This is a genomic window from Neobacillus sp. FW104-15D2 (genome assembly GCF_058790155.1).
The window spans coordinates 206,459-321,801 of record NZ_JBYTCJ010000001.1 but is presented as its reverse complement, the minus strand read 5'-3'; the positions used below and the strand labels follow the sequence as shown (position 1 = coordinate 321,801).

Sequence of the window (115,343 nt, the reverse complement as noted above, 5' to 3'; positions counted from 1 at the left end):
AGCTTCCATTTCATCAACGATTGCTTTTAATTCCTCCACTTTCCCTTTTCCGATATAGGTTGCAGGATGAACCTTCTCCCTCTTTTGAATAACTGATAGCAGGACTTCACCTTTTGCTGTCTCAGTTAAGGAAACAAGCTCCTCCATGGAATATTGAAATCTCAGGTCATCTTCCTTGGTTGTCTGGCAGCCAACAAGTATTGCTTTTTCCAGATCTGTTTTTTGTTCCAATGGAACCCCTACTTTCCGTTGAATAATCTTTTTTCATCATATCAAAAAGTTTATGGATACTCTAATTTTTCACTTATTTGTTCTTTTTCAACATTTTTTTAAAAAAAGATTGAAAAAGCAGAGACACATGATAAAATCAATATAATTTATATTTGAAAACGATTACGAGGAGAAGTTAAAAAGAAATGACGTGGGAAGTACTAAGCATGATTGGCACTGTTGCATTCGCAATCAGCGGAGCGATTATTGCCATGGAAGAAGAATATGATATTTTAGGAGTTTATATTTTAGGGATTGTCACTGCTTTTGGCGGTGGTGCGATACGAAATTTATTAATTGGTGTACCCATTTCAGCTTTATGGAGCCAGGGGTTATTTTTTCAAATTGCCTTGCTTTCGATGACAGCTGTTTTCTTATTCCCTATGAATCTATTAAAACACTGGCAAAAATGGGGCAATTTGTTTGATGCGATCGGCTTGTCTGCCTTTGCTATCCAGGGTGCTTTGTATGCTTCAAAAATGGGCCACCCTTTAAGTGCCGTAATTGTTGCAGCGGTTCTTACAGGGATTGGCGGCGGAATCATCCGCGACCTGCTCGCTGGCCGAAAGCCAATTGTACTGCATTCAGAAATATATGCCGTGTGGGCGATTATGGCCGGATTGGCGATTGGTTTGAAAATTGTTGAAAGTCCAGCTGAGCTGTATTCTTTGTTTGTTATCATTACAGCTTTAAGGGTTCTTTCGTACACGTATGATTGGAAGCTCCCCGTTAAGCGCGTTCGCGAGAATTAAAAAATACCCGGACGACAAACCCCTGATAGAAACGGGGTTTGTCTTTTTTATGCCGCTTTAATCGTTTCCTGTCCTGTTTTTTTTATTAAAAGTAGGGAAAAACAAAGGGTGTCCAGGTATTTCTTTTTTGTAAAAGCTGGATTGCCTAATTGACAGCATTACCTGGATCATTTTACTATACCTTTAAGGGTATTAAAATTTAAGGAGGCATGCAAAATGAACGATATTACTGTTTTTTCAACTAACACTTGACCGTACTGCACAATGATGAAAGAATTCCTTGAGGCTCAAGGATTAACCTACAAAGAAGTAAATGTGCAGATGGATCCTGATGCAGCGCAAAAACTTGTCCAGGAGACCGGACAGATGGGCGTACCGCAGACAAAGGTAAACGGCCACTGGGTCCTAGGTTTTGATCCAGAAACGCTGATGCAATATGTAAATAAGTAGTTCATATAGAGGCTTGCCAACTTTCTATAAGTTCCGGCAGGCTTTTTTATATCACTGTAAAAATAATAAAAAGACCCATTCCGGGTCTTAGTCTTCTTCAAATATTAAATCATTACTTCTTAGGGTCATCAGCTCGTAACGGTCATAGCTGTTATTCATCAGCAGTCTCATGGCCTGTGACCGTATCGATTTTTCAATGATGTTTCTTATATATCTTCCATTTGAAAAATGATTTTCTCCGATTATCGTTCTAATCCAGACAAGATGCTCACGAAGTCTTCTCTCCGCCTCATGGCTTAATGAATACTCTCTTTCCTTCAGCATGATATGGGCAATTTCCATCAGCTGGTCGATATTGTAATCTGGGAAATCAATTACTAGTGGAAAGCGTGAATGGAGCCCGGGGTTTAAGGTAAGAAAATATTCCATTTCATCCGAATATCCCGCGAGGATTAAAATAAATTCATGCTGTTTATCTTCCATATGCTTAACGAGGGTGTCAATTGCTTCTTTCCCAAAATCCTTTTCGCCGCCCCTCCCAAGAGAATAGGCTTCATCAATAAATAAAATCCCGCCAAGTGCCTTTTTGACCAGATCCCTTGTTTTTTGCGCTGTATGCCCGATATACTCTCCAACCAGGTCGGCACGTTCTGCTTCAATCAAATGCCCTTTCGAAAGGACATTCATTTTGTGAAAAAGCTTGCCGACCAGCCTTGCCACGGTTGTTTTCCCTGTTCCAGGGTTCCCTTTAAACATCATATGAAGCGCTTGCTTTTTGGCTTTCAGCCCGCTTTCTTCGCGTTTTTTATTTACATATATCCACGCATAAATTTCTTTAAGAGTTCTTTTCATTTCCTCCATGCCAACAAGGGCACCAAGTTCAGTTTCAATTTCCTTTAGTGCTGTGTGCTCGGCGGGTATTGCCTTTGGAACAACGATTGATTCAGGAGCTTCTTTATGAATGGTTCTTTTTTGCGAGTTTAGCATAATGCTGATTTGACCGTTACTTTTCATACGCATTGGTTGGTCCAAAGCATTCACCTCTCAATCTGCAAACAGTATACGCCATTATGCTTTATGCGTGACAAAAGCCCGGTTGGTATCCCATTCCTTCTCTCTCTAACAGGATGGATGGCTTCTCTAATTGACAAAATCCTGCTTTATCCTGCTGCTTTTTCTTGTAATTGTCTAATCATGCGCTTTCCTGAGAAATACTTCTTCATACTATGTGTATTCTGATAAGGTGGAAAACATGAGCGGAGAAGGAAGGTTGGTTGTCGTGAGGGGAATATTTTTTGAAAAGGCTGTATTAACAATAAGTGTTGATTGTAGCGTATAGCCACGAGACTCCTACCGGAAAAGCGGGTCAGGGGAGACACCGCAGGAGCAAAGTGACGAGGAGGAAGAAGAACGGAAGTGCCTTGTTCAGCCCCGGCAAGCGCTGGCCGGCTCTAAAACGCCACGTCCTGTGGCGACGCCGGCACTAGCACTTCCTGTGCGTCGAAGGGCCTGACAATGAAGTCGTTCTTTAACTTCGAAGTCAGGACCGAAGCGACCTCGAGGGGCTAGGCACTGAGGTTTGACAGGCTCGCGAACCGTCCGTGGAAAGCGAGTGACTGGGAGCGAAATGAACAACAGTAAAGTTTTGCTGCGCCTATTAAAAATAAAAAGGACCCCTTTGCTGCTTAAGGGGCCCTGACTATTCAATGAATTATTGCTGTCCTTCAAGGTCAAGCTGAACGTTGCGCTGTGGAGCAAAAGTGGAAATAGCGTGCTTATATACAAGCTGCTGTTTGCCTTCTGATTCAAACAGAACAGTAAAGTTGTCAAACCCTTTAATTTGGCCTCTTAATTGGAAACCGTTTAAAAGGAACACGGTAACGCTAATGCCATCCTTGCGCAATTGGTTCAAAAATTGGTCCTGAATATTAATTGTTGTTTTCATCTGTAAATCCTCCTCTTTTATCTCTACTAATATGTATTCGATTTCAGATGTAGCTTTCCTTCCACATACTGAGAAATTTCATTTATTTTTTTTGAAGCCATATCAGTATCTGTCATATCAAACCATTCCACATTCATCTTATTTCGAAACCAGGTTAGCTGTCTTTTTGCATAGTTTCGTGAATTTTGTTTCAAATTTTCTACAGCTGTCTCCAAAGAACTTTTTCCCTCCAGGTATTCGTAAATCTCTTTGTAGCCAATTGCCTGGATGGACTGACATCCTGAAATCCCTTCATGATAAAGGCTTCCCACTTCTTCCAATAGCCCTTCTTCCATCATTAGGCCTACACGTAAATTGATACGTTCATATAATTTTTCACGTTCCATGGTTAAGCCTATGAGGGCTGTATCATATAGAAGTTCCGGTTCCTGATTAGATTGAAAATCTCCCATTGTTTTCCCAGTGCAATGATAAATTTCCAAGGCCCGAATCACTCTTCTTACATTATTGGGGTGAATGCGGCTGGCGCTCTCTGGATCGACGGCTTCTAGTTTCTTATGTAATGCCTCATTGCCGATTTCTCCGGCCTGACGCTCAAGCTGTTCCCGAAACGAAGGATCGGAAGGAGCATCTGAAAATTGATAATCGTAAATGACGGACTGAATATATAGTCCCGTACCGCCGACTATAATAGGAATTTTTCCTTTTTGGGCAATTTCGGCGATTTTTGTTCGGACCATCCCCTGAAACTCAGCTGCTGAGAAAGATTCTTCGGGCTCTTTAATATCAATTAAGTGATGAGGAATCCCTTCCATCTCTGATTCCTTTATTTTTGCGGTGCCTATATCCATTCTACGATATACCTGCATGGAATCCCCGCTGATAATTTCTCCATTAAAGCGCCTTGCAAGCTCAATGCTTGTTTTTGTTTTCCCAACTGCTGTCGGTCCGATAATGACAATTAATTTTTGCTTGGCTTCCACTTCCCTCACACTGCCTTTATCTGCTTTTTCTTGTCGGGCTTTTTTCCCTATATTTTAATATGGTATCACAAAAATAGAAAAGCAGTAGAACATCAAACTATTATTGGCTTTAAATCCAGTTTTTATGCTATTTTGCTTACAATTTTTCCTTTAAAAGAAATTTTTTCTTGATTCATTACAAATAAATAACGTTTTAGTTACAATCGACAAAATACCCCCAAAATCGTGTTAGAGTAATTAGAAGTTTATCATGTTAATAACTTTTTTATGAATATTAATTATCCCAAAGCCGCAAAATGTTTGTTTAGGGGGCGGCCTTTCCAGAAAAAATTTGTGAAAAAAGGTGAAAAATAATGTTATCTTCTTCTGAAATTGGAATTGATTTAGGAACTGCGAACATATTGGTATATAGCAAAAATAAAGGAATCGCTCTTAATGAGCCTTCTGTTGTTGCCATTGATACAGAAACAAAGGCTGTCCTCGCTGTTGGACGCGAAGCAAAAGAAATGATCGGGAAAACTCCTGGTAAAATTGTTGCAATCCGTCCCTTAAAAGATGGCGTAATTGCTGACTATGACATCACTACTGACTTGCTGAAGCATATTATGCGAAAGGCTTCCAAAAAGATGGGGTTTGCCATCCGTAAGCCAAATGTTGTCGTCTGCACACCATCAGGCTCTACCTCTGTTGAACGCCGTGCAATTCATGATGCAGTCCGCAATGCCGGTGCAAAAAAGATTCATTTAATCGAGGAGCCCGTTGCAGCTGCGATTGGTGCAGGACTCCCTGTTGATGAGCCTGTTGCAAACGTGATCGTTGATATCGGCGGTGGAACAACTGAGGTTGCTATCATTTCTTTCGGCGGTGTTGTTGCCTGCCATTCTATTCGAATCGGCGGAGACAGACTCGATGATGATATTATTCAATACGTCCGCAAAGAGTATAATGTTCTGATTGGTGAAAGAACGGCAGAAAATATCAAAATGGAAATCGGATATGGGCTTGTTGACCATGACGAGCTTACTATGGATGTTAGAGGCCGTGACCTTGTAACCGGTCTACCTAAAACCATCACTTTATCTTCCTATGAAATTCGTGGTGCGCTTAAAGAATCACTTCTTCATATCCTCGAAGCAATTCGTGCAACACTAGAGGACTGCCCAGCTGAACTAAGCGGTGACATCGTAGACCGTGGGGTAATTTTAACTGGCGGTGGCGCATTGATGAAAGGAATGGAAGAATGGCTTAGTAAGGAGATTGTTGTACCTGTACACTTAGCTCCAAGCCCGCTTGAATCTGTAGCCATCGGTACCGGAAAAGCCCTTCAGTACATCAACAAACTGCAAACAGCACTTAAATAAGTAGAAAAGCGGAATCACCCGTTCAGGGAAGTAACTCCCTAAAAGACTTCTGGAGATGCTTCACTGGTCTTGCAGACTTGCGGCAAGCTGTACATCCACTTCATAAATACCTTTACGCTGACTTATTGGAATGGACACTAGCTGCGGACCTGACGCAAGATACTCAAGGAGCTTTCAAGAGGTGCGGGTGCTAGACACGGCTAAACAAAAAAACTGCAGAGCGCTCTCTGCAGTTTTTTTCGTTATATATCGATTTGTTTCTTTCTCATTTTATTAAAATAAAGAAAAATAGGCAGTGGAATGACGATGAATCCAAGGCTTTTAATTATTTGGTTTTTGGCGTTTTCCTTGATTCGCGCTTTTTCATCTTTCACCATCTGGTTATAATCTTTGCGGATTTTCTCCTCGGGCACAGTCGCCTTTGTTCCCACTTTTTCCGATACTCTCATCTGATGATAATCCTGATAGTTTTGGTAATAACCTGACGGACTTACCATGTCAGCTGCAGCCATAAAGATGGAAATGCCTCCGCCAATCACCATCATCAGTGTTGCGAACAGCACTAAATACGTATATAAATGTCTAATCACTCTTTCATCCCCCTTCTCTTTGTTTTTCGCGACAAACGCAATGGCAAAGACAATAATCACAACGGGCAAAATTGTTGTCAGCAGGCCAAAAACAAACAATCTACCACCTCATTTCTTCCCAAAAAGATTAACTTTGTATTTTATGTATATCTCTTATGTTACAAATGTTTCCTAAACCTTCCAGAAATATATTTTTTGAAAAAAGGGCAACAAAAAAGCATATGTATCTGTTCGATACATATGCTTTCTATTTAAGTATTTACATAACCCGCTTAAACATTTTCTCCATTTCATAAATCGAATATTGGATAATAATTGGCCTTCCATGCGGGCAGGTGAATGGATCGGATGCCTTCCTTAAATCATTGAGCAGTGTTTGAATTTCATCATTCCGAAGATGGCGGTTCGCTTTAATCGAGCCTTTACAGCTCATCATAATGGCCGACTCTTCTCGAAGCTTTTTAATATCTACTTTTTTCATAGATAAAAGCTGTTCAATAATTTCCTCAATAACTTCCTTTTCCTCACCTTTCGGAAACCACTGAGGGTGAGCGCGGACTATAAAGCTATTAAGTCCGAATTCCTCTAGAAAAATCCCAACCTGTTCAAGTTCTTCTCTGTTTTCTACTATCTTTATACATTCATCAGAGGAGTATTCCAGTGTGAGAGGCACAAGCATTTCCTGAAGCTCCCTCTCTACCTGTCCCACTTTCTCCCTGAAGTATTCATATTTAAGCCGCTCTTGGGCTGCATGTTGGTCAATAATATAGAGGCCCCGTTCATTTTGGGCAAAGATATAGGTTCCATGCATTTGTCCGATAGGGTACATCGGAGGCACCCGGCTCTCAGGCTGCTTAACAGGAGTCTCCTCTTCTGCAAAATCAGCGGTTTCTTCTACGTCAAAATCATAAGATTCGATTTCAGACTCCAAATCATTTTCCAGCTCTGACTTTGAAGTTGTTTCTTCTTTTTGAACTGGGCTCTGAATCGGCACCTTTGTTTCGAGCACCTTTAGAGCCGCGTCCAGACCAGACATAATGCTAGCTGGCGGAACGGTTTCCGTTTCTCTCCGGACCGCTGAAGATGGATTATACGTTTCAAAAGACAGAGTAGTTTGTTCTGACATTGGCTTTTCTTTTTTGATAACAGGTGCACCTGAAGGAATTAATTCCTTTCTTTTAAAGGCATCCTTAATGGTCTTGGTTATCAGATCACTCAGTTCCGCTTCCTTACTGATGCGGACCTCCATTTTAGATGGATGAACATTCACATCTACCAAAAGCGGATCCATTTCGATGTTTAAAAGAACAATAGGATACCGGCCGATTGGGAGAAGTGTATGATACCCTTCCTGAATCGCCTTTGCCATTGCATAGTTCCGAATAAAACGCCCATTAATCATGGTAGAAATATAGTTTCTGGAGGCCCTTGTTACTTCGGGCATGGATGCATACCCACTAATCGTGTAATCAAGGGAACGTCCGGAAATCGGGATTAATTGTTTTGCGATGCTGAGGCCATAAATGGCTGCCAGTACCTGGCGGACATCGCCGTTTCCATTTGTATGCAGCAGCTTGCGCTCATTATGGATCAGGCGAAAGGATATCTCCGGATGAGAAAGGGCTAAACGGTTAACCACATCCGTAATATTTCCGAGCTCGGTATGGATGGTTTTCATATACTTCAAGCGTGCTGGGGTATTAAAAAACAAATCAGTAATGGTAAGATCGGTGCCTTTTCGGCTTGATGACTTTTCGAAGGTTTCCACCTTGCCGCCTTCAATAACAACCCGATGCCCCGCCCCTTCACCAGTTGAGGTTTTCATTTCAAGACGGGAAACAGAGGCAATACTCGGCAGAGCTTCGCCTCTAAAGCCCAATGTCCTTATTCTGAAAAGGTCGGTTTCATTTTTAATCTTGCTTGTTGCATGCCGCTGGAAGGCTGTGAGGACATCCTCTTCTTCAATTCCGTCTCCATTGTCCGTAATCCGGATTTTAGCAAGGCCTGCCTCCTCCACCTCAATCTCGATGATGGTGCTTCCAGCATCAATAGCATTTTCAACTAATTCCTTTACTACCGAAGCAGGCCGTTCAACAACCTCTCCGGCTGCAATTTTATTCGAAAGTGCATCGTCCAGCTGATTAATTTTACCCACGGCCTCCTACCTCCCCGGTTAGTTCTTTAATTTCTTTTGAATTTCATAAAGTGTGTTGATCGCCTGCAATGGAGTAAGGTCCAGTATATCTAAATGCTTTATTTGATCAAGGACTCTTTTTTCCTTAGCAGAAGGTTCATGTTTCTTTGTTTCTTTAGGCTCTTCATCAAAAAATGATAGCTGTGCTGTTTCTTTCGTATCGCGAACAGGAACCGTTTCTTTCACCGCAACAGCTGCAGGCTCACTGGCCATTACAGCCGCGGCAGCTGGAACTGCCTGATAAGAAGGCTGTTCAAGTGCCAATAAAATTTCATTCGCACGCTTAATCAGTTCTGGGGGAAGATCAGCCAGCTGTGCTACATGGATTCCATAGCTCTTGTCAGCCGGTCCTTCTTTAATTTTATGAAGAAAAACAACACTTCCATTATGTTCAATCGCACTTACATGGACATTTTTAAGGTTATCCAGTTCCTCTTCAAGCACGGTCAGTTCATGATAATGCGTGGAAAATAATGTTTTTGCTCCGATTCTGTCATGAATATATTCGATAATCGCCTGCGCCAGGGCCATTCCGTCATATGTGGAAGTACCTCGGCCGATTTCATCGAATAAAATCAAACTGCTTTGAGTTGCATTTTGGATCGCGTTTCTCGCTTCAAGCATTTCCACCATAAAGGTACTTTGTCCGGAAATCAGGTCATCAGCAGCTCCAATCCGTGTAAACACCTGATCAAATACAGGCAATACCGCTTCAGAAGCAGGTACATAGCAGCCTATCTGCGCAAGAATAGCAGTAAGTGCAATCTGGCGCATATAAGTACTTTTACCGGACATATTCGGACCTGTAATCAGCAGGACCTCCCGCTCGGAGTTCATAAAGCAATCATTTGGAACGTATTCCTGTGTATTAAGAACCTTTTCAACAACAGGGTGTCTTCCTTCTTTAATGGCAATTCTTCGGTCATCGGAGAATACAGGCTTTACATAATGCCTGTTTTCACTTACCTCGGCAAAGCATTGAAGGACATCTAGTTCGCTGACTGTTTTGGCAAGAGCCTGCAGTCTTGGAATGTATTCTTTTATCGTTTCGCGAATTTCTGTAAAAAGTTCATACTCTAGCTCACCGCATTTTTCCTCAGCCTGAAGGATTAAGGACTCTTTTTCCTTTAGATCAGGCGTAATGAAACGCTCGGCATTGGTCAGCGTTTGTTTTCTTTCATACTGACCTTCCTGAAGAAGATGAAGGTTAGCTCTTGTCACTTCGATATAGTAGCCAAAAACGCGGTTGTAACCAATCTTTAAGGACTTAATCCCGGTCTTTTCCCTCTCCTGGCGCTCAAGCTGAGCTATCCAGGTCTTACCGTTTCGGCTCGCGTCCCGGTACTGGTCAAGCTGTTCATGGTAACCGTCCTGAATGATGTTCCCATCCTTTATAGATAGCGGAGGATTCTCAATGATAGCTCTATCAAGGAGGTCTGTTACATCCTCACAAGGGTCTAGCTTATCGGCAAGCTGGCGAGTTTCCACAGCTCCAAACCTGCCCATGACGTCTTGTAAAAAAGGAATTTGCATTAAGGAACGCTTTAATTGGACAAGGTCACGTGCATTTACATTTCCAAACGCAACCCGTCCTGCAAGCCGCTCCAAATCATAAACTTCTTTTAATTTTTCACGAAGCTCCTGCCTCTCAAAATAACCATTAATAAAAGTTTCAACTAGTGCATGACGTCTTTCGATCTCTTCCCGGTCAATTAATGGCCTGTCGATCCAGTGCTTGAGCGTTCTTCCGCCCATAGCCGTCATCGTTTCGTCCAAAAGCCATAACAACGAACCTTTTTTTCCTTTAGAACGGATGGTTTCTGTTAATTCCAGATTCCGTTTAGAATAATAATCTATTTTCATATATTGATGGATTTGATAGGTGACAACTGGCTGAAGATGGTCAAGACTTCTTTTTTGAGTCCTGTAAAGATAATTAATCAGCCGCGCAGCTGTCTGGCGCATTTTATCCTGATTCAAGCCTTCCGCTAACTCGGCAAAATGCTCCTCTACCTGTGTATTGTCTTCAAAAGAAAGAGCAAGAACATCCCGCTCGCGCATTTTTTTCTGAAGGTCCCCGTCAAAGCTGCTGCTAATAACGACTTCCTTGGCCCCAAGAACCGCAAGCTCATTCAGCACTTCATCAAAACCGCCAGCTAATAGAGTGACTCGATTTTCACCAGTGGATAAATCATTGTAAGCAAAACCAAAGGTTCCGTCTGGGAATCCCGAAACAGATGCGAGATAGTTATTTTCCTTATCGGATAATCCACGGCCCTCCATCACGGTTCCCGGTGTAATCAACTGAACAACCTCACGGCGGACTACACCCTTTGCCTGCTTCGGATCTTCTGTTTGCTCACAAATCGCCACTTTATAACCTTTTTCAATCAATTGTTCAATATAATTGGCAGCAGAGTGATAGGGGACACCGCACATCGGAATTCTCTCCTCCATGCCACCCTCTCTGCTTGTTAAAGTAATTTCTAGCTCCTGTGATGCTTTAATAGCATCATCAAAAAACATTTCATAAAAATCGCCTAAGCGAAAAAATAAAAAGGCATCCTGATACTCTGCCTTCACTTTTAAGTATTGTTGCATCATCGGCGTATAAGCAGCCATAACTTCCTCCAAAAATGGGTTTCTATCATTCGTGTCTCTTCGACATATAATTATAACACAAAGTGAAACTTCCATCAGCCGTTCGGCTGATGGTTAGTTGAACCAGTTGGGCACTTAGGGGGAGTTTTCAACGTTGATCATTAACACCTTTTTTTCTTTACCTAATTAATTGAAACTACTCCCCCTTAGTGCGGGATAAGATGAAACTTACTTTCAGCGGGATGTTTTTCCGCTTAAAGTTTAGTTGAATGAATCGGGCATTTACGGGGAGTTTTCATGTAATGGTCAGACATTTAGCTTTGCATCGCTATTTAAAATGGTATCGAAATACTCCCCCTTAGTGCGGGATAAGATGAAACTTACTTTCAGCGGGATGTTTTTCCGCTGAAAGTTTAGTTGAATGAATCGGGCATTTACGGGGAGTTTCCAATTAATGGTAAGATATTTATCTTTGCATCGCTATTTAAAATGGTATCGAAATACTCCCCGTTAATGCGGGACAAAGTGAAACTTCCATCAGCCCTTCGGCTGATGGTTAGTTGAACCAGTTGGGGAAGATGTGCATTTTGTTTCTTTTATGGGCAACAACCCTTACTTTCGTGCAAAATACTTTATACCCGGGTATAAGCTTTTATGGAGGTGCATTCATCAGGGGAAATCGTGCATTCCTATACTAAACTCGTGCATTCTTTTAAAAAAACGTGCATTTCTTGTACAAAAGCGTGCATTCCTTGTACAAAAACGTGCATTTCCTTGAATGCGGGAGGGTATTTCCTTTACAATTCGATCTAAATTTTCAGCTATCCAAGGAGTTTTTAAGATAAAAGGCGAGCTTTTTCTAAAAAAAGCATCAATTAGCTGTCTTTTTAACTAAAAAGCACCAAATATTATCGAGGTTGCTACGAATTTACCCACGTAGGTATACAGCCGTGGCAAAAATGGGCGTCCCATACAGGTATACAGCAATGGCAAAAAAAGATGGCGTCCCTTACAGGTATACTGCCATTCCAAAAAAGTGGCCATCCCATATAGGTATACTGCCATTCCAAAAAAGAGGTCGTCCCATAACGGAACGACCCTCTTCCTTCTTACTATTGAAGTGCGTTTACTGCATTAATTAGACCAAATCCAGATTTTCCATCGTAACCTGGCTGGAATACATCCTCAGCGGAAGCTTGAATGATGTGCTTCACTTGGGCTGGAGATAGATTGTCTTTACCATATTTTGCGATGACCACACCAGCAAGTGCAGCTGTTTTAGGTGCTGCCATTGATGTACCTGCATAGTAGGCATATCCATGACCTATCACATTTGCATTAGCATCCAGAACCGGTACAGAACTCAAGCAAAGATATGAATTATCTCTTCCTGTTCTACTAACAGGATCGTAGTTCGGGCCAAGGTCTCCGCCTGGTGCCATAACATCAATTTTTCCTACACCATAGTTGGAATAGAAAGTAAGGTTCTTCTGCGCACCACCTGCTGAGACACGGAGCATGGTCTGGCTGCTTGGGCTGCGGTGGGTAGATCCATTGTCATCTCCGGATAGCTTGCCAGGGCTGCTAATATCTACTGCATCATTTCCAGCCGAACCAACAACAGTTACTCCGTTTTTAATTGCATATTGGATCGCTCTGTTAAATAAGCGGACATCCGCCACTACATCCTTTGTAGCGTACGCAGGATCCTGGAACCAGTCATATCCCCCCAGGGACATGTTTACAACATCGACATTGTCATCGGCTGCAGTCATTAATGCTTTGGCGATATGCGATGTTTCAGCTCCGCCTGTTGGTCCAAACACTCTGTATGCAGCCACTTTTAAGTCTGGGCCAACACCCATAATTCTTCCTTTACCGGCAATAGATCCGGCTACGTGAGTTCCATGCCCGTTTTGATCCATTGGATCGGAGTAGCCAGGTACAAAGGATTTTCCATAAGCATAATTACCCTTTACATCAGGATGATTATAGTCAATTCCTGTATCTACAACTGCTACAACAATATCATCGCCTGAAGTTGTTTTTCCGGTTCCGCCTGGCAGATTCCAGGATGCTCCGTTGTTTGTAACCTGTTTAATATCCCATTGAAGAGCATTGTATAAATCGGCGTTTTGCCCGATGGCATCAGATGCAACAGCTTCCTGATCCACTGGTGTTTCTGGGTAAACCGTATTTTCAGCCCCTGCATCCAATACGAGAGAGGAACTTCTCATTTCATTCAAAAAGTTTGGATTGCTGCTGCTTACCTCAACTGTTCCAAGCTTGCCAAGCTGACTTGTAATGGAACCGCCAGCATCCTTAATCATCTTTTCGTAACCAGTTGGAAGACTATCCGAATTTTTAAATAAAATTATGTAATTCTTGCTCGCACTTTCAGCCTTTACGGAATAAGCCGCACTTCCAAAAATGGCCGAAGCACTTATTGCCAACGCCATGGCACTTCCTATTAATTTTTTCTTTGCTGTCATACTATTCCTCCTATAGTTTTCTTAATATTCATTATATTTGTTTTTCTATTATCCTCAAGAAATACATTTTTCTGAATAATCAACAATATTTCACTCATATGGGTATTAATTCCTCATTTTCCTTAAATAGAAGGGCAGCCCCATTGCCAAATGAGAGACTTTTTTCACATAATAGGCTGTTTTTCACGAATAGCAATTGGGATTTTTCTTTTAAAAATGATTCTTTTTTCATAGCCATTTTTAAAGGCAGGTAATCATAGAATTGTTCACGAAGTATTAATTGAGATAGCCAAAAGGAGAGATAAGATGGCAATTGCAGAACTGGAGACTAAAAGACTTAGATTAATTGAACTAGGTAAAAAACACGCTCCTGAATTATTTGAAATATTATCAATCGAAAAAGTGACTAGATATTACGGCACTGACCCATTCGTCAGTCAGAAAGATGCGGTGAAATTAATCGAGTTATTTCAGAAAAACTTTTCGGAACAAAGAGGAATTCGCTGGGGACTTGTATTAAAGGACAACGGAAAGTTGATTGGAACCGCAGGACTTAATGCTTGCTCCTTTAAACATAGAAGAGCCGAAGTTGGCTATGAAATTCATCCCGATTATTGGAGGAAAGGTTACGCCATTGAAGCTATAAAAGAAATTCTGGATTATAGCTTTGACACCTTGGACTTCTCGAGAATCGGCGCCATCGTTTATCCGGAAAATAAGCCTTCCTGGCAATTGCTTGAAAAGCTTGGTTTTAATAGAGAAGGATTGCTGCGGAGTTATATGTTTCAAAATCAGAAAAGCGAAGATGTCTTTGTTTATTCGATATTAGCCCTAGAATGGGAATAAGCCGGAGAAATCACATCACCGGCTTTTTTTTTATTTTCCTTCGAAAAAGTCCTCGAATTCCTTTGAGTTTTTCTCCTGATAATACGGATTATCCTCGCCAACACTTTTAGGATCAAGATTGGTTTTGATTACTAACATTGGAGTCGAAGGGCTTTCTTCGATGATTCGGTCATTTAGTTCCTTGAAATCGGGCATTTCACTGTTTCCTGGGTTTTTCTTTTCCAAAGTATGCACCTCCTCATAGAATAGAGTGCATTACTTTTTCCCATTTATGTGTTTTTAACCGATTCCAGGTGTATTCATTAAAACTATCCTCCAGCCTTCGGGATCCTCAATGGTGATTCCGCCCCTGCCCCAATACGGATTTTCCGGTTCCGTCTCTGGATACCCCATTAAATTAAGCTTCTCCGCAATCCTGTCCCTCTCAAATATATTTGGTAAATAAAAGACGAGAAGGTTTTCCTTTGTGGGAATTGCTAGTTCTGATGGCTGCTCTGTTTGTGTAAATTCAAGATGAGCACTGTTATCCGGCAGCCCCAGCATAATTCCGTCATATCCATCATGAGCGCGAAACTCACCAATCTTTTTCAATCCCAGCCCATCATGATAAAACTCATATAGTCGATCAATCTGATTAGTTGGCCGGGCAATTCTTACCTGGACAGCTGGCATGGTTCCTTCCCACTCTTTTCGGATTTTAATTTCATATGGATAATGGTCATGACGGATATGTCCCGGTACTTCTCCAGAGACAATTACGCTGATTGGGTGGACGGTAGCTTCGTTCTCGGTCGGGTACCAATGACGGCCTTCCTTTACCATCACAAACACACCATTTTCGTCACCAAAGAATGAAAACGTATCACTTTCCCGCTTAAATATATTTAGCTTATAATCCTCTAGCTCAGATTGGAATTGAGCGATATTCTCTACTGGGAGTCCGATTTCACCGACATCATGCCAGCCTTTTGCCCCGCCTTCTCTACTCCATGTATACGGGCGCTCAAGCAATTCAAGAATATTGCCGTCCGGATCAGTGAAATACGCCTGCCTTCCCTTCCAAAACATGCTGTAGCTTCCCTCTTCATCGGGCAGAAGGAGGTTTTTTAATGATAATTTTTCAAACATGTCTTCAAAAAATTCATCATTGGTCCTAAAACATAAATGGTAGCATGGAATGCTTTCATCTTTTTCAAAAACTAGTTTGGTGGTTCCTGCCATTACGGCAAAATGGTTTTTTGACTCGCTAACAAGCTGCATTTCCAATACATCCGTATAAAATCCTTTCATTTCCTCAAGCCTGAAGCTCTTAATATTGAGCTGATAGATTTTCATTTCGATCACTCCCTTGCCTTTATTATAGGAGGATCAATAAAGAGGGTCTTCCTTCTTTAGTCGTAGTCGTCACTCGTTAATTATGCTGAGATACTTTTAAAAAATGCTTTGTTAAAGCTCATTGTTGATTTTTCCGTAATTTGATTGAAGCAAAAGGCGCGAGACTCCGCGGAAATCCTCCATTATACTTATGCAAAATTTCGCCTTTCCTCGTGTTATGGCATTTCCTTTTTGTGCGTGGGCGATTCCAACGTGCTATTTAATGTCCTTAAGAGAGACCCCGCAGGTGCATTGCGCCGAGGAGCGGAAAACAAGATTAACAAATCCTAAAAAAAAGAAAAACTAGGAAGCAAACCTTCCTAGTTAACTTTTATTCCTCTTCGGATCCGATAAGGAAATCTGGATTTAACTCTTCGAACTCCTCGTCTTCAACCACTGTGCCCCATTCCTCTTCTTCGCAATCCTTGCAGGCTTCAGGATTTACTTTTACGCAAACCTTTGTCTCGCCGATTACTTCAATAAGGAATTCTCTTTCTGCATTAACAATGATTTTATTTCCATTTGGAGAAATCACTGCTTCAACACAGTTCGGCTGCTGCAGAACTTTGGCAATTACTTCTTTATCGCCCATAACATCGTGGTCGCGATATTTAAGCTTAATGGTATCGGTATAAGTAACCCGTTCAGTGACAACCTCGGTCTTGGTATTATCGTTATAGGAGTACCAAAGGTTAACGTCAAAGTGGCCGGTTACCTCTACTGTCTTACCATGTTTTTTCGCTTCGTATTTATGGTTGATAATCCAACAGCCAAGAATGCTGGTAGGATTGTGTGCCGGGCAAATCGTATGATTGGACTGGGTGAATTTACGTCCTTTCGCTACGACCGCTTTGGTTATAATCTCTCTATAATCTCCCATTTCGAGCGAACCCTCCTCTTTCAGTTTCATTTCATCCTATGCGTTTGTCACGATTGTTGTGCGATAAAATTTATAAACCCTGGATAAAAGTTTAGTCATAATTCATCTTATGCGCTGATTTTTGGGATGTTCCCATTAACCACAAACGGGTTTCAGCTCAGCTCGTCACGATATAGTATGAAATAGGAGGTGAATATAGAATTGACTATTGTAATCTTTGTAAAAAAAAAGAACCAGAGCTTTTATAAGCCTGGTTCAATTAAAGCCTATTAATGATTATGGCCGTGATCGCAACCTTCATCATTTTGAAGCGCTGCTCCTGTTTCACCGCGTAAAACATCGCCGCCTGTTGACTCGATAAGTTGATCGGTTACAGTATTAGAAATAGTTGAAGCAATGAGCTGAAGCAGTTCATTGACTTCAAGCTGTGACTGTTTGAATTCCTGTACTACCGGAATATCGTCTAGTTCCTGTTCAATGGAAGTAATTTTATCCTCCACTTTTTTAAGGGCCTCAGGCTTACCGTAATGCTGCAGGTTAACAGCTTGTTTCTGAAGGCCTTTAATGTCACTGATCAGGCTGCTTACCTTTTGATTGCTGTGAATTTGTGCTTCTGCACGTTTAAAGAAATCCACTTCTTCTGTTTCGGAGATCATGCCTGCCAATTCCATGGCACGAGCCACGATATCGTCTTTTGTAAATTTTGCCACCTTATTTCACCTCTGCTGTTTGTAGTTCTTCTACCATTTCCCCGTTTAATGACCATGTTTTTGCATCCGTAATTTTCACTTTAACGATTTTTCCGATTGCAGTTTTAGGTCCAATAAAGTTTACAAGCTTGTTTTTACTTGTATATCCTGCAAGGACGTCAGGATTATTTTTGCTTTCCCCATCAACAAGAACTTCCAATGTCTGGCCGACGTATTTCTTATTGGCCAATGCTGAAAACTCATTTACTAGCGCATTCAAACGCTGCAAACGTTCTTTCTTCACCGCAAGCGGTACATTGTCCACCATTTTTGCTGCAGGCGTACCCTCGCGCGGTGAGTAGATAAATGTATAAGCAGAATCAAAGCCTACTTCGCGATACAGGGAGAGTGTTTCCTCAAACTGCTCTTCTGTCTCGTTAGGATAACCAACAATAATATCAGTTGTAAAAGCGACATCCGGAATGGCTGTTTTAATTTTACGTGCAAGCTCCAGGTAATGCTCTCTTGTATATTTTCTAGCCATGATTTTTAATACATCCGTTGATCCTGACTGAACAGGAAGATGGATGTGGTCCATCAGATTGCCGCCTTTAGCAAGCACCTCAATAAGATGGTCATCAAAATCACGCGGATGGCTTGTTGTAAAACGAATACGCGGGATATCGATTTTTCTGATTTCCTCCATCAAATCGCCGAGACCATATTTCAAATCCTCGAAGTCTTTACCGTAGGCGTTCACGTTCTGGCCTAGCAGAGTAATTTCCTGATAGCCATGTGCGGCCAGCTGGCGTACTTCCTGGATAATCTCCTCTGGTCTGCGGCTCCGTTCTTTTCCGCGTGTATAAGGAACGATACAATACGTACAGAACTTGTCACAGCCGTACATTATATTTACCCATCCCTTGATATTTCCGCGGCGGACCTTTGGAAGATTTTCAATGACGTCTCCCTCTTTGGACCAAACCTCGATCACCATTTCTTTGGACATATAGGCTTCATTCAAAATTTGAGGCAGACGGTGGATATTATGTGTTCCAAAAATCATATCCACTTGGTTATACGTCTTTAAAATTTTGTTGACTACAGATTCTTCCTGGGACATACATCCGCAGACGCCAATTAGAAGATCAGGTTTTTGAGTTTTTAAATGCTTTAAATGGCCAAGCTCGCCAAATACTTTATTTTCCGCATTTTCACGGATTGCACAAGTATTCAAGAGGATTACATTGGCATCTTCTGTATTATCCGTTGGCTCATATCCGAGTGCCATAAAGATTCCTGCCATAACCTCGGTGTCATGCTCATTCATCTGGCAGCCGTAAGTACGGATATAGAACTTGCGGCCTTCGCCCATACCCCTGAATTCATCAGAAATAGCGAAGTCGTTATGATATTTAACTTCTTCTTTACCACGCTTTTTTGCATCCTTCAAGGAAGGAGCTGTAATAACGGTTTCGAAGTATTTGCTGTAATCCTTTGCGGATTTTTTGTCCGAAGAATTACCTGCGTTTGCCTGCTGGCCTTTTAAGCGCTGCTTTTCGTTCATTTTTCTGAATCCCCTTTCTTTACTAGTGGAATTTATACGTTATATACGAACATTATTATAGTATATAGCGTATCAGGCTCTAAAACAATAGCAAATACAGGCTGGACCTTATGTACCGGCACACTATAGCTAGTTTTATATCCTTCAATATGGACACGCCCCTATCAGAGTTGGCCAAATTTTCGGTTTTGCATGCCGCTAGTTAGTTTACGCACCAATTGCAGATTGCAGAGCGCGGAGCTCGGAACCTTGCGCGCCAAATTTCCAGCATTTTGATCCGAGCAGGTATTATACTCATATACAAGAATTCAATTCTATCTTTCTTATCCGATTTAAGCTGTGACACCCATCACTTGAACAATTATTTGCAGAAAAAAAACGCGGGAAGGATTCCCGCGTTAGTCTGCTTATTACACGAATTCAGCAACCAATTTATCAAAATGTGCCTGGTCAAGCTGAAGGTCGGCTTGGCTAAGTGGAGTCTCAGAATATCCATATACCATTTCCTGATAGGATGGACGCTCAAGATTTTGATAGATAAGGCCAGTTACAAGGCCATTATGCCTCATCAAAGTCTGCATAGCAAGTTCACGGTTGTTCGGATCATAGCCTTCAACAGTGCTAAGCTTAGTAAGGTTTTCTTTAAACCAGTCATATGTGTTTACTTTATTGTAAGTAACACATGGGCTGAATACGTTGATTAAAGAGAAGCCTTTATGATTGATCCCTGCTTCAATTAAAGCAGTAAGATCTTTTAAGTCAGTAGAGAAGCTTTGTGCTACAAAAGTTGCTCCAGCAGTAAGTGCCATTTCCATTGGAGAAATAGCCTGTTCAATTGAACCCTGAGGAGTTGATTTTGTTTTAAAGCCAGCAGCAGAACGTGGTGATGTCTGCCCTTTAGTCAAACCATAAATTTGGTTATCCATTACGATATAAGTGATATCGATATTACGGCGGATTGCATGGATGGTATGTCCCATACCAATTGCGAAGCCATCGCCGTCACCACCGGAAGCAAGAACGGTAAGGTCACGGTTAGCCATTTTAACTCCCTGTGCAATAGGAAGTGAGCGGCCATGAATACCATGGAAACCATAAGAGTTAATATAACCGGAAATACGGCCCGAACAACCGATACCGGAAATTAAAGCAAGATTTTCAGGTTCCAGACCAACATTTGCAGCAGCACGCTGAATTGCAGCCTGAACAGAGAAGTCGCCACAGCCAGGGCACCAGTTCGGTTTTACATTGTTTCGAAATTCTTTAAAAGTGGCCATTTAGAACAACTCCTTTACTTTTGTGTAAACTTCGTGAGGAAGGAATGGATTTCCATCATATTTTACATGCTTAACGATTTTCTCAGCATGTCCAACATTCATTTTCATGATATTTGCCAGCTGTCCAGTAGCATTATTTTCAACAACAACTACCTTCTTAGCTGAACGTACAAGTGGAAGAACTTCATCAGTCGGGAATGGATGAATCAAGCGGATCTGAGCATGATTCACTTTTACTCCGTCATTTTGAAGACGTAACATTGCTTCTTCGATCGCACCTCTTGTAGAGTTAAATCCAACAATTAATACATCAGCATCTTCGTGTGGTGCATTTTTGTAAACTGGAGTATTGAATCGGATGTTTTCAACTTTACGGAAACGCTTATCCATTTGCGCAATTCTGTTCGCAGCAGATTCAGATGGCTTTCCTGTTTCGTCATGCTCTACACCTGTAACGTGGTGAATTCCATTTTTCATACCTGGAATAACACGTGGAGAAACTCCATCAGCTGTAACTTCATATCGCTTGAAGTAAGCGCCGCCTTCTGTTGCAGGAACTTCGCCCTGAACAAGCTTTCCGCGTCTGATTTCAACCTTGCTGAAGTCAAGCGGTTCAACAGTTTGCTTACCTAATGAAAGCTGAAGGTCAGAAAGTACAATTACCGGACACTGATATTCTTCAGCAAGGTTAAATGCTTCTGCAGTATCGTAGAAAGCTTCTTCTACTGTACTTGGAGCAAGAACGATTTTTGGAATTTCTCCATGTGTTCCGTAAATCATAGCCATCAAGTCAGATTGCTCCTGCTTGGTTGGAAGTCCTGTAGAAGGGCCGCCACGCTGAGTATCTACGATAACAAGCGGAGTTTCTGTAATCCCGGATAAGCCGATTGCTTCCATTTTTAAAGATAATCCAGGACCGGCGGATGCTGTAATTGAACGAACACCAGCATAGTTAGCGCCGATTGCCATTGTACAAGCAGCAATCTCATCTTCCGTCTGGATAACTGTACCGCCAAGGGCAGGTAATTTTTTAATAAGGTATTCCATGATCTCAGAAGCAGGAGTAATAGGGTAGGCAGCCATAAAGCGGCAGCCTCCAGCAATAGCTCCTAATGCGATTGCATCGTTACCGATCATGAACAGGCGCTTATTGCCATCTGCTTTTTCAAGCTGCATGGTTTCTACCCCTGCTCCAAGCTGTTCTTTCATATAATCAAAACCGGCTTTAATGGCTTCCATGTTTTTGTCTACTACCTGCTGGCCTTTGCGTCCGAAAATCTCTTTAACTACTTCTACAAAAACAGTAATATCAAGATCCAGAACAGCAGAAGTCGCACCGATCGCAACCATGTTTTTCATTAAAGAAGTACCGAGCTCTGTGGCAATCTCTGTAAATGGTACCGCATACATTGCTGCTTGTGTATCAGCTGGCGGTTTTGGATCAAACTTGGAATCAGCCATGATAACGCCGCGGCTATGTAATTCTTTATAGTTTAAGTCTATTGTTTCCTGATCAAACGCTACTAGAATGTCCAAATCATCAGAGATGGAACGTACTTCAGTTGTGCTTACTCTGATTTTATTATTTGTATGTCCGCCTTTAATTCTGGAAGAAAAGTGACGGTATCCATATAAATAATACCCCAGGCGATTCAACGCGATGGAAAAAATTTCTCCTGTACTCTCGATTCCTTCCCCCTGCTGTCCGCCAACTTTCCACGAAAGTTGATTGATCATGTCTTACACCCCTTTATATACGTAAGAAAATATGTAAAAAACATTAATATTTGTACAGCACGCTCCAAAAAATTAACTAGACTTTTAACCTAGCACTTTAAAGGACTAAAAATTATTTTCAGGAGATGTACTAAACGCTTACAATTCTAGACCTATAGAAGTGAAAATGCAACCCTTTCAAGATAAATATTGTCTAAAATATGAATATTTTTTCATTATTTAAATAATGAACGAATACTGTTCCAAGAAGCTAAGTAATTAACTAGCTAAAAAGCTTGTTTTTAAGGATATTTCCTCTTTTTAATTTTTAATATCTTTATATTAAAAACCATCAACTTGTATTTTAGAATAGTATTATTGCCATTCGTTTTTCCCTTTTTTAAAGTTACTTATAAAAGCTCTCAGATAAACGGATCCTCATCTGCTTTTCCTATTTATTTCCGCAAGAAAAAAGCCTGCTTGATACCAAGCAGGCTAAGACTTTGTTTTTGCGGTTTTTTCAAACCAGCCCTTTCTCTTTCAACGAGGTTCAACAATTAGCTTTATCGCTGTTCGTTCTTCTCCGTCAATTAAAATATCTGTAAATGCCGGGATACAAATTAAATCAACTCCGCTGGGTGCTACAAACCCTCTGGCAATCGCAACTGCTTTTACAGCTTGATTCAATGCACCCGCTCCAATTGCCTGGATTTCTGCGTTCCCTTTTTCACGGAGAACTCCGGCAAGCGCACCAGCTACAGAATTAGGATTAGATTTTGCTGAAACTTTTAATATATCCATTCCTGGCTCCTCCTTGTATAATCCCGATCCCGCATGACAATTCATGAACCAAATCAGGTATATATATCATTCCACTGCTACTATATTCAGCCAATAAAAAACATATTCCGGCTTGGTCAAAAAAAGGCGTATTGATATACTTTTTTTGGAGGAGTTTTCACTTTTAAAGATGGCTTTTTTAATTTTAATGTGATATCCACTTCTTTCGCTTGCTTTCCGCGGGTGGTTTGAGAGCCAGTCAAATTTCAAAGGCTAGCCCTTTGAGGTCGCTTCAGCCCTCATTAGGTTAAGGAAAAGAACAACTTCACCGTCAGGCCTTCGACATACACGAAGTGCTAGTGCCGGCGTCGCCACAAGACGTGGCGGTTTAGCCGGCCAGCGCTTGTCTAGGCTGAACAAATCAATCACTTCTGTTCTACTATCTCCTCGGCTCTATGCCCTGGGTTGTCTCCCTTGACCCGCTTTTTCCGCAGGTCATTATAATAGCATCTCAGGTTAACACGCACGATGGAAATGCGAATGCACTTTCGAGGAATCGCACACTGCTCCAATCAAAACGGTTCCAGAAATCACCATGGACCTCTAACATAACGTAAAAGACAAAACCCCGGCATTAGTGTATGCCGGGGTAATTGTAATTTATGAAAAGAAAGGGTTGTCACCATTTATAAGGATTCGCTGGGTTTTCTTAGCCAAGCCAGTCTTACGGTCCAATTCAATATAAACTGCACTTAACTGGGCCCTTCCTTCTTTAGGAACCTCGAATCGAACAGGAAGTGAAGTCAAAAATCTTTTCATTACCGGTTCTTTCTCCACTCCAAGAATTCCATCATAAGGACCTGTCATGCCTACATCTGTCAGATAGGCTGTTCCGCCCGGCAGAATGCGGTTATCCGCCGTCTGTACATGAGTATGAGTACCAACCACAGCTGATACTTTCCCGTCAAGATACCAGCCCATCGCTTGCTTTTCACTCGTTACTTCAGCATGGAAGTCCACAAAAATAAATGGAGTTCTTTCTCTTGCCTCCGCAACCAATTCATCAGCCTTTCTAAATGGACAATCAAGTGGCGCCATAAAGGTTCTGCCCTGCAAATTAATAACTGCAACTTCTAGATCATTCATTTTAACAAAAACAATTCCCTTCCCAGGTGTTCCCTCGGGAAAATTTCCAGGACGAACAAGGTACTTGGCAGAATCAATAAATTCAAAGATTTCCCGGTTATCCCATGCATGGTTGCCGAGAGTTACTGCCTGTGCCCCAGATTCCAAAAATGAACGGTATATTTGTTCAGTGATCCCTTTGCCTCCGGCCGCATTTTCACCATTGATGATGGTCATTTGCGGGCGAAATTTTTCTTTAAGCTTAGGCAGGTACTCCTTAACCATATCTCTGCCTGGCGAACCTACCACATCACCGATAAATAATATATTCATGATAAAGCCCCTAACGTAATTAAAATTTGCCTTATTAAAATTGTAACACAATAGGATGTGAATTACCCACCTTCCCCTGGTCCAATTTCGTTTCAGCAAAGAACAAAAGGCGCAAGCGCCCTGATCAGCCCCAACAGGCATAAGACGAATCACGCAGGAAATCCTGATTTCTGGAGTGGTTTGGCTTATGACCCCGAGGGGCTGGGCGCTGAAGCTAGATTCCAATAACTTTATTTGGTTTATCTACAAGATTAAAATATATAGTTTCCTTAACAAAAATAAAGCGGTGCTGAAAGCACCGCTTTATTTTGCGTATTCTACGGCCCGTGTTTCACGGATAACCGTTACTTTAATATGCCCTGGATAATCCAGTTCTTCCTCGATCCGCTTTCGGATATCCCTAGCTAGTCTATGAGCAGCAAGGTCGTCGATCGCTTCCGGTCGGACAATGATTCTTACTTCACGGCCAGCCTGAATGGCGAAGGATTTTTCTACACCTTCATAAGACTCAGAAATTTCTTCAAGCTTTTCAAGACGGCGAATATAGTTCTCAAGTGTTTCACTGCGTGCTCCTGGTCTTGCAGCAGATAAAGCATCCGCAGCTGCTACCAGTACTGCAATTGTAGAAGTTGGTTCTGTGTCACCATGGTGGGAAGCAATACTGTTAATAACAACAGGATGCTCCTTGTACTTGGTGGCAAGTTCAACACCAATCTCTACATGGCTTCCTTCCACTTCATGGTCAATTGCTTTCCCAATATCATGAAGCAAGCCTGCACGGCGGGCAAGTGTTTCATCCTCGCCAAGCTCTGCAGCAAGCAAACCTGAAAGCTGTGCAACTTCCATCGAATGCTTGAGTACATTCTGTCCATAACTTGTACGGTACTTAAGTCGGCCAAGAATTTTGATAAGGTCTGGATGCAAGCCATGAACTCCAACCTCAAAGGTTGTTTGTTCTCCAATTTCGCGGATATGCTCATCCACTTCACGGCGGGCCTTGTCAACCATTTCCTCAATTCGAGCCGGATGAATTCGTCCGTCCTGGACTAATTTTTCCAATGCCAACCTTGCTGTTTCACGGCGGATTGGGTCAAATCCTGAAAGAATAACTGCTTCCGGAGTATCGTCAATAATTAGGTCGATACCTGTCAGCGTTTCAAGTGTTCTGATGTTTCGTCCTTCACGGCCAATGATACGGCCTTTCATTTCATCATTTGGAAGGTTAACAACAGAAACAGTTGTTTCGGCAACATGGTCAGCAGCGCAACGCTGGATTGCGAGTGAAAGAATTTCTTTTGCCTTTTTGTCACTTTCCTCTTTGGCGCGATTTTCGCTTTCTTTAATCATAATTGCAAGATCATGAGTCAATTCTTTCTCAGTTTTCTCCAAAATGATTGATTTAGCTTCATCGCGAGTCAAGCTTGAGATCCGTTCGAGTTCAGTTTGTTGTGCTCGTACCATCTCGTCCACTTTGCTTTCCATCTCTTCAATATGCTGTTGTCTTTGGTTCAGAGAATCATCTTTTTTCTCTAGAAGAATTTCTCGCTTATTAAGCGTTTCATCTTTTCGGTCTAAATTCTCTTCTCTTTGCAGTAAACGGTTTTCTTGTTTTTGTAGCTCATTTCTTCGTTCACGAACCTCACGTTCAGCTTCAGTACGAAGCTTGTGAATTTCATCCTTTGCTTCAAGCAGTGCTTCCTTTTTCATAGCATCCGCGTCACGCTTTGCATCCTCTATGATTTGGTCTGCTGCACTTTTTGCGCCTGCTATTTTTGTTTCAGCAATGGATTTACGTATTAGATATCCAACAACTGCACCGACGATAAGGCCAAGCAAAATGGAGATGATTGTAATGGGTTCCATCGTTACACCTCCTCTTGCTATGAACTTTTAATTACGTTTTTTTAAGTGTCGACATGTATATTGTTTTGCTCAACATACTGCAAGCACCATGATTTTTAAACGGTGTAATATTACCAAAAATGTAAAATATACATGTTAATTGTACCGATGTGTCAATGTATTGTCAAGGGTTTGTCCTTAATGACTTTTTAAATATTTAGAATTTATTTCCCAAGAAAGTAACTCTTGATCCGATAAATCATGTATAATAATTCATCTTTGTGTATAGAAAAAAGCAAAGCCGAATCTCAGGCTTTGCTTCATACATTAGTCTATTAACTCAAACTGATCTGGTTCTTCTGTTTCATTAATCACTTTCTCTTCGTCCAGACCATAATGGCTGCGGATTTTCCCTGAGATTTCAAGACGAACAGCAGGATTTTCCTTAAGGAATTGCTTGGCATTTTCACGGCCCTGTCCAAGTCGCTCCTCATTATAGGAGTACCAGGAGCCGCTCTTTTGCACGATATCCAACTCTGAACCAAGGTCAATGGTTTCTCCTTCTTTGGAGATTCCTTCTCCATACATAATGTCCACTTCAGCAGTACGGAATGGAGGAGCTACCTTATTCTTAACAACTTTAATTTTTGTTTTGTTTCCGACAATATCATTGCCCTGCTTTAGAGCCTCTGCACGGCGCACTTCCAGACGAACGGTTGAGTAGAATTTAAGCGCACGTCCACCAGGGGTAGTTTCAGGGTTACCAAACATAACGCCAACTTTTTCACGAATTTGGTTGATGAAGATGGCAATCGTTTTGGATTTATTGATGGCACCTGATAATTTACGAAGAGCCTGGGACATCAAACGAGCCTGCAAACCAACGTGTGCGTCACCCATTTCTCCTTCAATCTCAGCTTTTGGAACAAGAGCCGCGACTGAGTCGATAACGATAATTTCAACAGCTCCGCTTCGTACAAGAGCTTCTGCAATCTCAAGCGCCTGCTCACCTGTATCCGGCTGCGAAAGAAGAAGTTCATCGATATTTACTCCAAGCTTATGTGCATAAGCAGGATCAAGAGCGTGCTCAGCATCAATAAAAGCGGCCACTCCGCCTTGTGCCTGAACCTCGGCAATTGCATGAAGAGCTACAGTTGTTTTACCTGAACTTTCAGGACCATAAATCTCAATTACACGTCCTCTAGGATATCCGCCCACCCCTAATGCAGCATCCAATGCAAGGGAACCACTTGGGATAGTAGAAACTCTTCGATCTGTCTGTTCTCCGAGTTTCATAATAGAACCTTTTCCAAATTGCTTTTCTATTTGTTTTAGGGCCATTTCTAAGGCAGCCTGACGATCACTCACTATGTGTTTCCTCCTTTTATATATAAAAAAGACTGTGCTTGTTGTTACTATCTCTGTTAATATCTAGTATCTATCAAAACATTGATTATTGTCCAGCGGAGGCCGAAATACATTGCTAGACGGCGCTTTCGCCTTTCTTTAACCTATTAATAATATATACTATACTTGGGTTTTTGTCGAGTAAAAAATCGAACATTTATTCGTTTTTTTTAAAAGCAAGGAATACCTTCAAAACATATCATTTCATAAAGGAAACTTCCTTTTTGTGGTTAATAAAAGCCTTAAAACTGAAAAACTCTCTATAATCTGACTATTAATATTTATCCATGATTCAATACTTTGAAACAAAGCAAAAACCACAGAATGCAAGTCTATGCTTTCTGTGGTTTTAATAGAGGATGTTTATTTTTCAAACTCGCCTTTTGATCTTCGCTTCAGCTGCTCGATCCGCTAGCGGTCCGGGAGCTTCCTCAGCTCAGCCTATCCCGTCTGCCCTGGCCAAGCTTTTCACGCAGGACATTGATTGGCTTCCTAGAGTGAACCCCTCATGAAGGAAATGCGAACGCATTTTTCGAGGAGTCGGCCTGTCACTTAACGACCAGATATGGTGAATATCTTTTAGTTAATGGATTATCCTTTTTTCAACTGCTCAATCAGGAAGTGGCATCCGTATTTAACTGTTCTTACACGGTTTGCTGCCCGGCTTCCTCCAAGATTCAGCTTCTCTGCTCTGACAGGCTGTCCCTTAATAGCGATACCAATGTATACCGTACCAACCGGCTTGCCCTCCAGCTCATCAGGTCCTGCAACTCCTGTAAAACTGATGCCGATATCAGCATTCGTCAGAGAGGCGACATTTTCAGCCAGTTCTTTTGCACATTGTGCACTTACAACACCGTCATTCTCGATGGTTTCTTTTTTTACTTTTAATACTTCATGTTTGACCTCGTTAGTGTAGCAGACAACTCCGCCCTTCAGCAGGCTCCCCGCTCCCGGAATAGAAGTAAACTCCTGCTGGAACAATCCTCCGGTAAGACTTTCTGCGGCAGAGATTGTTAATTCCTTCTCCTTCAAAACCTTTGTCAGTTCTTCCATTAGAGAAGTATCATCATACCCGTAAAAATACTGGCCAACTCTCTCCTGAATTGCTTTTTCTGTTGAATCCAGAAGTTCCAATGCTGTTTCAACAACAGCATGCTTGGCAGTAAGCCTTAATGTAACCTCACCATCCGAGGCAAGAGGAGCAATAGTTGGATTGCTTTGATTATCAATTAAATCCTCAATTTCAGTCTCCAGCATGGATTCACCTATTCCAAAGAACCTTAACACCCTGGAGATTATTTTATCTTCTGATTCCAGCTCCGGAAGAAGAGCAGAATGTCCATATTTTAAAAACATAGGCTCCATTTCCTTAGGCGGTCCTGGAAGAAGCATATAAACTTTTCCATTGGTACTTGTTTTCATACCTGGAGCCATCCCCTGTTCATTAGGCAGAACATGTGAACCTTCCAAGATAAGTGCCTGTTTTCGGTTATTATCGGTCATTTTTCTGTTTGTTCGCTTAAAATACTCTTCAATTGATTTTAATGCATTTTCATCCATGACTAATTTTTTTCCCAAGTGCCCGGCAATTGTTTCTTTCGTCAGGTCGTCCTTGGTGGGACCCAGCCCGCCGGTGAGAATAATTAATTCAGAGCGATCATCAGCAATCTCAAGTGCCCTTTTAAGACGGTCCGGATTATCTCCCACCACCGTATGGTAAAAAACGTTTATTCCGAGCCCGGCAAGCTGCTGAGATATAAATCTCGCATTTGTATTTACTATTTGTCCGAGCAATAATTCTGATCCAACTGCAATAATTTCTGCATTCATTTAAACTCACCTCTTGATTTGAATGAAAAGAGGCCGATAAACACCAGCCTCTTTTTTGATCCTATTTAGTTTAAAGAACTGAAACTTATTTGGAGTTCCTGAAAACATGCATGTTTTTTGCAAAGTAATCCCAACCGGACCAAATAGTGAAAATCATCGCGACCCATAAAGCAAGATTTGCGAATGGAAAGGACACCATTTCAAAAATAATGTTATGAAGAAGCAATGCAGAGATTGCAACTATCTGAGTCCAGGTCTTGATTTTCCCAAGCATATTGGCAGCCACTACCTCGCCCTCTCCTGCTAGCAGCAAACGCAAACCAGTAACTGCAAATTCCCTGCTAATGATAATAATTACGATCCAGGAAGGCGCAAACTGCAGTTCCACAAGAATAATAAGAGCTGCAGAAACGAGAAGTTTATCCGCAAGAGGGTCAAGGAACTTACCCATATTGGTTACAAGGTTGAGCTTCCGGGCCAAATACCCGTCGACCCAGTCCGTCGCTGACGCAATAATAAATAGAAGAGCCCCGGCCAAATGCGTTACAGGGAGATCAACGCCAAGCAAATGAACCTTTCCCCAATGGAAGGGAACAAGCATAAGAATCATAAATATTGGGATTAAAAGAATCCTTGATACAGTTATTTTATTTGGTAAATTCATTTTCTTTCCTCCAACTATAATTCAAAAGAAACATATCTGAAAAGATAAAGCTATTGTTTTGGAACGAACCGGACGGTAATATCCTGGCGAACCACACTAGCCGGCGGAACAGCGTACTCCAATTTTTGATCGTTGACATATATTTCAGTGTCAATTGTTCGTCCAACTACTATGACAGCTTCACTTTCCTGCGTTAGGTCTTTACTTTGAGTTTCCCCTGCTTTCAGCATACCCTGGAAGAAAGAATACCCTTTACCATTTTTAATATTTACCCATGTCTGCCCCTTGGAAACTACCTTCACTACAAATGCATCTGCATTTTTCAGTTCATAAGTAGACTTACTTCCCGCACTTTGAACCACAGCCAAATCCTGCTTAGGAGTTTCTGCTGCTGGTGGAGTGGTATTTTCCTTTGTTGTATCTTTCTTCTTCTTTGCTTTTGGTTTTGTATCTTTCTTTTTCTCATCATTTTTAAGATTATCTGATTTTACAATCTCAGCTGGTTCTTTTTTATTATTTACTGCCTGGTTGGAATTCTTGTCTGCGTGCTGTGAGAAAAAATAATAAATAAGCGCAACAATCCCAATCGCAACAATTCCTATCAATATTTTAGGCAATAGATCAAGCACCTTTGGACTTGGTTCGGCCAATTGTTTATGGGTTTTGACCCTCGACAAATGCTCTGGAAGCTCATCATGCTGAGTGGCCGGAATTTCTGATTTATATGTTTCAAAAATTTCTTCGGGGTTTAGCTGTACCGCTTCTGCATATTGTCTAATAAAAGCCCTGGCATAGAAGTTTCCTGGCATAGAAGAATAATTACCTTCCTCAATGCCTGTGAGATACCTCTTTTGTATTTTTGTCATTGCCTGAAGATCATCCAGACTCAGCCCTTTAGACAAACGGGCCTCTTTCAGTCGATTACCTAATTCTGTCACGATAACACCTTCCATTTTTAAAAATCAAAATCTCCGAATTCAGAACCGGAGAACATATCGTTTTGATGAACCATCTCATATGTAATTTTTTCTTCGGGATCATTCCGAAGTTCAATAATATAATCAAAATCATCGAGAGTATACTCTGTATTTTGTACAAAAATATCAGGGTGTTCAACTACTTTTATAGCGGGGAGTCTCATTATTTCTCTCACGAGCTGCCAATGTCTTTCATTGGCGCGCCTTGTGGATACAATCCCGTCAAGTATAAAAAGATTATCCTTGTTGTACTCATCTTCAATTAACTGATTCCTAATGGTCTGTTTTAAAAGAGTCGAAGACACAAATAACCAGCGTTTGTTGGCACAAACACTAGATGCAACAACTGATTCTGTTTTACCAACCCGAGGCATCCCCCGAATTCCAATCAGCTTATGCCCCTCCTGCTTAAATAATTCTGCCATAAAGTCTACCAATAGTCCAAGCTCGTCCCTTACAAACCGGAACGTTTTCTTGTCATCGGCATCACGCTGAATGTATCTGCCATGCCTGACAGCCAGACGGTCACGAAGCTTCGGCTCACGAAGTTTGATTAGCTTTATTGTATCCATTGTATGTAAAATTGACTCAAGTCGCTGAATCTGATCATCATCTTTAGCTAAAATCAGCAGGCCCCTCCGGCCTTCATCTACCCCATTAATGGTAACAATATTAATAGACAGCATTCCCAGCAGGGATGAGATATCGCCTAATAAACCGGGTCTGTTTATTTGTATCTCATATTCTAAATACCATTCTTTTTTCTCCATAAAACCCCTCCTCAGTTTAAAAGAAAAGTGGAAGCGCCCATTTAGCGAAGCACTGCCTGATAACTATCCTGCATCCAGCAGCTTTGATTGAACATCCTGCAGATTCACTACGAGCTAAACACCAGCTTCCCTGAAAAAGCTATGGTGCAGGAGCCCCTTAAGAATACCTAGCACAGGAAAAGGTTCATTGTTGATCTTTCGTAGGGAGGAATGGCTGGACACTAGCTGCATCAAATTTCACCTTAAGGTCATCCTTAATGCAAGATACAGCATTATTTTAGACGAAAAGTCATAACTGGACAGTTTTCCAAGTCAAGAAATATTTCAAAAAGAAAATCGACAATTTCCTTCATTTTCTCTATCCCCCTAATAATATATGATTTTATGTCAAGATGAAAGGAAAAACAAAACCTTAATATATTTGCCAATAATCTGTCTTTTAAGAATATGCCATACAGCTTTAAATCATTGAACTCGGGGTACTGCCGTTCCTTTTGGGGAGAGTAAGCCTTTTATCTCGCTTAAAATGCCACTGCCTCGAAACAGCTGTTTTTTCTTCGTGAGAGGCTATACCTCCCACATCCTTCCTTGCCTGTCTGTCCTGGGAATTTATGAATATAATTTTAAGCAAAAAAAAGAGAGGTTTCCCTCTCTTTTAGCGTTGGCCATTATTTGAAACAAGCTTAACCATAATATTTGCAATCGCCTGCTGCTCTTGTGGATCAGCTACTGACCAAAGGTCGGCAAGAATTCTTTCCTGCTCATTCTTAGGCTCTACCTGATTAGCTAAATAGTCGCCAATCTGGTATGCAAGATCACCAATTGTATCTTTGCTCATCCCTTCACCTTCAGCATGGTGCATACGGTCAGCAAGGAAGTCTTCCCATTGTTTCCAGTTGTCTAAAACTGACATATTGTTAATCCTCCTTTAAAGTAGTACGAACTTATTTTGCAAAAAAGGAGCTAAAAATATGCACGATGGAAAAAGAATTTCGTTTTAGGTATACCAGCCGCCATTAATACCGATTACCTGCCCTGTAATATAGGAGGACTGAGGAGAAACGAGAAACTTAACACCCTCAGCAATTTCCTCAGGCAGGCCGAGTCTGCCCATTGGTATTTCCTCTGTTATACTGCTTAGTTCTTCCTCATCGAACTGCTCCATCATTGCCGTTTTTACGGCACCGGGAGCAACGGCGTTAACGCGAACCCCATTTAATGCAACTTCCTTACTTAAAGCCTTAACGAAAGCAATCTGGGCACCTTTTGCGGCTGAATAGGCCACTTCGCAGGCGCCTCCTGTCTGCCCCCAAATAGAAGAAATGACAATAATGCTTCCGGATCTTTTAGAAATAAGCTTTGGGAGCAGTTCTCTTGTCAGCATCAAAGGACTAGTCACATGCAGCTGGATAATTTTTTGAGCTTCCCCAGGTTCGAGGTCCATAAGAAGGCCATAATGGCTGCTGCCGCTGCCATGTATCACTGCATCAAGAGAAAACACACCTTCAGCAAGCAGTTTGTAGCCCTGGGGATCCGTTAAGTCAGCGTGGATTGGGATATACTCTCCTCCATATTCCTGAAGTTTGTTCAGAAGCTCATTAATGGCTTTAAGGTTATTATTATAATGCAAATATAAGTTGAAGCCTTCACGGGCTAGGGTTAAGGCAATAGCCTTTCCGATGCCTCCGCTAGCACCTGTGATTAATGCATATTTCCCCATCTTTTTATCAACTCTTTCTTATGAAAAAAAGCGCCGAAAACGGCGCCCTGTTTCTATTACTTATTAGGAACCACCTGGCAGACAGAGAATCGGTCTTCAGAAACCAATTCCGCAGCAAGCTTTTCAACATCCTGCAAAGTTATTTTTTCAAGTACCGGTACAACCTCAAATAAATTCATATCATTAAATGCATAACGTGTAAACTGGTTGGCGATATATTCTGGTGAATTGACCGCCCTCAGGAATGAACCAATTTTCTTTTTGATCGCTCTGCCAAGCTGGTCTTCGTTAAACACGCCGCCCTTCTTAGCTTCCATAAGCATATTCTCAAGTGTTTCCGCCAGCTTATCAGGCTCTCGTGTATCGCCGCCAACCATTGCAAAACCGAAGCCTTGCTCTTGGGTATAATCATATGAAAACGTCTCATCGATAAGCCCGCTGCTGTACAGCTGCTCATAATTATCAGAGCTTTTTCCAAATAGCAAATCAAGAAATACATTCATCGTCAATTCGTTTTTCAGCATTTCTTCTCCGGATTGGTTCACATGGAGTGCCTTTATTCCAAGCAGACATTTTGATGTTTGTACATTCATTTTTAAAACTTGTTTCTTTTGATCTGCTTCTACCGGCTCTTCATCAAACTTCCTTTGAATTTCTGGCTGGCTGCTGTATTCCTTTTTCCCTTGATTTTCTCTGACCTGGTCCATTATAGCCTTAGGGTCAACCGGCCCAACAATAAACAAAAGCATATTACTTGGATGATAGAAAGTCCCGTAACATTCATATAGAAGGTCAGCTGTAATAGGAGTAATCGATTCAATTGTACCAGCAATATCAATTTTAACAGGATGATTTTTGTAAAGGTTTTGAATCAAACCAAAATACAGGCGCCAGTCAGGATTATCATCGTACATGGTAATTTCCTGCCCAATAATTCCCTTTTCCTTCTCAACAGTTTTTTCTGTAAAATAAGGGTCCTGAACAAAATCAATTAGTGTTTCAAGGTTTTGCTCTACATTTGAAGTGCTCGAGAAAAGGTAAGCTGTTCTTGTAAATGAAGTAAAGGCATTAGCAGACGCCCCCTGGCGGCTGAATTGCTGAAATACATCTCCATCTTCTTTTTCAAACAGCTTATGCTCAAGAAAATGGGCAATGCCATCTGGCACCTTCACAAAGTCCTTTTTTTCAAGAGGCACAAAATGATTATCAATCGAACCATATTTAGTTGTAAATGTTGCGTACGTTTTGTTGAAGCCTTTTTTCGGAAGTACATAAACGTTAAGTCCATTGGACATTTTTTCAAAATATAATTCTTCCTGAAGCTGGTCAAATGATATTTTTTCCATGTTATTTGCCCGCCTCCGTTCCAGTTAAAAAATAAATGGTATCTAGCTCAATCTTATCCGCTACTGCTACAATTTCCTCTTTTGTAGTTTCCTGCATGCCTGAAAGCCATTGATCAAGAGGAATTTCCTGGCCGGAAATGACATTATGATAAAGCATTTCAATTAGCCCTCTTGCTGTATCGACTGTCTCCAGCATCTGATTTTGGATTACGGCCTTTGTTTGTTCAAGTTCTTTATCCGTAAAATCCCCTTTTCTCATTGCTTCCATTTGTTCCTTGATAATCCCAACTGCCTGATCATAATTTTTAAGATCAATTCCCGACATAACCATCATTAAGCCTTTATGGCTTTCAAGACGGCTGGCTGCATAGTAGGCCAAACTCGCTTTCTCCCTAACATTGATAAAAAGCTTTGAGTGCGAGAATCCGCCAAAGATGCCGTTAAATACCTGCAGAGCGTTGTAGTCCTTATCTCCATAAATCACATTTGTCCGGTAACCGATGTTCAGTTTACCTTGCTTAACATCCTGTGCTTCCTTAACTTCCTTGACTTCCGATTTTGCACGGGCATTTCCAGCCTGAGCCTTTTGCGGTTCGCGGGCGTTAAATTGGAGAAGGCGTGAAGCAGCATTTTTCACTTCTTCTTCATTTACATCCCCGATTACATATAAATCCATTTCATCTTCTGAAAAAGCTTTTTGAAAGTAATCAAAAAGATTCTCTGGAGTGATTGAATCAACTTCCTCCAGTTCACCATTCACCTGAAGTGCATATGGTTCACCTTTGCACATTTCTTCAATCAAACGCATATTGGAATAGCGCATTTTGTCATCAAATACAGATTGAATTCTTTGCTTAAGTGTCCTTTTTTCTTTTTCAACTATGTCCTGATGAAAGGAACCATTATTGGCATTTGGATTTGTCAGGATTTCGGACAAGAACTCTAAGCCCTTTTCAAGCAATGGGCTTGGATCGCTTAGGAACTTTTCATTCGCTATCTCAAAGGAAAAACTAACGACATGATACTCGCCTTTTTTAGCCAAATCTACAAACAGAGTCGCTCCGTAAAGCTCATCAAGATATGATCTCAGACTTGCAGTAGAAGGATATTTTAATGAACTGCTTTGCAGAACATGGGGAAGCAGTGCCCTTTTCGTTAATTCCTCTTTAGCAAGTGGTGTTTTCATTCTCCATACAATGGTATTTGTTTTATATTTGTCAGTCTTTACAACATGCAGCTTATAGCCCTGCATTTCTGACACTTTTTCTGTCAATGCATCCATTTGGGGTCCTCCTTCTGGGGTAAAGCATGCCATTTTTCGGCCATGCCCACTGATACGGTTATTCTCTATCTTTTCCATTGTAATAAAACCTATTCTTACTATAATTTGTCATGCAAGGCCAATACAAATTTTTACTCTTTTTTTATAAAAAAATGTTAGTTCTATAGGATGGTGGTACTGTAAACATATAGATAACAAAAAACCGGCCCAACCAAGGACCGGCTATTTTAAGCATATACAGGCTGAATAACTTGTACAATTTTATTTTCCAAAGTAAACCCATCTTCAAAGCAAGCCCTGTTTTTACCCTCATTTTTGGCTTTATAAAGGAGACTATCTGCCGAGGCAAGCAAGATATCGGTCTTCTTAGACCCATTAAAAATAGACACTCCGAAACTTATGGTTGATGTCCAGCCTTTCTCTGTAAATGGCCTTTCATTGATATGCTGATAAATTTCGGTTACAAATACATGAATATCCACTTGAGGCGAGTAAGGGATTAGAAAGGCAAACTCCTCTCCACCGTACCGAAATGCAAGACCACCATATTTGTCTGCGGTATCGTTAAAGATTTTCCCCAGGCACCTAAGGACTTCATCTCCAACTAAATGACCGTACTGATCATTTATTGGCTTGAAATTATCTATATCTCCCATAATCAGAAAAAATGATGATTCTTTGTCCGATAGCATCCTTAGATGCTCCTGAAAATGACGATGATTATATAAACCTGTTAAGTAGTCGGTTACAACGAGTTCATGATATATTTCTTTCATTTTTATATGCTTTCTTTCCCTAAGGACAATCATAGCTCCAAAAAGTCCGATGATCCAAATAAAAGTAATATTCATCAAAAAGATTACCCACATATCTTCGGTGTGCTGTTGTTCAAAAAAGAATATTACAGCATAGCCTAGAGTTGCAAAAGCAGATGAGATAAACGAACCCTTTGTTTTCCAATAAATCGTAGCATGCATAACCAGAAGAAAGGATACCGGAAAAAGGATGCTTTCTACTCCATGGGTTAAAACGATTAACCACATTAAGGCAATAAAATCAAAGACAATCCCGCATTTAATCAAAAGAGAAAAATACTTATGATTGCTATCCATCCTCATAAAAACAGCCTGGGCAATGGCCATATAAAGAATACCCATAATTAACAGAGCAGAAAAGGAACGGTGTTCAAATTTTAGGATGGCATCCAGCGGCGGATAGTAAAACAAAACACAAGCAATAAATAGAAAAATCCAGCGTAAGAATGTAAATATTTTTTCTGTTTCATAATCCTTTAAATAAAGTGTAAACCGCATTAGTCTTCCCTCTTCGCGCGATATTGTTACCTTTTTATCCATTTTTTTCTATAATTCTACATTATCACGAATTCAAAGTTCCTGACAAGGGTGGAATGTGCAAAGAGATTTTTTTCTTAAGAAGAACGAAAGTGACTTGTTCAGCCTCGACAAGCGCTGGCCGGCTAGAATCGCCGCGTCCTGTGGCGACGCCGACACTAACACTTCCTGTGCGTAGAATGTTCTGTTGTTCTTTTACTTTATGTCAGCAATGAAGCAGTCTTGAGTGGCTGGGCGATGAAGTTTAACAGGCTCCCAATCCGTCCGCGGAAAGCGAGTGCGTGAAGGGGAAATGAACAGGTAAATTTAAAGGGGCCTTAATAAAAATCCCCCCTTTAAAAAGGAGGGATTTTTTTATGTCTTTATCTGCTGCCTTTAATATAATGAACGCCATCCGCTTTAGGAGCTTCTGCGCGGCCGATAAAGCCTGTTAATGCTAAAATGGTTAACACGTAAGGAGCAATTAGAAGATATACATCTGGTATTGATTTAAGGAAAGGTAAGCTGGATCCGATAATACTAATACTTTGAGCAAATCCAAAGAATATAGCGGCGCCCATAGCACCCAGTGGATGCCATTTTCCAAAAATCATTGCAGCAAGAGCCATAAAGCCTTGACCACTTATGGTTGAATGGCTGAAGTTAGAAGAAATCGACTCGGCATAAACGCCTCCGCCAATACCACCAAGTGCTCCAGAAATAATAACGCCTAAATAACGCATCTTCGTAACGTTAATACCCATTGTATCCGCAGCCATTGGATGTTCGCCTACCGAACGCAAGCGTAATCCAAATGGAGTTTTATAAATGATATACCATGCAATGACAGCAACGATAATGGCTACAAAAGAGGTCCAGTAAGTATTTTGGAAAAAGATTTTTCCAATAACCGGAATATCCTTTAAAACCGGAATATCAATTTTACTAAAGCTTTCTTTGATAATATCAGTTTCACCTTTATTGTAAATTAACTTAACTAAAAACAAAGTTAAACCAGTAGCCAGTAAGTTGATAGCCACACCGGAAACCGTATGGTCAGCACGGAATGTAATTGCTGCAACAGCATGCAAAAGAGAAAATATTGCACCAGCTGCCATCGCTACCAGTAAGGCAATCCAAGGTGTTGCGGCTCCAAATGTGCCGGCAAATGTAATGTTAAATACAACGGCAGAGAATGCACCAATAACCATTAATCCTTCAAGACCGATATTGACAACACCCGAACGTTCCGAAAACACACCGCCTAATGCAGTGAAGACAAGTGGAGCAGCCCATAATAATGTTGACGGAATAACGATCATTAAAATTTGCATTAAGCTCACTTACTTCACCTCCTTTTTCCCGAATCGGTCAAGAACTATTCTTATGAGATAGCTAGAAGCAACAAAGAATACAATCAATGCAATAATGATATCAACAAGTTCTTTTGGTACACCAGCTTCAAGAGGCATTGATAAGGCTCCGATTTTTAAAGCGCCAAAGAGCAGCGCAGCGAAGAATACCCCAATAGCAGTATTGCCGCCAAGCAAAGCAACGGCAATCCCGTTAAAGCCGACACCTGTAAATCCGCCCTGAACGGCCATATATCCAAAAGTACCCAATCCTTCCATGGCACCTGCTACACCGGCGAAGCAGCCTGAAATCACCATTGAAAGGATAATATTTTTATTAACGCTCATCCCAGCATAATGGGCTGCATCCTGGTTGAAACCTACCGCACGCAATTCGAAACCTCTTGTGGTTTTTTCTAAAAGGAACCACATGAAAATACAACCTATAATGGCAATAATAATACCCCAGTGGAGGGTTGAATGTGTCGTGATTTCCTGAAGCCACGGAGAACGTAAGGATGCTGAGTCATGAATCATACCTGTTTTGGAAGAACCTTGATTTAATTTATTATTGATAATGTAATTGACTGTGTGCAGGGCAATATAGTTCATCATAATCGTTACGATAACTTCATGAACCCGGAAACGTGCTTTTAATAAGCCGGGTACAAACGCCCATAATCCACCCGCAACCATTGCGGCTATAATAGCAAGCGGCAAGTGGATGATCTTAGGCAGATCAAACGTTACCCCGACCCATACAGCTGCAAGCCAGCCAACAATAAATTGACCTTCAACACCGATATTAAACAAGCCAACCCGGAAGGCAAACGCAACCGCAAGACCAGCTAAAATATATGGTGTTACCTGACGGATAACCTCTCCGCTATAATAAACATCGCCAAATGCACCATTCCACAAAGCTGTATAGGCTGCCACAGGATCATATCCGCTTACTAGCATGATGATCGTACCAACGATAATACCTAACACTACTGCGATAAGTGGAGTTAAAATATTGCGCATGCGTTTAGACATGTGTTCCTTCCCCCGCTTCTTTCCGATTCGAGCCAGCCATTAAGAGACCTAGTTCTTGCTCCGTCGTTTCCTTAGGGTTAACAACAGCAACAATACTGCCTTCATATATAACGGCAATTCTATCACTGACATTCATGATTTCATCAAGCTCAAAAGAAACCAATAATACTGCTTTCCCGTTATCACGCTGTTCAATCAAACGTTTATGAATAAACTCAATAGCTCCGACATCCAGGCCGCGAGTCGGCTGTGCCGCTATAAGAAGATCCGGATTTCTGTCTACTTCGCGTCCAATAATAGCTTTTTGCTGATTTCCTCCGGAAAGGGCGCGCGCTAATGCAGATTCACTTGGAGTCCTAACATCGAATTCAGCAATCAGTTTTTTTGCTTTTGAGTAGATTTCCTTGAAGTTTAAGATGCCATTTTTTGAAAAAGGCTTTTTATAATAGGTTTGCAAAACCATATTTTCTGCAATCGGGTAATTAAGAACTAAGCCATGTTTGTGTCGGTCCTGAGGAATATGACCAACCCCTGTTTCCGTGATTTTCCGCGGAGTAAGGCCCATTAGCTCTTTGTCGTTTAATTTAATACTTCCGCTTTCAGCTTTTCTTAATCCGGTAATGGCTTCAATAAATTCAGATTGTCCGTTTCCGTCTACACCGGCAATTCCTACAATCTCACCTGCCCGAACGGTCAAATTTAAACCATTTACAGCAGATATACCGCGAGCATCTTTAACGACAAGATCCTTAACATCAAGTACGCCCTCTTTTGGAACGCCCTCTTTTTTCTCTGTTTTAAAAACAACTTCTCGGCCAACCATTAAGTTAGCAAGTTCATTCGGGTTTGTTTCGCTAACATTAACCGTACCAATCCCTTTTCCTTTACGGATAACAGTACAGCGATCGGCAACTTCCATAATTTCTCTCAATTTATGTGTGATGAGAATGATGGATTTACCTTCTTTAATTAACGTCTTCATAATTTGGATTAGTTCTTTAATTTCTTGTGGTGTTAATACGGCAGTCGGCTCATCAAAAATTAAAATTTCCGCTCCACGATAAAGTGTTTTTAAGATTTCAACACGCTGCTGCATTCCAACTGAAATTTCGGATATTTTCGCTTGAGGGTCTACAGCCAATCCATAACGTTCGGAAATATCCCGAACTTCTTTTTCTGCTTTTTTAAGATTGATTCGACCGCCAGTTGTTATTTCTTTCCCTAAAATAATATTCTCAGTAACTGTAAATTTATCAACAAGCATAAAATGCTGGTGAACCATCCCGATCCCAAGGTCATTGGCAATATTCGGATTAGATATTTTAACAGGGTTACCCTTAACACGAATTTCACCTTGCTCAGGCTGGTACAAACCAAAAAGAACATTCATTAAAGTAGTTTTTCCGGCACCATTTTCTCCAAGCAATGCATGAATTTCGCCCTTCTTTAATTGAAGAGTGATGTTATCATTTGCTACAAAGTTGCCAAATTCTTTACGGATATTAAGCATCTCAATAACATATTCCATTATTTTTCACTTCCTTTAATAAAGGTTTTTGGAAATTTTTCATAAGTAGTAAGAGGTCAGACTTTTCTCCTTAAAAAAAACAGGGAAACCTCCCTCTGTAAAACTCTAAGTGAAAGGTAGAATCACCGATTCTACACTTCAATTAAAGTTTTCTTTCATGAAAAAGGAATAGGCGGGCGGTAATTTACCCGCTTATTCCAAATGGATTGATTATTTTGCGCTAAAAGTTTTTAGCTCTTTAAGTGTTCCAGGAACTTTAACTGAACCATCTTTAATTTTGTCTGTCCATTCTTTTACAGCTTTATCGATTGCATCTTTAGCAGAAGCTTTGCTGTTTACTGGAGCTAAGCCAACGCCATCTTCATGTAAGCCATAAACTGTTGTTTGGCCGCCAGGGAAGTTGCCATCTTTAGCTTTATCAGAAACATCTTTAACAGCAAGGTCAACACGTTTCATTGCAGATGTAAGAACTACGTCCGGACCCATGAAGCTTTGGTCTTGGTCTACACCAATTGCCCAAATTTCTTTATCAGGATTCTTCTTCTTAAGGTCAGTAGCTTCTTTGAATAATCCGTTTCCAGTTGCACCAGCAGCATGGAATACAACATCGTCACCAGAAGCATACATTTTTGAAGCAATGGTTTGACCAAGTTCTGCTTTGTCAAATGCTCCTGAATATTGAACATCAACTTTCGCTTCAGGCTTAGCAGCTTGAACACCAGCTAGGAATCCAGCTTCGAAACGTTCGATAACAGGAATTTTCATACCGCCGATGAAACCAATTTTATTTGATTTAGTTTGTAATGCTGCTGCTACACCTGCAAGGAATGCAGCTTCTTGCTCTTTAAATAAAACACTTGCTACGTTTGGCTGTTTTACTTCATCATCAATAATTGCAAAATTGCTTTTTGGCTGTTGCTTTGCAATTTCCTCAACAGCGTTATGCATTAAGAAACCAATCCCAAATACCAAGTTGTAACCTTGACGTGATAGAGTATTTAGGTTTGTGGAATAGTCAGCATCAGATGTGGATTGAAGGTAGTCAAAACCATTTTTACCTTTCTCCAGGCCATTTTCTTTACCGTAATCTTGAAGACCTTTCCAAGCAGATTGGTTGAAAGATTTGTCATCAACACCACCGACGTCAGTAACCATGGCAACTGTGTAGGCTTTTTCTTTGTTTTCACCTTTGGATGCATTGTTTTTGGTATCATCATTTGATTTACCACAAGCTCCTAAAAGTGTTCCGGCAGCTAAGACAAGCGATAAAGCTAGGCCAAATTTACGCTTTTTCAAGGTATTTTCCCCCCTAGAGAATGTTGTTTGATTTAGTAGAAACGTCTAAAAAGAAAATCTTGTTTGCGTTTCCAAGAATGATAAAAAATTAAACTCTTTTTCTCAGAACCTGAAAACTGAACTTATCTGCCCTAAAGTAGTTTACCGAATAAAGTATTAGTTCATCCGTTTCATCAAAATGCATTTGCTTTAAAACAAGCAAAGCGGTTTCCGGCTCGCATTCCAGGATAGGAGATATTTTTTCATGATAGCCAAGTGGCTCAATCTGGGTCACCGCGTATGTAATCCTCCGATTAGCCTGTTCTTCAAGGATATTGAAGATAGACTCTTCTCCTCTGGGAAGATTATCGGGGAAAATATGTTCTGGAACCTTGTCGATGCAATATACGACCGGATCTCCATTGGCGGTTCGAACCCTTTCAATCAAAATAATTTCTTCATCTGGTGAGCAAGAAAAACGGCGAATATCCTCTTCGGTAGCTCCCTGGGTTGATGAACTCAGGAAAATAGTCCCTGGTTTCATACCTGCCTGCTTAATCATGTTCGTGACACTGTTAAGCTGTTCGATCCCTGAGGTAAATAGTGGTTTGGCATTTACGAATGTTCCAACGCCATGGCGCCGGATAATTACGTTTTCCTCTTCAAGTATGCGCAATGCTTCTCGAAGGGTAGCCCTGCTAACACCCAGATGTTTAGCAAGATCGAATTCGGAAGGCAATTTTTCTCTTTCTTTATATATCCCTTCTTCAATATCTTGCTTTAACCGATCGATAACTTGTAAGTACAAATGTCGGTTATCTGACTTAATAGACATGCAGGTTCCTCCAGCCTTTTTTCCTAAGACATCAGACATCTGATGTATAATCATTCCTACTAATCGAAAATACTATAACATTTTTAAAGGTATAAATAAATAGCATTTATTGATTTTGTCGAAAAAAGCTAAAATGATTTTAATTGTCAAAATTCACGTAATTCTGCATCCTTTTATTTGATATAATAGTATATTGGACATGCTTACATTTACCTGTTTTTTGGGGTTCAAACAAGTTTTTTAACTACTTTGAAAAGGCTTTCAATAGTATAACCTTTTAACTTGATATGTCTATATAAATAGGTCGTGTTTTAGAAAACAGAATATAAATTCTTATTAGGCAAAATAAACGCCAGCTAAAAAGCCGGCGTTTGAGAAACTTTGCTGATTGATTTAAATATTTTTTGGTGCTGCGACTCTTATTGTCTTTGATAACCCGTATGAAAGACCTTTTCTAATGGACAAGTTCTGGTTCTGTCATCTATTAACCGAATAGAGTCTTTTATTATGAACTTGCTTCTTCTTTCGGTTTGGTTACTAAAACTGTACGTGGCTTGCTGCCTTCATAAGGCCCTACAACTCCCCTGGCCTCCATCTCATCAATAAGGCGGGCTGCCCTTGTATATCCAATCCGGAAACGTCGTTGCAGCATAGAAACAGAAGCAGTTTGCATCTCCACAATCAAATCAACTGCACCCTCATATAAATCGTCATCCACTTCACCACTGGCTTCAGGGATATCATCAGGGATCATTTCCTCCTGATATTGAGCCTTTTGCTGGGAGATTACGAAATTCACTGTATCTTCTACTTCTTCATCAGATAAAAATGCTCCCTGGACCCTGACAGGCTTTGAAGAACCAACTGGAAGGAACAGCATATCTCCCCTGCCCAGAAGCTTTTCCGCTCCCCCCATATCCAATATGGTTCTTGAATCCGTCATACTGGAAACAGCAAAAGCAATCCTCGAAGGAATATTGGCCTTTATGACACCTGTGATAACATCAACTGAAGGGCGCTGGGTTGCGATTATTAAATGTATACCGGCAGCACGGGCCATTTGAGCCAGACGTGTAATGGAATCTTCTACATCGGAAGAAGCAACCATCATTAAATCCGCTAACTCATCGACGATTACCACAATATAAGGAAGCATAGGCTGCTTATCGTTTTCCTCCATATTGTGTTTTCTCACGTGGTCATTATAGCCTTCAATGTTTCTTGTTCCCGTATGGGAGAATAATTCATAGCGGCGTTCCATCTCGCTAACAACTTTTTTTAGAGCCTGAGATGCCTTTTTAGCATCGGTTACTACTGGAGCAAGCAAATGCGGGACACCGTTATACACATTCAATTCAACCATTTTGGGATCGATCATCATCAGTTTCACTTCATGAGGCTTAGCTCTCATTAAGAGGCTCGTTATAATGCCATTTATGCATACGCTTTTTCCGCTTCCTGTTGCACCGGCAACAAGAAGATGGGGCATTTTGTTTAATTCGGCTAAAACAGCTTCACCCGTAATATCTCTCCCCAGCCCAATAAGGAGCTTGGCATCAGGCTTATCGTTTTGCTTTGATTCCAGTACCTCCCGCAATGATACCATTGCTACCTCTGAGTTTGGAACTTCAATTCCGATAGCTGATTTTCCTGGAATAGGGGCTTCTATTCGGATATCTTTGGCCGCTAACGCTAAAGCCAAATCATCATTTAAGCTTACGATTTTGCTAACCTTAACACCCACATCCGGATGCACTTCGTACTTTGTAACAGCCGGGCCTAAGTGGACCTGGGTAACACGTGCTTTAACACCAAAGCTTTGGAAGGTTCTTTCAAGCTTGGCAGCATTAGCATGGATTAATTCATATTCCCCGCTTTGGTCTGTCTTACCTGGAAGTTTTAATAGCCTTAACGGAGGCAGCTCATATGCCGCATTTTCAACCTCTGTAAAGGTAATAGGAAGTGATGTATCTTCTTCTGGCTCCGCTTTATCCGGTTTACCTTTCGCCTTGGTTTCTTCATGCACTTCTTTGGGCTGTCTGTCTTCAGGGTAGGCACGGTCTGCAAAGCTCGAGATTAGCGGTTCAGGGATAATATCCTCCGCAGGCTCTGTATTGGCCGGAGGTATTGTTGTAACTGCTGCCGGTGCAGTGGCTCTTTTTTCAGTCCGTTCTTTTTTCTTCTCTTCTTTTTGCTCAGAACGATTTTCCTGTCTTTGCTGTTTCCACTCTGAAACATCTGTCTTAAATGCATCCCACTGATTTTTCGAAAAACCAAAAAGTGCTGGAAGGATTCTTCCCAATGCATCCCCAACTGTCCTGCCTGTAAGCAAGGTAATCCCTATCAGGATAAAAAGAACTGCAACCAGCTTTGCCCCTGTTTCAGCAAAAAGGAAGTATGTCATGGCAAAAAGCACAGCCCCGATCATGCCGCCTCCAAGCTCATGTGTACTGGTTCTTCCGTATATTTCATCCTTATAAAGATTGAAGGTCCTCTTTATAACACTTGCATTTTCAAATGCTCCGTCCTTAGACAAAGAGTGAAAGAGATAAATATGGTCGAATAATAAAATAGAGCCAATAAGAAAGTAAAGCCCTATTAATCTCCTGTTAAAGAAAAAAGGAACTTCTCTTTTCCACATTAAATAAATACTGCAAATCATTAGCCCAATCACACTAATTATGTACCATTCACCCATCCAAAAACGGAAAAAGTTAATGAACACTTTCCCTGCCCGGCCCAAATCCGCTGCGGCAATGATGGATAAAGATAATAAAACAAGCCCTGTCAATTCAAATTGGGCTGTTCTTTTTAAGGGATTATCTTTTTTTCTAGTTTGTCTTCGCTTTTTTTTGGCCATTTGATCACCTTATGTTTCTTTTAATATATCTTCTCTGGTTTGGTTTTACCTCGCATAGTCCTCATAAATATGTAGTAAAGGAAGAAAGCAGCCTCATTTGGCTGCCTTTGTCTCCCTACCCTGATTATACCATAATGTCGCCTTTATGAGGACAAACCTTCCAGAAATGAAAAAGAAATTTTGGTGCCCGGACAGCATCTTTCATCGAGATAATCCTGTGGATTTGTACTTAAAACCCGCACAACCCTGGCATATTGGAAATCGTCCGCTTCCACCATGAGGGGGATTCCTTGAAATGTTACCTGCTGTACTTTTCCGTAAACAGAGCTTTCTTCAGGAAAAACCTGTTCAAGCGGCATAACTGTATAAAGAATCATTGAACCAGCCCCTCAGTACTTTGCGATTTATTAAGCTCGATCATCTCATTAAGTTTCTTCATAGCTAAACCCAGCCCACCGACTTCATCAATCAGGCCTGACTTTACTGCATCTGTTCCAATTACATTTGTACCGATATCTCTTGTCAGGTTTCCTTTTGCAAACATTAAATCCTTGAATGTTTCTTCTGTTATATGTGAATGCTTCGTTACAAAATTAACGACGCGCTCCTGCATCTTATCAAGATATTCAAATGTCTGCGGAACTCCAATAACCAAGCCCGTAAGTCGAATTGGGTGTATCGTCATCGTGGCTGTTTCTACTATAAAAGAGTAATCGCATGATACTGCAATCGGTACTCCAATAGAATGGCCTCCGCCTAAAACAATGGAAACGGTGGGCTTTGAAAGCGACGCAAGCATTTCTGAAATTGCAAGACCCGCTTCCACATCACCGCCCACTGTATTTAGAACAACAAGAAGACCTTCGATATTCGGGTTTTGTTCGATAGCGACTAGTTGCGGAAGTAAATGCTCATACTTAGTCGTTTTATTTTGCGGCGGCAGTGCAAGATGGCCTTCAATCTGGCCAATTATTGTGAGGCAATGGATCTTAGAATCACTGGAAAGCTGCGGTACGTTAGTTTGGCCAAGCTGCTGGATTTTTTCTATAAGAGCTGAAGCAGGCCTTTCTTCCTTTTGTGGCTCCTGCTCCATTTCATTTTGTGTATAGTCATTATTCATCCTTAGTTCTCCCTTCAGGCATAATATATGGTTAGTATTATCCTTTAAGGTAAATTCATTCCTGTAGAATTAGAAACACATGGTACAAAATATGATGATGTACTACTTAAATGGAGTGATAAGGACATACGGCGACTCTTCTTGATCGGGTTGTTCCCTCCGCAGCTTATTGAAACCTTTTTAAATACAGCACACCTCGTACGCTTCCCATACTGCCTGTCTGTTTTCTTCCACCAGCGTCCGGTCCTTTTGATCTGCAACCACCCCTTTCGAAATAGATTATCTGCATTATAAAATAAAAAAGGTCAGATCCCCTTAAAGGGATTTGACCTTTCTTGTTTTTGGTTAAAATTATCCAATAGCATTTGGTTAATTGCAACGGAATGTGCGAGACTCCTCGAAAATGCTACCGCATTTCCTTCGTGCGGTGTTGATTCAAAGAGGCTCAATGTCCTGCGGGATCAGCGGGACAAGGGAGACCCCAGTCGCTTTAGTGCTGAGGAGGCTCACCGCACGCACCGTGGAAAGCAAAGCATCCTGAAGTGGAAATCAACCGGCCAATTTATCAAAGCTACTCATAGAGAACTTTTTCAGTGGTCTAAGCATTTTCGCCCGCAGTGTTCCCAATTATTCTTATGCTTTTTTCTCTGCTACTTCCATAATGATCGGCATGATCATTGGTCTTCTTTTTGTTTTTTCAAACAAGAACCTGTTCAGCTCATCTCTCATTTCCTGCTTTAAGCTGGACCAGTCAAATGATTCTTTTGCAACATTCTTTTCTACAACGTCTCTAACCAGCTTTACGGAATCATCCATTAATTTCTCGGATTCACGGACATACACAAATCCACGGGAGATGATTTCAGGTCCTGCAACTATATTTTTCTCTCTTCTCGAAAGAGTAACAACTACAATCAAAATGCCATCCTGGGATAAAAGGCGTCTGTCACGAAGAACTATATTGCCTACGTCCCCTACTCCAATGCCATCAATTAGAACATTTCCTGATGGCACCTTGCCTCCTGGCATCATTTTACCATCCTTGAATTCAATAACTTCCCCTTTTTCGGCAATATAGATATTTTTGGATGGAATTCCGCATGCCTGTGCTACTTTCATATGAGCCTTCAGCATTCTGTACTCACCATGAACGGGAATAAAGAATTTTGGATTCATTAAATTAATCATGAATTTTAATTCTTCCTGGCTTCCATGGCTCGAGGCGTGAATGGTCCGTCTGCCGGATATCACGTTTGCGCCCGCACGGAAAAGCATATCAACGGTTTTAAACAAAAATACCTCGCTGCCCTTTAACGGGGAAGCAGCTATTAAAACAGTATCTCCTTTTTGGATATTTACTTGTTTATGAGTTTGCTTGGCCATTTTTTGCAAAGCTTCAATCGGTTCACCCTGGCTGCCTGTTGTAAGAACAACAATTTCCCTTTCAGCATATTTGGAGATGTCCGAAATTGGAATAATGAGTTCTTCAGCTATATTCAAATAGCCCAGGTCAAGGGCAATATGGTAAATGCGCTCGAGACTTTTCCCTACTACAGCTACCTTTCTGCCGCTTTCAAGTGCGGAATCAAAAACATGCTGAATCCTATTTACATCAGATGCAAAACAGGCTGCAATAATTCTTCCTGGTGCATTGAAAAATACTTTGCTCATTTCCTGTGCTACATTTGCTTCAGACACTGTATAACCTGGTTTTTCTGCATCTGTGCTGTCTGAAAGAAGGCATAGTACACCCTTTTCTCCTATTCCAGCCATTTTACCGATATCAGCTTTATACAATTCTGTAGCTGCCTGGTCAAACTTAAAATCCCCTGTATGCACAATCGCTCCCTCAGATGTATGGAAGGAAATTCCCACAGAGTCAGGAATGCTGTGATTTGTTCTAAAAAAGCTTACACTAACAGACTCCATTTCAATAACCGAACTTGAATCAACTTCAATAAACTCCGGATTCCCTATAAAGTCCTGTTCCTTCATTTTTGCCTGGGCAAGAGCCAGTGTTAAGCGTGTTCCGTATACAGGAACATCAATTTTGCGGAGTACATAGGTTAAGGCTCCAATATGGTCTTCATGGCCATGTGTAAGGAAAATTGCTTTTACTCTTTCCTTATTATCAGTAAGGTAGGTAATGTCAGGAATTACGACATCAATGCCTAGCATTTCATCCTCGGGGAACATTAAGCCGGCATCGACGACAAATATATCCTTGTCCACTTCTACCACGTACATATTTTTGCCTATTTCTCCTACTCCTCCAAGCGCTATAAGCTTGATGGTGTTATTCTTTCTCTTTCTCAAGTTAAGCTTCCTCCTACTTTGTTCTTATGCCGATCGAAATCAGTTACAACCATTATACTTGAAATTTGAAAGGCTTTACAACCAATTACCGTATACCTTTTGTTTTTTGATTCTTAACTTTATCAGAAATTTCATAAAAGAAGATAAATTTCGTATTGCGAAACAAGTAACCGAATCTTACAATAATATTTAACTGTTAAATTTTACGGTTGTTTATTAAAGACTCTGTTAAACTAGGCTGTTGTTTTTCGCTTAGGGCACTCGCTTTCCGCGGGAGTATCGGGAGCCTACTCGGCGCTATGCGCCTGTGTGGTTTCCCCTGCCCGTTTTTCCAATGGAGTCTGGCAGATTCCCTTACAATTAAATAAATGATTAACAGCCAACTTATAAAAAAAGGATGTACAACATGAACAGAAAAATCTACTTATATGTAAAAGCTTTTTCCGACCTCGGATCCTTTATGGATATGATCGCATTAAATGCGGTTGTTTACGCCGCTACAGGAAGCTCGGGATGGCTTGCCGCCTCTATGGCACTGCGCACCTTCGGAGGTGTCATTTCCAGCATTTTGTCCGGCCTGGTGGCAGACAGGTTTGACAGAAGAAAAATTATGATTATTACAGACTGGTTTAGGGGGGCTATTATCCTCCTTGTCATTCCTTTTCCTAATCCAGTGATGATAACAGCAGTTTCTTTATTCATTGGGTTAAGCGGAAGCTTTTTTGCCGTCAGCTTCAGTGCTGAAACTCCCCAAATTTTTGGAGAAGATAAAGTACTCGAAACGAACTCTCTTATCTCACGGCTGACCTCCATCAGTATGGTTGCAGGTTTTATCTCCTCTGGTATCATTACTAGCTTTTTGGGATTCAAAGCCACCCTTTTTGTTGATGCTATTACTTATATCGTTTCCGCCTGTGTATTAATGAAAATGAACTGGAAGCAAGCGGAGCCCCAGATGAAACCATTGGCAAATGGTGTAAAAGAGAAAATTAGAGCCATTGGTCTCGATCTTAAAGAGGTTTATTCTTATATTAAATTAGCTCCCTATCTTCTCATGATTAATATTGTATTTTTGGTGGGGGCCTTTGCAGGTAGTTCGCACAATATCGGGATTCCTTTACTGGCCGAAAAAATGGATCCAGGGCGGCAGAGTCTTTTCTACGGGTTTATTTGGGGAGTATGGGGAGTAGGTTCCGTGCTATCCACAATCATTCTGCCAAAGCTTAAGTGGCTGACGGGAAATCGGCTTTATGTAGTCGGCTTTGTCTCCGCTTCTCTAATGTCTGTGGGTTTTATCACTTTTCTGTCATCCGTTAATCCACTGGTTGTCTTTCCTTTTGCTTTTTTTACAGGGATTTTTGATGCGGCATTTACGACGCTTTACTCCACTATTCTTCAAAAAGCAGATAATTCGATTCGCGGAAGAATTTTTGGAGTAGGAAATTTGTTAAAATCCCTGGGATTTGCACTTGGATTTCTGGTTGTACCTCTTCTATTAAAAAACCTGTCTCTGCCTGAAATGGTAGCGAGCATGCATGGCCTGCTTATCACAACTGTGATTGCCATTCTAATAATAGTCAATGGTCTTCGAATCAAGGCTAATAATGCGGCAATTAATAACAAATCACAAATATAAAGATATCCAGCGAATGCCAGACTTGCCGATGGCCGCAGTTGCATGCGTTTAAAAATAATCTAAAGAAAAGCCAGCAGGAATTTTCCTGCTGGCTTTGTATTATTTACAGATTTAAAAGTGACGCCAATGTTGCTCTTTCCTGTTCGGTTAGCGGCACCATAGGCAGGCGGACTGAACCAACATCCAATCCCTTTAACTGCAGCGCAGTTTTCACTGGAGATGGGCTTGGTGCTGTAAAAAGTCCTTGCATGATCGGGAGCAGCTTCTGATGGAGGAGAGCAGCCTTTTCATTTTCTTTGTTTAAAAACGCTTGAACCATTTCCTGCATTTCTTTTCCAATTACATGGGATGCAACCGAAACGATTCCTGCCCCGCCAATGGCTAGTACAGGAAGAGTAATTCCGTCATCACCGCTGTAAAGATAGAAATCATCAGAAGTGTTGGCAATGACCCGTGTCATTGCATTTAGATCGCCGCTTGCTTCCTTAACTGCCACAATATTTGGAATCTCCGCTAGGCGGATAATGGTGTCAGGAAGAATATTTACAACAGAACGGCCTGGTATATTATAAACCATTACTGGCAGGGTTGTTGACTCAGCCACAGCTTTAAAGTGCTGATAAAGCCCTTCCTGGTTAGGCTTATTATAATATGGAGCAACCACCATAATGGCATCAACGCCGACTTGCTCTGCTTTTTTGGTCAGTTCAATAGAGGCGTAAGTATTATTGCTTCCTGTTCCCGCAATAACAGGGACCCTTTTATCAACCGCTTTAACAACATGGTCAAATAAAGCCAGCTTTTCTTCTTTTGATAAGGTTGGTGATTCTCCAGTTGTTCCGGCAACAACCAGCGATTCTGTTCCATTTTCAATTAAATAATTAATAAGCTGAGTTGTTTTTGCAAAATCAATATGTCCTTTTTTATCAAAAGGGGTAATCATTGCGGTAGATACTCGTCCGAAAATAGCCATTTATTCTGCTCCCTCCACCCGCCCGGGCTGATTGGACAAATTACTGTTCACCAGCCCGGAGGTTATCCTTTTTATTTATTAGTGATCCTTTACTGCTAATTACAGATCTTTCTTTTCATATTCCAGATGTTCTTTTTCCAATTCAAAGGCATCATGGAGGGCATTTACTGACTTAACTAGATCCTCCTGCTTAACCAGAACCCAAATAGTAGTATGGCTGTCAGCCGATTGCAGTATCCTCACTCCCTGTTCAGAAAGAGCAACGACAATTATTGATGCAACGCCTGGCATTCCAGCCATTCCTGCTCCCACGACTGATACCTTCGCACAATTATGTTCCAAGGCTGGGTCATGACCAAGGCTTTCCAATACCTCGATTGCTTTATTGGTCATTTCCTCCGAAACCGTGTAAACCACTCCATTTGGAGAAATATTAATAAAGTCTACACTGATTTTTTCATTTGCCATAGCCTTGAAGACTTCTGCCTGAAGGTCATACTGCCCTTTTTTAGCAGTAACTTTAATTTGAGTCACATTTGATACATGAGCAATTCCTGTTACAGGCCTTTCTTTAATGTCGCTGCCCCTGTTTTCCTTATTAAGAGTGGTAACGAGAGTTCCAGGACTATCCGAATACGTAGAGCGAATCCGAATGGGAACCTTTGCCTGCATCGCAATCTCTACCGCGCGGGGGTGAATAACCTTTGCACCCTGATAAGCCATGTTGCAGACCTCTGTATAAGTTACAACAGATAATGGCCTGGCGTTTTCAGCGATACGTGGATCTGCTGTCATAATTCCTTCGACATCGGTAAAAATATCAATCCATTCCGCATTTAAAGCAGCACCAAGGGCTGCTGCCGATGTATCACTTCCGCCGCGTCCAATCGTAGTAACATCACCATTTTTGGCAGCTCCCTGAAAGCCGGCTACTACAACTACATCTGAAGTCTCGAGTTCCCTATGGAGGCGGTCGCATTTCATCTCCATTATTTTCGCATTGGAATGGTCTGAATTGGTCCGAAACCCTGCCTGTGCACCAGTTAAGGCTGTTGCATTGATTCCATGTTCAAGGAGCATATTGGAAAAGACTACACTCGAAATAACTTCCCCGCAGGAAAGAAGTAAATCATGTTCCCGTTTGCTAATCTTGCTGAGGTTCCCGCCAATTAAGGAAAGCAAGGTGTCTGTTGCGTACGGATCTCCTTTTCGGCCCATGGCAGATACAACCACAACCGCTTTGTACCCGTCAGATAATGCCTGCTTTATATGCCTAAGGGCATGCATCCGGCTTTTTTCATCTTTTACTGACGTTCCGCCAAATTTCTGAACAATAAGTTTCATTATTACACCTCAAACCTGCCTTCGTGTTGTCTATCTTTTTTAAACATGCTTGTTGATTTTTGCTCACGGCGCTCGCTTTCCGCTCCAATCAACATTATTAAACACAACCCTTAGATTATATCTAGTTTCATTAAACTTTCAGCAATCTGTACTGAATTCCAGGCTGCCCCTTTTAAAAGGTTATCGGAAACAACCCACATATGGAATCCGCGAGACTCATCCAGGTCTTTTCTGATACGGCCAACAAACACATCGTTTGAACCGATACAGTTAGCAGGCATTGGATATACCTGGTTAGCCGGATCATCCTGCAGTACTATTCCTGGAGCATCTTTAAGAAGAGCCTTAATTTCATCGGCACTAACGCCATCCTGATTTATCTCAAAATAAACGGATTCTGAATGGCCTGTCTCTACTGGAAGCCTTACACATGTCGCAGAAACCTGCAGTTCTGGCATGTGCATAATTTTTTTCGTTTCATTGATCATTTTCATTTCTTCAAATGTAAAGCCATTTTCTTCAAATTTATCGATTTGAGGAATAGCATTATAGGCTATCTGATAATGCTTTTCACCGCTTTTTACTGGAAGAATGTTTGCTTCTGGCTTTTCACCATTTGCAATAGCTTTTGTCTGCGCTCTTAATTCTTCTATTGCTACTGCTCCCGCTCCGGAAACAGCTTGATAAGTTGAAACAATGATTTTCTTTAAGCCGTATTTTTTCCTCACTGGCTCAAGAGCGACTACCATTTGGATGGTAGAACAGTTTGGATTTGCAATAATATTATTGTGCTTGTGCAAATCTTCTTCATTTACTTCTGGTACCACTAAAGGAATGTTTTCTACCATTCTGAATGCGCTTGTATTATCTACAACAATTGCTCCCCGTTTTGCCGCTTCAGGTGCAAGTTCTTTTGACACGCTGCCGCCCGCACTGAACAGAGCAATGTCTACGCCTTCAAAGCTCTCAGGCTTTGCTTCCTGTATCGTATATTCTTTGCCATTGATTACTTTTGTAGTTCCAGCTGATCTGGCAGAAGATAATAATGTTAATTTTTCAATTGGAAAGTTCCGGTTCATTAATGTTTGAATCATTTGCTGTCCAACCGCGCCTGTTGCACCAACAACGGCAACATGGTATCCGTTTTGCTTTTTCATTCCAAAAACCCCTTCCACTCTCTCTGCAGTTTCAAAAATCTCTTGGTTACTTTCTTCGGGAATATCGACAGGATGCGTTAAAGCTCCTGAAAAATAAAAATTAACACCCTTCCTAACTTAATTGATGTAAGTTAAAAAGCATTAATTTATTTTACCATATTCCCTCCGAAAGGATAACCCATATAACTTACGAGAGAAGGAATCTTAATCCTGATCTTTATATCTTTCTACCAGTACTGGCTGCAGTTGTTTTCCATTTACTGCTTCTTCAATTGTTTCAGTTAACATTGTCATTCTGGCAACCATTGAATTTGGTTTTTTAACAGGATCGTCCTGCCCAAATGGAATAAAGAAAATATTTTTGGTTGCCATTAATCTCATTAAATTCATACCATTTAAGCCTAACGCGTCATTGGTAGAGATACCGACCACTACAGGCTTCTGGTTTCTTAATGTAGCTTTTGCAGCCATTAACACGGGGGAATCTGTCATGGCATTCGCGAACTTACTCATTGTATTTCCAGTCAAAGGAGCAATGACCATACAATCCAGAGGGATTCTGGGTCCTAGCGGCTCCGCCTTAACGATGGAGTCGATTACCTTATGCCCTGTAAGCTCTTCGATCCTTGTTATCCAATCTTCACCTTTGCCAAATCTGGTATCCGTACTTTGAACGGTAAAAGTTACGACAGGAAGGACCTCTGCCCCTGCATTTACCAACTTTTCTATTTCCGGAAATACCGCATCATACGTGCAATGAGAACCAGTCAATCCAAAACCGATACGTTTACCCTTTAAGCTCATTGAGCGTTCCCCTTTCTATTATCCAGCTTTTCATGCAGCAATTGAGACATAACATTCGCCAAAATCTGTCCTGCTGTTTTCGGCGCAACAATTCCCGGAAGACCCGGTGCGAGTAATGCTTTAATTCCACGCTTTTCGGCATAGCGGAAATCCGTTCCTCCTGGTTTTGATGCCAGGTCGATGATGAGAGTATGCACAGGCAGTTTGGATAAAACCGAGGCGCTTACGATTAAATACGGGATGGTATTAATTAAAATATCTGTTTCTCTAACCTCTTTTTCTATATCGCTTAAATGGAAAGGTTCCACTCCCATTTCTGTAATTCTTGCCAGATGTTCGCTCTTTCTGGCTCCAACCTTTACCTTTGCACCTAGTGCGTGAAAAGTTCTGGCAACACTCATCCCAACCCTTCCAAGACCCAAAACGGCAATATTTGAACCATGGATTGTAAAGTCTGTATGCTGTATGGCCATCATGATGGTTCCTTCTACAGTAGGAATTGAATTATAAATGGCAACATCATCCCGCTCAAAGAGCTGAACCAATTCTCTTTTTGTCTTACTGATAATCTCATTTAGATAACTATTGGTAATACCAGAATAGACCGTACAATATGCGGGTGTTTTCTGTAAGATTTCTTCTGTAAAATACACCTTTTCATTGGAAAAGATGGTTTCAACCTGCCCTTCTAGATTTGTACCTGGAACGGGGAGTAGGATAGCATCCACATTAGAAAAATCAACTTCATCTATTTTTTCCTTCACAGCACCAGTAAAGGCATGATCTAGCTGCTCAAAGCCAACCAATGATAACTTGGCATCTAACTCGGTTAGCTTCCGGATAATTTCCAGCTGTCTTGCATCTCCGCCGATAACGGCAATCTGCATCCCTGTCAGCATGAAAACATTCACCTTCTTTTCAAAAGATCCTTTTACATTCTTTTATTACTTCAACATCTTATGAACGTAATAGCATTTCGGTGAGTATATAAAGCGTTTCTAAAAAAAAAGCCCAGGCATCTAAATAATGCCTGGGTTAATAAACTATTTTTTTTAAAAAAACTACTCCTGTTCGACTTGCCCAGCAACATCAATAATAATCATATCCGATCCAATTTTCTTGATTTGGCTCCAGGGAACTCTTATCTCATCCCCCTGCTTTCTGAGCCCAAACCATTTTAGTGAAGGAATAAGGAGAGCCTGTATTTGACCGGTTCCTTCATTAATTTCCAAATCTGTCTGTCCAAGGATACCCAAACGCTCAGCCTTTTTCACATCTACGATTTCTTTGCCGCTCAATTCACTCAAACGCAATATAGGCAGCCTCCTCCATGTTGTGTTTAGTACTAGTTTATCGGCGCATTTTTAAAAATAGACTTATTAAATGAGGCAGCTTTAAACTTTTAAAATTTTCACTTCAGGCGTTCGCGTGTGGAAGCCTGTCAAACTTCAGCGCCTGGCCCTTCGACGCACAGGAAGTGCTAGTGCCGGCGTCGCCACAGGACGTGGCGATTTTAGCCGGCCAGCGCTTGTCGTGGCTGAATCATGGCACTTCCATTCTTCTTTCTCCTCGGCGCTTAACACGCCTGTGGGGTCTCCCTTGCCCCGCTTTTCCCGAAAGAGTCTCGCGCTTTCCGTTCCCATAGAAGTAGCAGCGTCCTTTAATTTAACTGGACAAAAAGATTGCTCCGCCTAAATATGATGCTATTCAAGCAGCATAAGCGATTCTCCAATAATCAAAACCCAGGTAACTTAACAAAAAACACAAAAAACAGCCCCTTAAAAGGACTGTTTTGATTATTGTCTTTATGTTCAGTGGTTATCTCAATTTCTGAGGCATTTCACCTTCAGGTCCAATGACAGAGACAGAGTAATGATCTGTAAAAATAGTATTGGCTAATTCATTTACACTCTTTTCTGTAACCTCGTCAATTTGCTCCGTAATTTCATCAAGTGAACGGTGACGTTTTAACAGAAGCTCATTTTTACCATTTCGGCTCATTCGGCTGTTTGTGCTTTCCAGGCTTAGCATCAAGCTTCCCTTCAGCTGTTCCTTACTGTTACTAAGCTCCCTAGAAGTAATACCATCCTTCTTAAGCTTATCCAGTGTCTCCTGAATGGTTTCATACAGGGTATCAAGCTGCTTAGCCCCTGTACCTCCATAAACGGTAACAATACCGCTGTCCTGATAGGCAGAATGATAAGAGAAAACTGAATAAGCAAGACCTTTTTGTTCACGGACATCCTGGAACAAACGGCTGCTCATGCTTCCGCCCAAAATATTGTTAAGAGTGATCAAACTGTAAATGTCTTTATGGCCGACCTGCAAACCTTCAAAGCCAATACAAAGGTGTGCCTGCTCAGTTTCCTTTTTCCTCGCAATGCGCTCGGCATGGAATTCAGGTTTTGTTTCTCCTCTTTCCCCTTTTCCGCCTTCATAAGAACCAAAGTACTTTTCTACTTCACTAATGAAGGTTTCTGAAACATTTCCTGCAATGGAAATAACAACATCGTCTGGTGTGTATCTCTCATGAATATACTGCTGCAGTTTCTCTCCAGTGAAGGTTTCAAGGGTCTCTTCGGTTCCCAAAATAGGATATCCAAGCGGATGGCTGCCATATACAGCCTTGCCCAATAAATCGTGAACAAGGTCATCCGGAGTATCCTCATACATTTTGATTTCTTCAAATACTACGTTCTTCTCTTTTTTTAATTCCTCATCTACAAAAGTAGAATTAAAGAACATGTCAGAAAGAACATCTAATGCGAATTGAGCATGAGTGTCCAGCACTTTTGCGTAATAGCAGGTATATTCCTTTGACGTAAAAGCATTTACCTGGCCGCCTATGCTGTCAAATGACTCGGCAATTTCCCTTGCAGATCTAGTTTTGGTTCCTTTAAAGAACATATGCTCCAGGAAATGAGAAATCCCGTTATTTTCAGGTGACTCGTTTCTGGACCCAGTTCCGATCCATACCCCAATGGCAACGGATCTGACAGTCGGGATATTTTCAAGTACAATTCTTACTCCATTTTGGCATGTATATTTCTTGATCAAAAGAAATCCTCCTGTTCATAGGCAATTGTCCGCCTTCGCAGCAAATCAATTTATATTTATATTCTCCAACTTTTTGCTAATTCTGCGGATTATTTTCGATAATCCTCTCTTCATTCATTAAATCAGAGATAGTGCCAATTGTTAAATTTTTTCTCTCGAGACCACTGATAAGGCGACCAAGTGCCTTGGCAGTTGAAGCGGTAGGGTGCATGAGGACAATAGAACCATTGCCGGCTTTTCCTACCACACGTTCGATAATGGCATCAGGAGAAGGCTTTTGCCAATCAATTGTATCAACAGTCCACATGATGGTTTTCATTTTTAAATCATTAGCAATTTTAATAGTCTCGTCCCGATAGCTGCCACTCGGGGGGGCGAACCATTTTACTTTTACTTCAGTTGTAGCTTCTATTACCTCATTCGTGGAAAGAAGCTCCTGTCTCGTTTTTTCAGCCGATATATGTTTTAAATCAGGGTGTGAATAGGAGTGGTTTCCAACCTCATGTCCTGCTTCAACAATCATTTTGGCAAGCTCTGGATTTTTCTTTACCCAATTTCCCTCTAGAAAGAAACTTGCATGGATATTATGCTTTTTAAGTGTAGCAAGCATATCAGGAAGAAACTCATTTCCCCACGCAACATTTATCACAAAACTGACCATTGGTTTGTCCGGGTTCCCTTTATATATCGGCGCAGGCGGCAAATCGTTAAGATGTATTCCCGGTCTTATTTGTTCATAGACCAGTTTATTTTCTTCAAACCGTCCACTTTTTTTCATAGCTCTATAGGACGAAGGCACATCCACTTTTATACCATTATAGCCGGGGATCGTCTTCCAAACAGGGTCAATTTTTGCATTGGAAGGGTTGATCGTATATTTGGGAGCATTTTTAACAATTACCTGGTACAGGGGGTCTCCATGTTTCACAGCAGGAAGTACCTCCGCTTTTATAACGCCCTTATAAAAATCAGTTATTTGGCTGCCAGCAGCCAGCCAGACTGCTGTTAATATTATCGCTGTCTTTATTGCTTTCCTCATTTAGACATCCCCCTTCCTTAAACATTATGAAGAAGAGGGACAAGGTAGAACGTTTTATGTAAGGCTTATTACATGGAAAAAGTCAGGGTTGCCCCTGACTTCCCTATATTTTGCATCACAAAGATCAAGCTCTGCACAATGGTCGGCCAGAAAGGCGCTTTCACATGTCGTGGTTTTTAGCCTTTCATACCTGTTCTTTGTTACTCTTGATTTTGTTCTTTTTGCTCTTTTTCCTTTTGTTCTTTCAGAACAGCCTTACGTGAAAGATTTACACGGCCCTGACGGTCGATTTCTGTTACTTTTACCGTTATTTCATCACCGATGGAAACAACATCCTCGACTTTTCCTACGCGCTCTTCAGCAAGTTCGGAAATATGGACCAATCCATCTTTTCCAGCGAATATTTCAACAAAAGCTCCGAATTTTTCAATTCGTTTTACTTTACCAAGGTATTGTTCTCCAACTTGAACTTCGCGAACAATATCCTCAATAATTTGCTTAGCCTTTTGGTTCATTTCTTCATTAGTTGAAGCAATGAACACTGTGCCATCTTGTTCAATATCAATTTTTACGCCAGTTTCTTCAATAATTTTATTGATTTGCTTACCGCTTGGCCCAATAACATCACGGATTTTATCCGGATTGATTTTCATTGTTAAAATCTTAGGTGCATACTTGGAAAGCTGCGGTTTTGGTTCAGAAAGAGTAGCAAGCATAGAGTTAAGAATTTGCATTCTGCCTTTTTTAGCCTGCTGAAGCGCCTCTTCAAGAATTTCACGAGAAAGACCTTCAATCTTAATATCCATTTGAAGTGCAGTAACACCTTTTTCAGTACCGGCTACTTTAAAGTCCATGTCCCCAAGGTGGTCTTCCATTCCCTGAATATCAGTTAAAACGGAATAGTATTCACCAGACTTAATAAGACCCATAGCGATTCCGGCAACAGGAGCTTTTATAGGTACACCAGCATCCATCATCGCAAGCGTACTAGCACAGATACTTGCCTGGGAAGTGGAGCCATTGGATTCCAATACTTCAGATACAAGCCTGATTGTATATGGGAAATCCTTTTCGGACGGAATGATTGGCTCAAGTGCTCTTTCACCCAATGCTCCATGCCCTATTTCACGGCGGCCCGGTCCTCTGATTGGACCTGTTTCACCTACACTAAAGGAAGGGAAGTTATAATGGTGCATAAAACGTTTTTCTTCTTCGAGTCCTAATCCGTCCAATATTTGAACGTCACCCATTGCACCCAGCGTACAAATGCTTAATGCTTGAGTCTGGCCGCGGGTAAACAGGCCTGAACCATGAGTACGAGGCAATAAATTAACCTGTGAAGACAGCGGACGAATTTCATCTAAACCACGGCCATCAGGGCGAACCTTTTCCTCAGTAATTAAACGGCGAACCTCGCCTTTAACGATCTTATCAAGGATTTGCTTGATTTGTTTTAAAGTATCATCATTTGCTTCCTGCCCTGTATATTTCTCCAGAACTTTGGCTTTGACTTCTTTTATGGCAGCTTCACGGGCATGCTTTTCCTGAACCTGAATAGCCTGTACCATTTCGCCTTCGCACATTTCCCTTACTTCTGCTTCAAGTTCTTTATCTAGTTCAAATAAAACAATATTCAATTTTTCTTTACCGATTTCAGCCACAATTTTTTCCTGGAATTCAATTAAACGCTTGATTTCCTCATGACCGAACATGATTGCCTCAAGCATGATTTCTTCAGGAACCTCAAGGGCACCCGCTTCAACCATGTTGATTGCGTCCTTTGTTCCCGCAACTGATAAATGAATATCGCTCTTTTCACTTTGTTCTACAGTTGGATTGATGATAAAGGTGCCATCAATACGTCCAACAATTACCCCAGCGATCGGTCCTTCAAATGGAATGTCCGACACACTCAAAGCAAGTGAAGAACCAAACATGGCAGCCATTTCCGGCGGGCAGTCCTGATCCACACTCATTACAATACTGATAACCTGGACATCATTTCGGAAACCGTCTGCAAAAAGGGGACGAATTGGCCGATCAATTAAACGGCTTGCTAAAATCGCTTTTTCACTTGGACGTCCTTCACGTTTGATAAAGCCACCAGGGATTTTTCCTACTGCATACAAACGCTCCTCGTAGTTTACAGTTAAAGGAAAGAAGTCTAGATTTTTTGGTTCCTTTGATGCTGTAGCAGTACTTAAAACAGCTGTGTCGCCGTATCGCACCATAACTGCTCCATTAGCCTGCTTTGCGAGCTGGCCTATTTCAACTGTAAGCTTGCGGCCTGCCCATTCTATGGAATATTCGTGTTTATTTTGTTCCATTTATTTTACCCCTCTCTGCCTGAATCACGGCAAAGCATGATTTCAGGTATATAGCGCCATTGACTGGTACATAAAATACTGCATTTTTATTTGACAAATTAATATTAGTATGGACAATTTCAAGGAAGTTTAAAAATATGTATAGAAGATTCTTTATCTTTTTTAGGCTAATAAAAAAGCGGGAAAAAATCCCGCTTTAACAGACTATCTACGTAGACCAAGTTTATTGATTAATACGCGGTAGCGTTGAACGTCTTTATTACGCAGGTAAGTTAAAAGATTACGACGTTTACCGACCATCTTCAAAAGACCGCGACGTGAGTGGTGGTCTTTCTTATGCGTACGTAAATGTTCATTCAAAGTGTTGATTGATTCAGTAAGGACAGCGATTTGAACTTCTGCAGATCCTGTGTCACTATCATGAGTTTTATACTCATTGATCAGTTCATTTTTACGCTCTTGAGATATTGCCATCCTGTTCACCTCCTAATTTTCATATCCCCTGTTACTGAGCAAGCGTTGGTGAATCGCATTGCCAAGCAAAGGTTCTTTTGTAATACGTTTATAAGAATACAGGTTTTCGCCAAAAATTGCAAGTAATAAGAAGATGTTTTTAGTTTTTACTATTTAAATGCGCATTGTATTTAAGAAAATATTCCTGGGCGGTCTGTTTATCTTTTTCGATTTGAGCCACCAGTTCATTTATCCCTGAAAACTTTTGTTCTCTTCTAATAAACTGATGCCATTCCACAATGGCTTCTTCCCCGTAAATATCCTGATCGAAATTAAATAGATGTACTTCAACCGAAGGGCGCTTTTCAGCCTGGCTCTTAAAGGTAGGCTTATTTCCGATATTGCATACACCTTCGTACCAGGATCCTTTAACATGCATTTTTACGGCATAGACACCAAGCGGAGGAAGGATGTAATCCTCACTTACTCCAATATTTGCTGTCGGGAAACCAATCGTTCTTCCTCGTTTATCACCATGGATAACAGGACCCGGCGTTTTATAAAATCTTCCTAAAAGTTCAGGAAGTTCGGCCGTTCTGCCATCTCTCAACAGCTGGCGGATTAAGGTAGAGCTGACCTTTTCTTCATGAATGGTCATTTTCGGTACAATCGTAAAGGAGAACTCGCCTCTCGAATGAAAGGGTATTGTTTCCATTGTCCCTTTTCCCATTCTTCCATATGTATAGTCAAAACCCGCAACTAGATGTTTAACATTTAGATTAATAATATATTGGTCAATAAACTCCTGTGGAAGGAGGTTCGCAAAATCAGCCGTAAAATGAACAACAAAAAGAAAATCAATCCCCAGATTGGAAATCACATTGATTTTTTCCTGCAAAGGCGTTATGTACTCAACATGCTGTACACTCTTGCCAAGCACTACTGAAGGATGGGGGTCAAAGGTCATGACGGCACTTTTCCAGCCATTTTCTACAGCTGTCTTTTTTGCTTCCAGTATTACTTTTTGATGACCGAGATGCACTCCGTCAAAATAGCCCAGAGCAATAGATAGCGGGGGCATTTCTGTTTTATTAATATGATTAGGGAAATTTAGCTTAATGATTTCCACGATTTATGTCACCTTTTCTGTTCAGTACCTCTACAGCTCCTGATCGTTTCGTAAAACCTTAACAGGCTTCATAAGCCCTGATTTCTCAGGATGATGTGAATAGATTGCGAGAGCTAAACCATTTTCAGCTTCTATAACAATCGGGCCTTCTATTTCCTTTAATTCTTCGGGAATATTCAGTACTGCACCATTTTTCACTTTCTCTGCTACTTTATCACTTATCCTTAATTTCGGCAAATGAGAAAGTGCTGTTTCAATGGGCCTTAGAACCTCCTGAATGGAGTTTGTTTCCATCCTCTCTTCCACCTGTTCAAAAGTCAGACAGTCTTCTATCGCATAAGCTGCCGATTCAATCCTTACGAGATTTGACATATGGGCAGGATAGCCAAGCTTTTCCCCAATCATTACAGCTAGTGTTCTGATATATGTTCCTTTTCCGCAGTACACCCTAAATCTAAAGGAAATCGTACTACCTGAAAACTCAGATCGTGAATCGAGCAGCTCAATACTTTTTATCATTACTTTCCTAGTCGGCCGCTCTACTTCAATTCCTTGCCGTGCATATTCATAGAGTCGTTTTCCATTCACTTTTACAGCTGAAAACATGGGTGGTTTTTGTTCAATCAGACCTGTTAAAGATTGAAGGACATCAAGAATTTCCTCTCTTTGAATAACTCGGTCTACAGCTTTTTCTTCCACTGTCTCCCCTGAGGCATCTTCTGTCGTAGTTGAAAAACCAAGAGTTGCTTCTCCTTCATACGCTTTACCTGCATCCGTTATGTATTCTGCAATTTTGGTTGCTCTGCCAATGCAAATAGGGAGCACTCCGGTTACATCCGGGTCCAGGGTTCCTGTGTGGCCAATCTTCTTAGTTTTTAAGATTTTTCTTAGCCTAAATACACAATCATGTGATGTCATTCCTGCCGGTTTAAATAATGGTAAAATCCCTTCCATGCTGGTCCCTCCTTGTTTAAAATTCATAGGCTAACGCTATTTAGTTTATAATTTCAACTTACGGTCTTTACTAGTATATCTCCTATTAGCCGAAAAAAATGGATAGACAAATGTCTATCCATTCTGTAATTACTCTTCATTCTCCGTATTACTTGAATCTGATTCTTCCTTATGGATTTCATGAAGAATCGTTTCAATTTTGTTGCCGTAATCAATCGATTCATCGAATTCAAATATGATTTCCGGAGTTTTCCGCAAGCGGATCCTGTGGCCAATTTCCGTTCTGATAAACCCTTTTGCTTTTGCAAGGCCCTTAAGAGTATTTTCCCTCTGTTCCTCGCCGCCCAAAACGGATATATAAACTTTAGCCTGTTGTAGATCGCCTGTGACCTGAACATCTGTAACGGTCACAAACCCGATCCGTGGATCTTTGATTTTGCGTCCAATGATTTCACTGAGTTCCTTCTTCATTTGCTCTCCAACTCGGTTTGCTCTGTGGCTCATTATTATTCACCTCAAACTTTAAAGCCATTCTACTTCGGTGATTGTCCGCTCTATTTCTGGAAACGAATCAATCATTTGAAGGGCACTCTGAAGTTCTTTTTCAACCATAACCTTCGAAGAGGAGACACCTGCAATGGCAATCTTCGTTCTTTGCCATACGTCCTGATAGTCTGTCTCTGCAACCGAAAGATTATACCTTTGCCTTAATCGGGTCAATATTCTCTGGAGTACTGCCCGTTTGTCTTTCAGAGAATGCGCGTCATAAATGATGCATTCACATTCGGCAACGCCGACGATCATTTACGCTCCACTTCTTCCATTATAAATGCTTCAATAATATCTCCTTCTTTAACATCATTGAAGTTTTTAATGGTGATACCGCATTCGTAGTTCTGGGCAACCTCTTTCACATCATCCTTGAAGCGTTTGAGGGCATCAATTGTACCTTCAAAAGTAACCACGCCATCCCTGATTAGGCGGATTCCGCTGTCACGGGTAATCTTTCCATCCGTAACATAAGATCCGGCAATAGTACCAACTTTAGATACTTTAAAGGTCTGGCGGACTTCTGCCTGGCCAATAATTTTTTCCTGGAATTCTGGATCCAGCATACCCTTCATCGCAGCTTCAATTTCTTCAATTACTTTGTAAATAATGCGGTGCAGACGAACATCTACTTTTTCAGCTTCAGCCGCACGTTTTGCATTCGCATCCGGACGAACGTTAAATCCAATTACAATAGCGTTTGAAGCAGCCGCAAGTGTGACATCAGATTCGTTGATAGCACCTACTGCTGTATGAATAATGCGGATATTGACACCCTGAACGTCAATTTTCTGTAAAGAAGCAGCTAGAGCTTCTGCAGAACCTTGTACGTCCGCTTTAATAATTACGTTTAGATCTTTCATTTCCCCTTGTTTCAATTGCTCAAACAAGTTATCCAGACTTACACGAGATTTCTCTCCGCGCTGAGCAACCACAGCCTGTTGGGAACGTGCTTCCCCGACCTGGCGGGCAGTCTTTTCATCAGGAAGGACAACGAAACGGTCTCCTGCCTGAGGTACATCATTTAGACCAGTAATCTCTACTGGTGTAGATGGGCCAGCTTCTTTTACGCGGCGGCCAACATCATTTACCATAGCACGCACACGGCCAAAAGTATTTCCGACAACAATTGGATCGCCAATTTTAAGTGTTCCATTTTGTACAAGCAAAGTTGCAACAGAACCTCTGCCCTTATCCAATTGTGCTTCAATAACTGTACCCACTGCATTACGGTTAGGATTAGCTTTGTATTCTTCTACTTCACCAACAAGCAGAATCATTTCTAACAATGAATCAATGCCTTCACCTGTTTTAGCAGACAGAGGAACGAAAATGGTTTCCCCGCCCCAAGCTTCAGGTACTAGACCGTGTTCAGTCAATTCCTGCATAACTTTGTCCGGATTAGCAGCTGGTTTATCCATCTTGTTTACCGCTACAATGATTGGAACTTCAGCCGCTTTGGCGTGATTAATCGCTTCAACTGTCTGAGGCATTACACCATCATCTGCTGCTACAACAAGAATGGTAATATCCGTGATCTTTGCTCCGCGTGCACGCATCGTTGTAAAAGCTGCGTGACCTGGAGTATCAAGGAAAGTTATCTTTTTGCTGCCTTCAACTACCTGATAGGCACCAATATGCTGGGTAATTCCCCCTGCTTCGCCTTCCGTTACTTTTGTATTACGGATGCTGTCAAGCAAGGTTGTTTTACCATGGTCAACGTGTCCCATGATAGTAACTACTGATGGTCTTTCAATCAGATTTTCTGTTTCATCTTCAGTAAAGTAAACTTCAAGATCTGTTACATCAATCTTGATTTCTTCTTCAACTTCCACACCATATTCACTGGCAATCAATTCGATTGCATCCTTATCAAGTTCCTGGTTAATGGTAGCCATTACACCAAGAAGGAAAAGCTTTTTGATGATTTCAGATGGTTCCCGGTGAAGTTTTTTTCCAAGTTCAGCAACAGTTAACGATTCACTGAAAGTGATTTTTGCGGGAAGCTCTCTTTCTTTCTTAGGTTGTGGCGGCTGATGATTAGTTTGGTTCTGCGGCCGCTTATTGTTATTATTATTTCTTTGCTGAAAATTATTATTTCTGCCTTTTCCCTTGTTAAAGCCGCCGCCTCTATTTTGGGGCTGGTCGCTCTTTTTAACCTGTGCTTCCTTTGCTTTGGAAGCGGCAGTATTCACTTTAACCTTTGATGGAGCTACATTTTTTTCATCATCGTCATCAAAAGCCTGAGCTTTTGTCTTTGGAACTACTTGAGCTGCCGGTTTTTGAGGAGATTGTGATGGTCTCTGGCTTGGATTTGAACCCTGTTGACCACGCGCCTGACCTTGGCCCTGCTTTTGCTGCTGGCCATTTCCAGACCTTTGCTGCTGGCCCTGTGCATTGTTTTGCTGTGGTTTTGCAGGACGCTGTTCGTTCTTTTCTGCTTTTTTATTATAGATGGCATCCAATTTTGTCAGTGCCTCATTTTCAATTGTTGCCATATGGTTGGTTACCTCTATATTCATATCTTTTAATTTTGAAATAACATCTTTACTTGAAATATTGTATTTTTTCGCATATTCATATACACGAGTTTTAGTCATACTTTCACCCCCGCTAGAATTAATCGAGCATCGAAACCAGCTTATTGGCAAATCCATCATCCATTACAGCAACAACTACGCGGGCTTCTTTGCCAATCGCATGCCCTAGAAGATGGCGATCTTCCACAATCTTGTATGGAACTTCGTAAGATTTACATTTATCTGTAATTTTTTTCGTTGTATTTGCAGATGCATCTGCCGATAATAATATGAGCTTCGCTTTACCGCGCTGGATTTCCTTAACGGAAAGCTCTTCACCCGAAATGATCTTCCGTGCCCGATTGGCTAAGCCAAGTACTGACATCCATTGATTCACTCTCATTAGGATTGTCTTTTCTCCTTCTCTATGAGCTCAAGAAGTTCTTCATATAATGATTCATCTATTTGTGTCTGGAGATGATTGGATAAGGTGTTTTTTTTCCTCGCCAGAAGGACTGCATCTTTGTCTTTTGACAAATAAGCGCCCCGGCCGGATTTTTTACCGGTTAAGTCCAGGGAAACCTCTCCCTCTTTAGTGCGAACAACGCGAACGAGCTCTTTTTTCGGCTTCATTTCACCGGTTGCCACACATTTGCGCATTGGAACTTTTTTCACTATCCTCACCCCGTTAATCCAAATCTAAATCCTGATCAAAATCGTCGTCCTCTGTATCTTGTTCCTCCAAAAGTCTAAATGACTCTTCACGAGGATAAATACCTATTTCTCGGGCGTCCGTTTCTGATTTTATATCAATTTTCCAGCCTGTAAGCTTTGCAGCAAGGCGTGCATTTTGACCGCGTTTACCGATAGCAAGAGAAAGCTGGTAATCAGGAACAATAACAGTTGTAGCCTTTTCTCCCTCACTTACAATAACATCAAGCACCTTGGAAGGACTTAATGAATTAGCGACAAAAACCACCGGATCATCTGACCACTTAACAATGTCAATTTTTTCGCCCTTTAATTCATTTACAACCGCCTGTACCCTGTTGCCTTTTGGACCAACACAGGATCCTACTGGGTCAACTTCGGGATTTTGAGAATGAACAGAGATTTTGGAACGGTCTCCGGCTTCCCGGGCTACAGATTTAATTTCAACAGTGCCATCATAAATCTCTGGAACCTCGATTTCAAACAAGCGCTTGAGAAGGCCTGGATGAGTACGTGAAACAAAAATTTGTGGGCCTTTTGTTGTTTTTTCTACCTTTGTAATATACACTTTAATGCGGTCATGAGGCTTGTAGCGTTCATTTGGCATCTGCTCATTAAGCGGAAGCAACGCTTCTATCTTGCCAAGACTTACATAGATAAATTTGGAATCAAGCCTTTGAACAATACCTGTCATGATATCTTCTTCACGGTCGATAAACTCGGAATAAATAATGCCTCTTTCAGCTTCGCGTACACGTTGTGTTACCACCTGTTTCGCAGTTTGAGCGGCGATTCTTCCAAAGTCCTTTGGAGTTACTTCCATCTCTACTACATCTTCAACCTGGTAATTCGGATTCATATTTTTTGCTTCTTCAATAGAAATTTCAAGGCGCGGGTCAAATACCTGATCCACAACTTCTTTTCTTGCAAAAACTTTCATAGATCCGTTTCCGAGGTTTAAGTCGATCCGCACGTTCTGTGCCTGGTTAAAATTACGTTTGTATGCTGAAACCAGAGCTGCTTCCATTGCTTCTATTAAGACATCCCTGGAAATGCCTTTTTCTTTTTCCAGCAATGTTAGAGCATCCAATAATTCACTGCTCATAAAAGGTTATCCCCCTTTAACTTCATATTCAATTTTTTGCAAAGCTTGAGCTAGGGTGCCTACGCTTTTCTTAATCATCCAAATGAAACAGCAAGACGTGCGCTAGCAACTTTTTCATACGGAATTTCAACCATCTTGTTGCGAGTTTTAATTTGAACGTTCACCTTAACAGTCTGACCATCAAAATCAGCCAGTGTTCCTTCAAATGTTTTTTCACCATCAATAGGTTCATATGTTTTTAAAAATACTCTTTTGCCGACAGCCTTTTCAAAGTCCTTATCCTTTTTCAGAGGCCGTTCAGCTCCAGGAGATGAAACTTCAAGAAAATAGTTATGGGGAATTGGGTCCAATGCATCGAGTTTTTCGCTAAGCTTCTCGCTCACGACTCCGCATTCTTCAATATCCACGCCATTATCCTTGTCAACGTATACACGGAGGAACCAGTTTTTCCCTTCCTTTACATACTCGACTTCAACAAGTTCAAGTCCCAGCTCATCTGTAATCGGTAAAACAAGTTCTTCCACTGTCTCTGTAACCTTGCTCATGTCCGACCTCCTTTTTCGTAAACTCGTTACTATTTTACGTTTTTAAACGGATTGTTTTATGCCTTTAACGGCTATCAGCATGCTAAAAAAACCCAATACAATACGAAAGAGCGGGTTGCCCCACTCTTGAATACGAGAGTATTTCTTAGTATTTCCAATAAAACTATACCATAACCATTTTCTATATGCAAATGATTGGAATAGCTCCAGCCGCTCACCGCTTAGAATAGAGAGAGCTGGTTTTGTTCTGGGAGTGACCCCAAACAGCCCTGTTTATCCAGATACTCCAGGATGGTCTTTGATACTTTTCCGCGCTGCTGAAGATCCTCTTTTGATAGGAATTCTCCATTCTTGCGGGCATTCACTATATTGATTGCTGCATTGGTACCAAGTCCAGGTATTGAATTAAACGGTGGAATTAGAGTATTTCCTTCAATAATAAATTCGCCAGCAGCTGATTTATATAGATCAATCTTTTGGAAGGACATGCCTCGTTCCGTCATTTCCATCGCCAATTCAAGCACTGTCAGCAAACTCTTTTCTTTTGGAGCTGCATCTAGGCCCTTTGCATTAATCTCTTCAATTTTAGAACGGATTGATTCGGAACCTCTTGCCATGGCCTCAATATCGAAGTCTTCTGCTCTTACTGTAAAGTAGGCAGCGTAATACATCAATGGATGATGGACTTTAAAATAAGCAATCCTTACAGCCATCAAAACGTAAGCGGCTGCGTGGGCTTTCGGGAACATATATTTAATCTTTTTGCAGGAATCAATGTACCATTCTGGCACTTCGTTCTTCCGCATCTCTGTTTCCATTTCCTCGGACAAACCTTTTCCTTTACGTACAGATTCCATAATTTTAAAGGCAAAGGCAGGCTCCAGTCCCTGATAGATCAGGTACACCATGATATCATCACGGCAGCCGATTACCTCGCTCAGGTTACATATTTTATTGTGGATCAGTTCCTGCGCATTTCCAAGCCATACATCCGTACCGTGTGAAAGACCAGATATCTGAACCAATTCAGAGAAGGTAGTTGGTTTTGTATCTTCAAGCATTTGCCTTACAAACCTTGTTCCAAACTCTGGTATACCCAAAGTTCCAGTTTTACACATGATTTGTTCTTCTGTTACTCCCAGCGACTCGGTATTGCTGAATATTTTCATTACCTCAGGATCATCCGTTGGAATGGTTTTCGGATCTATACCGCTCAAATCCTGAAGCATCCTGATGACCGTCGGATCATCATGTCCAAGAATATCAAGCTTCAGCAAGTTATCATGGATCGAATGGAAATCAAAGTGTGTTGTTTTCCATTCAGATGAACTGTCATCCGCAGGGAATTGAATAGGAGAAAAATCGTAAATATCCATATAATCAGGTACTACGATGATCCCCCCCGGGTGCTGGCCTGTTGTCCTTTTTACTCCGGTACAGCCGGAAGCAAGACGGTCAATTTCTGCGCCTCGGATCATGAGATTGTTATCCTGCTGGTAAGCTTTTACATAACCATATGCTGTTTTGTCTGCAACCGTACCAATGGTTCCTGCACGGTAAACATTATCCTCGCCAAAGAGAACCTTCGTGTAATTATGTGCTTTTGGCTGATATTCACCCGAGAAGTTCAAGTCGATATCCGGGACCTTGTCCCCCTTAAAACCAAGGAACGTTTCAAACGGAATATCATGTCCGTCTTTGCGGTATTTCCCGCCGCATTGCGGACAATCTTTATCAGGAAGGTCAAACCCGGAACCAACGGAACCGTCATTAAAAAACTCTGAATGCTTGCATGCAGAACAGACATAGTGTGGAGGAAGCGGGTTTACCTCGGTAATTTCCATCATAGTTGCGACAAAGGATGAACCAACCGACCCCCGGGAACCTACCAGGTAGCCATCGTTAAGCGATTTTTTAACGAGTTTATGAGAGATAAGATAAATAACTGAAAATCCGTGTCCAATGATACTCTTGAGTTCTTTTTCCAGCCTTGCTTCCACTATTTCAGGAAGTTCTTCGCCGTATATGCTCCGGGCCATTGCATAACTCATGTCACGTGTTTCATCCTCGGCACCTTCAATTTTTGGCGTATAAAGATCATCCTTTATAGGCTTTATAGCGTCAATCATATCAGCAATTTTATTTGTATTATCTACGACTATTTCTTTTGCCTTTTCTTTGCCTAAAAATGAAAACTCTTCAAGCATTTCATTGGTTGTCCTAAAATGGACATCCGGCAGCTGATGCCTGTTTAAAGGATTAGCGCCGCCCTGGGAGTTAATTAGGATTTTGCGGTATATCTTATCGTTTTCATTTAAATAATGAACATTTCCTGTCGCGACTACCGGAATACCAAGTTTTTCTCCAAGCTTTACTAAGTTTCCAATAATCTCTTCTAGCGCCATGCGGTCTCGGACTAATTCCATTTCAATCAGGGGTGCATATATAGGTTTAGGATGAACTTCCAGATAATCATAGAAACGTGCTGCTTCCTCCACTTCTTCAGGGGATTTCTGCATCATTCCTTGGAAAACCTCACCTCTATCACAGCCGGATCCGACAAGTATACCTTCACGATATTTTTGCAGCACAGATCTTGGAATTCTTGGTACCCGATAGTAATAATTAAGATGTGATATTGAAACAAGCTTGAATAGGTTTTTCAGTCCTGTATCGTTTTGAGCGAGAAGCGTTATATGATGAGGACGGGCGCGCTGAAAGGCATTTCCTTTGCCCATATTATCGTTAAACTGATCATGGGATTCGATACCTTTTTCCAGAGCATCCTTCAGCATTTTTAACAGTAAATAGCCTGTTGCTTCTGCATCATAAATCGCACGGTGATGCTGTGTTAGTTCTACATCGAATTTTTTTGCAAGTGTATTTAAGCGGTGGTTCTTCATTTCAGGATGCAGGAAACGGGCAAGCTCCAGCGTATCAATTACTGGATTCGGTGCTTTTTCCATGCCGATCTTTTTATAGCCGACATTCAAGAAGCCCATATCAAAGGTTGCATTATGCGCTACGAGAATGGAATCAGCAGCCCACTCGTGGAATCTCTTCAGTACATCTCCAATTTCAGGTGCGTTTTGTACCATATCATCCGTTATACCAGTAAGGTTTATCGTAGTTGCCGAAAGGCGATGGTGCGGATTGGCGAAGGATTCAAACCGATCGATAATTTCTCCATCATGAATTTTTACCGCTGCTAATTCAATGATTGTGTCATAAACGGCTGAAAGTCCCGTTGTCTCTACGTCAAAAACCACGTATGTGGCTTCAGCTAAATTCCTTTTTGTATCATTATAAGCAATTGGAACTCCGTCATCGACAAGGTTAACCTCTACACCGTAAAGGATTTTAATATCATTCTTTTTCCCGGCTCCAAAAGCCTCAGGGAATGATTGGCATACAGCATGATCTGTCACTGCAATGGCTGTATGTCCCCATTTTTTTGCTTGTCCGATCAATGCGCTCACTGGAGTAACAGCATCCATCTGGCTCATCGGTGTATGAAGGTGCAATTCTACACGCTTCTGCCCTTCAGGAGCAGTATCCTTGCGCTGCTGTGGTTTTATTTCGTTAACATCATTCCCAATCATGACAAGGTCTCTGACAAAAGTATCGTTTTGAATGCTGCCTCTTACCTTTAGCCACATTCCTTTTTGTACCCGCTGATACTGTGCAGCATCTTCCTTGTCCCGGGAAAACATTTTAACCATGATAGAACTTGTATAATCAGTAATTTTAAAGGTTAACAGTGTTCTGCCGCTTCGAAGCTCCTTAGTTTCTGCAAAGAAAACATAGCCCTCAACCGCCACTCTTCTTTCCTCATCCAAAATTTCTGCAAGACTGCGGAAATCAGCATCATCTTTAATGGTAAGGCCAATAGTAAGCGGACCATTAGGAACATCTCCTGAGCCCTGGTCTTTTTCAGCTTCACGCTTCTGCATTTCTGCCATTGCAAGCAAAGCTCGCTCCTGGTCCTCTTTTTGCTTTTCCTTCAGGAACTTTTCATATTCTTCATTTTGCTCCTGAGCTTTAACTTCTGTATCTATTGTTAAGTAAGGGAAACCATAGGTCTGATAAATATTTGTAATCATTCCTGCATACTTATGCTTTATCGTCATTCCTTCTGTTTCATTTCTAACGGAAAGAACTAACTTAGTTCCCTGAAGTCTTGGTGTTTGTTCATGTAATAGCTTTAATAGCGGCGGTGAAATACCGTCGATTTCCCCAATGCAGTTTTTCCAATAATCAAGAACAATCTCCTCATTAAAGGATTGATCTGTTACTTGGATACTAAAGGAAACAGTTGCAATCTGGGAAAAGGTCTTTTCAAGCTGTGCAGTAAACCGGCTGAAAAGGCTGCAAGGCAGCACTTTTTCTAATAAAAACTCAAAGTGCCATTTACGTGCTTTTTTTTCAACGATCATTTTTTCAATTTGTGCATTGTGAAAATGCGGGACTACTACATCTTCTGTCAATTGCAGCTGCTGGAGCAAAAGCTGGAATCGCTCCCTTTTGCCCTGGGTATGATCGCTCATCGGTCTCTCTCCCATCTTTACTAATCTATCTGTTTTAACCTTATTATCAAAAGTTTATTATAGCATAAGACAGCTGCTTTTTCGGCTGTTTTCGACATTTTCTTTATGATTCGCTATGTTAATTTTAAATACTATTTTTATTAAAGGCTAATTAAACTTGGCGCTAATTTCCGTTTCAAGACACTCGATTTCCGGGGGCTGTCAAATTGTTGCTTGATAAGAATTATTTCCCCCGGTACATGTTTATGAGAAAAGCAGCTCCAGCCAATAAAAGGACTAAGCCATTGCTCCAGACCATAAGTTTAATCATGAAAACCGCCCAATTCTTTTTCCGCTGTCCAAAATAAAAAATAATACCAAAGATATAAGAGTTATTATACCCCTATTAAAACTCCCTTCTTTGAAAAAGCTAAATATACTAAAAACCATAAATAAAGCAAACAGGATTAAATAAATCTTAAACTTCTTCTCTTTTCTTCTTGCCTCATGCTCAAATAGATACATGACTGCTCACTCCAATAAATGGTCCTTAGTTTTATCTCATATTTTCATTTAAATTCGGAGATTCGACAGATGAAAAAAGAGTGCCCCAACCAATAGGGCACTCTCTCGTATTTTTATATACTTTTCAGCATGCTTGCCAATGTTCCCACTAGCTCGCTACGATTAACTTCTGTTACTTCTCCAGTTTTGCGGACTTTGACTTCTACAATTCCCTCAGAAGCTTTCTTACCAACTGTTATTCTTAATGGCAGACCAATAAGGTCAGAATCTGCAAATTTTACACCAGGGCGCTCCTGTCTGTCATCAAACAGAATTTCAAAACGCTCTCCCTGCAGTTCCTTGTATAATTCATTTGCCAACTGTGCCTGTGTTTCGTCTTTCATATTTACTGCAATTAAGTGCAATTGATATGGGGCAATATTTGCAGGCCAAACCAGACCGTTTTCGTCATTATATTGTTCTGCTACTGCAGCCACAGTCCTTGAAACACCAATTCCATAACAGCCCATAATCATCGGCTGACTTTTTCCATTCTCATCCAGGTAAGTAGCATTCATTGCTTCACTGTATCTTGTGCCCAATTTAAATACATGGCCCACTTCAATTCCTTTGGCAAAAACGATGGTTCCACTTCCATCAGGAGATGGATCCCCTTCTTTAATAAAGCGCAGATCTGCATACTGTTCAACATTAAAGTCTCGGCCAGGATTCACATTAATAAAATGATAATGTTCCTCATTTGCTCCGCAAACGCCGTTTACAACTGCCTCTACCGCATGATCAGCTACGATTCTTACCTGCGTTACACCTACAGGGCCGAGTGATCCTACAGGACAGGATAAAACAATCTTTGTTTCTTCTGCACTTGCTAGTTCAACTGATCCTGCTTCCAGGAGATTCTTCAATTTAACATCATTTACTTCATGATCGCCGCGAACAAGCACCAAAACATACTGCTCGTCCACTTTAAATAATAGGCTTTTTATAAGGTTTTCGTGACTTACTTCAAGATAACCCGCTACCTCTTCAATCGTCTTTTGGTTTTCCGTTTTAACCTTATCCATTTCCTTTAGAGCTTCACTGCTGCGTGTATATTCCATCACTACCGGAGCCATTTCAATGTTGGCTGCGTAATTGGAGGTATCAGAATAAGCAATGGTATCTTCTCCAACGTCAGACAAGACCATAAATTCATGTGTATCTTTTCCGCCCATAGCCCCTGAGTCAGCAATTACTGCACGGAAATTCAAACGACATCGGCTGAAAACATTGGAATAAGCCTGAAAAAGTTTTTGATACACATCATCCAAACTTTCCTTGGATGAATGAAAAGAATAGGCATCTTTCATGATAAACTCACGGCCGCGAAGCAAGCCAAAACGAGGACGCTTTTCATCACGGAATTTTGTCTGAATCTGATACATTGTAAGAGGTAACTTTTTATAAGATTTAACTTCATCTCTTACAAGGCTGGTAATTACTTCTTCATGAGTCGCACCGAGGGCAAACTCCCGATCGTTGCGGTCTCTTAATCTCATGAGCTCTGGTCCATATGTATACCATCTTCCCGATTCCTGCCAAAGCTCGGCCTGTTGCAGTGCTGGCATTAATAACTCAACCGCATCGGCCCCGTCCATTTCTTCACGAACAATATTTTCAACTTTTTGCAAAACCCTCTTTCCTAAGGGTAAAAAGCTGTATACTCCACTTGCGTTTTGGCGCATAAACCCTGCCTTCAGCAATAATTGGTGGCTTTTGACCTCTGCGTCTGCAGGAATTTCTCTTAGCGTTGGAATAAACGTCATACTTTGCTTCATAGTGCACCTCTTTAATATTTTCATAATTAACCATTAGGAAGCCGCTGAACAATTAATTGAACAGCGGCTTGGGATGAACCTTCTGTAATGATTTGATTGTTATTCTATTTTAGAAAAAAGCGCTGAATGTCATTCCAGGTAACGACCAGCATCAGAAGCATTAGGAGAGCAAAACCAATAAAATGGACCATACCTTCCTTTTGACGGTCAATTGGTTTTCCTCTTAAAGCTTCAACCGCAAAAAACATTAAACGTCCGCCGTCCAAAGCTGGAATTGGAAGCAGGTTCATGATTCCAAGGTTAATACTTAAAATCGCTGCCCATCTCATCAAGTAATAGATTCCGGATTTGGCTACAGTATCAGTAGAAACATAAATACCAACCGGGCCTGAAAGCATATTAATAGAAAATTGGCCTGTTACCAGTTTACCTAGCATCACAAAGATTTCCTTTGTCCAAAAGTAGGTTTGATCAAAACCAAATTTAACCGCCTGAAGAGGAGATTTTTCAACCGGACTGTAAACTCCGATAATTCCTATCTTTTTGCCATCCACTTCTTGTTCCTTTGGAGTAACCGTTATATCGACATCCTTGCCGCCACGTTTAACCTCAAATCCCAGAGGTTTATTTGGGCTTTTGCGAATGATTTCAACCACGTCCTGCCAGCTGGAAATTTCAGCTCCGCCGATTGATTGTACAATATCTCCCTGTTTCAACCCAGCATCTCTTGCAACTCCATCAGGAGTCAACTCTCCAAGCTTTGGATCATTGGATGGAACTCCCTGCAGAAAAGCGATAATGATAAAAACAACAAATGCTAGGATAAAGTTCATCATCGGGCCAGCGAAGATAGCCATTGTTCTCTGTCCAAGTGTTTTTGAACCAAACTGACGGTCTATTGGAGCAATCTGCGTTTCAGTTCCATCTTCTACGATATTAGCAACAGGGCTAATATGGAAAGTCTGCAATTGTTCCGGAGCATCCTCGGCATAGCCTTTAATGAATAAATCCCGTTCAATATCTGCTGTTTCAACTTCCACTATTCTTGCAGCAGGGAATTTTTCCTTATTGTTAATGATAATTTTTTTTACCTTTTCTTCCTTGTCGAATAATAAACCGATACGGTATCCTGGTTTAATTTCAATCATTTCAGGGTCTTCGCCCGCCATGCGTACAAAACCGCCTATCGGTAAAAGGCGGATTGTGTAGACAGTTTCCCCTTTTTTATGCGAAAACACCTTTGGGCCAAAGCCAATTGCAAATTCACGGCAGAGAATTCCCGCGCGTTTTGCAAATACAAAGTGGCCTAATTCATGGAAGAACACAAGGGCTCCAAAAATAACGATAAAGGCTATAACTGTACTCAAATTAAAACCACCTTTTTTAAAAATAAGGAAAATGAATTCCTTTTTTCACAAAAACTGTCTCGAAGTTGCAAGCCAGAAAGACGCTGCCAAAGTATGTGGCGATGTTAGCCTTTCTTCAACACCACACAGCGCTGAACGGGCGCTTACGCTTTTCTAATAAGTGATGTTACATATTTTCTCGCTTCATTGTCTGCTTCCCCAATGGCTTCAAGACTTGGATTAGCAATTGTATTATGGACGCTCAATGCTTGTTCAATTAAATCTTCAATTTGCAAAAAGCTTATCTGGCCTTCAAGAAAGGCAGCAACAGCTGCTTCATTTGCTGCATTTAAAACTGAAGGTAATGTGCCTCCTATTTTTCCTGCTTCAAAAGCAAACTGAAGGCAGCGGAATCGCTGAAAATCCATCTTTTTAAAATTCAGTGTACCAACATCCGCAAGACTTAATCTTTTGGAGGTTTTAAGCGGCGCCCTGTCAGGAAAAGTCAGAGCGTACTGAATGGGAACCCTCATGTCTGGCGTTCCCAACTGGGCAATTACGCTGCTGTCATGAAATTCAACCATCGAGTGTATAATACTTTCACGATGAAGTAGAACATCAATTTTTTCGTACGGCATTGAAAACAGCCAATGCGCTTCGATCACTTCAAGTCCCTTATTCATCATGGTTGCGGAATCGATCGTGATTTTTGCCCCCATTGACCAGTTTGGATGATTAAGTGCATCTGCTACAGTAACGTCTTTTAGCTGATCGCGGGTCCTGTCTCGGAAGCTTCCTCCAGATGCGGTAATAATTAATCGTTCGATATTTTTATATTTTTCTCCCTGTAGTGCCTGGAAAATAGCCGAGTGCTCACTGTCAACAGGGAGAAGCGGAACTCCATACTTCTCGGCAGCTTCCATTACGAGATGGCCTGCGGTAACAAGTGTTTCCTTATTGGCGATTGCAATGGTTTTTTTACTTTCTATCGCCTGCAAGGTTGGATAAAGGCCAACGCTTCCTAATACGGCATTGACTAGGACATCTGCTTTCTCATAAACAGCAACTTCTGTTAATCCCTCGCTCCCATAGGCAAAGCGAATATGGGGAAACTCCGTTTTAAGCTTTTCGCAATCGTCTTTTTTCTGAACAGAAACAAGTTCAGGCTGATAATTCGATATGATTTGTCTAGCTTCATTAATATTTTTTCCAACTGACATCGCTGCAAGCCTGAACATCTCAGGATGCTCACGGATGACATCAAGGGTCTGGATACCAATAGATCCGGTAGCCCCCATTAAACTAATCTTCTTCAAAAAAACTCAACTCCTAACACGAAAAGCATAAACGCCGTTAGCGATATATGGCCTAGCCCCCTTTTCGACTGTAATAAAGGATCCACGAATCGGTTGCGATTCGATGTTAACTTATTAAGCGGGTTGGGGGGGACAAACGCTGCACCAAGTAACAAGTAACACCTGGTCATACCTTGATGCCAGATACCCAAAGATGCCATTTCTTAGATGAACACTCGCCGGGCGTTTGATGCCAGATTAAATAAAACAAAAACCCGGCAAATGCCGGGACTAAATCGGCGTCAGAAAACTTTTAGCTGCTTGCTATTAAAGCAAATGGAAAAAGTGAAGTAATGGCCAAACAAATATAAGACTGTCAAACCTGTCCAGAATACCTCCATGACCAGGAAGGATATTCCCTGAATCCTTTACATTATAATGTCGTTTAAAGGCTGATTCAACCAGGTCACCAAGCTGCCCAAAAATTGATAACACAGCGGTAATGCCAATCAGTTCCAGCAGAGTGGCGTCAATGTCGGTGAAAATGGCAAACAGGACAGCCACTATTAGGGCGCATATTACACCGCCAAGAGATCCTTCAACTGTCTTATTCGGGCTGATTTCCGGCCAGAGCTTTCTCTTTCCAAAAGCTTTCCCTAAAAAATAGGCCCCCGAATCTGTTGCCCAAATAATAAACAAAGAATAAAAGATGTAAACTAAGCCAGCAGCACGGGTTTCATAAAAGAAGTAAAATCCAATGCCTACGTATACAGCAGCAAAAATACAAAAAGCTGCATCGTCAAATGTAAACCTATTTTTCGTTATGACGGTATAAATCAAATATAGAAAAACGGCCAAAATGGCCAGTTCTATTTTCGAATAGTAGAAATCCGACCATATTCCTTGATATTGTTTTGGGATCATAATGATCCATAGAATAATAAAAGACAGTATACCAGGAATGGACAGGAAATTAATCTTTCTCATTTTTAACAATTCATAAAGGCCAACTGTTGCCAGCACATATGCCAGAATTATTGTTGGCATCCCTCCATATATAACTATGGGGAGGAAAAGAGCGGCTGCTATAACCCCTGTTAAAATTCGTTGCTTCATCTAAGCTTCAACACCTTCTTTAACAATCACTATGATTGAATAAATATGCGTATCCTTATACTCCTCCAAAACGCCTCTGACGTTTTTGGAAAACTTCAATTGCTTTAATTAAATGTTCTTCTGCAAAATCCGGCCACAAAACCTCAGTAAACCAGAACTCGGTATATGCCATCTGCCACAGCATAAAGTTACTTAGCCTTATTTCTCCGCTTGTTCTGATGAGAAGATCTGGGTCTTCCAATTCAGAAGTCATTAAATAAGAAGAAAAAATATCTTCGTTAAGTTCATTCATATCTATGATGCCCTCCTGGCAATCATTTAAGACTCTCTTAACGGCATCAAGTATTTCTGAACGGCTCCCATAGTTAAGGGCAAAATTCAGAATCATTCCATTATTGTTTTTTGTATCTTCCATTGCCTTTTCAATTGCTCTTAAAGTATGAGAAGGCAGCTGTTCCTTATACCCAATCATTTTTACTTGTACATTCTCTTCAATTAATTCCGGTAGAAAGGTACCAAGAAATTCTTCCGGTAATTTCATTAAATATTCAACTTCATTCTTTGGCCTTTTCCAATTTTCAGTCGAGAATGCATAGAGTGTCAAGGCGTCAATACCCAGTTGATTTGCCAGTTTTGTTGTCTTCCGTACCACCTTCATCCCTTCATGATGGCCGGCTATTCTTGGCAAAGCCCTTTTTTTCGCCCACCTGCCGTTCCCATCCATAATAATGGCAACATGACGGGGCACTGGCAGCTTCTTAATATCTTCTATTCTTTCTCGGAGTGTGGAAGACTGAGATTGATTCTTCCATAGCTTTATTTTGTTTAACATAGCATTGCTCCTTCAAATAAAGTTGATCATTACCTCCGAAAGCAGATCAAACCCCTGAATGTCTGAATAAGTATGTAACTATTTTTTCAGCATGTTTTAATCATACCAAAAAAACAAAAAGATATCTCTATTAAATACCATATGTAGGTGAAAGCAAAATAAGAAGGGACATATTTAACAGATAAAATTACCACGTTTAACTAAAAGAAGCCTTGAATATAGTGAAAAAACCCCCTAAAAAAAGAGGGCTTTTCAAAAAACAGAAGCGCCTGCTGGCGGCGCTGAAGGGTCAACCATTTTAAAACCCAGGCCCGGCAGAACGGACGGCAAGGAACCTCATTATTACATACTTAAACTTCCAATATTTCTTTTTCTTTATCTTTAGTGATTTGATCAATTTTATTAATATGATCATCAGTAAGCTTTTGGATGTCTTCTGAATAGCCTCTTTGTGCATCCTCTGTAATTTCACCATTTTTCTCAAGTTTTTTCAGATCATCATTGCCATCACGACGGATATTCCGGATACCTACTTTAGCTTCTTCAGCCTCTTTTTTAACTACTTTAACCAGTTCCTTTCTGCGCTCTTCTGTCAGCTGAGGAATCATGATCCGAATTAGGCTTCCATCATTACTTGGGTTAAGCCCAAGGTCTGATTTAAGAATGGCTTTTTCAATTTCGCCAAGAATAGTTTTGTCGTAAGGCTGGATAACCAATAATCTGGCTTCTGGTACTGAAATACCGGCTAATTGATTTACCGGTGTAGGTGCACCGTAATAGTCCACTGTTATTCTGTCAAGCAGGGATGCACTAGCTCTTCCCGCTCTGATAGAAGCAAGTTCACGAGTAAAAGCCTGAATTGCTTTCGTCATCTTATCCTTTGTATTAGCGATAACTTGTTTTGGCATTATTTTTTCCCCCTCACAATTGTTCCAATCTTTTCACCCATTACTGCACGTTTAATATTACCCTGCTCCATAATTGAGAAAACGATCAGCGGGATATCATTATCCATACATAAAGAAGAAGCGGTTGAGTCCATTACAGCCAATCCTTCTTTAATTACATCAAGAAAGGTAAGTTCATCATATTTTGTTGCTGTTTTATCAAGACGAGGATCTGCTGAATAAACTCCATCAACATTATTTTTTGCCATCAGGATTACTTCTGCTTCAATTTCTGCTGCTCTTAATGCTGCAGTTGTATCTGTAGAGAAGTAAGGATTTCCCGTACCTGCTGCAAAAATAACTACGCGTTTTTTCTCCAGGTGTCTGATTGCCCGGCGTCTAATATAAGGTTCTGCAACCTGGCGCATTTCAATAGAGGTTTGCACGCGTGATTCCACGCCGTACTGCTCAAGGGAATCCTGAAGCGCCAATGAGTTCATAACAGTTGCAAGCATGCCCATATAATCCGCTGTTGCCCTGTCCATTCCCATCTCGCTGCCGATTTTTCCACGCCAGATATTTCCGCCGCCAACTACTACTGCAACTTCAACTCCAAGTTCTGCAATTTCTTTCACCTGACCGGCAATAGATTTAATAACTGAAGGATGAATTCCAAAACTAGTTTCGCCGGCTAAAGCTTCACCACTTAATTTTAATACTACGCGTTTGTATTTAGAATTGCTCATAGGAACCTCCATATGTATTTTTTTGTTTTTGAGACCCTGAACATCCCAGGATTCTTTAGCTGCTTTGCGCAGAGCACCTCCGCATTTCGAGCATTTAGCACTGTTTTCAGGTAGTTACTAAACGGGAGGCTTCCGCATTTCTTTCGCTAATCAGAATTTTTATATAAAAATTCTGAACGCACGACGGACAGGATGTCCTAGTCAGGCGTAAGGCACAGGATGTGCCGTTTTTAGCGTGATAAGTGCAACTACGGCTCTGCCTTCGCCTATAGGCTCGGCAATCACCGAGTTTTCTTTAATTGTCCAGTTCCAGCCCCCAGCGACTAGTGTCCATCCCACTCCTCCCTACGATAAGTCAACATCGAAATGCTTAGCATTTCGTGTTTCCTTTATCTCAGTCGAAGTGGGCCCCAGTCCATACGTCGCTGAACGGGTGCTTTCACATTTCTTTAAAAATAGGGAACACAAAGTGTCCCCTATACAATAAGTCTATTTTGCAATTCCTGGTGGATTGAATGTGTCAGGAAAAATTATTTTTTGTTTACTTGGTTCATTACTTCTTCAGCAAAGTTGTCTTCACGCTTTTCAATACCTTCGCCTACTTCAAAACGGATAAATTCACGGATTGTAGCACCTTTTGATTCTACAAACTGGCGAACTTTTTGATCTGGATTCTTTACAAATGTCTGGTCAAGTACACATACATCTTCAAAGTATTTGCCAAGACGGCCTTCTACCATTTTAGCTACGATGTTTTCTGGCTTACCTTCGTTAAGAGCCTGTTGAGTAAGTACTTCGCGCTCATGCTCCACTTCTTCCTGGGAAACTTGATCACGTGAGACATACTTAGGCTTTAAAGCAGCAATGTGCATAGAAACATCTTTGGCAGCATCTGAATCAGTTGTTCCTTCAAGAACAGACAATACAGAGATGCGTCCGCCCATGTGAATATAAGCGCCAAAAGCATCGTTATCAGTTTTTGTTGCAATTACAAAACGACGAAGAGTAAGCTTTTCACCAATTTTAGCAATAGAAGCATTGATATAGTCGTTTACAGTTGAACCGTTTTCCATAGTTTGAGTTAAAGCTTCTTCTACATTTGAAGGCTTTTTATTAAGAAGGTGTGCAGCCATTTCTTTTACAAGGTCTTGGAACGCTGTGTTTTTTGCAACAAAGTCAGTTTCAGAGTTCACTTCAAGAATAACAGCTTCATTTCCTTCAGCAACAACAGTAGTTAGTCCTTCTGCAGCGATACGGTCAGCTTTTTTAGCAGCTGAAGCAATACCTTTTTCCCGAAGAAAGTCGATTGCTTTTTCCATATCACCATCAGTTTCTGTTAACGCTTTTTTACAATCCATCATACCTGCGCCGGTTTTTTCGCGCAATTCTTTTACCATTTGTGCAGTAACTGCCATTATATATTTCCTCCTTTATTTCCTATGTACTATTGTAGCCTTATCAGCCATTGTTAAGCATGAAAACAAGTTTTCTGTGGGTTTTACTTTAAAAAAAGGTGATAAAGGGTCTCCCTCTTATCACCTTTTTATGTTTCGAACTATTACTCTGCAGCAGCGACAGTATCTTCGCCTTGTTTAGCTTCAAGGATAGCATCCGCCATTTTACCTGTTAAAAGCTTAACAGCACGGATTGCATCGTCGTTAGCTGGAATAACAACATCAATTTCATCAGGATCGCAGTTAGTATCAACGATAGCTACGATAGGGATGTTCAATTTAATAGCTTCCGCAACAGCAATACGCTCTTTGCGTGGGTCGATGATGAAAAGAGCATCTGGAAGAGTCTTCATGTTTTTAATTCCGCCTAGGAATTTTTCAAGACGTTCCTGTTCTTTTCTTAATTGAACAACTTCTTTTTTAGGAAGTACGTCGAATGTGCCGTCTTCAGCCATTCTTTCGATATCTTTTAAGCGGCCAATACGCTTTTGGATTGTTTCAAAGTTTGTTAAAGTTCCGCCTAACCAGCGTTGGTTAACATAATACATGCCAGAACGACCTGCTTCTTCTTTAACAGAGTCCTGAGCTTGTTTTTTTGTTCCAACGAAAAGGACAGTACCGCCGTTAGCAGCAAGTTCCTTTACCCAGTTATAAGCTTCTTCAACCTTCTTAACTGTTTTTTGAAGGTCGATGATATAGATGCCGTTACGCTCAGTGAAGATATATTTCTTCATCTTAGGGTTCCAACGGCGAGTCTGGTGACCGAAGTGTACACCAGCTTCAAGCAATTGCTTCATTGAAATGACTGACATTGTGTTTCCTCCTAATGGTTTTTAGTTTCCTCCGCCCATTTCATTTTCAAACAGAAACTGTTCAAGACAGCACCATCTGTTTAAATCCATAAGCGTGTGTATTAACACCATGAAATAATATAGCACATGTCGGTTACACAATCAAGTTATTACGGTTTATTTTGCTGAAATTTAAGGATAAGCTCTATTTCTGTTTTGCCCCGCTTAAGCTGACGGGCAATTTCTTCAATACTTTTGCCCTGTTTTTGAAGCTTTATAACCTGTTCTGCAAGTGTTTCCTCTTTGGGAAGCACTTTAATCAATTTTCCTCTCTCATTTTCTTCTGATATACTTTCTTTGCTGACAGTTTTATTGCTTTCATCTGAATCTAAGCTATCAGATGGTTCCTCAGCCTCCAGTTTCTCTAAAGGAACATGATTCGTTTGGTATGCCCTTGCCGCAAGTAAGCGAGATGTTGAAGGCGCAGTCATTTCGAAAGGAAATTCGCTATCCTTTTCTGGCTGGTTTTTCACAGATGGAGGTGTCTGGACTGCTGGTTTTTTAGGTGCAAAAGATTTTTCTGGTGCCTCGTCATTTATATTTTCAAACCTGTAAAGAAATTTCTCATTTTCTTCTTTCATTTCAAAAAGATACGAAGAAATCAGGTCTTCCATATCCTTTATTATTCTTTCTTGCTTTTTATCAAGATCAGCCAGCCTATTTTGCCTTGTATATAAAACAATAATTGCATAAATGGTTAAAGCATTTAATAAAAAGCTGACCACTAAAAGAAAAGTACTCATTTTACCCCTCTATCCGCTAAAGTCAATGATGGTTCCCTTATACGGGTGCTTTTCCTTCCCGCTTTCATCCAAAGATGAATTTTCCTGCTTTTTGCTTTTCTGCTTTCCGTTTTGCTGGCCGGAGCTGCTGTTGCCAGAGTTTAATTGGGGCCGTTCTTTCTGCTCCTGCTTTATAACTGTGCTCCTGTTTTTCTCCGCTTCCCTTTCGAGTTCTGCAGCAGCATGATGATTTGAAACTTGGCCTCTTTGCTGAAGCTGTTCCTGAAGCTTTCCGGCTTCATGAGTCCTTGGCAGTGCAATCTGCATTTCAACAGACTTAAGGCTCATGTACTCACTTCCCTTAGAAAAGCGCAAGCGCCCATTTCTGGCGCCGGAGCTAGAGATTTTAAAAGTTTAAGAGCGTAATTTTTATTAAAATGAAAGACCCGCTGTTCTTTTTCTAAGTGAACTGCGAGCCGAATCTGCTAGAATATTATTTTACCAAGTGATTCCCTTAATTTAAAAAGAGCTTTCGAGTGAATTTGTGAGATACGAGATGTTGATAAATTCATGACATGTCCAATTTCAGTAAAAGTCAGCTCTTCTTTATAGAATAAACTGATAATTAATTGCTCTTTTTCGCTTAAACCCTCAATATGATTTGCTAGATTTTCATACATTTCCTCTTTAAGAAGCTTGTCCTCAGGAAGTTCTGTTTTATCGTCCTTCAGAAGAAAGGAAGCCCCTTCTTTATCATCCTGATCAGAAGGCTGTTCATCTATTGATAATATATTGGCAAAGAAATGCTCAGTCATAGTGGAATAAACCTCATCCTCATCCATTCCAAGCTCCTTGGCAATGTCCGAAGCAGACACTTTTCCAAGATGGCTCTGTTCAAGCCTTTCAATAGCGGCGTCTATCTTTTTAGCTTTGTCTCTGGTCGTCCTCGGCAGCCAATCTTCTTTTCTTAGCCCATCAATAATCGCACCACGGATTCTAAATGATGAATAAGTATCAAATTTTAAATCCCGTGAAGGATCAAACTTTTCCAGTGCGTCGTATAACCCCACTAAACCCAGGCTATTTAAATCATCCCTGGAAACATTTTTCGGCAAGCCTGCAGATATCCGCTGGACATGGTAAGAGACGAGCGGTAAATATTTTTTTACGAGAAAGTTTCCTGCGTCCGCATCACGTGTGCTATTCCACTTATCCCAGTATGATTTTTCTTCTGATGCAGAAATATGTACCATTTTACTCCTCCTATTCCCTACGGGCGATATGGCAGTTACAGCCATTGTACCAAACCTTTTCCAGTTATATAAACAGGCCTTTTTACCGGTTTTTAGCCCTTGCCATCTAATTAAAAGTATACCTATGTTTAAAGCTCCAGGCACTCGCTTTCCGCGGGCGGTCAAGCAATTGCCTGTTCGTGAGAAGCAACCATTAACAGCTACTTTCCGCTTTGCGGCGAGCTGTAGGTTGGTTATTCTGGTTTATTCGAATACTTTATGGCTCTTCGCGGCTCCGAGGTCCCCCATGTCTTGCTTTCCCCGCTTGAGTCACTCGCCTTTTGCCCCAATTAATTTAAAAAATTTAATAATGAGCTTTCACATAGCCAAAAGTCTTTATTAGATTTCATGCGTTCCTTTGTTGACTGTCCGAATCTTTAGCATACCCGTCCCAGGATCAAATTCAATGGTCCGTCCGCTATTTCCGCCAATATCCTCACCAAGGATGGGAATATGAAGGATTTCTAATTCCTTTTTGACTGCTTCAACATTTCTTGGTCCGATTCTCATCATGTCGCTTCCAGATGTGAATTGAAACATTTGCGCTCCTCCTGCAAGCTTTGAGGAAAGAGAGTGAGATCTCGCTCCCTCAGCCATAAGAAGTTGGACAAGCTGTTTTATAGCGGTATTAGCATACTTCGCATGATTAAATTCATTTTCCTTGGCAAGGCCGGAGTCTGGCAGCATGATGTGAGCAAGTCCTGCTATCCCTTTTAAAAGGTCATAAATGACCACGCCAACACAGGAGCCGAGTCCGGATGTGCGAATTGTATTTGGCGATTTAACCATTTTCATGTCAGCAATTCCGACTTTGATTACTTCCATGCTATTCATCTTCATTAACTCCGAGAGTTTTAAAAATGGTCTTGAATGAATCCGGAAAAGGCAGTAAAAAGAAATGCCCTCTCACTTCCTTTAATGTGCCACCCATATCCTCATTAAAGGAAGTATCAATTACAATCGCATAGTCACCTGCCTGTGAATGCTCCATAAGCCCGGAGCCAATAATGGCACCTGCCATATCAATACTAAGAGCTGGAACTGACGGGTAAAGTGCGAGATCAGTGAAGTCCGATAAAGCAGATAAATATGATCCTGCCAGAATATTTCCCAGCTCCTGAAGTGCGGAAAACGCCATTTCATTTGGAACAGGATCGGAAAAGGAAAATTCCTTCTCTCCTATCATTTGCCTGATGAAGTTCTCTGCCTGAGGAAGAGGAAGGATAAAGAACATATTCCCCGGTACCTCACCTTCAATTCTTAGAAAAACCCCGGCAGCAACAGAGTCTGCACCTCCGGCCAACTCTACTATTTCATCAAAAGAAACAATTTTGACATCAGGCACCTTCATGTCAATTCTTTTATTTAAAAGCTTTGAAAGGGAGGTAGCAGCATTTCCTGCTCCTATGTTTCCAATTTCCTTTAAGATATCAAGATGAAGCGATGAAAACTGAAAAAATGCCATATGCTAACCTTTACGCCTCTACCGAGTTTAGCGGTCCCTTCCAATTTTCATTAAGGACTTTAGCTAAATCAAGCAGGATTAATAATCTCTTCTCGATTTTCACAACCCCGTTTATAAACGGGGTATCAATCCCCCCCACAATTTCCGGCGCAGGTTCAATCGAATCAAATGCAATATCAAGGACATCATTTGCTGAATCAACAATCAGGCCAACTTCAATTTCTCCAAGAGTCGCGATGATTACTCTTGTACTGTCGCTGTATTCCTCTTCGTCCAGGTTAAATCTTTTTCTTAAATCGATAATAGGAGTAACAACACCTCGAAGGTTAATAACCCCTTTTATAAAAGCTGCAGTTCCAGGAATTCTCGTAATATGCTGAATCTTTTCAATGGAACGGACCTGGCTGACAGGTATGGCATACTCTTTTTCCTTTAGTTGAAAAACAATTATTTTTAATTCTGAAGCTGTTGCTTCTGCCACAATGGTTCACCCCTGTTTTTTCAATTGGCTTCCCTATTTTATTAATGCATTGCAATCAACAATAAGCGCTACCTCTCCGTCTCCAAGAATAGTAGCCCCGGAGATAGCAAACGCACCTGACAGGTAATTGCCAAGGGATTTCAAAACCACTTCCTGCTGTCCAATGAAGGAATCAACCACAAGACCGGCCATTTTATCACCTTTTCGAACAATAACCACGGAATAAAAAGCATCATTCTCTTTTACAGAAGGCACTTCAAAAAGATCCTTCAAGAAAAGAAGTGGTACTACCTTGCCACGGAAATCAATGACCTTTTGATTATGTGCATTTAAAATCTCGTCTTTTCTGACGATAGCAGTTTCAATAATGGAGGAAAGAGGCACAGCGTATTTTTCTTCCTGAATTTCCACCAGCATTACCGAAATAATGGATAATGTTAATGGGAGCTGAATTGAAAAAATAGAACCTTTCCCCAGCTCGGAGTCGATTGTAACAAAGCCTCCAAGAGATTCGATCGTATTTTTCACAACATCCAGACCGACACCGCGCCCTGAAATATCTGAGATTTTATCAGCAGTCGAAAATCCTGAAGCAAAAATCAATTCATATACCTGCTTATCGGTTAGGGCACTGGCTGCCTTTTCATTAATAATTCCATTCTTGATTGCTTTCTCAAGGACTTTATCCCGGTTGATTCCTGCCCCGTCATCTTCTATTTCAATAAAGACATGGTTGCCGCTATGGAAGGCTTTTAGGCGTATGGTCCCCGTTTCTGCTTTTCCATTTGCTTTACGAATATCAGGTGTTTCAACCCCATGATCAAGGGCATTTCTAAGTAAATGAACCAGCGGGTCTCCAATCTCATCGATTACAGTCCTATCGAGCTCCGTCTCTGCTCCTATAACTTCAAGCTCAATTTTTTTATTAAGATCCTTAGCAAGCTGGCGTACCATACGAGGGAAACGATTAAATACGGTTTCTACAGGTACCATTCTCATGTTGAGGATGATATTCTGTAAATCTCCCGAAATACGTGACATCCTTTCAACGGTTTCATTCAAAGCAGGATTGTCTAATTCCCGAGAAATCTGTTCAAGTCTGCCGCGGTCAATAACCAGTTCTTCAAATAGGTTCATTAATATATCAAGCCGTTCAATATTTACACGAATCGTTTTATTAGCCTGATTTCCTTGTTTAACTCGGTTTTGTTCCTTGTTATCACTCTGTTCCTCTTTTTCAGCGGAAGGAGCAGCGGGCGTCTGAACTTTTTCAATTATGTCATTTTTAACCGGTTGTTCAGGCTTTTCTTCTTTTGGTGTGCGAAGGGAGTCGGATGAAATCTTCAGAGCTTCAGCCTTCACTACCTCAGAAACATTCATGATTGCCTTTTCTATTAAACTTCTATCTTCCTTAGAAACTAGGGTGATAGTAAAAGAAGAATCAAATTGTTCCTCCTCCAGCTGTTCTACAGGAGGGTTCGCCTTTATCACTTCACCCAGCTTTTCAGCTGCTTCAAACACCATAAACACGCGGGCCGCCTTAAGTAAACAATCCTCACGTAAAGTAATGCTTACTTCAAAAGGATAAAATCCCTGCTCCATTGATTGCTGAATAACCGTAATTTCAAACTCGTCATATGTATTCTTTAAAGGGGCTTCTGCCACGGCAGCTGATGCAATTTCTTCCTTTGCAGCCGCTTCATCGGGGCTTTCACCTTTTTCAATTAAAGTTAATTTCCTTACGGCTTCGGTTACGTCGCGCTTTCCATCTCCGCCTTCAGAAATAGACTCTATCATGGCTTCCAAATCATCCACTGCCAGAAAAACAACATCCAATAAAGCTGGTGTAACTGGAATCTTTGACTGCCGAATGCCATCCAAAACATTTTCCATTTGGTGGGTCAGCTTGGCAAGATCCTCATATCCCATAGTTGCTGACATTCCTTTAAGGGTATGCGCGGAACGGAAAATTTCATTCACAATCGTCAGGTTCTCCGGATTTTTTTCAAGCTCCAGCAAGTGTTCATTGCAGGATTGAAGATGTTCTTTGCTTTCTTCAATAAAGACTTCTAAATATTGGCTCATTTCCATATAACTTCACCCCTCGGCCTTTAAACATATTTCATAATGGTATTTGCGATATTGTCTGCGCTTTGCACTTCATCTACAAGCTTTGTCGCTATTGCTGCTTTTGGCATCCCAAAAACAACAGATGTTTCTTCTGATTCTGCAATTGCCTTTACTGCTCCATTTTTTTTCATAGCAATTAACCCATTTGTTCCATCAGCACCCATTCCTGTCATTATCACTGCGATTTTCGCAAAGTTACGAAGGTCGGCAGCTGATTCAAACATGATATCCACTGAAGGCCTATGGCCATTTTCCGGAGCTGATAGATCAAGCTTAATAGCCGGACCTTTTGTATCCGAGCTGACTTTTAAATGGAAACCTCCTGGTGCAATATAGGCAACTCCTTCCTTCAAAGCCTCACCATCTTCAGCTTCCTTGACAGTGATATGGCAGATCGAATTGAGTCTGTCGGCCAGTGACTTTGTAAAGCCTGGCGGCATATGCTGAACGATTAAAATGGGGGCTTTAATTCCCGCTGGTAATTTGGTAAGAACATTTTGCAAAGCCCTTGGCCCGCCCGTTGAGGTACCTATACAAACTAATTTCTTAGAAGCTGCCTCCCAGTCCGAAGCTGTTAGTTCTTCTATTAAAATTTCTTTCTCTGGGTCTATTTTACTATAATCGATTCTTTGCTGGTGTGCTTTTTTTGTAATAGTTTGTGGCCTGATCAAGTTTTTTATATTTACTTTACTAGCTGATATAACCTTTTGAATCAGTTCCTGGCCAATCTTCTCTAAATCAAGTGAAATAGATCCGGAAGGCTTGGCTACAAAATCCGCAGCACCATACTGTATAGCCTTTAACGTATTCTCCGCTCCCTCTTTCGTTGTGCTTGACAGCATTACAACCGGGACCGGGGCTTCTTTCATAATAATTTTCAATGCATCCATGCCGTTTAAAACTGGCATTTCCACATCCATCGTGACGACATCAGGACGTCCTTCTTTAATCTTTTCAAGTGCTTCTTCCCCATTTCGCGCTGTTCCCAGAATTTCTATTCTAGGCGAAGCGGAGAGAATATCCTTTATCAGCTTACGCATGAATGCTGAATCATCTACGATGAGAGTCCTGATTTTTTGCATGCTTATGCTCCTAACTTTCAAAGAGAAACTTCTTTAACTTTGAAACAAAAGGGAGAGAGGTAACCTGTTGGGTATCCTGCAATTTGTTTTGTTTATAACGTTCTGACAAATCTGTCAGTGCTTTTGAAGCCGACGATTTAGGGTTTAATTCAAGAAAGGGAATCTGTCTGCTGACTGCCTGCTGTATAGAACGGTCCTCCGGTATAATCCCAAGCTTGATTGGTTCAAAGCTTAAAAACTTTTTAAGGACATTGCTTAATCTTTTTAATGTTTCCTCGCCTTCTTTCGGGGAAGGCGACTTATTTGCGATAAGGAAAAAAGGGAGTTCAGGATTCGCCAGATGTAAAAATTTCATTGTCGCGTATGCATCCATAATTGATGTTGGCTCCGGGGTAGTAACAACAAAAATTTCATCTGCTGATAGCAGGAACCTTAACGACTCCTCATTTATCCCTGCACCCATATCAAATATCACGTATTCATACTTCCCTAGCAGAGCCTCAAGTTCTTGGATAAGGAAAGACACCTGGTCTTCCTCCATTTTCACCAACTGTGAAAGCCCAGATCCTCCGGCAATATAGTCAATACCGCCGAAACCATTCAGAACAACCTCTTTTAAGGACGATGAACCCTGCAGAAAATCAACAATTGTTTTACCTGATGATCTTCCCATTAATATATCAATATTTCCCATTCCTATATCCATATCTAACAGGAGGACTGAAGACCCGCTTTTAACAAGGGATAAGGAAAAGTTCAGAGAAAAGTTGGATTTCCCTACTCCTCCCTTACCGCTAACTACTGCAATTGCTTTTGTTCTCGAGCCCGCTGCCATTTTTGTCAGTTTCAATCGCAAGCTTTCTGCCTGGTCATTCATGGCGTTCGACCCCTAGCAATAGATTAATTATAGGTTCCGGGCTGGCTGCCATCATATCATCTGGTACATTTTGTCCATTGGTTATATAGGAAATCCCCACTTTATGGGAATGCATCATATTGATCATAGAACCATAAATAGAAGTTTCATCCGCTTTGGTAAAAACTAAACTATTAATCTTGATAGCAGAAAACTGTTTATATATTTCCTCCATGTCCTTCTGTTTTGCAGCAAGAGATAATACCAAAAAAGTTTCCATTTCCTGATCAAAATCAATGATTTTCTGCAGATCCTTTACATATTGAGGATTCCTGAAGTTTCGGCCTGCAGTATCAACCAAAATAAGATCAAAGCTTTCAAACTTTCTAGCCGCTTCCTGAAAATCCTCCACGTTGTAACATACCTGAATAGGAACGTCCAGTATTTTGGCATAGGTTTTTAACTGGTCGATGGCTGCGATTCTATAGGTATCTGTTGTGATAAAGGCAACCTTCTTTTTATATTTAATAACACAGTCTGCTGCCATCTTCGCTAGTGTTGTGGTCTTTCCTACACCGGTAGGACCCACCACATTAACAAATTTTTTAGTAAAGGAAATGCCGCCAAACTGGCAATTTCGCAGATATTCATCGAGCTCTTCACGAAACCAGAATGTAACCTTCTTTTCATGGCCTTCTTGTCCATTTCTGTACCATCTTTCCAATAAAGCAGAAATAAAATGTTCCTGAAGGTCTCTGGCTACTTCCTGTTCCTCCATTAATTGCTGGATATGATTAATGGGTTCAGGATAAACAGGTCTAAGCCTGTCTGGATTGCCCAATTCTTTTCTTATCATATCTTTAAGGCCATTAATTTCTTTGATCAGATCTGAATCTGATCTAGACTGGATTACTAAGTCTTCCGCTTTGTTTTCTTCTTTTTTAAATGACTCATGGTTCAGCTTTGGTTTTGTCTTTTCTTTTATTAATGGTTTAAATTCCTGCTTAGGGGCAGGGTCAACAGCGGCTATCACTTCAAAGTTTTTCTTTCGAAAAAAGCCTAAAAAACCTCCGCTTTCGACTACTCTGGAATTTAGGATAACGGCATCATTTCCAAGTTCAGCCCTTACAAGCTTCATTGCTTCAGGCATGGAGGGAGCCGTGAATTTATTTACCTTCAATCGATGTTCACCACCCCAACGCTTTGTACTTCCACATTTGCTTCGAGCTCATTGTAGGAGAGTATAGGCATTTTTGGAAAATATCTTTCTGTCATTTGTCTTACGTACATTCTTACTGCCGGCGAACAAAGAACAATGGGTGTCTGTTCCATTAACGAAAGCTGTTCTGCCTGCGAGGCAATCGATTCCAATATGGCCTGCGAAAGTGAAGGGTCCAATGATAAATAGTTGCCGTGTTCTGTTTGCTGGATTGCATCGGCAATAGCTTTTTCTATCTTTCCTGAAAGAGTTATTACTCTTAATGTATCCCCCTGAACCGAATATTGATTGGTTATCTGCCTGGCAAGCGACTGCCGTACATATTCCGCAAGAATATCGGTATCAGATGTCACCTTTCCGAAGTCGGCCAGTGTTTCAAAAATAACAGGCAGGTTCCGGATGGAAACATTTTCTCTTAAAAGTTTTGCCAGAACCTTTTGGACCTCGCCAACAGACAACGGATTCGGAGTGACCTCTTCCACAAGAATTGGATATGATTCTTTCAGATGATCGATCAGCTGTTTCGTTTCCTGCCTTCCAAGCAGATCACTTGCATATGTTTTAATCGTTTCTGTAATATGTGTGGACACAACCGAAGGCGGATCCACCACTGTGTAACCGAAAATTTCTGCCTGTTCCTTCATTTCTTCAGGTATCCATTTAGCAGGAAGACCAAAGGAAGGCTCAATTGTATCAATACCTTCTATGGAATCATCTTCAATCCCAGGGCTCATCGCGAGATAGTGATCTAGCAAAAGCTCGCCTCTTGCCATTTCATTTCCCTTAATCTTTAATCGATACTCATTTGGCTGCAGCTGAATATTATCGCGAATCCGAACAACGGGAATAACCAATCCCAGTTCAATCGCGAGCTGCCGGCGAATCATGACAATCCTGTCAAGTAAGTCTCCGCCTTGGTTCGCATCAGCCAAAGGAATAAGCCCGTATCCAAATTCAAATTCGATAGGATCGACATTTAGAAGATTAACCACGCTTTCTGGGCTCTTCATTTCATCAGTCTCAATTTCCTCTTCCATTTCCTGAAGCTGTACCTTATCTGTTTTTGGTGCACGTGAGAACATATAGCCTCCAACTGCAAGCAAACCGGCAACCGGAATAGTAAGGAAGTCATTAATGGGTGTAAAAAGGCCAAGAAGGAAAATGGTACCACCTGCAATATAAAGCATGTACGGGTACGCCAGGAGCTGAGATGTAATGTCTTTACCCAAATTCCCATCCGAAGCAGCACGGGTTACGACAATACCTGTTGCAGTCGAAATCAAAAGGGCTGGCACCTGGCTGACTATACCGTCACCAACGGACATCAGAGAGAAATGCTGAGCAGCATCTGCTGCAGACATTCCCTGCTGGAGTACCCCTATAATCATGCCGACAATTAAGTTGATCAGCACAATAATAATGGCCGCGATCGCATCTCCTTTTACGAATTTACTCGCACCATCCATTGCCCCGTAAAAATCCGCTTCTCTTGATACTTTTTCACGGCGTTCTCTTGCCTGCTGTTCCGATATCATTCCAGCATTCAGATCAGCATCAATACTCATCTGCTTTCCTGGCATCGCATCCAGAGTAAAACGTGCCGCAACTTCAGAAACACGTTCCGCTCCCTTTGTGATAACAATAAACTGTATGATGATTAAGATAAGAAAAAGGACAAGTCCTACAACAACGTTTCCGCCAACTACAAATGTTCCGAAGGTTTCAACTACATCCCCCGCGTCCCCGTGAGTCAGGATAGCACGGGTTGTCGAAACATTTAATGCAAGACGAAACAGCGTCAGCAATAACAGTAATGAAGGGAAAACGGAAAATTGGAGCGGTTCTGTCATGTTCATCGAAATAAGCAAAACGAGCAGAGCCAGGGATATATTTATAATAATCAGTATGCTAAGGAGCCATGTTGGAAAGGGGATGATCAACATAGCAATTATTAATATCACACTTAACAATACTGATAAGTCTCTGCCTGACATAGTATTTCTCTCCTTAATTCCCCACTATTCGAACATGGCGAAATCAATTTTTCTACTAGAATATTATAAATTCATTTGCTTGCTTAGTTAAATATTGCCCCGGCATACAGCCAGGTGGTACTTGGTGAGGCGCTAAACAGTCGACGCGGGCTGTTTATTCCACTTTATTTTTAATTCTATATACATAAGCAAGAATTTCAGCAACCGCCTTGAAAAACTCTTCCGGTATGGAATCTCCTATTTCGGTCTGGCTGTAAAGTGCTCTTGCAAGGGGGCGGTTTTCTACCATAATGACATCATGTTCCTTAGCGATCATTTTAATCTTTTGAGCTAGAAAATCAGCGCCCTTTGCTACGACAACTGGTGCATCCCTTTTTGCTTCATCATATTGAATTACAATGGCAAAGTGGGTAGGATTCGTGATGACAACATCCGCCTTAGGGACTTCCTGCATCATTCTTCTCATCGCCATTTCTCTTTGCCTTTGCTTTATTTTTGATTTGATTAGCGGATCGCCCTCGGTACTTTTATATTCATCCTTAATATCCTGCTTGGACATTCGGATATTTTTTTCGAAATCATATTTTTGATAGAGAAAATCCAATAGAGCCAAAAATAGCAGCGCTCCAGAGGCATATAATCCCATATCCACCGTCAGTCCCCCAATAAGGGCGAAAGCTGCTCCAACTGGTTTCTGAGAGAGTGCCAGTATCTGATCCATTTTTGTCCATAAAACAGAAAATGTAACAGCCCCAACAAATCCTATTTTTAAAATCGATTTAATTAATTCAATAATTGCTCTGAGTGAAAAGATTCTTTTAAAACCGCTAATAGGATTGATTTTTTCAAACTTTGGCTGAATCGCTTCTGCTGAAAAAATAATCCCTACCTGAGCATAATTAGCAGCAACACCTGCTAAAAGTGCAACTAGCAAGATTGGTCCAAGATATAAAGCAATTGCTTTTAAAGTAGCAGCCAGAAGGGCCTGTACATTGTTTTCTGTCAACTCCATTAGCAAACTATCTTGCTGAAAAGAATGGCTGAACAAATCAAATATTCCACTTTTTAAACTATTTCCTGCAAAGAGCATATATAGAAAAACGGATAATAAAACGGCTGCAGTGTTTATGTCCTGGCTCTTTGCTGCCTGTCCCTTTTTTCTGGCTTCGTGCCTTTTCTTTGGGGTAGCTTTTTCAGTTTTTTCACCTGCAAAAAGTTGCAAATCCAGCTTTAACAAGTGCATTTAAGAACCTCCAAGCAGTTCCATAAGGCTTCTCATCGAAACCAGCATGGATTGAAACATATTGGATACAGCTGCAATCATAGCTCCCATTACAGCGATAACAACTAAAAAGCCAACGATTGTTTTAACTGGCATTCCGACAACGAAAATGTTTAGCTGCGGGACGGTTCTGGCAACAATCCCAAGAGCAATGTCTACGAGAAACAAGCTGCCAACAACCGGTATAGACATTTGAAAGGCTGTCATAAATGTGGTGCTAAAAGATTTAACAACATATTCGGCCACGTTTGCATCACCCAGAGGCAGCCATGGTTTATCAATCGGAATAAACCGGTAGCTGTGATAAATGCCGTCAATCAAAAGGTGATGTCCATTTACTGTTAGTAACAGAAGAAGTCCGAAAGTATATAAATATTGGCCCATCAGAGGGCTTTGTGCCCCAGTTTGCGGATCAATAACATTTGCTATGGCAAATCCCATTTGAAAGTCAATGAGGCCTCCGGCAATTTGAATGGCTGACATAATCATATAGGCCATAAACCCAATTAATAAGCCAACCATAGCTTCTTTGATGATCAGGAGGTAATAAACCAAATTCACTTCCAACACAGGTGGGTGGATGGTATAAAAAATAATCCATGCGAGGAAAAACCCCATCCCTATCTTATGTGCTGCAGGTATGGTCCGATATGAAAAGAGCGGCATCATTAGAAAAAAAGATGTTACACGAACAAATATAAGTAAAAATGCAGGAAAATTTGGATATAATTCATTCATTGCTTAGCCTACAAACCTAGTTAAATTAGAAAATATTTCACTCGCATATGAAAGCATATGGCTCAGCATCCAGGGACCAAAGAATACTATTCCCAGCATGACAGCAATAATTTTGGGAACAAAGGCAAGTGTTTGCTCCTGAATCTGGGTTGTTGCTTGAAAAATACTGATGATCAGGCCTACCACAAGCGCTATTAACATAAGCGGGCCGCATACCATCAGAACGGTATAAATTCCACGTTCAGCTATTGATATTACTGTTTCTGGACTCATTTCTGTTCACCTGCTTAAAAGCTTTGTAGTAAGGATTTGACGACTAAATACCAGCCGTCGACCAGAACGAATAATAATATTTTAAAAGGAAGTGAGATCATAACTGGGGGAAGCATCATCATCCCCATCGACATTAGGACACTCGCAACCACCATATCTATTACAAGGAAAGGAATAAAGATCATAAAGCCAATCTGGAACGCTGTTTTTATTTCACTAATTGCAAAAGCAGGAACAAGTGCAGTAAGCGGTATATCCTTTACTGATTTTGGCTGCTTCGCTTTAGAATATTCGAGAAACAATGAAAGGTCTTTCTGCCTTGTATGATCGCTCATAAAGTCTTTGAAAGGCACTGCTGCTCTGTCGTAAGCCTGATTTAAAGTGATTTTGTTATCAAATAACGGTGTCAGGGCTTTGTCGTTCACCTCGTGAAAAGTGGGAGCCATTATAAAAAAAGTTAAAAACAATGACAATCCGACAATAACCTGATTAGGCGGCATTTGCTGTGTAGCGAGCGCCGTTCTGACAAAGGAAAGAACAATGACGATCCGTGTAAAACATGTCATTAATATTAAAATGCTGGGAGCCAATGAAAGCACCGTCAATAGCAGGAGAAGTTTAACGGATGTAGAAACATTCTCAGGTGAACTGGTATTAAAAAAATCCACGAACTGATTCATTGCTTGTCTGACTCCTTCTTCTCCAGCTTATCGAAAATTTTCTTTCTTCCTTTGGAAATATCGTCCAGCTGAGTTTTTAGCACGGCAGAGAAAGACTCTCCATTTCCGTTTGATGACTGAAGCTTCCTGGTTCTTTCAACGATCTTTGTCACAATATCGCTTGGCTGGATAAGCTGTTCCATCCTGCTGTTATAATCATCGATAATTTGGTTTCGCTCATTTTCGTTCTCAATTTCCTTTAACAGCTGAATGCTTTCCCCAACACCTACTATAAAAAGCTGGTTCGCAACTTTTATAATTTGAACCGAACGGTTAGCGCCTAGACTGGTTCCCCCAAGGTTTTCCACCAGCTGCGAGTTTTTGTACACCCGGCTTTTTTTATTGATAAACCTTAGCAGAAAATAGAGCAGGGCAACGACAAAGGCTGTAGCAAAAATCATTCTTACAAAATCCCAAAAAGTAACTCCTACCTCCTGGGCTTTCGCCTTCTGCTCCCCGCCACTTTTCACTGGTGTCACAGTATCCTTGCATTTTTCGGGGTGTTTAATGCAATCTTTTACACTATTATTCATTTGCTCTGCAAAGGCCGTATGCTGGGAGCCAAGCAGAGCAATAAAAACCAGTAACAATATTTTTATGCCTTTTTCCAAATTAACCAAGGCGTGCACCCTCATTTCATTAGACCAGCGCTTTTGAAATCGCTTCTATAACACGGTCAGCCTGGAAGGGTTTTACAATAAAGTCTCTTGCTCCTGCCTGGATGGCATCGATAACCATTGCCTGCTGGCCCATAGCTGAACACATAATCACTTTTGCGCTTGGATTTAACTTCTTGATCTCTTTTAATGCAGTAATTCCATCCATTTCTGGCATAGTAATATCCATTGTTACAAGGTCAGGGTGTGTCTCCTTGTATTTCTCAATCGCCTGAGCGCCATCGGCTGCCTCGCCCACAACCTCAAAGCCATTCTTCGTTAAAATATCCTTTATCATCATTCTCATAAAAGCTGCATCGTCTACGATTAAAATCTTGTTAGCCATTTATCCATTTACCTCCGGGTACATTATTATTTAGCGTAATTTCTTTATTCTGTCACTTTGGCTGATAATATCAGTCACACGGACGCCAAAGTTTTCATCTATTACCACAACTTCTCCTTTGGCAATTAGACGGTTGTTTACTAAAATATCAACAGGCTCACCTGCAAGCTTGTCCAGTTCGATAATGGATCCAGGAGAAAGCTCAAGTATTTCTTTAACAGTACGCTTGGTCCTTCCAAGTTCTACTGTTACCTGGAGAGGAATATCAAGCAGCATATTCAAATTCTTCTGTTCTGGCTCCTGCGGTCTCATTGGTTCAAAATTAGAAAACACCGCCGGCTGGACAGCTGGCTGCTGGCCGCCACTAAAATTCGCACCTATATGCTGAGGACTGTGCTGCTCCTGCTGATATGGAACTGTTTGTTGATTGCTATTTTGATAGTTAGTACTCTCTTGATTAAGGCCTGAGCTAGAACCATAGGACTCAGAGTGGTGAGCAGGTGGAGCTGCCTGTGGCTGATTGGTTTGCTGCTGAGTGCTGGCACTAGGCTGTTGTATATGCGGATCGGCTTCTGCTTGGCCCGGATTCATCAAATCAAATACCAGCTTTTTAGCAAAATCAAGCGGAACAATCTGCATGATGGTTGAATCAATTAGGTCACCAACTTTCAGACGGAATGAAATTTTGACAAGCATTTCTATTCCTGAAATCCTCTCGGTACCCTCACCCTGCTTTACATCAAGAATGCTAAGGGTCGGAGGTGATATATCAACTCTTTTATTAAAGATGGTTGACATCGAGGTTGCTGCTGATCCCATCATTTGATTCATGGCTTCCTGAACAGCACTCAGCTGGATTTCCCCCAAATAATCTGCAGGATTTTTACCATCACCGCCAAGCATCAGGTCAACAATAATAGCCGCATCACTTTGCTTCACAATTAAAATATTTCTGCCTGAAAATCCTTCCGTATAGCTGACCTCAATACCTACATAGGGATGCGGGAATTCGTCTGCAAGCCTTTCTTTATGTACAGCTGTTACAGTAGGAGTGGTTATTTCTACTTTTTGATTCAATAATGTGGACAATGCAGTTGCCGAGCTGCCAAATGAGATATTGCCTATTTCACCAAGGGCATCTATTTCAATCGGAGTAAGATACTCTTCTTCTTTTGGCTCTTCTGAATCAAAAGTATCATCTTCATCTGTTGCGCGCAGAAGCGCATCTATTTCGTCCTGAGAAAGCATATCATCACTCATCATCGCCATCTCCTCCTTTCAATGTATCAAGCACTTGAATAGCCATTTTTTTATTCATTTTTCCTGGCTGTCCATAAAACTTAGGAATCTCGCCAACTTTTATTAGAAGCGGAGTTGATATTAATTGATCCAATTCAATCACATCATCAACATCCAGCATGAGAAAATCCTGAACCGTAATATCGGCATTTCCCATTTCCACACTCACGGATACGTCCGCATTCTGAATACTTTTCTCTAAAACAGCAATTTCCCTTGGTTCTCTTTCCTTCTTCTCAGACTGCATCCAATAATGGACGGAGAGCTTTGGTATTATTGGTTCAAGGACCACATGCGGTATGCAAATATTTATCATTCCGCTTGTTTCTCCGATAACAGTGTTGAGCGAGATGACGACTACTGTTTCGTTTGGGGACACCATCTGCAAAAATTGCGGGTTGACCTCAAAATCTGACAGTACAGGATCAATATCAGCCAAACTGCTCCATGCCTCCCTGAGGCCTTCAAATGCACGTTCAAACATATTGGACATGATTTTCGTTTCTATCTCAGTCAGGTTATCTACCTTATTAACGCTTGCCCCTCTGCCTCCCAAAAGCCTGTCAAGCATGGCATAAGCAATATTGGGATTTACCTCCATTAAAATCCTGCCCTCCAGAGGATAAACCTCATAGACATTAAGAATCGTCATTTTGGGAATGGACCTGATAAATTCTTCATAAGGAATTTGGTCTGCGGATGCCACGGAAATTTGTACATATGTCCGCAACTGTGCAGAGAAATATGTAGTTAACAGCCTTGCAAAATTATCATGTATCCGAGTCAGGCTTCGTATTTGGTCTTTTGAGAATCTAAGAGCTCTCTTAAAATCATAGACTCTTACTTTTTTCTCAGTCTGTTCTTTCTTAAGCTCGTCAGCATCCATCTCTCCGGTAGATAAAGCAGAGAGCAAGGCATCAATTTCACTTTGCGATAAAACTTCTCCTGCCATACAGTCTCACCTCCATATCTGTATTGATTTTGTTTTCTCTTGTTATTGAAGAAGAGAGTCTGTGATATATACCTTAACTACTTTTCCATCCTGCATTAAATGATTAATCCGGTCTTTCAAAGTATTTTCGAGCTGCAATTTGCCTTCTTTGCCCTGCAAATCCTTTGCCTGCTTTTCCGAAAGCTCCTGGATAATGATATTTTTTACCTGGAAATCCCGTTTTTGCACTTCGTCTTTTGCATCAGTGCTGTCTGTTTGGATTTTAAAAGAAATCCGGATATAATCGTCACTTGCCAGGTTAGTTGTGAGCTGTGGAATATCAACCGAATCCTCCAGCACCTCATCAATAGTAGGGCCCTTTGCTTCTGCGGTGTTATTCATCTTGTATATAACAGTTGCGGCTACCGCACCTACCAGTAAAATGGCAGCAAGCATAATCGTCATAATCATGAACAATTTATTTTTCATCATTTTCAATTTCCTCCAACTGCAGTTGACCCAGAAGACTTACAGATTGATAGAATTTCTTTATGTTCTCCACTGTTACCTGCTCCGATTCCTTCACAACGTACTTATGTCCATTTAGAAGTGTAATAGTAGTATCAGGGAAGGATTCAACAGTTTCGATATAGATGGCGTTAAGTGTAAATTCTTTTCCGTTTAATCTGGTTACTTTTATCACGTTTAGTTATTCAGGGAAGAAAAGAATTTTTTTCTTCCCCATCCTCCTATAAATTATCGTTTCAAATTAACAAGTTCCTGAAGGATTTCATCTGAAGTTGTAATAATCTTGGTATTCGCCTGGAAGCCACGCTGTGCAGTAATCATTTCGGTAAATTCCTCGGAAAGATCCACGTTGGACATTTCCAGCGATCCCGCAGCAATGGAACCTCTGCCATCACCTGGCGTACCGATGTTTGCGGTTCCTGAGTTAATAGATTCCTGGAAGGAATTGCTTCCTGTCTTTGTTAAACCTGATGCGTTGCTGAATTTAGCAATTGCCAATACTCCCAGAGTCTTTACAAGGCCATTGGAATATACTCCGTTTATTGCTCCGGAAGAACCAATGTTAAAGCTTTCAAGGGCACCCTGAAGGTTACCGTCGGGATTAACAAGTGCGGTGGTCGGACCTGCATCTTGCGTTAACCCTGAAAAATCCAAATTAATTGATGATCCCCCAAATGTAAGAGTAGAGGAAGGAGTAGCTGCACTAAACTTTTTGGTGGCTGTGTCAAAGTCCAAGTTTATAGAATTGCCTGTACCAGTCACTTCTGGAAAAGTTACATTCCAAGTATTAGAATCTATTTTTTTGAAAACAGCCTCCAATTTCTGTTCGTTTCCTTTATTGTCGATTACCTTAATTTGCTGGCTGTATACTGTATTATCAATTGCATCTTCTGATAAGTTACCGGCCATTTTAATATTTCCAGTGACCACAGGAGGCAAAACAGCGTTCACATTTACCGCTACATCCCCGAGCACATTAGTAGGTTCACCAGTTGCTGAATCTACTTTATATGCCTGTACCTTTAAACCATCACCATTTACCAGATTTCCAGAGTTATCAAGATAAAAGTTTCCTGCACGGGTATAAGATAGCTGATTGCCCTGCTTAGTTACGAAATAGCCATCACCGGAAATCGCAACATCCAGTGCTCTTCCTGTTGTCTGCAGCGCAGCTTGAGTGTCGACAGTATCAATGGTAGCAAAAGTGGAACCAAGTCCAACCTGCATCGGGTTTTTACCTCCGCGATTGTTTTGCGCAGCACTGGCACCTGAAATTGTCTGGTTCATAGTATCTTTAAAGGTTACACGGCCTTTTTTAAATCCAAATGTGTTTACGTTAGCGATATTATTGCCAATTACATCTAGCTTTGTCTGGAAGTTTTTCATTCCACTGATTCCTGAGTACATTGAACGAAGCATTGTTTTTCCTCCTTCTATTTGGAGCTGCGTCTGTCAGTCGGCAGCTCTTGGCTTCCTCTTCAAGGTCCGGCCAATTTATGAATCTATTAAAATCGTTCCATTAATATTCGTAAATATTTGTGACGAAGCTTCCTGCCTGTTCATCGCTGTAATTACCTTATTATTTTTTGCGCTTACGATTAGGGCTGCATCCTTCAGAAGCACCAGGGATTCATTCACACCCATCTTTTTTGCGGTTAAAACCTTTTGTTCAATCTGGCCCCACTTTTCCTCGCTTATCCTGATATTCCGTTCCTTCAAACGATCCTCGGCATGTTTGCTAATCGACAAGCTGGAACTTGCTTCAATTGCATTCTGAAGATGCATTGAAAAAGGATTTTTTGCCTGGGACTGGTTTATGTTTTGCTTTATTGGATTCGTTAATGGTGTTTTGGGAACGATTGAATGAAAAATAGTTTTATCCATTTCTATCATTCTCCAATCTTTATTCTATTTTGGTTATCTGTGACGCATTAATTCTTGCCTCATCATTTAAAAGATATTGAGTTTTCCCATCCTTAAACGACACAGACTTTACAGTTGCTGTTTTTTCTTCCTTCTGGTCATTTGTATAATCAACCGTTTTTCCAATGAGCATAGATGATTGAAGCATCTGGCTGTCAATGGAGGTTTCATTAATCTGTGAGATATTGCCGGGTTCAAGGGTTGTGCCATCCTCTAATGTAAAGAGAACAGTATCGTCCTTAAATTGAACGGAAACTACTTTCCCCTCGCCTTGCTGAACATTTGTCTGTCCTTCCTGCGCCTTATGCCAGGTTACATCCCTGCCAACAAATTGGCTGTATTGAATCAGCTTGTTTTGCTGCTGCACAGAAACAAATTGGTCAATGGACTTCCCCATATTTGTTATCTGCTCCAGTGTAGAGAACGTTGCCATTTGCGCCACAAAATCTTTATCCTGCATTGGATTAAGTGGGTCCTGGTTCTGCAGCTGGGTCATTAGGATCTTAAGAAAGTCATCTTTACCGAGTGTACTAGTAGCTTTTTTTGCTGTATTCTGGACTGTATTTAATAATAAAGATGAATCAATTGTATTTGCCATATTCTCACCTAAACTTCCATATTTACAAGCGCTTCTTCAAGCGAAAAGTTAAAATCTCCATCATCTTCTTCGTTCTTTTTATTATTTTCCTGCGGATTCTGTCTTTGCCCCTGTGGCTGTCCCTGCTGTTCTCTCCCCAGAAAGCGGTCAGGCTGGCTTAACTGCTGTGTTATTTCCAGTCTTTCCACTTGAATGTTTTGTGCTGCAAAGGCCTGTTTCAATCCATTCACGTGAGACTCCAGAGCATCTTTTGCGGCACCTGTTGAAGTTAATATTTTCGCTGTAATCGAACCGTCTTTTTGAATTAACTCAATTCTTAAAGAACCAAGATTGTCAGGATGAAGATTTACCAATAATTTTTGCTCTCCGCCAGTACCACTCATTTGCGCCTTGGAGAGAATAGATTCAAACTGTCTTATTAATTCATTGGTATTAATAGGTCTCCCATTGCTTTGAAGCACAAGCATAGGCTGTACAGCTTTTCCTGTACTTTGTGAATTTATCGTTTCCCCGCTGATATGCAGATTAAAATCCTGCGAGGCTGTTTTAATTTCTTGTTTTTTGAAAAAATTATTTTCTTTTTTCTCAGTTTTTTGGTTTAAGTCGCTAACTAACCGGGTAAATACATTTTGTGAAAATTCAACTCTGGTAGCTGGCTTTTGATTTACAGCTAAATTACTTAAATTTTCCTTTACCTTTTCAAGGAGACTTCCAAGACTGTCGAAGGACTTTGCCGAGTCCTTACTCGCAGCCATAAGGTCGTATAGCTTAGCTGCCTTTAAAAAATTTTTTAAATCGTCTGCTGGTAATTTCATAAGCTTGTCCTGAGGCAAAGTTAATAGACCAGCCAGCATATTTGCTAATAAATCCTGAGGATTTTTATCATCTTTCTTTTCCTGCGGTAATGAGTTGCCAATTCCCCCGGAAAGGGATTCTAACAGACTGTTCCATTTTTCATCGCTGATTCCAAGGTATTGCTTTATCATTTGGAGCATATCTGTATCAGAATTGCCCATCAGCACATCCTGGAGTTTAAATCCTCCGTCAATATCCTGGATATTCACCGTTCCTAGGAAAGATAAGAGATCGGTTAAGTCAAGATTTGTTAAAGAATTAGGGTCCTTCTTTTGTTCTTCTTTTGGCTGAGTCTGAAGCCCTTTAAGGACACTCATAAAGCTTTCTTTTCCTTTTGTTCCTTGAGCATTTTGAGAAGATACCATACCTTTTACATATCCTAGTCCGCCGATTTGCATGTTTTCACCTCCCTTCAAAAGAAATGCGTAAGCGCCTGTTTAGCGATGTATGGGCTGACGCCTGCACCGACTGAGATAAAGGAAACACGAAGAGCTTAGCGATTCGTTGTTGACTTATCATAGGGAGGTGTGGGATGGCCACTAATTGCACCAAGTATCACCTACGGTCATACTTGATGCAAGATACTCCAAGAAGCATTTTCAAAGTTGAAAACTCGCTAGGCGCTGAAGCTGGACAGTTTTAAATTTCACGCAATTATAATTTTTACTGGTCCTGGCTGTCTGTTTGATCCTGGGTGGTAAGCATGCCAGTAAATTTAGCAGCCTGAGCTGGATCCATGTTCTCCATTATTCCAGCAAGTGTTTCTGGCTTAATATTGGATAAAATCTTAAGCGCTTCTGTTTCAGGCATTTTTGAAATAATGGGTGCCGACTTTTTCACCGGCATGGTTTCGTAGGTTCTTACTATATCTTTAAATGCCCGTTTGTTTTCTTCCTGAATAGCTTCTAGGTTATTAACTTCCTGCTGCAGCTTACTTTTTTCTAGCTCACCCATTTGGATGCTTTTATCCTTTTGGTCCATTTGTGTTTTTAACTGCTGGATTTTTGCTTCACGGTCTTTGATTTGGCTTTCTAAGTCAATGATGTTTTTTTCCAGCTGCTGGTTATTTTCTTTTTTATCGACTGCGAACAAGCTGCCCACTAGGGGGATTTTGTTCCCATATTCCTTGGCTACCTCAAACACGTTGATACCTGAAAATGTCATGACCACTAGTGCAACTGTTATAGTAAAAAGTAAAGGAATAAGAACAATATATACAAACCATTGAAAAGGGCTATATCTTGTGCGTTCTTTTTCTTCAGAGGTTTTTTCCATTTTGCCACCTAATTTCCCCGGTTCATAAACTGCTGAATCGAGATATCATCCATTTGTTTCCCCTCAAAGGCATTCATTTCTTTGAGGTAATGGCGATGATCTTTTTCTTTCATTTTTTGATATTTTTTTACTTCCACATTATTTTCCAGAAGCTTCTCATGATAAAAGTTCATTCTGCCACGTGCATTTAACACCATTTTTTGATAATGCTCAATTGTCTTTTCAAGGTTTACAATAAACTGCTGATGATGCCTGATTTCCTGAACGTTCAGTCCTTTTTCCAGCCTTGAAGATTGGTGAGACTGCATATCCTCTTTCTTTTTTAAGAGGGAATACAGTTTTTCTGCTGCTTCCTCAAACTTTCGTACCGACTCATTATAGAAGGAGAGGGCTTCGTCCTTTTCCTTTTCTTTAATATGAAGGATTTTTTCAAATCTATATTGATAGACCATCAGCAAAATCACCCTGCCCCTACTAAATCGAATAACTGATAAATGCTTTCTTCCATAGAAACCTTTTCACTTGTAGACTGCTTTAAAAAAGAAAGGATGTGAGGATAAAGTCTTACGGCTTCATCGATTTCAGCTGATGAACCCTTTTTATAAGCACCTATATTAATTAAATCCTCCGAATTCATGTAGATGCTTAATAGATCGCGCAGCTTTTCTGCTGCTCTGGCCTGTTCAGGGGTTACGATTTGATTCATAATCCGGCTGATGCTTTTTAACACATTTACTGCTGGATACTGCCCTTTATTAGCCAGATCCCGATCAAGGACAAAATGACCATCCAAAATTCCCCGTACCGTATCAGCAACCGGTTCGTTCATATCATCTCCGTCTACCAGGACGGTATAAAAACCTGTAATAGAACCAGATTGATTTGTTCCTGTCCTCTCCAGAAGTTTAGGAAGTACGGCAAAAACTGAAGGAGTGTATCCTTTGGTTGTCGGCGGTTCTCCGACTGCAAGTCCTACTTCGCGCTGTGCCATGGCAACCCTAGTTACAGAGTCCATCATCAGCATGACATTAAGTCCTTTGTCCCGGAAGTATTCGGCAATGGCTGTTGCAGTAAATGCCCCTTTTATTCTCATAAGCGCGGGCTGGTCCGAGGTGGCAACCACCACTATGGATCTTTTTAATCCTTCTTCGCCGAGATCCCGCTCGATGAATTCTCTTACTTCTCTTCCCCGTTCACCTATTAAAGCAATTACATTTAAATCCGCTTTTGTATTCCTCGCAATCATTCCAAGCAGCGTGCTTTTTCCTACTCCGCTTCCCGCAAAGATACCAACCCTTTGCCCGTTTCCGACGGTAAGAAGGCCATCAATCATCCTTACTCCCACCTCAATCGATTCCCGAATAGGAGGCCGGTTCATGGGATTGGGTGGTGACTGTTCCGTTGGGACCGACGACAGACCTTTGGGAAGGAGAGAACCATCGAGCGGATAACCAAGGGAATCTATAACACTTCCAATAAGTGCTGCTCCAACTTTCACCTCAAGAGGTTTTGAAGAAGCCTCCACCAGACTGCCGGCTGAAATATCCTGAACAGCAGTATATGGCATAAGAATAATGTTTTCTTCCCTAAAGCCGACTACTTCCGCCATAATTTTCCGTTTTTGTCTTCCGCCAACATGAATAAAGCAGACATCTCCAATTGAACTTTCAGGGCCCTGTGATTCAATCATTAGTCCGACGACCCTTTTCACTCTTCCATATCTTCGAAACGTATCCAATTCGTTTATATGTTCGAGAAGAGATGCAGCTTTCATTCTGTTCCACTCTCCAGCAAATCTATTAGTTTGTTTTTTATTTCATCCAGCTGGCTGTCCACACTTGCATCTATTCGGCCATTCGCCGACTCGATAAGACATGCTTCTTCTAAAAGGTCTTCATCAGGATAAATATAAAAATCTACTTCTCTTGGAAACAGAGCAATTAACTCATCCTTCCGGGATAAAAGGAAACTATAGCGGGAAGGATTCACATGAACCTGGACCTCCCGAAATTCTCTTGCTTCCTTCAATGCCCGTTTAACGATGAGAAGAAAATCTTCCTCTTGTTCACTAATTCTGGTACCAAGAATACGTCCAGCAACCTTCATTCCAAGTTCTAAAATGGTTCTTTCAGCCTTCTCTACATTTTTTTTATACTCTAATTTAGAATCTTCTACGATCTCTTTAGCAAAATTGATTGTGTCGCTGTACTCCTGGTAGCCCTGGTTTCTGCCTTCCCCAAGGCCCTGCTCATACCCTTTTCTTTGTGCGGCTTCTTCAAGGTTATGCCGCTGCCGTTCCCATTCTTCTTTTTCCGAAGCAATTTGCTCACGGACAGCTTGAGCATGGACAGCAGCTTCCTGCATAATCATGTCTGCTTGCATTTGGGCGCTTCCAATAATACTTTCCCCTTGCTCTTCAAAGACATAAGGTAACTCATAGGAACCTGTATTGCTGCTTTGCACCGCTTTTATTCCAATTATTCTTTTTTCCGTTTTTGGTGCAGCCCACTGGGATTTAATTAATCTAGACAATAATATCATCCCCTCCGCCGCGGGCAATGACGATTTCTCCTGCATCTTCCAGACGGCGAATGATGGAAACAATTCTTGTTTGGGCCTCTTCTACATCGCGTAATCGGACAGGACCCATGTATTCCATTTCATCCTTAAAGGTTTCTACCATACGAGAAGACATATTGCGGTATACAATTTCTTTAACCTCATCACTGGATACCTTGAGCGAAAGCATAAGGTCTTCATTTTCACATTCACGAATGACACGCTGTATTGCACGATTATCAAGAGTAACAATGTCTTCGAATACAAACATTCTTTTCTTAATTTCTTCTGCGAGTTCAGGATCCTGAATCTCCAGTGCATCGAGGATTGTGCGTTCTGTCGCCCGGTCAACTCCGTTCAGTACATCTACGACAGCCTCAATTCCTCCAGTTTGTGTGTAATCCTGGGTTACAGTAGCTGAAAGCTTTCTTTCCAGGATTTGTTCAACTTCATTAATAATTTCTGGAGAAGTACTATCCATCATAGCAATCCTTCTAGCAACATCAGCCTGCATATCCTGCTGGAGCTCAGATAAAATCTGCCCTGCCTGGGCAGGATCAAGGTATGACAAAATTAATGCAATCGTTTGCGGATGTTCGTTTTGAATGAAATTTAGTATTTGAGCGGGATCAGCCTTTCTCGCAAAATCAAATGGACGCACCTTCAGGGAGGAAGTCAGCCTATTGATAATAACGGAGGCCTGTTCTGTTCCCAAAGCTTTTTCAAGGACCGTTTTGGCATAGCCAATCCCTCCCTGAGAGATATAATCCTGAGCAAGAGCTATATTATGGAATTCTTCCAGAACCTCTTCTTTTGAACTGTTGTCCACCTTTTTTACCCCTGAGATTTCAAGTGTTAATTTTTCAATTTCTTCTTCATTCAGGTGCTTATACACTGATGCAGAAACATCAGGACCCAAGGAAATGAGAAGAATGGCTGCTTTTTGTTTCCCGTTAAGATCTTTTTGATTTTTTGCCATTTTTCAGCACCTCATTTCTCTAGTCTTCTGCAATCCAGGTTCTTAGCAGCTTTGCAAATTCTTCTGGTTTTTCTTTTGCCATCTTTTCTAGCTGTTTCCTTCTTAATGTTGTCTCTGTATCATGTTCGTTGTTCACATCCGGAATATAAACTGGTTCAGGGTCGGTATATGGAAGCATTTCTCCCTCCTCCTGACGTTTTTTCCGTGAGCGCAGGAATAATATCAGCAGCAAGACTATGATAAGAAGCAGTACACCGCCAGCGGCGTAAACCCACCAAGGAATTGATTGCTGTGCTTCTTCGGTAAATTTCATTTTGCCATTGAAGGGCTGAACCGAAACAAGGATTTTATTTTGAATAGCTGCATCCGTTAAATCAGTGCCTTCTTTTTTATCGATGGAGGTACGTACAATAGAACCAAGCATTTTTGAAATATCGTCAACCCTGGCCTGTGGAAGAGAATTAGGATCATTTGGTTTTGGCGGCTCGACCATTACCTGGATTCCAAGATCCCTGATTTTATAAGGGCTTTCGGAAATCTGCTTTTTAATCCTGTTTACTTCATAATTTACTTTGTCATCGACTTTTTCATAATCACCGTCACCATTCGAACTGCCCTCTGCGTATGTGGAGCCCTGTGTGTCAGCTGGGGTTTCAGCTGCCGGTGTTCCTCCCGCTGCATTAGCACCTTTTCCAGTATAAGTTTCAGTGATTTTTTGGGCGCTGATAGCAATTCCCTTCATATTTTCCTTATCCACTGGTTCAACCAGGTTTTCTTCCCTGTTTTCCTGGGTAAAGTCCATATCAGCAGTTACTGACACAACTACTTTGTCCTGGCCCATTAAAGTTCCCAGCATGCTTTGAACCTGGCGCTGAATATCACGTTCAACCTGCTTCTTAATATCAGCCTGAGCTGTGAAGGAAGTACCAGGATTAGAATTATTTTCTTTATTTAAGTCAAAGTACTCAAAATATTGATTCATAATGACGATATTATCTGTAGGAAGATTAGGGACGCTCTTTGAAACCAATTGGTAAAGAGATCTAATCTGTTCGTCCCTGAACTGATATCCTGGTTTTGTGTTCAGAACGATTGAAGCAGAAGCAGCCTCATTTTCATCACTGACGAAAATACCTTTTTCCGGAAGGTTAATCATCACCTTCGCATCCTGCACGCCCTCAATTCCTTTTATCAAGTTAGCAAGCTCCGTTTGCATGGCATCAAGCTTGATCACACTAAATTCCTTATCCGTTGTACCCAGACCGGCATTCTGGCTGAAAAAAGAGTAATCTATACTGCCTGACTTCGGTAATCCCTCAGCTGCCAGCTGTACTTTAAGAGTATCAGCAGATTCCTCAGGAACCATTATGGTTGTCCCGCTATCGGCAATTTCCGAAGTTATACCTTTTTGATCCAGGCTTTGTTTAATTGTCCCTGTTTCGGAAGGCGAGAGATTGCTGTAAAGAGGAACCATTGTAGTTCTCGAAGCAAAGTAAGATATAACCGCAATGACTAAAATCAGGAATAAAAACGACCCAATTGTTAGCGTTTTTTGCCTTTTGGATCTGCTCGTCCAATAATTTTTCAATTTTTCGATATATGTTTTTATTGAATCATTCATTTTAATCCCCCGGTTATTAGGTCTGGAGTATCTGGCAGTCAATAACCGCTTTCTTTTATCTTTTTATCTCTAGCTTTTTACACTTGCATTCTCATAGTTTCCTGGTAAGCTTCAATAACTTTATTCCTTATCTCTAGTGCAGCCTGCATTGTGATACTAGCCTTTTGTCCGGCGATCATTACCTGATGCAGATCCACGTTTTCTCCTCTTGCCAGCTTATCTGTTAAAATATCTGACTGCAGCTGAGTTTCATTTACTTTATTAATAGATTCTTTTAATACGGACGCAAAACTTTTTTGAGGCTCGAATGATGTATTGGATGGATTTTGTATTTGGTTTGTGCCCGCTGTAAAAACTTGTTTTACAGAAGGAAAAGCAACATTATTCATTTAAAGTTCTCCCTTATTTTCCTAATTCCAAAGCTTTCATCATCATACTTTTAGAAGCATTAAATACAGTTACATTCGCTTCATAGGAGCGCGTAGCACTAATTAAATCAACCATTTCACGAAGCGGGTCTACATTTGGCAGCTGTACATAGCCATCCGCATTTGCATCCGGATGTTCCGGATCATAAACAAGCTTGAAAGGCGTTTTTGTATCTTCCTCAATTTTGGAAACCTTCACTCCACCTGCGCCAGCAGAACTCCCACTTCCTATAGCCGAATTCAGAAAGGAGGAAAAGTTTGTTCCCTCTGGCTGGAATTCTACTGTCTTTCTTCGATAGGGCTCCCATTTGCCATTTACATATTTCCCCCGGGTGGAGTCCGCATTTGCCATATTGGAGGAGATAACGTCCATTCTTAGCCGTTGAGCAGTCAAAGCGGAAGCTGTATTATTCATACTTTGAAAAATAGACATTTTTATTTCCCTCCTCTAATCACATTTTGCAAGGTTGAAAACTTTCCGTTTAACCTTTCAATTAATGCATTGTAATAAATCTGGTTTGTCGCTAAATCCGACATTTCTTTATCCATATCTACACTATTGCCGTTTGAATTGTATTGAACATTTTTTTTAGTAATAATCTCCCCTCTATTAGAGGAACTTTCCGAGAAGTCAAAATGGCGGCTGTTGGTCCGGTATGTTTTAAAGCCACTTTCAAGCTCATTGTTTAAAATAGATTTAAAACTAACGTCCTCTGCCTTGTAATTAGGTGTATCCACATTTGCAATATTTTTGGATATTACCTTTTGTTTTAAAGATGAATAATTAAGTGCGCGCTCCAGTGTGGACATATTGGAAAACAGGTCCAATGATAACACCTCTTACTATGTAAAATTTTGAAGCATTATGAAGTATTTTATCGATTTATAACAATCTCTTATTAATTGTAATGATTCTGAAATACTATGTCTACAACTATTCGGATTAAAAGTATCGTACAATTGGCTCATTTTGTCGCTTTTGCCTTAAAATTGTCAATCCTCTTCCCTTGTTCTTCCATTATATTAGTAAAGTTTGACAATTTATTGCCCTGGTTCCATTTTTTGTCGAATTGCATCCCTTCACAATATTAATATATTTCTTTTGTTACGAATCGGGCCAAAAGACCTATTTTAGAACTTTCCCAATCTTCAGTTACCTATTTTTTCACAAAAAAAAAGAGCCTCTATCCGGAAACCTAAGTTCCAGATAGAGGCTTTTGTTTATTTATACCATTTCTTCAAATAGCCATATGACGCTAATCGAGTGCTTTCGCTTTTCTTTTTTGTCTAGCTACAGCGCCCAGCAACTTGTGGCCATCCCACTCCTCCCTACGTTAAGTCAACATCGACTCGCCATGCTCATCGTGTTTCCTTTATCTCATTCGAAGCGGAGGCGCGCAGGACGCGGGTTAGAAAGGCGTTGCCACAGGACGTGGCGACCTTAGCCTTTCTTCAAATGGCCATTCGTCGCTAATCGGGTGCTTTCGCTTTTCTTTTTTGTCTAGCTACAGCACCCAGCGACTTGTGCCCATCCCTCTCCTCCCTACGATAAGTCAACATCGACTCGCCATGCTCATCGTGTTTCCTTTATCTCAGTCGAAGCGGAGGCGCGCAGGACGCGGGTTAGAAAGGCGTTGCCACAGGACGTGGCGACCTTAGCCTTTCTTCAAATGG

The 115,343-nt window shown here is 41.0% G+C and carries 106 protein-coding genes and 1 pseudogene (1 of these 107 cut by a window edge); 5 read left to right on the top strand and 102 right to left on the bottom strand.

Going from position 1 to position 115,343, the window contains the following annotated elements; all coding sequences use genetic code 11:
• A protein-coding gene (gene hflX / locus AC3WR0_RS01585; RefSeq protein WP_492550683.1) for a GTPase HflX crosses the window boundary here: on the bottom strand, nucleotides 1–231 show its 5' end (the start). The gene continues 1,029 nt to the left of window position 1, outside the view; the window shows 231 of its 1,260 coding nt (coding positions 1–231); it begins with the start codon at nucleotides 229–231; the stop codon falls past the left edge of the window.
• A 185-nt stretch (nucleotides 232–416) separates the two neighbouring features.
• On the opposite strand from hflX, the gene AC3WR0_RS01580 reads away from it, so the two are divergent.
• Together AC3WR0_RS01580 and AC3WR0_RS01575 are read left to right on the top strand one after the other, a co-directional pair.
• The gene (locus AC3WR0_RS01580) at nucleotides 417–1,022 is read left to right on the top strand and encodes a trimeric intracellular cation channel family protein (protein ID WP_492550682.1); all 606 of its coding nucleotides are present in this window, start codon (nucleotides 417–419) and stop codon (nucleotides 1,020–1,022) included.
• A gap of 216 nt (nucleotides 1,023–1,238) precedes the next feature.
• A complete protein-coding gene (locus AC3WR0_RS01575) occupies nucleotides 1,239–1,472 on the top strand; it encodes a glutaredoxin family protein (RefSeq protein ID WP_492550681.1) in 234 nt (77 codons plus the stop codon).
• A gap of 87 nt (nucleotides 1,473–1,559) precedes the next feature.
• Here AC3WR0_RS01575 and spoVK read toward each other — a convergent pair whose 3' ends face one another.
• From spoVK to miaA, 3 genes are all read right to left on the bottom strand, one after another.
• Complete coding sequence (spoVK, locus tag AC3WR0_RS01570; RefSeq protein WP_492550680.1) at nucleotides 1,560–2,504, bottom strand: stage V sporulation protein K; 945 nt, start codon at nucleotides 2,502–2,504, stop codon at nucleotides 1,560–1,562.
• A gap of 679 nt (nucleotides 2,505–3,183) precedes the next feature.
• Complete coding sequence (gene hfq / locus AC3WR0_RS01565; RefSeq protein WP_027322433.1) at nucleotides 3,184–3,417, bottom strand: RNA chaperone Hfq; 234 nt, start codon at nucleotides 3,415–3,417, stop codon at nucleotides 3,184–3,186.
• A gap of 26 nt (nucleotides 3,418–3,443) precedes the next feature.
• A complete protein-coding gene (miaA, locus tag AC3WR0_RS01560; protein WP_492550715.1) occupies nucleotides 3,444–4,400 on the bottom strand; it encodes a tRNA (adenosine(37)-N6)-dimethylallyltransferase MiaA in 957 nt (318 codons plus the stop codon).
• 353 nt (nucleotides 4,401–4,753) lie between these two features.
• Between miaA and mreBH the strand changes: the two genes are divergently transcribed.
• On the top strand, nucleotides 4,754–5,761 hold the full coding sequence (mreBH, locus tag AC3WR0_RS01555) for a rod-share determining protein MreBH (RefSeq protein WP_027322431.1): 1,008 nt from the start codon (nucleotides 4,754–4,756) through the stop codon (nucleotides 5,759–5,761).
• Between the two features lie 242 nt (nucleotides 5,762–6,003).
• Here mreBH and AC3WR0_RS01550 read toward each other — a convergent pair whose 3' ends face one another.
• From AC3WR0_RS01550 to AC3WR0_RS01535, 4 genes are all read right to left on the bottom strand, one after another.
• On the bottom strand, nucleotides 6,004–6,450 hold the full coding sequence (locus tag AC3WR0_RS01550; protein ID WP_492550679.1) for a hypothetical protein: 447 nt from the start codon (nucleotides 6,448–6,450) through the stop codon (nucleotides 6,004–6,006).
• 160 nt (nucleotides 6,451–6,610) lie between these two features.
• Nucleotides 6,611–8,506, bottom strand: a complete 1,896-nt coding sequence (gene mutL / locus AC3WR0_RS01545; protein WP_492550678.1) for a DNA mismatch repair endonuclease MutL — start codon at nucleotides 8,504–8,506, stop codon at nucleotides 6,611–6,613.
• A gap of 18 nt (nucleotides 8,507–8,524) precedes the next feature.
• The gene (mutS, locus tag AC3WR0_RS01540) at nucleotides 8,525–11,167 is read right to left on the bottom strand and encodes a DNA mismatch repair protein MutS (RefSeq protein ID WP_492550677.1); all 2,643 of its coding nucleotides are present in this window, start codon (nucleotides 11,165–11,167) and stop codon (nucleotides 8,525–8,527) included.
• A gap of 1,091 nt (nucleotides 11,168–12,258) precedes the next feature.
• Complete coding sequence (locus AC3WR0_RS01535) at nucleotides 12,259–13,638, bottom strand: S8 family serine peptidase (RefSeq protein WP_492550676.1); 1,380 nt, start codon at nucleotides 13,636–13,638, stop codon at nucleotides 12,259–12,261.
• Nucleotides 13,639–13,944: 306 nt separating this feature from the next.
• Here AC3WR0_RS01535 and AC3WR0_RS01530 point away from each other — a divergent pair, with 306 nt between their 5' ends.
• The gene (locus tag AC3WR0_RS01530) at nucleotides 13,945–14,484 is read left to right on the top strand and encodes a GNAT family N-acetyltransferase (protein ID WP_492550675.1); all 540 of its coding nucleotides are present in this window, start codon (nucleotides 13,945–13,947) and stop codon (nucleotides 14,482–14,484) included.
• A gap of 30 nt (nucleotides 14,485–14,514) precedes the next feature.
• Here the strand turns inward: AC3WR0_RS01530 and AC3WR0_RS01525 are convergent, their stop codons facing one another.
• From AC3WR0_RS01525 to AC3WR0_RS01380, 30 genes and pseudogenes are all read right to left on the bottom strand, one after another.
• On the bottom strand, nucleotides 14,515–14,709 hold the full coding sequence (locus AC3WR0_RS01525; RefSeq protein ID WP_027322425.1) for a hypothetical protein: 195 nt from the start codon (nucleotides 14,707–14,709) through the stop codon (nucleotides 14,515–14,517).
• Nucleotides 14,710–14,763: 54 nt separating this feature from the next.
• Nucleotides 14,764–15,156: a VOC family protein gene (locus AC3WR0_RS01520; protein WP_492550714.1), complete on the bottom strand. Its 393-nt coding sequence runs from the start codon at nucleotides 15,154–15,156 to the stop codon at nucleotides 14,764–14,766.
• Nucleotides 15,157–15,504: 348 nt separating this feature from the next.
• A pseudogene (locus AC3WR0_RS01515) lies at nucleotides 15,505–15,774 on the bottom strand (VOC family protein); the annotation flags it as partial.
• Between the two features lie 415 nt (nucleotides 15,775–16,189).
• Nucleotides 16,190–16,738 (bottom strand): outer spore coat protein CotE, encoded by a 549-nt coding sequence (locus tag AC3WR0_RS01510; protein WP_027322423.1) that lies wholly within the window; start codon nucleotides 16,736–16,738, stop codon nucleotides 16,190–16,192.
• 269 nt (nucleotides 16,739–17,007) lie between these two features.
• Nucleotides 17,008–17,448: a YlbF/YmcA family competence regulator gene (locus tag AC3WR0_RS01505; RefSeq protein WP_027322422.1), complete on the bottom strand. Its 441-nt coding sequence runs from the start codon at nucleotides 17,446–17,448 to the stop codon at nucleotides 17,008–17,010.
• Between the two features lies 1 nt (nucleotide 17,449).
• Nucleotides 17,450–18,994, bottom strand: a complete 1,545-nt coding sequence (miaB, locus tag AC3WR0_RS01500; RefSeq protein ID WP_492550674.1) for a tRNA (N6-isopentenyl adenosine(37)-C2)-methylthiotransferase MiaB — start codon at nucleotides 18,992–18,994, stop codon at nucleotides 17,450–17,452.
• Between the two features lie 410 nt (nucleotides 18,995–19,404).
• Entirely contained in the window at nucleotides 19,405–20,271 is an 867-nt protein-coding gene (locus tag AC3WR0_RS01495) for a 2-oxoacid:ferredoxin oxidoreductase subunit beta (protein ID WP_492550673.1), read from the bottom strand.
• On the bottom strand, nucleotides 20,272–22,008 hold the full coding sequence (locus AC3WR0_RS01490; protein ID WP_492550672.1) for a 2-oxoacid:acceptor oxidoreductase subunit alpha: 1,737 nt from the start codon (nucleotides 22,006–22,008) through the stop codon (nucleotides 20,272–20,274).
• Nucleotides 22,009–22,527: 519 nt separating this feature from the next.
• Nucleotides 22,528–22,788, bottom strand: a complete 261-nt coding sequence (gene spoVS / locus AC3WR0_RS01485) for a stage V sporulation protein SpoVS (protein WP_027322418.1) — start codon at nucleotides 22,786–22,788, stop codon at nucleotides 22,528–22,530.
• 639 nt (nucleotides 22,789–23,427) lie between these two features.
• Nucleotides 23,428–24,225: a TIGR00282 family metallophosphoesterase gene (locus tag AC3WR0_RS01480; protein WP_492550671.1), complete on the bottom strand. Its 798-nt coding sequence runs from the start codon at nucleotides 24,223–24,225 to the stop codon at nucleotides 23,428–23,430.
• 303 nt (nucleotides 24,226–24,528) lie between these two features.
• The gene (gene rny, locus AC3WR0_RS01475) at nucleotides 24,529–26,088 is read right to left on the bottom strand and encodes a ribonuclease Y (protein WP_492550670.1); all 1,560 of its coding nucleotides are present in this window, start codon (nucleotides 26,086–26,088) and stop codon (nucleotides 24,529–24,531) included.
• Nucleotides 26,089–26,394: 306 nt separating this feature from the next.
• Nucleotides 26,395–27,435 carry a recombinase RecA gene (gene recA, locus AC3WR0_RS01470; RefSeq protein WP_492550669.1) on the bottom strand — a complete coding sequence of 347 codons (1,041 nt, stop codon included), beginning with the start codon at nucleotides 27,433–27,435 and terminating at the stop codon, nucleotides 26,395–26,397.
• 630 nt (nucleotides 27,436–28,065) lie between these two features.
• Nucleotides 28,066–29,307 carry a competence/damage-inducible protein A gene (locus AC3WR0_RS01465; RefSeq protein ID WP_492550668.1) on the bottom strand — a complete coding sequence of 414 codons (1,242 nt, stop codon included), beginning with the start codon at nucleotides 29,305–29,307 and terminating at the stop codon, nucleotides 28,066–28,068.
• An 85-nt stretch (nucleotides 29,308–29,392) separates the two neighbouring features.
• Nucleotides 29,393–29,971: a CDP-diacylglycerol--glycerol-3-phosphate 3-phosphatidyltransferase gene (gene pgsA / locus AC3WR0_RS01460; RefSeq protein ID WP_492550667.1), complete on the bottom strand. Its 579-nt coding sequence runs from the start codon at nucleotides 29,969–29,971 to the stop codon at nucleotides 29,393–29,395.
• A gap of 50 nt (nucleotides 29,972–30,021) precedes the next feature.
• Nucleotides 30,022–30,909: a helix-turn-helix domain-containing protein gene (locus tag AC3WR0_RS01455; RefSeq protein WP_492550666.1), complete on the bottom strand. Its 888-nt coding sequence runs from the start codon at nucleotides 30,907–30,909 to the stop codon at nucleotides 30,022–30,024.
• A gap of 17 nt (nucleotides 30,910–30,926) precedes the next feature.
• On the bottom strand, nucleotides 30,927–31,718 hold the full coding sequence (locus tag AC3WR0_RS01450) for a DUF3388 domain-containing protein (RefSeq protein ID WP_027322411.1): 792 nt from the start codon (nucleotides 31,716–31,718) through the stop codon (nucleotides 30,927–30,929).
• A gap of 655 nt (nucleotides 31,719–32,373) precedes the next feature.
• On the bottom strand, nucleotides 32,374–32,631 hold the full coding sequence (locus AC3WR0_RS01445) for a DUF3243 domain-containing protein (RefSeq protein ID WP_492550665.1): 258 nt from the start codon (nucleotides 32,629–32,631) through the stop codon (nucleotides 32,374–32,376).
• 84 nt (nucleotides 32,632–32,715) lie between these two features.
• The gene (gene ymfI / locus AC3WR0_RS01440; protein WP_492550664.1) at nucleotides 32,716–33,438 is read right to left on the bottom strand and encodes an elongation factor P 5-aminopentanone reductase; all 723 of its coding nucleotides are present in this window, start codon (nucleotides 33,436–33,438) and stop codon (nucleotides 32,716–32,718) included.
• Nucleotides 33,439–33,494: 56 nt separating this feature from the next.
• Entirely contained in the window at nucleotides 33,495–34,784 is a 1,290-nt protein-coding gene (yfmH, locus tag AC3WR0_RS01435; RefSeq protein ID WP_492550663.1) for an EF-P 5-aminopentanol modification-associated protein YfmH, read from the bottom strand.
• A gap of 1 nt (nucleotide 34,785) precedes the next feature.
• Nucleotides 34,786–36,066 (bottom strand): EF-P 5-aminopentanol modification-associated protein YfmF, encoded by a 1,281-nt coding sequence (yfmF, locus tag AC3WR0_RS01430; protein ID WP_492550662.1) that lies wholly within the window; start codon nucleotides 36,064–36,066, stop codon nucleotides 34,786–34,788.
• A 227-nt stretch (nucleotides 36,067–36,293) separates the two neighbouring features.
• Nucleotides 36,294–37,379 carry a GGDEF domain-containing protein gene (locus AC3WR0_RS01425; protein WP_492550661.1) on the bottom strand — a complete coding sequence of 362 codons (1,086 nt, stop codon included), beginning with the start codon at nucleotides 37,377–37,379 and terminating at the stop codon, nucleotides 36,294–36,296.
• 401 nt (nucleotides 37,380–37,780) lie between these two features.
• Nucleotides 37,781–38,740, bottom strand: a complete 960-nt coding sequence (locus tag AC3WR0_RS01420; RefSeq protein WP_492550660.1) for an ABC transporter permease — start codon at nucleotides 38,738–38,740, stop codon at nucleotides 37,781–37,783.
• Nucleotides 38,741–39,787, bottom strand: coding sequence for an ABC transporter permease (locus AC3WR0_RS01415; protein ID WP_492550659.1), 1,047 nt, complete (start codon nucleotides 39,785–39,787; stop codon nucleotides 38,741–38,743).
• Nucleotides 39,780–41,315 carry an ABC transporter ATP-binding protein gene (locus AC3WR0_RS01410; RefSeq protein ID WP_492550658.1) on the bottom strand — a complete coding sequence of 512 codons (1,536 nt, stop codon included), beginning with the start codon at nucleotides 41,313–41,315 and terminating at the stop codon, nucleotides 39,780–39,782. The genes AC3WR0_RS01415 and AC3WR0_RS01410 overlap by 8 nt, the downstream gene beginning before the upstream one ends.
• A gap of 210 nt (nucleotides 41,316–41,525) precedes the next feature.
• Complete coding sequence (locus tag AC3WR0_RS01405; RefSeq protein WP_492550657.1) at nucleotides 41,526–42,611, bottom strand: BMP family lipoprotein; 1,086 nt, start codon at nucleotides 42,609–42,611, stop codon at nucleotides 41,526–41,528.
• A gap of 88 nt (nucleotides 42,612–42,699) precedes the next feature.
• A complete protein-coding gene (locus tag AC3WR0_RS01400) occupies nucleotides 42,700–43,425 on the bottom strand; it encodes a GntR family transcriptional regulator (protein ID WP_492550656.1) in 726 nt (241 codons plus the stop codon).
• Between the two features lie 505 nt (nucleotides 43,426–43,930).
• A complete protein-coding gene (locus AC3WR0_RS01395) occupies nucleotides 43,931–46,285 on the bottom strand; it encodes an FtsK/SpoIIIE family DNA translocase (protein WP_492550655.1) in 2,355 nt (784 codons plus the stop codon).
• A gap of 143 nt (nucleotides 46,286–46,428) precedes the next feature.
• Nucleotides 46,429–46,662 carry a YlzJ-like family protein gene (locus AC3WR0_RS01390; RefSeq protein ID WP_492550654.1) on the bottom strand — a complete coding sequence of 78 codons (234 nt, stop codon included), beginning with the start codon at nucleotides 46,660–46,662 and terminating at the stop codon, nucleotides 46,429–46,431.
• Entirely contained in the window at nucleotides 46,659–47,378 is a 720-nt protein-coding gene (locus tag AC3WR0_RS01385; RefSeq protein WP_492550713.1) for a ClpP family protease, read from the bottom strand. Before AC3WR0_RS01385 ends, AC3WR0_RS01390 begins: the two co-directional genes overlap by 4 nt.
• 660 nt (nucleotides 47,379–48,038) lie before the next feature.
• The gene (locus AC3WR0_RS01380) at nucleotides 48,039–49,721 is read right to left on the bottom strand and encodes a ribonuclease J (RefSeq protein WP_492550653.1); all 1,683 of its coding nucleotides are present in this window, start codon (nucleotides 49,719–49,721) and stop codon (nucleotides 48,039–48,041) included.
• A 406-nt stretch (nucleotides 49,722–50,127) separates the two neighbouring features.
• On the opposite strand from AC3WR0_RS01380, the gene AC3WR0_RS01375 reads away from it, so the two are divergent.
• A complete protein-coding gene (locus AC3WR0_RS01375; protein WP_492550652.1) occupies nucleotides 50,128–51,357 on the top strand; it encodes an MFS transporter in 1,230 nt (409 codons plus the stop codon).
• A gap of 103 nt (nucleotides 51,358–51,460) precedes the next feature.
• Here AC3WR0_RS01375 and dapA read toward each other — a convergent pair whose 3' ends face one another.
• The 64 genes from dapA to flgB all read right to left on the bottom strand — a co-directional run bounded on the left by dapA (nucleotide 51,461) and on the right by flgB (nucleotide 114,497).
• Nucleotides 51,461–52,330 (bottom strand): 4-hydroxy-tetrahydrodipicolinate synthase, encoded by an 870-nt coding sequence (gene dapA / locus AC3WR0_RS01370; RefSeq protein WP_027322396.1) that lies wholly within the window; start codon nucleotides 52,328–52,330, stop codon nucleotides 51,461–51,463.
• 99 nt (nucleotides 52,331–52,429) lie between these two features.
• Nucleotides 52,430–53,674, bottom strand: a complete 1,245-nt coding sequence (gene dapG / locus AC3WR0_RS01365) for an aspartate kinase (protein ID WP_492550651.1) — start codon at nucleotides 53,672–53,674, stop codon at nucleotides 52,430–52,432.
• A gap of 110 nt (nucleotides 53,675–53,784) precedes the next feature.
• Nucleotides 53,785–54,831 carry an aspartate-semialdehyde dehydrogenase gene (gene asd, locus AC3WR0_RS01360; protein ID WP_492550650.1) on the bottom strand — a complete coding sequence of 349 codons (1,047 nt, stop codon included), beginning with the start codon at nucleotides 54,829–54,831 and terminating at the stop codon, nucleotides 53,785–53,787.
• Between the two features lie 204 nt (nucleotides 54,832–55,035).
• Nucleotides 55,036–55,635, bottom strand: coding sequence for a dipicolinate synthase subunit B (gene dpaB, locus AC3WR0_RS01355; protein WP_492550649.1), 600 nt, complete (start codon nucleotides 55,633–55,635; stop codon nucleotides 55,036–55,038).
• Nucleotides 55,632–56,534, bottom strand: coding sequence for a dipicolinic acid synthetase subunit A (gene dpaA / locus AC3WR0_RS01350; protein WP_027322392.1), 903 nt, complete (start codon nucleotides 56,532–56,534; stop codon nucleotides 55,632–55,634). Before dpaA ends, dpaB begins: the two co-directional genes overlap by 4 nt.
• A 162-nt stretch (nucleotides 56,535–56,696) precedes the next feature.
• Complete coding sequence (locus AC3WR0_RS01345) at nucleotides 56,697–56,948, bottom strand: YlmC/YmxH family sporulation protein (RefSeq protein ID WP_027322391.1); 252 nt, start codon at nucleotides 56,946–56,948, stop codon at nucleotides 56,697–56,699.
• Between the two features lie 505 nt (nucleotides 56,949–57,453).
• Nucleotides 57,454–58,692, bottom strand: coding sequence for a M16 family metallopeptidase (locus AC3WR0_RS01340; RefSeq protein ID WP_492550648.1), 1,239 nt, complete (start codon nucleotides 58,690–58,692; stop codon nucleotides 57,454–57,456).
• Nucleotides 58,693–58,768: 76 nt separating this feature from the next.
• Nucleotides 58,769–59,731 (bottom strand): polysaccharide deacetylase family protein, encoded by a 963-nt coding sequence (locus tag AC3WR0_RS01335; RefSeq protein WP_492550647.1) that lies wholly within the window; start codon nucleotides 59,729–59,731, stop codon nucleotides 58,769–58,771.
• A 200-nt stretch (nucleotides 59,732–59,931) separates the two neighbouring features.
• Nucleotides 59,932–62,058 carry a polyribonucleotide nucleotidyltransferase gene (pnp, locus tag AC3WR0_RS01330; protein ID WP_492550646.1) on the bottom strand — a complete coding sequence of 709 codons (2,127 nt, stop codon included), beginning with the start codon at nucleotides 62,056–62,058 and terminating at the stop codon, nucleotides 59,932–59,934.
• 204 nt (nucleotides 62,059–62,262) lie between these two features.
• The gene (gene rpsO / locus AC3WR0_RS01325) at nucleotides 62,263–62,532 is read right to left on the bottom strand and encodes a 30S ribosomal protein S15 (RefSeq protein ID WP_492550645.1); all 270 of its coding nucleotides are present in this window, start codon (nucleotides 62,530–62,532) and stop codon (nucleotides 62,263–62,265) included.
• 139 nt (nucleotides 62,533–62,671) lie between these two features.
• Nucleotides 62,672–63,640 carry a bifunctional riboflavin kinase/FAD synthetase gene (ribF, locus tag AC3WR0_RS01320; protein ID WP_492550644.1) on the bottom strand — a complete coding sequence of 323 codons (969 nt, stop codon included), beginning with the start codon at nucleotides 63,638–63,640 and terminating at the stop codon, nucleotides 62,672–62,674.
• Between the two features lie 30 nt (nucleotides 63,641–63,670).
• Nucleotides 63,671–64,594, bottom strand: a complete 924-nt coding sequence (gene truB, locus AC3WR0_RS01315) for a tRNA pseudouridine(55) synthase TruB (RefSeq protein WP_492550643.1) — start codon at nucleotides 64,592–64,594, stop codon at nucleotides 63,671–63,673.
• Between the two features lie 129 nt (nucleotides 64,595–64,723).
• The gene (gene rbfA / locus AC3WR0_RS01310; RefSeq protein ID WP_027323432.1) at nucleotides 64,724–65,098 is read right to left on the bottom strand and encodes a 30S ribosome-binding factor RbfA; all 375 of its coding nucleotides are present in this window, start codon (nucleotides 65,096–65,098) and stop codon (nucleotides 64,724–64,726) included.
• Nucleotides 65,099–65,116: 18 nt separating this feature from the next.
• Nucleotides 65,117–65,398 carry a DUF503 domain-containing protein gene (locus tag AC3WR0_RS01305; protein WP_492550642.1) on the bottom strand — a complete coding sequence of 94 codons (282 nt, stop codon included), beginning with the start codon at nucleotides 65,396–65,398 and terminating at the stop codon, nucleotides 65,117–65,119.
• Nucleotides 65,395–67,743 (bottom strand): translation initiation factor IF-2, encoded by a 2,349-nt coding sequence (infB, locus tag AC3WR0_RS01300; RefSeq protein WP_492550641.1) that lies wholly within the window; start codon nucleotides 67,741–67,743, stop codon nucleotides 65,395–65,397. Before infB ends, AC3WR0_RS01305 begins: the two co-directional genes overlap by 4 nt.
• 19 nt (nucleotides 67,744–67,762) lie before the next feature.
• Nucleotides 67,763–68,065: a YlxQ family RNA-binding protein gene (locus AC3WR0_RS01295; protein WP_027323429.1), complete on the bottom strand. Its 303-nt coding sequence runs from the start codon at nucleotides 68,063–68,065 to the stop codon at nucleotides 67,763–67,765.
• A complete protein-coding gene (gene rnpM, locus AC3WR0_RS01290) occupies nucleotides 68,065–68,322 on the bottom strand; it encodes an RNase P modulator RnpM (protein WP_492550712.1) in 258 nt (85 codons plus the stop codon). The genes AC3WR0_RS01295 and rnpM overlap by 1 nt, the downstream gene beginning before the upstream one ends.
• Before the next feature lie 28 nt (nucleotides 68,323–68,350).
• On the bottom strand, nucleotides 68,351–69,478 hold the full coding sequence (nusA, locus tag AC3WR0_RS01285) for a transcription termination factor NusA (RefSeq protein WP_027323427.1): 1,128 nt from the start codon (nucleotides 69,476–69,478) through the stop codon (nucleotides 68,351–68,353).
• Between the two features lie 74 nt (nucleotides 69,479–69,552).
• The gene (gene rimP / locus AC3WR0_RS01280) at nucleotides 69,553–70,023 is read right to left on the bottom strand and encodes a ribosome maturation factor RimP (protein ID WP_492550640.1); all 471 of its coding nucleotides are present in this window, start codon (nucleotides 70,021–70,023) and stop codon (nucleotides 69,553–69,555) included.
• Nucleotides 70,024–70,244: 221 nt separating this feature from the next.
• Entirely contained in the window at nucleotides 70,245–74,570 is a 4,326-nt protein-coding gene (locus AC3WR0_RS01275; RefSeq protein WP_492550639.1) for a PolC-type DNA polymerase III, read from the bottom strand.
• Between the two features lie 617 nt (nucleotides 74,571–75,187).
• The gene (locus AC3WR0_RS01270; RefSeq protein ID WP_492550638.1) at nucleotides 75,188–76,891 is read right to left on the bottom strand and encodes a proline--tRNA ligase; all 1,704 of its coding nucleotides are present in this window, start codon (nucleotides 76,889–76,891) and stop codon (nucleotides 75,188–75,190) included.
• Between the two features lie 104 nt (nucleotides 76,892–76,995).
• Nucleotides 76,996–78,258, bottom strand: coding sequence for an RIP metalloprotease RseP (gene rseP / locus AC3WR0_RS01265; protein WP_492550637.1), 1,263 nt, complete (start codon nucleotides 78,256–78,258; stop codon nucleotides 76,996–76,998).
• Between the two features lie 143 nt (nucleotides 78,259–78,401).
• On the bottom strand, nucleotides 78,402–79,553 hold the full coding sequence (dxr, locus tag AC3WR0_RS01260; protein WP_027323422.1) for a 1-deoxy-D-xylulose-5-phosphate reductoisomerase: 1,152 nt from the start codon (nucleotides 79,551–79,553) through the stop codon (nucleotides 78,402–78,404).
• Between the two features lie 306 nt (nucleotides 79,554–79,859).
• Nucleotides 79,860–80,648 carry a phosphatidate cytidylyltransferase gene (locus AC3WR0_RS01255; protein ID WP_492550636.1) on the bottom strand — a complete coding sequence of 263 codons (789 nt, stop codon included), beginning with the start codon at nucleotides 80,646–80,648 and terminating at the stop codon, nucleotides 79,860–79,862.
• A 55-nt stretch (nucleotides 80,649–80,703) separates the two neighbouring features.
• Complete coding sequence (gene uppS / locus AC3WR0_RS01250; RefSeq protein WP_492550635.1) at nucleotides 80,704–81,480, bottom strand: undecaprenyl pyrophosphate synthase; 777 nt, start codon at nucleotides 81,478–81,480, stop codon at nucleotides 80,704–80,706.
• A gap of 350 nt (nucleotides 81,481–81,830) precedes the next feature.
• A complete protein-coding gene (gene frr / locus AC3WR0_RS01245; RefSeq protein WP_027323419.1) occupies nucleotides 81,831–82,388 on the bottom strand; it encodes a ribosome recycling factor in 558 nt (185 codons plus the stop codon).
• Nucleotides 82,388–83,113, bottom strand: coding sequence for a UMP kinase (gene pyrH, locus AC3WR0_RS01240; RefSeq protein ID WP_492550634.1), 726 nt, complete (start codon nucleotides 83,111–83,113; stop codon nucleotides 82,388–82,390). Before pyrH ends, frr begins: the two co-directional genes overlap by 1 nt.
• Before the next feature lie 201 nt (nucleotides 83,114–83,314).
• A complete protein-coding gene (locus AC3WR0_RS01235) occupies nucleotides 83,315–83,452 on the bottom strand; it encodes a hypothetical protein (RefSeq protein ID WP_492550633.1) in 138 nt (45 codons plus the stop codon).
• Between the two features lie 191 nt (nucleotides 83,453–83,643).
• On the bottom strand, nucleotides 83,644–84,528 hold the full coding sequence (gene tsf, locus AC3WR0_RS01230) for a translation elongation factor Ts (RefSeq protein WP_492550632.1): 885 nt from the start codon (nucleotides 84,526–84,528) through the stop codon (nucleotides 83,644–83,646).
• Nucleotides 84,529–84,671: 143 nt separating this feature from the next.
• Nucleotides 84,672–85,379 carry a 30S ribosomal protein S2 gene (gene rpsB / locus AC3WR0_RS01225; protein ID WP_492550631.1) on the bottom strand — a complete coding sequence of 236 codons (708 nt, stop codon included), beginning with the start codon at nucleotides 85,377–85,379 and terminating at the stop codon, nucleotides 84,672–84,674.
• Between the two features lie 149 nt (nucleotides 85,380–85,528).
• On the bottom strand, nucleotides 85,529–86,161 hold the full coding sequence (locus tag AC3WR0_RS01220) for a hypothetical protein (RefSeq protein WP_492550630.1): 633 nt from the start codon (nucleotides 86,159–86,161) through the stop codon (nucleotides 85,529–85,531).
• A 9-nt stretch (nucleotides 86,162–86,170) separates the two neighbouring features.
• Nucleotides 86,171–86,488: a hypothetical protein gene (locus tag AC3WR0_RS01215; protein ID WP_492550629.1), complete on the bottom strand. Its 318-nt coding sequence runs from the start codon at nucleotides 86,486–86,488 to the stop codon at nucleotides 86,171–86,173.
• 137 nt (nucleotides 86,489–86,625) lie between these two features.
• Nucleotides 86,626–87,393 carry a FliA/WhiG family RNA polymerase sigma factor gene (locus tag AC3WR0_RS01210; RefSeq protein WP_492550628.1) on the bottom strand — a complete coding sequence of 256 codons (768 nt, stop codon included), beginning with the start codon at nucleotides 87,391–87,393 and terminating at the stop codon, nucleotides 86,626–86,628.
• Nucleotides 87,394–87,771: 378 nt separating this feature from the next.
• A complete protein-coding gene (locus AC3WR0_RS01205; protein WP_492550627.1) occupies nucleotides 87,772–88,272 on the bottom strand; it encodes a chemotaxis protein CheD in 501 nt (166 codons plus the stop codon).
• Complete coding sequence (locus AC3WR0_RS01200; RefSeq protein ID WP_492550626.1) at nucleotides 88,259–88,897, bottom strand: chemotaxis protein CheC; 639 nt, start codon at nucleotides 88,895–88,897, stop codon at nucleotides 88,259–88,261. Before AC3WR0_RS01200 ends, AC3WR0_RS01205 begins: the two co-directional genes overlap by 14 nt.
• Before the next feature lie 10 nt (nucleotides 88,898–88,907).
• Nucleotides 88,908–89,378: a chemotaxis protein CheW gene (locus AC3WR0_RS01195; protein ID WP_492550625.1), complete on the bottom strand. Its 471-nt coding sequence runs from the start codon at nucleotides 89,376–89,378 to the stop codon at nucleotides 88,908–88,910.
• 33 nt (nucleotides 89,379–89,411) lie between these two features.
• Nucleotides 89,412–91,469, bottom strand: a complete 2,058-nt coding sequence (locus AC3WR0_RS01190; protein ID WP_492550624.1) for a chemotaxis protein CheW — start codon at nucleotides 91,467–91,469, stop codon at nucleotides 89,412–89,414.
• 20 nt (nucleotides 91,470–91,489) lie between these two features.
• The gene (locus AC3WR0_RS01185) at nucleotides 91,490–92,590 is read right to left on the bottom strand and encodes a protein-glutamate methylesterase/protein-glutamine glutaminase (RefSeq protein WP_492550623.1); all 1,101 of its coding nucleotides are present in this window, start codon (nucleotides 92,588–92,590) and stop codon (nucleotides 91,490–91,492) included.
• Between the two features lie 10 nt (nucleotides 92,591–92,600).
• Nucleotides 92,601–93,467 carry a MinD/ParA family protein gene (locus AC3WR0_RS01180; RefSeq protein WP_492550622.1) on the bottom strand — a complete coding sequence of 289 codons (867 nt, stop codon included), beginning with the start codon at nucleotides 93,465–93,467 and terminating at the stop codon, nucleotides 92,601–92,603.
• Complete coding sequence (flhF, locus tag AC3WR0_RS01175; RefSeq protein ID WP_492550621.1) at nucleotides 93,460–94,626, bottom strand: flagellar biosynthesis GTPase FlhF; 1,167 nt, start codon at nucleotides 94,624–94,626, stop codon at nucleotides 93,460–93,462. Before flhF ends, AC3WR0_RS01180 begins: the two co-directional genes overlap by 8 nt.
• Nucleotides 94,623–96,659 (bottom strand): flagellar biosynthesis protein FlhA, encoded by a 2,037-nt coding sequence (gene flhA / locus AC3WR0_RS01170; protein ID WP_027323405.1) that lies wholly within the window; start codon nucleotides 96,657–96,659, stop codon nucleotides 94,623–94,625. The genes flhF and flhA overlap by 4 nt, the downstream gene beginning before the upstream one ends.
• 154 nt (nucleotides 96,660–96,813) lie before the next feature.
• Complete coding sequence (gene flhB / locus AC3WR0_RS01165) at nucleotides 96,814–97,902, bottom strand: flagellar biosynthesis protein FlhB (RefSeq protein WP_492550620.1); 1,089 nt, start codon at nucleotides 97,900–97,902, stop codon at nucleotides 96,814–96,816.
• On the bottom strand, nucleotides 97,903–98,679 hold the full coding sequence (fliR, locus tag AC3WR0_RS01160; RefSeq protein WP_492550619.1) for a flagellar biosynthetic protein FliR: 777 nt from the start codon (nucleotides 98,677–98,679) through the stop codon (nucleotides 97,903–97,905).
• A gap of 3 nt (nucleotides 98,680–98,682) precedes the next feature.
• The gene (gene fliQ / locus AC3WR0_RS01155; RefSeq protein WP_027323402.1) at nucleotides 98,683–98,952 is read right to left on the bottom strand and encodes a flagellar biosynthesis protein FliQ; all 270 of its coding nucleotides are present in this window, start codon (nucleotides 98,950–98,952) and stop codon (nucleotides 98,683–98,685) included.
• Nucleotides 98,953–98,966: 14 nt separating this feature from the next.
• Complete coding sequence (fliP, locus tag AC3WR0_RS01150) at nucleotides 98,967–99,632, bottom strand: flagellar type III secretion system pore protein FliP (protein WP_492550618.1); 666 nt, start codon at nucleotides 99,630–99,632, stop codon at nucleotides 98,967–98,969.
• Nucleotides 99,629–100,291: a flagellar biosynthetic protein FliO gene (locus tag AC3WR0_RS01145; RefSeq protein WP_492550617.1), complete on the bottom strand. Its 663-nt coding sequence runs from the start codon at nucleotides 100,289–100,291 to the stop codon at nucleotides 99,629–99,631. The genes fliP and AC3WR0_RS01145 overlap by 4 nt, the downstream gene beginning before the upstream one ends.
• Nucleotides 100,292–100,310: 19 nt before the next feature.
• Complete coding sequence (locus tag AC3WR0_RS01140; protein ID WP_492550616.1) at nucleotides 100,311–100,673, bottom strand: response regulator; 363 nt, start codon at nucleotides 100,671–100,673, stop codon at nucleotides 100,311–100,313.
• Nucleotides 100,674–100,703: 30 nt separating this feature from the next.
• Nucleotides 100,704–101,936, bottom strand: a complete 1,233-nt coding sequence (gene fliY / locus AC3WR0_RS01135; protein ID WP_492550615.1) for a flagellar motor switch phosphatase FliY — start codon at nucleotides 101,934–101,936, stop codon at nucleotides 100,704–100,706.
• Nucleotides 101,926–102,924, bottom strand: coding sequence for a flagellar motor switch protein FliM (gene fliM, locus AC3WR0_RS01130; RefSeq protein ID WP_492550614.1), 999 nt, complete (start codon nucleotides 102,922–102,924; stop codon nucleotides 101,926–101,928). Before fliM ends, fliY begins: the two co-directional genes overlap by 11 nt.
• Nucleotides 102,925–102,966: 42 nt before the next feature.
• The gene (gene fliL, locus AC3WR0_RS01125; protein WP_492550613.1) at nucleotides 102,967–103,395 is read right to left on the bottom strand and encodes a flagellar basal body-associated protein FliL; all 429 of its coding nucleotides are present in this window, start codon (nucleotides 103,393–103,395) and stop codon (nucleotides 102,967–102,969) included.
• Complete coding sequence (locus AC3WR0_RS01120) at nucleotides 103,382–103,606, bottom strand: flagellar FlbD family protein (RefSeq protein ID WP_492550612.1); 225 nt, start codon at nucleotides 103,604–103,606, stop codon at nucleotides 103,382–103,384. The genes fliL and AC3WR0_RS01120 overlap by 14 nt, the downstream gene beginning before the upstream one ends.
• A gap of 53 nt (nucleotides 103,607–103,659) precedes the next feature.
• On the bottom strand, nucleotides 103,660–104,850 hold the full coding sequence (locus AC3WR0_RS01115) for a flagellar hook protein FlgE (protein WP_492550611.1): 1,191 nt from the start codon (nucleotides 104,848–104,850) through the stop codon (nucleotides 103,660–103,662).
• A 75-nt stretch (nucleotides 104,851–104,925) separates the two neighbouring features.
• The gene (locus AC3WR0_RS01110) at nucleotides 104,926–105,315 is read right to left on the bottom strand and encodes a TIGR02530 family flagellar biosynthesis protein (RefSeq protein ID WP_492550610.1); all 390 of its coding nucleotides are present in this window, start codon (nucleotides 105,313–105,315) and stop codon (nucleotides 104,926–104,928) included.
• Nucleotides 105,316–105,334: 19 nt separating this feature from the next.
• Entirely contained in the window at nucleotides 105,335–105,952 is a 618-nt protein-coding gene (flgD, locus tag AC3WR0_RS01105) for a flagellar hook assembly protein FlgD (protein WP_492550609.1), read from the bottom strand.
• Nucleotides 105,953–105,960: 8 nt separating this feature from the next.
• Nucleotides 105,961–107,205 (bottom strand): flagellar hook-length control protein FliK, encoded by a 1,245-nt coding sequence (locus AC3WR0_RS01100; protein WP_492550608.1) that lies wholly within the window; start codon nucleotides 107,203–107,205, stop codon nucleotides 105,961–105,963.
• Between the two features lie 265 nt (nucleotides 107,206–107,470).
• Complete coding sequence (locus tag AC3WR0_RS01095) at nucleotides 107,471–108,082, bottom strand: MotE family protein (RefSeq protein ID WP_492550607.1); 612 nt, start codon at nucleotides 108,080–108,082, stop codon at nucleotides 107,471–107,473.
• A gap of 8 nt (nucleotides 108,083–108,090) precedes the next feature.
• Nucleotides 108,091–108,534: a flagellar export protein FliJ gene (gene fliJ / locus AC3WR0_RS01090; protein WP_492550606.1), complete on the bottom strand. Its 444-nt coding sequence runs from the start codon at nucleotides 108,532–108,534 to the stop codon at nucleotides 108,091–108,093.
• Between the two features lie 8 nt (nucleotides 108,535–108,542).
• A complete protein-coding gene (gene fliI / locus AC3WR0_RS01085) occupies nucleotides 108,543–109,856 on the bottom strand; it encodes a flagellar protein export ATPase FliI (RefSeq protein ID WP_492550605.1) in 1,314 nt (437 codons plus the stop codon).
• Nucleotides 109,853–110,623: a flagellar assembly protein FliH gene (fliH, locus tag AC3WR0_RS01080; RefSeq protein WP_492550604.1), complete on the bottom strand. Its 771-nt coding sequence runs from the start codon at nucleotides 110,621–110,623 to the stop codon at nucleotides 109,853–109,855. Before fliH ends, fliI begins: the two co-directional genes overlap by 4 nt.
• Nucleotides 110,607–111,620, bottom strand: coding sequence for a flagellar motor switch protein FliG (gene fliG, locus AC3WR0_RS01075; protein ID WP_492550603.1), 1,014 nt, complete (start codon nucleotides 111,618–111,620; stop codon nucleotides 110,607–110,609). The genes fliH and fliG overlap by 17 nt, the downstream gene beginning before the upstream one ends.
• Nucleotides 111,621–111,639: 19 nt before the next feature.
• A complete protein-coding gene (gene fliF, locus AC3WR0_RS01070) occupies nucleotides 111,640–113,241 on the bottom strand; it encodes a flagellar basal-body MS-ring/collar protein FliF (RefSeq protein WP_492550602.1) in 1,602 nt (533 codons plus the stop codon).
• Between the two features lie 77 nt (nucleotides 113,242–113,318).
• Complete coding sequence (gene fliE / locus AC3WR0_RS01065; protein ID WP_492550601.1) at nucleotides 113,319–113,630, bottom strand: flagellar hook-basal body complex protein FliE; 312 nt, start codon at nucleotides 113,628–113,630, stop codon at nucleotides 113,319–113,321.
• Nucleotides 113,631–113,643: 13 nt separating this feature from the next.
• Nucleotides 113,644–114,102 carry a flagellar basal body rod protein FlgC gene (gene flgC, locus AC3WR0_RS01060; RefSeq protein ID WP_492550600.1) on the bottom strand — a complete coding sequence of 153 codons (459 nt, stop codon included), beginning with the start codon at nucleotides 114,100–114,102 and terminating at the stop codon, nucleotides 113,644–113,646.
• Between the two features lie 2 nt (nucleotides 114,103–114,104).
• Nucleotides 114,105–114,497 carry a flagellar basal body rod protein FlgB gene (gene flgB / locus AC3WR0_RS01055; protein ID WP_492550599.1) on the bottom strand — a complete coding sequence of 131 codons (393 nt, stop codon included), beginning with the start codon at nucleotides 114,495–114,497 and terminating at the stop codon, nucleotides 114,105–114,107.
• Nucleotides 114,498–115,343 lie beyond the last annotated feature (846 nt).

What these genes read in the sequence shown, in the direction of transcription:
- AC3WR0_RS01580 (WP_492550682.1), top strand. Translation starts at nt 417, where the DNA reads ATGACGTGGGAAGTACTAAGCATGATTGGCACTGTTGCATTCGCAATC.
- hfq (WP_027322433.1), bottom strand. Translation starts at nt 3,417, where the DNA reads ATGAAAACAACAATTAATATTCAGGACCAATTTTTGAACCAATTGCGC.
- mreBH (WP_027322431.1), top strand. Translation starts at nt 4,754, where the DNA reads ATGTTATCTTCTTCTGAAATTGGAATTGATTTAGGAACTGCGAACATA.
- mutS (WP_492550677.1), bottom strand. Translation starts at nt 11,167, where the DNA reads ATGGCTGCTTATACGCCGATGATGCAACAATACTTAAAAGTGAAGGCA.
- AC3WR0_RS01535 (WP_492550676.1), bottom strand. Translation starts at nt 13,638, where the DNA reads ATGACAGCAAAGAAAAAATTAATAGGAAGTGCCATGGCGTTGGCAATA.
- AC3WR0_RS01530 (WP_492550675.1), top strand. Translation starts at nt 13,945, where the DNA reads ATGGCAATTGCAGAACTGGAGACTAAAAGACTTAGATTAATTGAACTA.
- AC3WR0_RS01520 (WP_492550714.1), bottom strand. Translation starts at nt 15,156, where the DNA reads ATGCCAGCTGTCCAGGTAAGAATTGCCCGGCCAACTAATCAGATTGAT.
- AC3WR0_RS01510 (WP_027322423.1), bottom strand. Translation starts at nt 16,738, where the DNA reads ATGGGAGATTATAGAGAGATTATAACCAAAGCGGTCGTAGCGAAAGGA.
- miaB (WP_492550674.1), bottom strand. Translation starts at nt 18,994, where the DNA reads ATGAACGAAAAGCAGCGCTTAAAAGGCCAGCAGGCAAACGCAGGTAAT.
- AC3WR0_RS01495 (WP_492550673.1), bottom strand. Translation starts at nt 20,271, where the DNA reads ATGGCCACTTTTAAAGAATTTCGAAACAATGTAAAACCGAACTGGTGC.
- AC3WR0_RS01490 (WP_492550672.1), bottom strand. Translation starts at nt 22,008, where the DNA reads ATGATCAATCAACTTTCGTGGAAAGTTGGCGGACAGCAGGGGGAAGGA.
- spoVS (WP_027322418.1), bottom strand. Translation starts at nt 22,788, where the DNA reads ATGGATATATTAAAAGTTTCAGCAAAATCTAATCCTAATTCTGTAGCT.
- AC3WR0_RS01480 (WP_492550671.1), bottom strand. Translation starts at nt 24,225, where the DNA reads ATGAATATATTATTTATCGGTGATGTGGTAGGTTCGCCAGGCAGAGAT.
- rny (WP_492550670.1), bottom strand. Translation starts at nt 26,088, where the DNA reads ATGGAACCCATTACAATCATCTCCATTTTGCTTGGCCTTATCGTCGGT.
- AC3WR0_RS01465 (WP_492550668.1), bottom strand. Translation starts at nt 29,307, where the DNA reads ATGAATGCAGAAATTATTGCAGTTGGATCAGAATTATTGCTCGGACAA.
- pgsA (WP_492550667.1), bottom strand. Translation starts at nt 29,971, where the DNA reads ATGAATTTACCAAATAAAATAACTGTATCAAGGATTCTTTTAATCCCA.
- AC3WR0_RS01450 (WP_027322411.1), bottom strand. Translation starts at nt 31,718, where the DNA reads ATGGAGAAAAAAGAATGGTATTTAGAATATGAGATACAAATAAACAGA.
- AC3WR0_RS01445 (WP_492550665.1), bottom strand. Translation starts at nt 32,631, where the DNA reads ATGTCAGTTTTAGACAACTGGAAACAATGGGAAGACTTCCTTGCTGAC.
- ymfI (WP_492550664.1), bottom strand. Translation starts at nt 33,438, where the DNA reads ATGGGGAAATATGCATTAATCACAGGTGCTAGCGGAGGCATCGGAAAG.
- yfmH (WP_492550663.1), bottom strand. Translation starts at nt 34,784, where the DNA reads ATGGAAAAAATATCATTTGACCAGCTTCAGGAAGAATTATATTTTGAA.
- yfmF (WP_492550662.1), bottom strand. Translation starts at nt 36,066, where the DNA reads ATGGATGCATTGACAGAAAAAGTGTCAGAAATGCAGGGCTATAAGCTG.
- AC3WR0_RS01425 (WP_492550661.1), bottom strand. Translation starts at nt 37,379, where the DNA reads ATGCGGTTTACACTTTATTTAAAGGATTATGAAACAGAAAAAATATTT.
- AC3WR0_RS01415 (WP_492550659.1), bottom strand. Translation starts at nt 39,787, where the DNA reads ATGTCTAAACGCATGCGCAATATTTTAACTCCACTTATCGCAGTAGTG.
- AC3WR0_RS01410 (WP_492550658.1), bottom strand. Translation starts at nt 41,315, where the DNA reads ATGGAATATGTTATTGAGATGCTTAATATCCGTAAAGAATTTGGCAAC.
- AC3WR0_RS01400 (WP_492550656.1), bottom strand. Translation starts at nt 43,425, where the DNA reads ATGTCTATTAAGTCAGATAACCGACATTTGTACTTACAAGTTATCGAT.
- AC3WR0_RS01395 (WP_492550655.1), bottom strand. Translation starts at nt 46,285, where the DNA reads ATGGCCAAAAAAAAGCGAAGACAAACTAGAAAAAAAGATAATCCCTTA.
- AC3WR0_RS01390 (WP_492550654.1), bottom strand. Translation starts at nt 46,662, where the DNA reads ATGATTCTTTATACAGTTATGCCGCTTGAACAGGTTTTTCCTGAAGAA.
- AC3WR0_RS01385 (WP_492550713.1), bottom strand. Translation starts at nt 47,378, where the DNA reads ATGGAGCAGGAGCCACAAAAGGAAGAAAGGCCTGCTTCAGCTCTTATA.
- AC3WR0_RS01375 (WP_492550652.1), top strand. Translation starts at nt 50,128, where the DNA reads ATGAACAGAAAAATCTACTTATATGTAAAAGCTTTTTCCGACCTCGGA.
- dapA (WP_027322396.1), bottom strand. Translation starts at nt 52,330, where the DNA reads ATGGCTATTTTCGGACGAGTATCTACCGCAATGATTACCCCTTTTGAT.
- dapG (WP_492550651.1), bottom strand. Translation starts at nt 53,674, where the DNA reads ATGAAACTTATTGTTCAGAAATTTGGCGGAACGTCAGTAAAAGATGAA.
- asd (WP_492550650.1), bottom strand. Translation starts at nt 54,831, where the DNA reads ATGAAAAAGCAAAACGGATACCATGTTGCCGTTGTTGGTGCAACAGGC.
- dpaB (WP_492550649.1), bottom strand. Translation starts at nt 55,635, where the DNA reads ATGAGCTTAAAGGGTAAACGTATCGGTTTTGGATTGACTGGTTCTCAT.
- dpaA (WP_027322392.1), bottom strand. Translation starts at nt 56,534, where the DNA reads ATGCTGACAGGGATGCAGATTGCCGTTATCGGCGGAGATGCAAGACAG.
- AC3WR0_RS01335 (WP_492550647.1), bottom strand. Translation starts at nt 59,731, where the DNA reads ATGAGGAAAGCAATAAAGACAGCGATAATATTAACAGCAGTCTGGCTG.
- pnp (WP_492550646.1), bottom strand. Translation starts at nt 62,058, where the DNA reads ATGGAACAAAATAAACACGAATATTCCATAGAATGGGCAGGCCGCAAG.
- rpsO (WP_492550645.1), bottom strand. Translation starts at nt 62,532, where the DNA reads ATGGCAATATCTCAAGAGCGTAAAAATGAACTGATCAATGAGTATAAA.
- truB (WP_492550643.1), bottom strand. Translation starts at nt 64,594, where the DNA reads ATGGAAGGGATTTTACCATTATTTAAACCGGCAGGAATGACATCACAT.
- rbfA (WP_027323432.1), bottom strand. Translation starts at nt 65,098, where the DNA reads ATGAGCCACAGAGCAAACCGAGTTGGAGAGCAAATGAAGAAGGAACTC.
- AC3WR0_RS01305 (WP_492550642.1), bottom strand. Translation starts at nt 65,398, where the DNA reads ATGATCGTCGGCGTTGCCGAATGTGAATGCATCATTTATGACGCGCAT.
- infB (WP_492550641.1), bottom strand. Translation starts at nt 67,743, where the DNA reads ATGACTAAAACTCGTGTATATGAATATGCGAAAAAATACAATATTTCA.
- AC3WR0_RS01295 (WP_027323429.1), bottom strand. Translation starts at nt 68,065, where the DNA reads ATGAGAGTGAATCAATGGATGTCAGTACTTGGCTTAGCCAATCGGGCA.
- rnpM (WP_492550712.1), bottom strand. Translation starts at nt 68,322, where the DNA reads ATGCGCAAATGTGTGGCAACCGGTGAAATGAAGCCGAAAAAAGAGCTC.
- nusA (WP_027323427.1), bottom strand. Translation starts at nt 69,478, where the DNA reads ATGAGCAGTGAATTATTGGATGCTCTAACATTGCTGGAAAAAGAAAAA.
- rimP (WP_492550640.1), bottom strand. Translation starts at nt 70,023, where the DNA reads ATGAGCAAGGTTACAGAGACAGTGGAAGAACTTGTTTTACCGATTACA.
- AC3WR0_RS01275 (WP_492550639.1), bottom strand. Translation starts at nt 74,570, where the DNA reads ATGAGCGATCATACCCAGGGCAAAAGGGAGCGATTCCAGCTTTTGCTC.
- AC3WR0_RS01270 (WP_492550638.1), bottom strand. Translation starts at nt 76,891, where the DNA reads ATGAAGCAAAGTATGACGTTTATTCCAACGCTAAGAGAAATTCCTGCA.
- AC3WR0_RS01255 (WP_492550636.1), bottom strand. Translation starts at nt 80,648, where the DNA reads ATGAAGCAACGAATTTTAACAGGGGTTATAGCAGCCGCTCTTTTCCTC.
- uppS (WP_492550635.1), bottom strand. Translation starts at nt 81,480, where the DNA reads ATGTTAAACAAAATAAAGCTATGGAAGAATCAATCTCAGTCTTCCACA.
- frr (WP_027323419.1), bottom strand. Translation starts at nt 82,388, where the DNA reads ATGCCAAAACAAGTTATCGCTAATACAAAGGATAAGATGACGAAAGCA.
- pyrH (WP_492550634.1), bottom strand. Translation starts at nt 83,113, where the DNA reads ATGAGCAATTCTAAATACAAACGCGTAGTATTAAAATTAAGTGGTGAA.
- tsf (WP_492550632.1), bottom strand. Translation starts at nt 84,528, where the DNA reads ATGGCAGTTACTGCACAAATGGTAAAAGAATTGCGCGAAAAAACCGGC.
- rpsB (WP_492550631.1), bottom strand. Translation starts at nt 85,379, where the DNA reads ATGTCAGTCATTTCAATGAAGCAATTGCTTGAAGCTGGTGTACACTTC.
- AC3WR0_RS01220 (WP_492550630.1), bottom strand. Translation starts at nt 86,161, where the DNA reads ATGAGTACTTTTCTTTTAGTGGTCAGCTTTTTATTAAATGCTTTAACC.
- AC3WR0_RS01215 (WP_492550629.1), bottom strand. Translation starts at nt 86,488, where the DNA reads ATGAGCCTTAAGTCTGTTGAAATGCAGATTGCACTGCCAAGGACTCAT.
- AC3WR0_RS01210 (WP_492550628.1), bottom strand. Translation starts at nt 87,393, where the DNA reads ATGGTACATATTTCTGCATCAGAAGAAAAATCATACTGGGATAAGTGG.
- AC3WR0_RS01205 (WP_492550627.1), bottom strand. Translation starts at nt 88,272, where the DNA reads ATGAAGATGAATAGCATGGAAGTAATCAAAGTCGGAATTGCTGACATG.
- AC3WR0_RS01200 (WP_492550626.1), bottom strand. Translation starts at nt 88,897, where the DNA reads ATGGCATTTTTTCAGTTTTCATCGCTTCATCTTGATATCTTAAAGGAA.
- AC3WR0_RS01190 (WP_492550624.1), bottom strand. Translation starts at nt 91,469, where the DNA reads ATGGAAATGAGCCAATATTTAGAAGTCTTTATTGAAGAAAGCAAAGAA.
- AC3WR0_RS01185 (WP_492550623.1), bottom strand. Translation starts at nt 92,590, where the DNA reads ATGCAAAAAATCAGGACTCTCATCGTAGATGATTCAGCATTCATGCGT.
- AC3WR0_RS01180 (WP_492550622.1), bottom strand. Translation starts at nt 93,467, where the DNA reads ATGAATGACCAGGCAGAAAGCTTGCGATTGAAACTGACAAAAATGGCA.
- flhA (WP_027323405.1), bottom strand. Translation starts at nt 96,659, where the DNA reads ATGTCAGGCAGAGACTTATCAGTATTGTTAAGTGTGATATTAATAATT.
- flhB (WP_492550620.1), bottom strand. Translation starts at nt 97,902, where the DNA reads ATGCACTTGTTAAAGCTGGATTTGCAACTTTTTGCAGGTGAAAAAACT.
- fliR (WP_492550619.1), bottom strand. Translation starts at nt 98,679, where the DNA reads ATGAATGAATTATATCCAAATTTTCCTGCATTTTTACTTATATTTGTT.
- fliQ (WP_027323402.1), bottom strand. Translation starts at nt 98,952, where the DNA reads ATGAGTCCAGAAACAGTAATATCAATAGCTGAACGTGGAATTTATACC.
- fliP (WP_492550618.1), bottom strand. Translation starts at nt 99,632, where the DNA reads ATGAATCAGTTCGTGGATTTTTTTAATACCAGTTCACCTGAGAATGTT.
- AC3WR0_RS01140 (WP_492550616.1), bottom strand. Translation starts at nt 100,673, where the DNA reads ATGGCTAACAAGATTTTAATCGTAGACGATGCAGCTTTTATGAGAATG.
- fliY (WP_492550615.1), bottom strand. Translation starts at nt 101,936, where the DNA reads ATGATGAGTGATGATATGCTTTCTCAGGACGAAATAGATGCGCTTCTG.
- fliM (WP_492550614.1), bottom strand. Translation starts at nt 102,924, where the DNA reads ATGGCAGGAGAAGTTTTATCGCAAAGTGAAATTGATGCCTTGCTCTCT.
- fliL (WP_492550613.1), bottom strand. Translation starts at nt 103,395, where the DNA reads ATGATGAAAAATAAATTGTTCATGATTATGACGATTATGCTTGCTGCC.
- AC3WR0_RS01115 (WP_492550611.1), bottom strand. Translation starts at nt 104,850, where the DNA reads ATGCTTCGTTCAATGTACTCAGGAATCAGTGGAATGAAAAACTTCCAG.
- AC3WR0_RS01110 (WP_492550610.1), bottom strand. Translation starts at nt 105,315, where the DNA reads ATGGATAAAACTATTTTTCATTCAATCGTTCCCAAAACACCATTAACG.
- flgD (WP_492550609.1), bottom strand. Translation starts at nt 105,952, where the DNA reads ATGGCAAATACAATTGATTCATCTTTATTATTAAATACAGTCCAGAAT.
- AC3WR0_RS01100 (WP_492550608.1), bottom strand. Translation starts at nt 107,205, where the DNA reads ATGCAAATCGGCGGACTAGGATATGTAAAAGGTATGGTATCTTCTCAA.
- AC3WR0_RS01095 (WP_492550607.1), bottom strand. Translation starts at nt 108,082, where the DNA reads ATGGAAAAAACCTCTGAAGAAAAAGAACGCACAAGATATAGCCCTTTT.
- fliJ (WP_492550606.1), bottom strand. Translation starts at nt 108,534, where the DNA reads ATGGTCTATCAATATAGATTTGAAAAAATCCTTCATATTAAAGAAAAG.
- fliI (WP_492550605.1), bottom strand. Translation starts at nt 109,856, where the DNA reads ATGAAAGCTGCATCTCTTCTCGAACATATAAACGAATTGGATACGTTT.
- fliH (WP_492550604.1), bottom strand. Translation starts at nt 110,623, where the DNA reads ATGATATTATTGTCTAGATTAATTAAATCCCAGTGGGCTGCACCAAAA.
- fliG (WP_492550603.1), bottom strand. Translation starts at nt 111,620, where the DNA reads ATGGCAAAAAATCAAAAAGATCTTAACGGGAAACAAAAAGCAGCCATT.
- fliF (WP_492550602.1), bottom strand. Translation starts at nt 113,241, where the DNA reads ATGAATGATTCAATAAAAACATATATCGAAAAATTGAAAAATTATTGG.
- fliE (WP_492550601.1), bottom strand. Translation starts at nt 113,630, where the DNA reads ATGAATAATGTTGCTTTTCCTTCTGTAAAACAAGTTTTTACAGCGGGC.
- flgC (WP_492550600.1), bottom strand. Translation starts at nt 114,102, where the DNA reads ATGTCTATTTTTCAAAGTATGAATAATACAGCTTCCGCTTTGACTGCT.